This is a genomic window from Saccharothrix australiensis (assembly GCF_003634935.1).
Taxonomy (GTDB): Bacteria; Actinomycetota; Actinomycetes; order Mycobacteriales; family Pseudonocardiaceae; genus Actinosynnema; species Actinosynnema australiense.
The window spans coordinates 2,122,816-2,234,674 of the sequence record NZ_RBXO01000001.1; the positions used below are offsets into that span (position 1 = coordinate 2,122,816).

The window sequence follows — 111,859 nt, forward strand, 5'->3', positions numbered from 1 at the left end:
GGTCATCAGCGTCCCGAGGGCCAGGCCGACCAGGGCCAGCGCCAGGCCGAGCCGGATGGACAGGCCGACCGCCCGGTCCTCGAACCGGGTGAACGCCAGCACGAGGGCGATCACCGCGTGCATCACCCACACGACGAGGATGGTGGTGCCCATCAGGGCGAACAGGCGTGCGTCCAGCGCCGTGGCCGTGTTGAAGTGGCTCTGCCTGCCGCGCAGGACCTGACCGACGACGATCACCATCTCGACGGTGCCGCCGAGGGCGACGACGGCGCCCGCCCACCAGCCGACGCGCCGGAAGCGGGTGGCGAAGGTGAGCATCCAGGCCAGGGCCACGGCGTACAAGCCGAGGGAGACGCCGAACTTGAACGGCTTGAACCAGATGGGGGAGCCGACCAGAATCCGGTCGTCGACCACCAGGCCGACCAGCGAGACTACCGTGACGGCGGCCATGAGCAGGGAGAACAGCACCAGCGGTGGGTGCCACCGGAGGAAGCGGGTCACGTGGGCTCCTTGAATGGATAGTGACACTTTCTACTATCGGATAGCCACAGTATCCATACTGGAGGCCGTCCAGGGAAGAGGACGATGCGCATCGCCGAGCTGAGCCGCCGAACGGGCGTGCCAGTGCCGACCATCAAGTACTACCTGCGGGAGGGCCTGCTCCCGGCGGGCGAGCTGACCAGCCCCAACCAGGCCCGGTACGACGAGGCCCACCTGCACCGGCTGCGGCTGGTGCGGGCGCTGGCGGAGGTCGGCGGGCTGTCGATCGCCGCCGTGCGCGAGGTGCTCGGCGCGCTGGACGACCCGGAGAAGTCGCTGCACAAGGCGATGGGCACGGTGGAGGTGGCGGTCTCGTCGCCCGTCGCGGTGGCCGAGGACGCGGTCGCGCACGCGCAGGCCAGGGAGTTCGTGGAGCGCCAGGGCTGGACCTACCGACCGCGCTCGGACGCGTTCCAGTCGCTGGTCGGCGTGCTGGCGACCGCGCGCGAACTCGGGCACGAGCGGTTCGTCGGGCAGCTCGACGGGTACGCGCGGGCGTGCGGTCCCCTCGCCGAGCAGGACCTCGACTACGTGCTGGGGGCGCCGACCAAGGACGCCGCGCTGGAGGTCGTGGTGGTCGGGACGGTGCTGGGTGACGCCGCGCTCGCGGCCGTGCGGCGGCTCGCCCGGCGGGAGGCGTCCGGGCGTCGGGAGGACGCCGAGCGCGGGTCGGCGGCCGGGGAAGGGGACCGCGAGGCGGCGGGCGGTGCGGCCGAGGGCGACGCCGATTGCCGGTGACCCGGTCGCGGCGGGCTCCGCCGCGACCGGGTCCGGCTAGTCCTGCGGCGCCGAGGAGAGCGCCTCCGACAGCGCCGTGGCGGTCAGCTCGACCTGCCAGTTCCGCGCACCGCCCTCGCGGAGCACCGCCGCCACGCCCTCGGGCGAGGTGTCGGCGGGCGGCTGCCAGCACGTGCGCCGCACCAGGTCCGGCAGCAGGAGGTTCTCCACCGGCAGGGTGTTCGCCTCCGCCACGGCGGTGAGCGCCGTTCGCGCGGCGGCCAGCCGTGCCGCCGCGGCCGGGTCCTTGTCCGCCCAGCGGTTCGCCGGGGGAGGCCCGTCGTGCTGCTGCGACGAGTCCGGCAGCTCGTGCCGGGGCAGCGCCGCCGCCCGGTGGAGCGCTCCCAGCCACACCGCGACCATGCGCCGCTGCGCCCGGCCGCGGAACACCGGCAGGGCGAGCAGCGCCGCCTCGTCGGGCGGGTTGCGGACCGCGGCCTCGACCAGCGCGCTGTCCGGCAGCACCCGGCCCGGCGCGATGTCGCGTTCGCGGGCCAGCGCGTCGCGCGTCTCCCACAGCGACCGCACGGCCGCCAGCTGGCGGGGGCTGCGGATGCGGTGGATGCCCGACGTCCGCCGCCACGGCTCGGACCTCGGCTTGGGCATCGGCGCGGTGCGGGCCGCCTCGAACTCCTGGAGGGCCCACTCCAGCTTGCCCTGGCGCTTCAGCTCCTGCTCCAGGACGTCCCGGAGCTCCACCAGCAGCTCCACGTCCAGGGCGGCGTAGTTCAGCCAGTCGGCGGGAAGGGGCCGGCGCGACCAGTCGGCCGCGCCGTGCCCCTTCTCCAGCCGATAACCGAGCAAGCGCTCCACGAGCGTGCCCAGCGCCACCCGTTCGAAGCCGGCCAGCCTGCCCGCCAGCTCGGTGTCGAACAACGCGCTCGGACGCAGGCCGAGTTCGGCGAGGCACGGCAGGTCCTGGGACGCCGCGTGCAACACCCACTCGGTCCCGTCCAGCGCCTGGACCAGCGGGTCGAGCCGACCGCCGAGGGCGATCGGGTCGACCAGCACGGTCCCGGCGCCCGCCCGGCGCAGTTGCACCAGGTAAGCGCGTTGCGAGTAGCGGTATCCCGAGGCTCGCTCGGTGTCCACCGCAACCGGACCGGATGCTCCGGCGAGCGCGTCAGCGGCACGCCGGAGCGCCTGAGCGTCGGCTACCACCGGCGGGACCCCATCAGCGGGTTCCGTCAGCGGGACCGGATCGGCTCCGGTTGGTTCGGTTGGCTCGTCGGAGGGTACGTCCACGGCGGAAGACCCTACGACGAACGCACCACTCGCGGGTGTGTTCGGCCCGTTCAGTGTGGCGACCCGGTCAGCGGATCACGCCGGCACGCATGGCCAGCGCGACCATCTGAGCCCGGTCCCCGGTGCCCAGCTTGCGCCCGATCCGCGACAGGTGGCTCTTCACCGTCAGCGCGGAAAGGCTGAGCGCTTCGCCGATCTCCTTGTTGCTCTGGCCATCGGCGACCAGCTGGAGGACCTCGACCTCACGCGCGGACAGCTCCCGCGGCGTGTTGTCGGTGCCCGGTACCCGGGTGCCCGCGGCGAGCACGGGCGCGACGCTCGGATCCGCGTAGACGCCGCCGTCGAGAACCCTGCGCACCCCGTCGGTGACCACCATCGGCGAGGCGGACTTCAGGAGGTACGCCTGGGCGCCCGCCTGGAAGGCCGACCTGACCGCGTAGGGGTCGTCGGAGGACGCGAGGACCACGATGCGGGGCCAGCCCTGGGCACGGAGTTCCGTGACCAGGTCGATGCCGGTGCCATCCGGCAGGCCCAGATCGAGGATCGCGAGGTCGCACGGTCCGGTTGCGAGTGCCCGCGCCCGAGCCTCCGCGACCGAAGCCGCCTCATGCACTGTCCCGGCTCCCATCTGGGTGAGCCGAGCCGATATCGCCTCCCTCAGCAGTGGGTGGTCGTCGACCACCAGCACTGAAAAAGCTCCTCCCGCGGGTGCGGGACCATGTTCGCCGGCAACGAGCCGGCTGGCGTGGTACGAACGGCCTGACCTAAGCCGACGGCAGCCACGTCACTACCTCCCTGGAGTCGGTCGTGCCCCCCGACCGGCACCGGGACTTTCGTCCAATCAGCCGCGCCACTGATCGACCGAAAGTGGTGTCGTCTGGGGCAGCGTAGCCGCCCAAGCGGGTCTACGGGACGATCAATCGGGTATCTATCCCGAATGAGTTGTGACCGCCGGCCCTTGTTGTCACACGATCGGCTGACAACTGGATAGGGCGCGTAACGCGAGTCCGTCTCACGACGACACAGAGGAGTTGCCGGTGGCGAGCACCGCAGAGCGAGGCCGGGCCGAGGAACTGCTGGCCCGCACCCCTCTCGTCGACGGGCACAACGACCTCCCGTGGGCGCTCCGCGCCGCCGCCACCGAGGCGCAAATCGGTGAAAAGTCAACGGGCCTGGACGTGTCCTCAGTCGCCCGGCACGTGGACCTCACGACGCCGCAACCCCGATTCCAGACCGACTTTTTGCGGTCTCGGCAGGGCCGGTTGGGGATGCAGTTCTGGTCCGTGTGGGTCCCGTGCCGGCTGGCGGGCGACGCAGCCGTCACCGCCGTGCTGGAGCAGGTCGAGTTGGTCCGCGAGCTGTGCGCGGTCCACCCGGACGTCCTGGGCTTCGCGACCACGGCCGACGAGGCCCTGGCGGTGTTCGGATCCGGCCGCTTGGCGTCGCTGGTCGGCGCGGAGGGCGGGCACGCCATCAACTCCTCGCTGGGCGTCCTGCGTGCGCTGCGGCGCCTCGGGGTGCGGTACCTGACCCTCACCCACAACGAGAACACGCCCTGGGCGGACTCGGCCACGGACGAACCCGGCTGCGGCGGGCTGTCCCCGTTCGGCGTCGAGGTGGTGCGCGAGATGAACCGGATCGGCATGGTCGTCGACCTCTCGCACGTGGCGGAGACGACGATGAACGCGGCGCTGGACGCGACCCGGCGGCCGGTGCTGTTCACCCACTCCTCGTGCCGCGCGGTGGCCGACCACCCGCGCAACGTGCCGGACGCGGTGCTGGAGCGGCTGCCCGCCAACGGCGGCGTGTGCATGGTGACGTTCGTGCCCGCGTTCGTCTCGGCCGCGTACGCGGAGTGGGACGCCCGGTTGAAGGACGCGATGGCCGCGGCGGGGCAGCGGCACAACGACCTGGAGGCTCGGGAGCGGTTCCAGGACTCGTGGGACGTGCCCCGGCCCCGGGTCACGGTGGAGGACGTGGTGGCGCACCTGGAGCACGCGCGGGAGGTGGCCGGGATCGACCACATCGGGCTGGGCGGGGACTACGACGGGGTGCGGGAGCTGCCGGACGGGCTGGAGGACGTGTCCACGTACCCCGTGCTGGTGGGGGCGCTGCTGGGGCGTGGGTGGAGTGAGGACGACTGCGCGAAGCTCGTCGGGGGGAACGTGCTGCGGGTGTTGCGGGACAACGAGTAGCGAGCCGGGGCGGTGCGGCTCAGGGGCAGAGCTCGAAGGGCGTCCTCGCCGGACGGGCCGGCCGCCGAGGACGGGGCGCAGCTTCAAGCGTTGCTTGCAGCTTCGCGTCGCGTGTGCGCGTGGCCTGGTGGAGGGTGCGGAGCGTCAGCGGAGGGCGCGGACGCCTACGGGGGGTAGGCCGACGGCGGTGGCCATGACGTCGTAGAAGGCTGTGCCGTGGGCGGTGAGGTCGGCGTCCCTCGCGGTCCAGGAGGCGCGCAGTTCCAGGTCGTCGGTGCGGGCCGGGCCGGCTATGTCGCCGAACCTGGCCGACGAGGTCTGCGTCACCGTGCCGCCCAGCGCCAGGAAGTCCGCGCCGGCGGTTTCCAGCGCCTCCACCAGCCACGACCAGCCCACCTCCGGCAGGAGCGGGTCGGCGGCCAGTTCCGGGTCCAGTTCCACCCGCACGTAGGCCACCAGGCGGAAGACGCCGGACCACGCGTCCACGCCGGCCGGGTCGTGCAGGAGGACCAGGCGACCGGTCGAGAGCTCGTCCGCCGGGCCCGTCGCCTCGGCCGTCAGGGCGAAGGCCCAGGGCGCCAGGCGTTGTGGCGGGCGCACCTCGGTCAGCTCCAGCTCGGGTCGGGTGCGCACCGACCTGAGCGTGGCCACCGCCCGCCGGAACAGTTCGGGCTCCGCCTCCAGTCCGGTCACACCACGGACTGTATGCCCCCCGGCGTCGTCGGGTGGGCGCGGCGCGCCGGACCTGGCGGCGTGCGGTTGGCCGCTCGTGGGAGCATGGCAGCGAGATGAGCGACAACACCGACGCACCACTGCTGGTCGCCGCGCGCGGCGGCGTCCCCTCGCGCACCCCCGTCTGGTTCATGCGGCAGGCGGGGCGCTCGCTGCCCGAGTACCGCGCGCTGCGCGAGGGCACCTCCATGCTCGACGCCTGCATGGACCCGGAGATGGTCTGCGAGATCACGCTCCAACCGGTCCGCAGGCACGACGTGGACGGCGCGATCCTGTTCTCCGACATCGTGGTGCCGTTGAAGGCGGCCGGTGTCGACCTGGACATCGTGCCCGGCACCGGGCCCGTGGTGGCCAAGCCGATCACCGGGCGCGGCGACGTCGACGCGCTGCCCGTGCTGGAGGCCCACCAGGTGCGGCCCGTGGCCGACGCCATCGGCCTGCTCAACGCCGCCCTCGGCGACGTGCCGCTGATCGGGTTCGCGGGCGCGCCGTTCACGCTGGCCTCGTACCTCGTCGAGGGCGGGCCCAGCAAGCACCACGAGCGCACCAAGGCGCTGATGCACGCCGACCCCGACCTGTGGCACGCGCTGCTGGGCCGGATCGCCGACATCACCGCCGAGTTCCTGCGGGTGCAGGTGGAGGCGGGCGTCAAGGCCGTCCAGCTGTTCGACTCGTGGGCGGGCGCGCTGTCCGAGCGGGACTACCGGGAGTTCGTGCTGCCCCACTCGGCGCGCGTCCTGGGGACGATCGACTCGGTGCCGCGCATCCACTTCGGCGTGGGCACCGGCGAGCTGCTGCCCGCCATGCGCGAGGCGGGCGCGGACGTCGTCGGCGTCGACTGGCGCACCCCGCTCGACGTCGCCGTGCGGCGGCTGCGGGACGCCGCGCCGGACCTGCCGCCGCCGGTGGTGCAGGGCAACCTGGACCCGGCGCTGCTGTTCGCCGGCGAGCGGGCGCTGCGGCGCGAGATCGAGCGGATCGTGGCCGAGGGCAAGGCCGCCGCCGGCCACATCTTCAACCTGGGGCACGGCGTGCTGCCGGACACCGACCCGGACATGATCACGAAGGCCGTCGAGTGGGTGCACCGGGCGGGATGAGCGCGTCGCACGTCGCGGTGGTCGGTGGTGGCATCTCCGGCCTGGTCGCCGCGTACCGGCTGCGCCGCCTGCTCGGGCCCCTCGCCCGGATCACCCTGCTGGAGCAGGCCGACCGGCTGGGCGGCAAGCTGCGCACCGCCGAGGTCGGCGGGCGCGCCTACGACGTCGGGGCCGAGGCGTTCCTGCACCGCAGGCCGGAGGCGGCCGAACTCGTCGCCGAACTGGGGCTCGCGCACGACCTGGCCCACCCGACGCCCGCCCCGTCCGGCATCCTCGCCGGCGGCGTCGTCCGGTCCATCCCCGCGCACACGCTGCTGGGCGTGCCCGCGTCGGTGGAGGCCGTCCGGCCGGTGCTCAGCGCCGAGGGGCTGCGCCGGGTCGCGGCCGAGCCCGACCTGCCGCCGATCGACCTCGGCGGCGCGGACGTGACCGTCGGCGCGCTGCTGCGCGAGCGGTTCGGGCCGGAGGTCGCGGACCGGCTGGTCGGGCCGCTGCTGGGCGGGGTGTACGCGGGCCGGGCCGACTCGCTGGGGCTGCGGGCCACGCTGCCGCGGCTGGCGTCCGCGCTGGACTCCGGTGTCGGCTCGCTGCTCGCCGCGGCGGCCGCGGCGGTGCCCGCGCCGCCACCGCCGGACGCCCGCCGGCCACCCGTGTTCGGCACGCTGACCGGTGGGCTGTCGACGCTGGTCGACCGGCTCGCGGAGGTCGCCGCGCCGGAGGTGCGGCTGGGGCTGCCGGTGCGCGGGCTGGCGCGCCGCGAGCACGGCTGGCGGCTGGAGGTCGGGCCCGCCACCGCGCCCGCGCGCCTGGACGTCGACGGCATCGTGCTCGCCGTGCCCGCGCCCGCCGCGCGGAAGCTGCTGGCCGACGTCGCGCCGGCCGCGTCGGCGGGGTACGCCGAGGTCGAGCTGGCGTCGATGGCCGTGGTCGCGCTCGCGCTGCCGCCCGGTACCGCGCTGCCCGAGCGGTCGGGCGTGCTGCTGGCCGAGGGTGAGCGGCACGCCGACGGCACGCCGTTCACCGCCAAGGCGTTCACCTTCTCCAGCCGCAAGTGGGCGCACCTCGACGGCGGCCCGGTGCTGGTGCGGGGCAGCGTCGGTCGGCACGGCCAGGTCGAGGTGCTCCAGCGCGCCGACGAGGAGCTGGTCGCCGCCGTCCGGGCCGACCTGGCCGAGCTGACCGGCGTGACCGCCGCGCCGGTCGACACCGCGGTCACGCGCTGGGGCGGCGGCCTGCCGCAGTACGGCGTAGGCCACCTGGACGTCGTGCGCGCCGTCGAGGAGGCCGTCGCCGGCCTGCCGGGCCTGGCGGTCGCGGGCGCGACGCTGCACGGGGTCGGCATCCCCGCCTGCGTCGCGACCGGCGACGCGGCGGCGGCACGGGTCGCCGCGCACGTGCTCGGCCGGGTGAGAGGATGAGGGCATGGGCCGCCTGAACTACAACGAGCTGAACGACACCATCCGCTACACCATGTGGTCGGTCTTCCGGGTCGAGCCCGGCCGGCTGCCCGACGACCGCGGCCCCGCCGCCACCGAGGCGCAGGAGTACCTCGACGGCCTGGCGGCCAAGGGCACCGTGGTGCGCGGCGTGTACGACGTGGCGGGCCTGCGCGCCGACGCCGACTTCATGATCTGGTGGCACTCCGAGGAGGTCGAGCAGGTCCAGGCCGCCTACACCGGGTTCCGGCGCACCGCGCTCGGGCGCGCGTCGACGCCGGTGTGGAGCCAGGTCGCGCTGCACCGGCCGGCGGAGTTCAACCGCAGCCACATCCCGGCGTTCCTGGCCGGCGAGGACCCGCGCAAGTACATCTGCGTGTACCCGTTCGTGCGGTCCTACGAGTGGTACCTGCTGCCCGACGAGGACCGCCGCCGGATGCTCGCCGACCACGGCAAGGAGGCCCGCGACTACCCGGACGTGCGGGCGAACACCGTGGCGTCGTTCGCGCTGGGCGACTACGAGTGGATCCTGGCGTTCGAGGCCGACGAGCTGCACCGGATCGTCGACCTGATGCGGCACCTGCGCGGCACGGAGGCGCGGCGGCACGTGCGCGAGGAGATCCCGTTCTACACGGGCACCCGGGTCGCGGCGGCCGAACTGGTCACCAACCTGCCGTGACGGCGGGTGCGAGGGGGCGCCCGCCGCGCGGACGCCCCCGGCGCGCCACTACTTGATCCGGTACGCCCTGATCAGGGTGTGCTCGAACGTGTTGCCCGCGCTGTCGGCGCCCTTCACCCGCAGCGAGGCGAACCCGCCCGCCGCGCCGTTGCGCACCAGGGCGGTGCGCCCGGTCACCGGCGCCTTCGACCACGTCCTGCCGTCGTCGAACGACACCTCGACGTCCAGCCGGCGCACCTTGCCGTCCGCGCCGCCCTTGTGCTGCTGCACCTTGAGCGGCACGCGCAGCACCCGGTCGGCCGGCGCGGCGCCCTGGTCGTCCAGCTCCGGCTCGAACCGGACCACGGTCAGCGGCAGCGCGCGCGGCGTGGTGCCCGGCACGGTGTCCGAGCGGAACGTCCAGGTGCCCGCGACCTTCGTGCTGAACTCGGACGCGCCCGGCACGCGGACGCCCTCGGTGTCCACCTTGAACTCGCCCGCGCCCGGCGCCACCTCGAACCGGCCGTTGGCCGCGTTCGGGTACTCGCCGACCTTCTTGCCGTCCCGGTACAGCGTGGTGCGGGCGGAGGTGGTGTTGGAGTCGCCGATGTTGCCGTAGCCGTCGCCCCACAGCGGCAGGGCGAACGAGATGGCGTCGCCCAGCCTGGACGAGTACGGGAAGGGCGAGTCGGGCAGGATCGGGCCGAACACCGGCCTGCCGAACCGCTGCCGGTACTCACCGCCCGCGCGGTAGCCGCGCTCGGGCGAGCGCAGCAGCACCTCCGTCGTGTTCCGCTCGTCGACCTGGAGCACGAGCCAGACCCAGTTCATGCCCTTGGCCAGCACGTAGTCGACGGCGTCGCCGTCCGGGCCGGTCGCGGACAGGACGCCGCTGCTGGACCCGCCGTCGGGCGGCACCGGCAGCCCGCCGTAGCGGTAGCTCCGGCCCGTCGGCCGGGGCCCGATCGCCGTGGTCACCTTCGCCAGCTCGTCGCGGGCGGGCGCGCGGGTGAAGCCGGTGGGCACCTTGCCGCGCTCGGACCACGCCGCCCGGTAGTTCACCGGGGTCGTGCCGACGGGCGCGCCCTTGGCGTTGGCGGACACCGTGGTGGTCAGCTCGTCGGCGGGCAGCGCGGGCCCGAGCTGCGCGAGCGACACCGCGCCGCGGAAACCGCCGAGGAACACGGTGGTCGCGCTGACCGTCCGGTCGCCGACGGTCCGGGTCAGGCCGATGCCGCCGAACAGGTCCTCGGCGTCCGGGTCGGGGAAGGTGACGGCCACCGGCTTGGCGAGCCGGGCGTCGGCGTCGACGGTGACCTCGCCGGCGACCCGGAGCAGCGGCTGCGGTAGCTGCGCGATCCGGTCGCCGGTCAGCACGTCGTTCAGGGCCAGGTAGTCGCCCTTGGGCAGCCGGGCCTCCGCGGTGCCCGCCGAGCTGACCGGGAACACCACGGCGTCGTTGGTCAGGCCGATCACCAGCGACGAGGCGCGGTCGGCCGGCTTGCCGTCGGCGTCGGTGTACTTGAACCCGACGTCGTAGCTCTCCACCTCGCGGTCGAGGCTGATCGGCGTGCGCAGCCCGGTGGAGGTGACGACCGCGCCGACGTGCGCGCCGTCGGTCGCGGCGGCCTTGGCGTCACCGGTGACGGCGACCCGGGCGGCGCCGCCCGCCGGGACGGTGACCGTGGTCGGCGCGACGGTGAAGACACCCGCCGGCGCGGGCTTGCCGTCCGGGCCGCGCGCGTCGACGGTCAGGTCCAGGGTGACCGGCGTCGGGCCCGTGTTGCGGTAGGTGAGCTGCTTGGTGACCGGCACGTCGTCGTCGTGCGGCCACGGCTGGTGGCCGAGGGCGACGCTGACGGGGTCGGAGGTGAGCGTGGTGGTGATGGCCTTGGCCAGGTCGACCCGGCCGGTGCCCTGGTCGAGCGGGCCCAGGTCCGGGTTCGGCTTGGCCGACGCCACCAGCGCCGCCTTGAGCTGCGCGCCGGTCCAGTCCGGGTGCTGCTGCGCCAGCAGCGCCGCCGCGCCCGCGACGTGCGGGCTGGCCATCGACGTGCCGGACAGCGCCACGTGGGTCTCGTCCACCGGCGTGCCGATGTTGCCCTTGCTCGCCTTCGCGGCGGCGATGTCGACGCCCGGCGCGGTCACGTCGGGCTTGACGCCGCCGTCGCCGGCGCGCGGGCCGCGGCTGGAGAACGGCGCGATCCGCTCGTCGCGGCCGACCGCGCCGACGGCCAGCGCGGCGTCGGCGGTGCTCGGCGAGCTGACCGTGCCCGGCCGGCTGCCGGAGTTGCCGGCGGCCACCACGAACAGCGCGCCCGTCTTGGCGGACAGCCGGTTGACGGCCTCCTCGACCGGGTCGACCTCGGGGGTGTCGGTGCCGCCCAGGCTCAGGTTCACGACGTCCGCGCCCTGGTCGGCGGCCCACTGGAGGCCGTCGAGGATCCAGGACTCGCGGCAGCCGCCCCGCGAGCACACCTTGCCGTCGAGCAGCTTCGCGTCCGGCGCGACGCCCCGGTACTTGGCGTGCCTGCTCGCGATGGTCGCGGCGACGTGCGTCCCGTGGCCGTCGAGGTCGGTGGCGTCGGGGTCCTCGGTGAAGTTGCGCTCCGCGACCTCCTGGCCCGCGAGGTCGGGGTGCGCGCCGTCCACGCCGCCGTCGAGCACCGCGACCTTGACGCCCTGGCCGGTGTAGCCGGCCGTCCACGCCGCGGGCGCGCCGATCTGCGCGGTGCTGCGGTCGAGGCTGGGCAGGCGCACGCCGTCGAGCCACACCTTGGTGACGTCCGGGTCGGTGACCAGGCTGTCGAACAGGCCGGCCGCCCCGACCTTCTCCGCACGCACGGCGACCGCGCCGACGACGGGCAGGTCGGCGGTGACCGAGGCGCCTGCCGCGGTTCGCGCGCCGCTGCCCGTGACGATGAGCGGCACGTCGGTCCGGCGGGCGTCGTCGTAGCCCGCCTCGACGAGCCCGGTCACGTCGAACAGGCGCAGGTCCAGTTTGCCCTCGGCGAGCGGTCGCACCGCGTCGCGCGGGACGACGTGCAGGCGGCCGGCGCGGTGGAACGCGTGGAACGCGGCCCCCTCGCGGCCCGGTCCACCCGTCACCGAGCCGAGCCGGTCGCCGTTGAGCAGGACGCGGTCGCCCGTCACCAGGGTGACGGTGCGCGTGCCCGCGGTGGTGGTCGTGGCGCGGTCGGCCGCCTCCGGCGCGGCGGTGGCCGCACCCAGTCCCGAGGCGAGGAGCCCGACGGCCAACGCGGCGGCTCCCCATGCGCCGCGTTTCCCGGATGTCGACACAGATACCTCCCGATCTGGTGGTGCGCGCTGTGGATCGCGCAGTCGGAAGGCGTCCGGCCACTCGGTGGCGGCGGTTCACCGGAAGTGACGAAGGCCCCCAACAGGCTCGACGCTATCCACCCCTCCGAGTGAGATCAGCGTCTCATTGAGGGATGTTGTCCGCCCGTTCAGGTTGGCGAGCGCGTGACGCAGCGTTAGTCGTTGATACGGAACGTGTCGGTCGCCGAAAGGCGGTCCGCCACCCGCCACCGGTCGCCACGAGCGCCGATCGCCGCGGTGCCGCCGCGCCGCGAGCCGGGGGAGCGGTCAGGCCGCGCGCCGCCGCCACCGGCGCTCGGGGCGGTCACGGAGTGCGCCGCTCCCACCGGGCCTTCGGAGCGTTCGGCCGGTCGCGGTCAGCTCGTGCGCCGCCGCCACCACCGGGCCTTCCTCGGCGGCGGCAGCTCGCCCCGCGCCACCGCCCAGTCGGCGAACGCGGCGGCGTCCTCGCGGGCCCGGCTGCCCGCCCGGCGGGGGTGCTCGCGCGCGTAGTCGGCGAACAGCGGGCGGAACCGCTCGCCCAGCGCGTCCGCCACGTCCGGCCGCAGCGCGGCGACGATGCCGCGCCGCTTGTTCAGCAGCGCCCGCGCCTCCACCCGCAGCCGGTCCGGGTCGAACCCCGCCGGCGGCTCCCCGCCGCCCAGCAGCGCCCGCAGCAGCTCGGCCTGCGCCGCCGCCAGCCGGTCGCGCTGCGGCCGCGTCACGCCAGCACCGCCCGGATCGCGGCCAGCTCACCGGCCAGCTCGGCGTCGGCCGGGTAGTCGTCGTCGCGCTCCAGCAGCACGCCCGGCGGGTCGACCCGGTCCCGCAGCCGCGCGAGCACGTCCAGCACCTCCGGCAGCACGGCGTGGGCGTGCGTGTCGTGGTAGACGCCCTGGTGCTCCTCACCGCCCGCCACGTGCACGTAGGCCAAGCGCTCCAACGGGATCTCGTCGAGGAACCGGTCGACGTCGGTGCCCAGGTTGCGCGCGTTCGCGTACAGGTTCGCCACGTCCACCAGCAGGTGGCAGCCGGTCCGCTCCACCAGCTCCGCCAGGAACTGCCCCTCGGTCAGCTCGCCGCCCGGCCACTCCAGCAGCGCGGCCACGTTCTCCAGGGCCAGCGGCACCGGCAGGTCCGCCTGCGCGTCCCGCACGTTGGCGACCAGCACGTCCAGCGCCTCGCGCGTGCGCGGCAACGGCATCAGGTGCCCCGAGTCGAGCCCGCCCGCGCGCACGAAGCACACGTGGTCGCTGACGAGCGGCGCGTCCAACGCCTCCGCCAGCGCCCCGAGGTGCGCGACCCGGCCCGCGTCCACCGGCTCCGCGCCGCCCAGCGACAGCGACACGGCGTGCGGCAGCACCGGCACGCCCCGTTCGCGCAGCAGCACCACGGACTCCGGCAGGTGCCCGACGTGCAGGTTCTCCGCGACGACCTCGACGAAGTCCACGTCGAGCCGTTCCACGGTCAGGTCGATCTCCGGCCGCCACCCGATGCCGACACCGAGCTTCCGCACCCCGTACCCGCCTTCCCTCGCCATCGCGCCCGGCTCCTCCGAGCACCCGGACACCGCCGCGCCGCCCACACACCGACGGGGACCCTGCCCGTGCCACTTGCCCACATCCACTTGCTCGGGGGCACCCGCCCGGCGTCACTCGCCCCCGCCGCCACCGCAGCCACCCGAGGAGTCGCCACCGCCGTCGGACCCCGACCCGCCGCAACCACCGCACGACGAGCCACCGTGCCCGCCGCCCGACCGCGGGCGTCGTCGCAACTTCGCCGCCGCCTCGGGCGCGATGCCGAGCCGTTGCCACGTCGGCAGGCCCGCCACCGTGCCCAGCAGCCCGTAGTAGGCGACCAGCGACACCCGGTCCGCCGTCGTCGCCACCTCGCCCAGCCGGCGCACCACCGCCCGCCCCGACCCGGTCAGCGGCCGCCCGGCGCGCCGGGCCAGCAGCACCAGCGACACCAGCACCGCGAACACGACCGCGCCGTGCCAGAACGTCAGGTGGTCCTGGAAGCCGAGCACCAGCACCACCGTCACGCCCATGAGCAGCAGCGGCGCGGCGTCCAGCGCCCTGCGCAACCCGATCGGCCGCAGGTGGCCCCGGGCGAGCAGCCGCTCCCGCAACGCCGCGGTCTCGGGACCGCCCGCGACCGTCGTCACCAGGTCGCCCAGCCACCGCGGCGAGGAGTTCAGCACGCGCGCCTGCAACGGCGTCGACGCCCGGCCGCGCGCCGACTGCACGGCGCTCACCAGGCCGTCGCGCGAGATCCGCGCCGCGCCCACCTCGACCAGCGACACCAGCGCCACCTCGGCCGCCCGGCCGGGCCCGCCCGCGAGGAACGCCTGCTCCTCCGGCGTCACCAGCTCACCCGCCGAAGTCGCCGAATCCCGTGTCCACGACGTCATTCCCGCCCTCCCCCTCCAACCACTCCGAGGCCAACCACCCGCCGGCGAGCCAGCCGCCCGCGGCGAGCCACCCGTTGCGCCGCCGCCACCCCCGCGGCTCGGCGACCACCACCGGCCGCCCGCGCCGGGGGAGCGACCGCTGGGACGGTTCGGCGGACCCGATCGGTTCCGCCACCCGGCCGTCGAACACCGCCGTGTCCGCCCGTGGCCGCCCGGCGGGTGGCTCGGGCGCGACGGCGGCGCGCACCAGGCCGTAGCGGGCCGTCACCTCGGCCGGGTCGACCGGCGCGAGGCCGGCCGTGGCCTCCGCGTACGCCCGCGCGCCGCGCCGGGTCGGCACGGGCGGCGGGCCCAGCAGCAACAGCACGGCGCACGCACCCGTCGCCGCCCACGCGGTGCCGGCCACCCAGCCGCCCGGAGCCGCGACCGCCGCGACCAGGCCCAGCGCCACCACCGGCGTCACGGACGCCACCGCCCGCCACAGCCGCCGCCGGGGCGACACCAGCAACCCGCCCGAGACCAGCCCCTGGCCGAGCCGCCGCGCGGGCCCACCGGTGGCCGCCTCCGCCAGCAGCCCGTCCAGGTCGCGCGGACCGGCCAACCGGGCCAGCAGGAACGCCTGGAGCCCGGTGGCCGCGCCGCCCGCCTGCGCGGGCACCGCCGTCACCGTCGTGCCGGACACCCTGGCGAGGTTCTCCGCGACCAGCGCCGCGAGCGCGACCTCCGCGGCCCGCACCGGCCCGCCGCCGAGGTAGCCGACCTCCTCGAAGGTCAGCGGACGACCCGGCGCGCGGCCCGTGACCCGCTTGAGCAGCAGGCCCAGCACGAGCGCGAGCACCAGCGCCGGGCCGTACCACCACAGGAACGCCATGTCCGCACCCTATGAGTCGCCGGCGTGCGTCGAACCGGGATCACCGGCACGCTGCCCGAAAGCACACCCCGGACCGCACCACCGGCCACCACCCGGCCGGGGCTCAAGCGCCGCCACCGCCGCACCCGCCACCGCCGCCGCACGACGACCCGGAACCACCACCGCACGACGACGACCCGGAGCCGCACGACGACATGGTGCTCCCGGCCGCCAGGAACGCCGTGCTGCCGTTGTGGCCCACCGGTCGGCGCGTCCGCGCGGGCCCGCGCGCGGCGGCGCGCAGCGGGATGTTCGGGTGCGCGCGGAAACCGTCGAGGGCGACCACCCCGGCGTCGCCCTCCAGGCCGAGCACCCCGGAAGTGGCGGTGGGCCCGGCCGCGCGGGCCTGCGCGACCGCGCGCGCACCCAGCGCGGTGCGCGTCGACGCGGGCGCCTTGACCAGCACGGGGATCAACACGCCGGTGAGCGCCAGTTGCAGCGTCAGCCACCCGACGGGCGCGCCGATCACGAGCCCGTTCACCCACCGCACCAGGCCGACGAGGAGCAGCAGCGCCATCGGGAGCACGCCCCGGCGCAGCCACCGCCCGGCGGTCGACGGCGCGACCAGGTAGCCGCGCCGGACGAGCCGGTCGCCGACGGCGCGCGGCGCGTCGTGCTCCGAGACGGCGGTGAACAGCAGCGCGAGCGTGCGGTGGCGGTACCGGGCGGCGTCGGCCAGCACGGCCCGCTCGACGGGGTTGTCCGACCGGGGCGAGCCGACGACCCGGACCGCGCCGTCACGCGCGGACCGCAGCGCGCCCGACCCGATCAGCGCGGCGACCGCCGTCTCGACCACCCGGCGCGGTCCGCCGGTCAGGAACGCCAGGTCGTAGCGGTCGAGCACGCCCGCGGGGACGCTTCCCCGCGTCCACCGCGGGCGCACTCGGGCCGCGATCGCGAAGACCAGCGACACGGCCAGCGCGATCCAGTACAGCTGAAGGAATTCCGGGCCTGACAAACCCCACGGTCGCTCCACGGTCCACCCCCTGTGGGCCACGGCGGACGGGGTCCGCCGGCGGTCGGGAGGCAATCGTGTGTGCCGGGCCACATCCCGGCAAGGGGGTTTGAGCAAGCCTTAGGGTTGCCCCGCCACCGGTCTCAGGACGACGACGCGCCGTCCACGCCGCCGGAGCCCTCGCCGTCGGTGCCCTTGAAGATGCGCATGGTTCCTCCTCGTGTGGATACCTTCGTCATTCGGAGTAGCGCCCTCAGTCTGTCGGACCGGTGGGGTTTTCGACCAGACGCAAACTGACGCTGTTGATGCAGTAGCGCTGGTCCGTCGGAGTGGCGTAGCCCTCACCCTCGAAAACGTGGCCGAGGTGGCTGTGGCATGTGGCGCAGAGCACTTCCGTCCGCACCATCCCGTAAGCGCGGTCTTCCCGCAGAATTACGGAATCCGCGGCCAGCGGTGAGAAGAACGACGGCCAGCCGCAGTGCGAGTCGAACTTGGTGTCGCTGCGGAACAACTCGGCGCCGCAGGCGCGGCAGGAGTAGACGCCCTCGGTCTTGGTGTCGGTGTACTCGCCGGTCCAGGCCGGCTCGGTGCCCGCCTCGCGCAGCACCGCGTACTCCTTGGGGGTCAGGATCTCCCGCCACTCGAACTCGGAGTGGACCACCTTCGGGGTGGCGCCGACGACAGGTTCCATACCTCCACGTTAATCGAAGAACGTGGACACGATCTCGCCGAGGCCGAACCAGACGCTGACCGCCACACCCAGCAGGATCAGCAGCACCACGGCGACGGCGGTGAGCCTGCGCAGGCCGCCCGCGCGGTTCGCCGAGTCGGCGAAGTTCTCCACGCCCGCGAGGTAGCCCTCGACCGTGAACGCCGGCTGTTGGCGCTGCATCCGGTCGAGGTGCTCGGCGAACGCCCTGGTCTCCGGGTCGTCCGGGTCGAGCCCGATGAGCTCGTCCTCGACGCTGGGCGGACCCTCGTCGGGTCGACCGCCGGGCCGGTCGTCCTCCGGGATGTCGGCGGCGCGGGAACTGGCCATGCGGCAAGCGTAGTGGCCGGCTCAACCGGTGGGCGCGCCCGTTCGCCCGGTCGCACCGACCGGGCGAACGGGGCCCGGCCGGCGGCCCGCCCCGGTTCCGCCATCGGTGGCGGGTCCGCGCCGATCGGACGCCGGGTGGGGGGACGCCCGACGGGGGGCCCGCACCGGGCCGTGCGCCGGCGATCGGGCGGGCTGCGCGCGTTCGGCGGTCCGAACCCGGCGGTGGTGTGGATGCGGCGGTGGGGCGCGGTGATGGTGCGGTGCGGGTGCGGGTGCGGTGGCGGTGCGGGGTGGCAGCGGGCGGTCGGGCCGCGTCAGCCCGTCAGCGCGCTCGACGGCCGGATCGCGCCGACCGGACGGCCGTGCCCGAGCACCGGCACGGTGGCCAGGTCCTCGGGACCCTCCACGCCGAGCCTGCGCAGCGCCGCCACCAGCACCAGGGCCCTGGCCCGGCCGCTGCCGTCGGCGATCTTGCACGCCACCGCCTCGCCGGTGGGCAGCCCGATCGCGTAGACGCCCTCCGCGCCGTCCTTGGCGACCGCGCCGGGCAGGGCGCGCATGAGCCGCGTGACGTCGCGCCCGGTGCCGCCCACCCACTCCGGGTGCTCGCTCATGGCCCGTGCGACGCGGCGCTCGGGCCCGTCCTCGGCGGTGGCGATCCGGGCGAACGCGCGGGCCAGCCCGACCAGGCTGATGCCGAACAGGGGAGCGCCGCACCCGTCCACGCCCTCCGCGCCGACGGGTTCGCCCGCCAGCTCCTCCAGGGTGTCCCGGACGGCGCGCTGGAGCGGGTGGGCCGGGTCGAGGTAGGTGTCGGTGGGCCAGCCGTTGACCACGCAGGTGGCGAGCATGGCGGCGTGCTTGCCGGAGCAGTTCATGTACCGGGGGGCCGGGCCGCGCCCCGCCGCCAGGTGCGCCGTGCGGGCGTCCTCGCCGATGGGCAGGTCCGGGGTGCAGCGCAGGGCGCTCTCGGGCAGCCCCGCGCCGTCGAGGATGCGCAGGACGCCGTCGACGTGGAAGTCCTCGCCCGAGTGGCTCGCGCAGGCGAGGGCGAGCAGCTCGCCGTCCAGCGGCAGGCCGTGCCGCAGCATGGCCAGCGCCTGCACGGGCTTGTTCGACGAGCGCGGGTAGGCGACCTGCTCGGGCTGCCCCACCAGGAGTTCCGCCCGGCCGGTCGGGTCGAGCGCGACGACCGAGCCGTGGTGCACGGACTCCAGGAACTCGCCGCGCCACACCTCGGCGACCAGCTCGTGCGCCATCGTGCGTCCCCCTCCGGTAGCCTGCTTACTGTCGACAGTCAACAGCCCGCGCCGCGGTCGCGCCAGGGAGACGTTCGTGACACCACCGCTGCACCTCAGCCTGGCCGGCCAGGCCGTGGAAGCGCTGCGCGAGCTGGTGCTGACCGGCGAGATCACGCCCGGCGCCCGCGTCAACGAGGTGGAGCTGGCCGCGCGCCTGGGCATCAGCCGCGGCCCGCTGCGCGAGGCGATCCGCCACCTGGCGTCCGAGGGCCTCCTCGTCCTGGTGCCGCACCGGGGCGCGCACGTGCCCGCCGCGAACCCGGCGGACGTGCGTGCGCTGTTCGAGCTGCGCACCGCCCTGGAATGCGCCGCCGCCGAACTGGCCGCCTCGCGCCGCACCGACGTCGACGTGGCCAGGCTGCGGGAGGTGTGCGCCGAGTCGCGCCGGTCCTACCAGGCGGGCGGTCGCTTCCCGTACCGGCTGGACCTGGCGTTCCACCAGGCGCTGCTGGACGCGGCGCGGTCACCGGACATCGCCGGGCAGGTCAGGCTGGCGCAGCAGCGGGTGATCCTGCTCCGCGCCGGCGTCCGCGACGACCCGCCCCACCAGCAGGCGTCGCTCGACGACCACGACGCCCTGGTGGCCGCCGTGGCGGCGGGCGACCCGTCCCGCGCGTCCGAGGCGATGCGCAAGCACCTGGCCCGCGTCTGCGCGCAGATGCTGACCAGCCTGGCCTGACACGCGCGAGGCGCGTCGCGTTCCCGTCCCGTGCGCCGCCGGGCCCGGCGTGGCGGACCGGTCTCACCCGAGGCTGCCGGTGACCTTCGCGTGGCCCTTCAGCAGGTTCCGGGCGATGGTCCGGCGCTGGATCTCGTCCGTGCCCTCGTAGATCCGCAGCAGCCGCAGTTCGCGGTACCAGCGCTCGATCGGCAGCTCGCGGGTGTAGCCCATGCCGCCGTGGATCTGGAGCACGCGGTCGACGATCTCATTGGCCTTGATGCCGCCGTACAGCTTGGCGATGCTCTGCGCCTGCCGCGAGTCGGCGCCCTGGTCCACCAGCCACGCGGCGTGCAGCACCAGCCAGCGCAGCGCCTCGACCTCCACCGCCGAGTCGGCCAGCATCCACTGGATGGCCTGGTACTCGGCGATCGGCTGCCCGAACGCCACCCGGTTGCGGGCCTGCTCGACGGCCATCTCCACCAGCCGCTCGCACGAGCCGAGCGCCCGCGCGGGCAGCAGGTAGCGGCCCTGGCCGATCCACTGCATGGCCAGCCGGAAGCCCTGGCCGACCTCGCCCAGGACGCTGCCGTCGGGCACCCGGACGTCCTCGAACACCAGCGCCGCCGGACCCCACTGCCCCATCGTGGGAATCGGCTCGGACTTCCAGCCCATCTCCCGGTCGACCAGGAAGCACGTGACGCCGCCGTCCGCGCCCTTCGCCTGGTCGGTCACCGCGAACACCATGACGAAGTCGGCCTCGTGGCCATGGGTGATGAACGTCTTCTCGCCGTTGAGCACCCACTCGTCGCCGTCCCTGCGGGCGGAGGTGCGGATCGCCTTGGCGTCCGAGCCCGCGCCCGGCTCGGTGATCGCGAAGCAGGACACCCGCTCGCCGGAGATGGTGGGCAGCAGGTAGCGCCGCCGCTGCTCCTCCGTCCCGTGGAACAGGATGTTGTCGGCGTAGCCGCCGAACCGGAACGGGACGAAGCTGCGCCCCAGCTCCTGCTCGACCAGGGCGGCCGGCAGCGCGCCCAACCCCATGCCGCCGTACTCGCGCGGGGTGAGGACGCCGAAGAACCCGGCGGCCTTCGCCTTGTCCTGCAACGCCTTCAGCTCGTCCCGCCGCAGGCCGGGCTCGCCCGAGCGCTCGCGGCGCAGCACCTCCGGCTCCAGCGGCACGATCTCCCTGCGCACGAAGGTCCGCACCCAGTCGCGGACCGCCCGTTGCTCCTCGTCGAGCGCGAAGTCCATGACGCCTCCTATCGCGCGAACGCGTTGACGCCGGTCAGCGCCCGGCCGATGAGCAGCTTCTGGATCTGGCTGGTGCCCTCGTAGAGGGTGGTGACCCTGGTGTCGCGCAGGTGCTTCCCGACCGGGTACTCGTCGGTGTAGCCGTAGCCGCCGAAGACCTGGACGGCCCGGTCGGCCACCCGCACGGACGCCTCGCTGGCGAACAGCTTCGCCATGCTCGCCTCGGTGCGGAACGGCTCGCCGCGGTCGGCGAGGTCGGCGCAGCGCCACGTGAGCAGGCGCGCGGCGTCGGTGTCCACCGCCATGTCGGCCAGCAGCTCCTGCACCAGTTGGAAGCCCGCGATGGGCCGGCCGAACTGCTCGCGCTGCCCGGCGTAGGCCAGGCTCGCCTCCAGCGCGCCCCGCGCCGCGCCGACGCACCCGGCGGCGACGGACAGCCGGCCGCGGTCCAGCGCGGCCATCGCGAGCGCGAAACCGGCGCCCTCGTCACCGAGCCGGTCGCCGTCCGGTACGCGCACGCCGTCCAGCACCAGCTCCGCCGTCGCCTGGCCGCGCATCCCGAGCTTGCCCCTGATCTCGCGGGCGGTGAAGCCGGGCGAGTCCGTCGGCACCAGGAACGCCGTGATGCCCCTGGGCCCCGGCCCGCCGGTGCGGGCGAACACCAGCGCCACGTCCGCCCACGTGCCGTTGGTGATGAACACCTTCCGACCGGTGATCAGCCAGTCGTCGCCCGCGCGCACGGCCCGCGTCGCCAGGGACGCCGCGTCCGAACCGGTGCCGGGCTCGGTGAGGCCGAAGCAGCCCAGCGCCTCGCCCGCGCACAGGCCGGGCAGCCACCGCCGCCGCTGCTCCTCCGTGCCGTGCGCGGCGATGCTCTTGGCGACCAGGCCCAGGGAGACCGAGACGATGCCGCGCACCGCCGAGTCGCCGCGCGCCAGCTCCTCCAGGACGAGGCAGTACGCCAGGTGGTCGCCGCCGGAGCCGCCCTGCTCCTCGGTGACGCCGAGGCCGAGGAACCCGACCTCGCCCAGCGCGGGCACCAGGTCGCGGTCGATCGCCTCCTCGCGGTCCCAGCGGGCGGCGTGCGGGACGATCCGCTCCTCGGTGAACCGGTGGGCCAGCTCCCGCAGCTGCCGGTGCTCGTCGGAGATGCTCAGGTCCACCCGGTGACCTCCCCTTCCGAACGGTGTTAGGTTTCCCAACGTAGGCGCGGGGTCGAACCGGGGGCAAGAGGAGCCGCCATGCCGAGGAACCCGGTCCTGGACGCCTCGCGGATCCGGGCCGCCGCACTGCACATCATCGACCGGGACGGGCTGGCCGGCCTGTCGATGCGGAAGCTGGCCGCCGAGCTGGGCGTGCGGGCCGCCTCGCTGTACGGGCACGTGGCGACCAAGGACGACCTGCTGCACGAGGTGGCCGGCGCGATCCTGGAGGAGGTCGACGTCGGCGGCTTCGCCGGCGGCGACTGGCGGCACGGCCTGGTCACGTGCGCCCGCTCGTACCGGGCGGCGCTGGCCGCGCACCCGAACATCGTGCCGTTCCTGGCCTACGGGCCGGCCCACCGGGAGGCGTCGCTGCGCCGGCTGGACGTCGTGCACGGTGCGCTGGTCGCCGCCGGCTGGACGCGCCGGGAGGCGACGATGATCGCGGCGTCGCTGGTGTACCTGGTGCTCGGCGCGGCGCTCAGCTCGTTCTCGCGCGGCTTCTCCGCGGACCGGGCGCGGTACGGGGACCGCTACCCGAACCTCGACAAGGCGCACCTGCTGCCGTCCGTGGCGGCCGAGCTGGACCACGACAGCTTCGAGCTGGCGCTGGACGCCTTCGTGACCGGCCTGGGGCAGCGGGCGCGGGGCTGAGGCGGTCGCTGCGGGAGTCGGGTGCCGCGCGGGTCGGGCGGTGTGCGCCTCGGTGCGCGCTTCGGTGCGCGCTTCGGTCGCCGCGCGGGTCGGGTGGCGGGCACGGCCGGTTTGCCGGGTCCGGTCGGCGTCGGCGGGCTAGGCTCGGCGCGTGGCACAGGCTCTCGAACTGACCGTCGGCGACCGCGTGGTGCGGGTGTCCAACCCGGACAAGCTGTACTTCCCGGACCGCGGCATCACCAAGCGGCAGGTCGTGGAGTACTACGTCGCCGTCGCGGAACCCCTGCTGAACGTCCTGCGCGACCGCCCGACGACGCTCAAGCGGTACGTCGACGGCGTCACGGGCGAGGCGTTCTACCAGAAGCGGCTGCCCAAGGGCGCGCCCGAGTGGGTGGAGACGGCCCGCATCAGGTTCCCGTCCGGCCGCCCGGCCGACGAGGTGTGCCCGACCGAGCCGGCCGTCCTGGCGTGGGCGGCGAACCTCGGCACGTTCGACTTCCACCCGTGGCCGGTCCGCCGCGCGGACACCGACCACCCGGACGAGCTGCGCGTGGACCTCGACCCGCAGCCCGGCACGGACTTCGCCGACGCCGTGCGGGTGGCGCTGGTGCTGCGCGAGGTGCTGGCGGAACTGGGCATGACCGGCTACCCGAAGACGTCCGGCGGGCGGGGCGTCCACGTCGCCGTGCGCATCCGGCCGGAGTGGGACTTCGTCGACGTGCGGCACGCGGTGATCGCGCTGGCCCGCGAGGTGGAACGCCGCCTGCCCGACCTCGCCACCACGTCGTGGTGGAAGGAGGAGCGCGGCGAGCGCGTCTTCCTGGACTACAACCAGGCCGCCCGCGACCGCACCATCGCGTCGGCGTGGTCGGTCCGGGGCACCCCGCGCGCGACCGTCTCGACCCCGGTCACGTGGGAAGCGCTGTCCACAGTGGACCCGGACGACTTCGACGTGCTCACCGTGCCGGGTTACCTGGCCGAGCACGGTGACCCGCACGCCGGCCTGGACTCGGCGGCGTTCGGCCTGGAGACGCTGCTGGAGTGGTACGCGGCCGACGAGCGCGGCGACCTGCCGTACCCGCCGGACTACCCGAAGATGCCCGGCGAGCCGCCGCGCGTGCAGCCGTCGCGCAAGCGCGATTAGGGACCGCGCCGGCGATCCGCCCCACGTCGGCGACGAGCGGTCGGCGCGACCGTGGGTGGGCGCGCTGTGAGTCCTCTGCCGGGTTCCGGGCACGGCCTGCGCGCCGGAGGGTGCGCGCATTCGGACATTCGCGTGAAATTCCCGCTCCAGCGGCCACCTGGGACGAACCGGCAGGCCGCCGGTTTAGTCCAACCGGCTAGATGTCGCCGCAGTTCAGCCGCGATCCGACTGCACCTCTCGTACCATGAACGACGACGCCGAGCAGAGGGAGGCCAGTGATGACGAGCGCGTACGTGGTGCGGTTCGTCGGCGGACCCCTCGACGGCCGCGTCGACTCGGTCACCCGGCCGGACGCCGCGCCCAAGCCGACGGTGACGCACGTCCACCTGCACGCCGGGCCCAAGATCGTGCACCACTACGACCTCCAGTACGCCGTCGAGTACGGCTGCGAGTACCGGTTGCGCGTCGAGGACGAGCCCCGGCCGTAGCCCGGCGTCGCACGACGGTCCACAGTGGACGGGTGGCTGCCCGTGGGCGGCGGCGACCCCGTGCCGCTGTACGCCGGACGCCCGTCGGGTGCAGGATCGTCCGATGGACCGCGCCACCCGCCTGCCCGCCGTGCTCGGCACGCTCGCCGTCGTGGCGGTGGCCGTGTCCGCCATCCGCCCCAGGAGTTGGCTCACGTGGGCGCTGGAGGTCGCGCCGATCCTCCTCGCGCTGCCGGTCCTGGTGCTGACCCACCGGCGGTTCCCGCTGACCGCGCCGGCGTACTGGCTGATCTTCGGGCACGCGCTGGTGCTCGCGCTGGGCGCGCACTACACCTACGCGGAGGTGCCGCTGGGCGAGCTGCCGTGGTCGGAGCGCAACCACTACGACCGGTTCGCGCACTTCGTCCAGGGTTTCGTGCCCGCGATCGTCGTGCGGGAGGTGCTGTTGCGCCGCACCCCGCTCCGGCCGGGCGGGTGGACGTTCACCCTCGTGTCGGCCGTGTGCCTCGCGATCAGCGCGTGCTACGAGCTGCTGGAGTGGCTGGGCGCGGTGCTCGGCGGCGAGTCGGCGCAGGACTTCCTTGGCACGCAAGGGGATGTGTGGGACAGCCACTGGGACATGCTGCTTGCGCTCGCGGGCGCGCTGGTCGCACAGTGGGTGCTCGCTCGCGCGCACGACCGGCGGCTCGCGGAATTGTCGGTGCCGTAGGGCAAGCTGCACGCGACGGATCTTGATCGCAGCGGAGGTGCCCGATGGCGAAGGCGAAGCAGAACTCCTTGTCCCCGGAGGACCTGGACCACCTGCGGGCGGAGCTGGACGCGGGCCGCCCGCCCGCCGTCTGGTTCACCGCCGCCGCCGTCGGCGTGGAGGAGGGCCGCTCGGCGAAGGTGCTGGCGCTCACCGAGCCGCAGGAGGGCGACTTCATCCAGGTGCGGCCGACGGGCTCGCGGGACGAGCTGTCGTTCTCGCCCGCGGAGCTGACGCTGGAGAAGCCCGCGCCGCGCAAGCGCACCCCGCCACCGCCGCCGGCGAAGGCCGAGCCCGCCCCGGTGGAGCACATCTACACCCCGGAGCCGAAGCCCGCCAAGCCCCTCGCGCCGGCGAAGCCCCTCGCGCCCGCCAAGCCGCCCGCGCCGAAGCCCGCCGCCCGACCGGAGCCCGCCGCCCGACCGGCCGCCCGGAAGAAGGGCGCCGCCGCCGAGGTCACCGTGACGCTGACGTCGACGGCCGAGGGCGAGTGGACGGTCGACCTCCAGACCGGCGCCAAGCGGGTGCTGAAATCCGCGCCGATCGCCGCGTCCGCGGTGGCGCAGGCCGCCAAGCTCCTCCCGCCGGAGGTGGACGAGGCGGTGGAGGCGGTGCTGAGCGCCGCTCGGGAACGCCACCTCGCTCGCGTCGAGCAACTCCGGGCGGAGTTGGCCGAAGCGCAGCGCGCATTGGATGAGCTGACCGGCTGAATTGCGGGCACGGAGTGCGACATTCCGCTGATTAATGTTCCGCGATCGGGTGACAGCACTTCCCCTGGCCGGCGGTAGGGCGCATTGTGGGGGCCGTCCTACCGTGCCAGTGCTGGATGTCCGCGCAATCATCGGAGGCCATGATGGCGGTTGAGATCACGACGACGGAACAGGCCCAACTCGGCGGCACCTGCGGCTGTTGCGGTGGCTGCACCGGCCCCGGCTGCGGCTGCTGCTCGAGCTGCTGACTCCGCGCACGACCGGCGACGGCCCCCGGACGCACCGGCGTCCGGGGGCCGTCGTCCGCGTGCGGTCGGACACCCGTGTCGATCATTTCACCGGTGAATCCGAAAACCGAGAACATGTCTTGTCCGGTCGCCGGCGGGTGGCCCGGTGCATTTATCGGAAAAGAATGCGCTCAGGGCGGGCAAACCGTGCCGTTGGTGGGCACCCGCGCGTTGACGAGGAATTCCTCCGCCGCTTGTGACGCGCACGCGGACTGGCCCAGCGCGCCGTGCCCGCCGCCCTGCCACCCCACGACGACACCGGCCGGCAGGGCCTGCGCCGCGCGCTCGCTGCCGCCCTGCGGGGTCACCGGGTCGGTGGCGGTGGTGAGCACCAGCACCGGTGGCGCGCTGGTCAGCTTCGGCGCCCGCTCGGGCTGCGGCACGGGGAACGGCCCGCACAGCAGCAGCCGCCGCGCGTGCCAGGCGCCGAACAGCGGGTGCTTGGCGCGCCAGTCCTCCGTCAGCCCGGCCACCAGTTCGGGTGGGATCCGGGTGGTCGTGTCGTTGCACCCGGTGACGATGCCGGGGTCGAGCCGCGGCGGGTCGTCGTGCTCGTCCACGACCTGGGGCAGCACGAAGGCCGTCAGCGGCGCGGCGTCGCCGTTCTCGGCCGCCACGATCGCGTCGGCCAGCGCGGGCCAGCGGGAGCGGTCCGCCAGGGCGGCCAGCGCGGCGCTCGTGGCCGTGCCGGGGGTCAGGTCCAGGTCCGGGCCGCGCAGCGGCTTGGCGCGCAGGGCCGTCAGCAGCGCCGTGAAGCGCTTGGCGGCGTCCGCGCCCAGCGCGCACGACCGGAGCACGCAGTCCTTCTCGAACGCGGCGAACGTCGCCTCCGCCGCGACCGCCCGCGCCTCGGCCGCGCCCGGCACGTCCAGCGCCGGGTCCGGCGCGCCGTCGAACACCATCCGTCCCACGTGGTCCGGGTAGCGGCTCGCGTAGAGGGTGAGGACCTTCGAGCCGTCGCCGATCCCGATCGCGTTGAGGTGGTTGACGCCCAGGGCGAGGCGCAGCTGCTCCAGGTCGGCCGCCGCGCGCCACGAGTCGACGGCGGTCAGCCGGTTCTCCAGCTCCAGCACGCACTCCTGGCTGGCGCGGCCGATCGACTCCAGCAGCCGGTCCTGCGAGGTGGCGTCCGGATCGGACTCCACGATGCCCGCCCGCGCCACCTCGGGCACGCACTCCACGCCGTCGGACTTGCCGGTGCCGCGCCGGTCCACGCCGATCAGCGTGAAGGTGCTCAGCACGGCGGGCGGGAGGGACGCCGCGAGGCGCGCGGCCCTGAGCGTGCCCGGCTCGCCGTCCGGGTCGCCCACCACGACCAGCGCGCTGCCGCCGGTGCCCACCCGCAGCAGGGCCATGCCGAGGTTGCCCCGGCCGGGGCGGCTGGGCGCGTCGAGCGTCACGGTCAGCCGGGCGCACTCGTAGGAGTGGTCGCCCGCGGGCGCGGTCGAACCCATTCGCGCCCTGGTCTGCTCGGTGCACGGCGACCACGTCGTGGTCGTCCGGTAGTTCTCCAGCGGCGGCACCTCGCGGGCGCCGGTCGGCGGCGCGGTCGGCGTCTGCCCGCCCTCGCCGCGCACGGCGATCACCGGGCGGGTCGACGGCCCCGCGCTGCACGCCGTCAGCGCGCTCAGTGCCACCAGCAACAGGGCGGCGAGACGCCGACGCGGCACGGTTGTCCTCACTCTCTTCCCGATGGCTCGTGCAAAGCCTCACACAGCGCAGGTGAGACTTCGGTGAGCGGCTGGTGGAAGATGGTCGACGTGGTCATGGTGCACGTCGAGGGCAGTCCCGAGCGGCGGCTGCCCGCTTCCGGGCCGTTCGCCGCCGCGGCGCGGGCGTTCGGCGCGATCCCGCCGCCCGCGCTCGTGCTGCTCGGGGTGGTCAGCGTCCAGGTCGGCGCGGCGGTGGCCAAGCAGCTGTTCACGCTCGCGGGCCCGGCGGGCACGGTGACGCTGCGGCTGGTGCTCGCGGCCGCGGTGCTGCTGGTCGTGTGGCGGCCGTCGTTCCGCGTGGACCGGCGCACGCTGCTGGTCGTCGCCGGCTACGGCGTGGTGCTCGGGGCCATGAACCTCACCTTCTACCAGGCCATCGAGCGCATCCCGCTGGGCGCGGCGGTCACCATCGAGTTCCTCGGCCCGCTCGCGGTGGCCGTGCTGGGGTCGAGGCGGTGGCTCGACGGCCTGTGGGCGCTGCTCGCCGCGGCCGGCGTGCTGCTGCTCACCAGGGCCGACGGCGGGCTGGAGCTGACCGGCGTGCTGTTCGCGCTGGCCGCCGCCGCGTGCTGGGCCGGCTACATCCTGCTGGCCGCCGCGCTGGGCAGCCGCACGTCCGACGGCAAGGGCCTCGCGCTGGCGATGGTGTTCGGCTCGGCGCTCGCGCTGCCGTTCGGGATCGCCGACGCGGGCGCGGCGCTGCTCGACCCGGTGGTGCTGATCGCCGGCGCCGCGGTGGCGCTGCTGTCGTCGGTCGTCCCGTACTCGCTGGAGCTGGAGGCGCTGCGCCGCATCCCGCCGCGGGTGTTCGGCATCCTGATGAGCCTGGAGCCGGCGGTCGCGGCCCTCGCCGGCCTGGTGGTGCTGCACGAGGCACTGCGCCCGGCGCAGTGGGTCGCGGTGTGCTGCGTGGTCCTGGCCTCAGTAGGCGCAACACGCGGTGTTTGATTTGCCCGACTCCGTCGGGCGGCTCGGCCGCCTGGGGGTCGGCGGCTCACGGGGCGTGTTCCGCCGATCGAAAAGCGTGATCGGCGGAACACGCGCCGTGAACCACCGACGCGGCCTCGCGGGACGGAGCGTGGGCGGTGCGGGGTGTGTTGCGCCGACGCGGCCTCGCGGGACGAGTGTGGGCGGTGCGGGGTGTGTTGCGCCGACGCGGCCTCGTGGGACGAGTGTGAGTGGTGACGAGTAGGTCAGGCGCTTACCCCGGTGGGCGTGTGGTTTCGTTCGGGTCTTCCGTGCCCAGGTGGCCGTCTACCAGTTCACGGCCGCGTGCCTCGAAGATCGTCGCGTACTGCGCCGAGTACTTCTCGTACACCGCGATGACGTCCCCGCCCCTCGCCACCTCGGCCCGGAACTGGTCCCGCAGCCGCCGCATGGTGTTGACGTCCGCCCGCCGCTTCTGGCTGTGCAGGTACGGCTTGAACGTGACGTTCAGACCGCCCACCACGGCGGCGGCGAGCAGGAGGACCTTGCCCAGCGCCGTCTCCGAGGACGTGAAGCCGACCGCCAGCACGGCGGGCACCAGGATGAGCACGATCGTGTAGCCCACGCCCGTGGTGCGGTGCACCTGCCGCCACATGGTCAGCCGCTTGCAGTCCTGGAGCATCCGGGCGTCGAGTTCCTCGACCAGCGCGTCCACATCCGCCACGGCCGCTCACGGTACGCGGCCGGCCGGTCGCCGCGCGGCGTTTCGCGGTTTCCCGAGGACCGGACCACCCGATCACGCCGGTCAGGCCGGCCGCACCTCGCCGCGCAGGACCGATTCGACGTCGTAGCGCGCGGGCTGGTCGAGCTGGTCGTAGCCGCACGACGCCGGGTCGCGGTCCGGCCGCCACCGGCGGAACTGGCCGTTGTGCCGCAGCCGCGCGGGCGCCGCGCCCTCGGTCTGCGCGTAGGCGATCTCCAGTACGCGTTCCGGGCGCAGCGGCACCCAGTCGGCGTGCTTGCCGCGCCACCGGTTGATCTCACCGGGCAGCCGCCGCCCGTCCGGCTCCACCAGCCACGGGTGGTCGCCCTCGGTGACGAGGTCGGCCAGCTCCCGCGCCAGCGCCCGCCGCTCGGCCGCCTTGAACGAGCCGACCACGCCGACGTGGTGCAGCACGCCCCGGTCGTCGTGCAGGCCGAGCAGCAGCGAGCCGACGGCGGTGCCGGGCTCGGTGTCCTTGTGCCAGCGCAGGCCAGCCACCACGCACTCGGCCGTCCGCGCGTGCTTGACCTTGATCATGGTGCGCTTGCCGGGCGCGTAGCCGGCGGACGCGGGCTTGCCGATCACCCCGTCCAGCCCCGCGCCCTCGAACAGCTCGAACCACTGGAGCGCCAGCGCGCGGTCCGTCGTGGCCGGGGTCAGGTAGAGCGAGTCGCCGGGCGTGACCAGCTCCGCCAGCCGGGCCCGGCGGCGCGTGCCCGGCTGGTCCAGCAGCACCTCGTCGCCCACCGCGAGCAGGTCGAACGCCACGAAGCTCGCGGGCGTCCGCTCGGCCAGCAGCCGCACCCGGCTCGCGGCCGGGTGGATGCGCTCGGACAGGGCGTCGAAGTCGAGCTTGTCGTCCTTGGCGACGACCAGCTCGCCGTCCAGCACGACCCGCTCCGGCAGGGTGCGCAGCAGCGCGGCCACCGCCTCCGGGAAGTACCGGTTGAGCGGCTTGCCGCTGCGGGACTGGAGGACCACGTCGTCGCCGTCGCGGAACACCAGGCAGCGGTAACCGTCCCACTTGGGCTCGAACACCCAGTGCGAGCCGGTCGGGATCTCGTCCACCGCGGTGGCCAGCATCGGCTGGACGGGCGGGGTCAGCGGAAGCACCACGCGCGCCATCCTGCCTGGTGGACCCGGTCAGCGCACGCGTTGCCGGTCACGTGCCGCCAGGTCGAGCCGCACGGCCGCGGGCAGCACCCGCACGCCCAGCGCCTCCCTGGCCCGGCCCAGCACCCCGTCCAGCTCCTGCCACACCGCCCGCACGTCCGCGCCCTGCCGCAGGGTCAGCTTCAGGCGCAGCGCGGGTTCGCCGATCACCTTCACGGCGGCCGACGACACGCCGTCCACCTGCTCGGCGTCGGCCCGCACGGCGTCGGCCAGCGCGTCGGACGTGACCACCACGCCGTCGGCCAGGTCCAGGTCGGGGTGCTTCTCGGGGGTCACGGCCCGCCACGCCCACCACAGGCCGACCACGACCAGCAGCAGGCCGAGGAGGAGCGCGGCGAGGCGGGTCGCCAGGAGGTGGTCGCGCAGCCGGTCGAGGACGTCCGGGTCCAGGACGGGGCGGTCGACGCGGGCGAGGTGGAGGGCCAGCGCGCCGCCGCCGACGAGCAGGGCGACGAGGCCGAGCGTCGCGGCGCAGACGCGTTCCAGGCGGTAGGACCGGGCGATCATCGGCTTTCCTCCGGTCGACTGCGCGTCCCGCGCTCGGGCGTCGTGCGCTCGCTGCCCGCGTCGGCGCGCGGCGCGTCCTCGTGTGGGTCGTGCTCCGCGTGCTCGCGCTTCTGCGACTCGCGGTCCACGGGTTCGCGCTCGTGGGGCCAGTGGCCGGACCGCCGCCGCGGCTCACCGCGGGGGTGCTCGCGGTCCTTGGGCGAGTCGACGACGACGGACACCTTGGGCGGTGACGGCATCGGCAGGTCGCGCACCACCGCGCGGGCCGCGTCCAGCAGGCGCGGGCGCAGCGCCGCCTCGTCGTGCCGCCTGCTGGTGGCCCGGACGCGCACCCTGCGGCGGGACGCGGTGACCGACGCGCCGCTGACGCCCTCCACGGCCCGCACCCGGTGGCCGACGACCCGCGCCAGCGCCGTCGGCGTGGTGGTGACGACGACGCCGTCGGCGGGCGCGTGCAGCCGGACGTCCTTCCGCCGCGCCGCCATCGCCAGGACCAGCAGCAGCAACCCGGCGACGGCGGTGAGCAGCGCGGCGGTCCGCACGCGCTCGTCGGTCCAGGTCAGCCCGGTCGGCCACCAGGGGAGCAGGCGGCCGCGCCCGGCCCAGCGCCAGGCGACCTCGGCCACCAGCAGTCCGCCGGCGCCCGCGACGGCCAGCCCGAGGAACGGCGACAGCAGACGCAGCAACACGCGCACGGCTTCACTCCACTCGTGGTCGGAGGGCGGACCGCAGCGCGGACACCGTCACGGCGACGTCCAGCACCCGGCGCCCGGTGATCCGCTCGACCTCGTCGGCGACCGACCGCCGCACGTCCGCCGCCGCCGCCCGGATCGGGGCGGGGTAGCGCAGCCCGACCGTGACGGCGACCTCGACGTCCGCGTCGCCGCGGTCCCGGACCTTGACCGACGCGCCGGGCAGCGTGCCCGGCACCCGGTCGACGGCCCGCGCGGCGACCTTCTTCACCACGGACGGGTGAACGTCGAGCCGCCCGCGGTCCCGCGCGTCGCGGTCCTCCCCGGCCGGGCGCGCGACGTCCGCGCCGCGCGGGGCGGCGTCGGCGAGGGTCACTTGTCCCGCCCCCGCCCGATGAGGTCGCCGAGGTCCAGCTCGCCGTCCAGCACCCGGCCGACGACCAGGCCGATCACGCCGACCGCGAGGGTGACCAGGAACGCGGTGAAGCCACTGGTGGCGGCCAGGCCCAGGACGAGGCCCGCCAACAACCCGGTCTGAGTTCCGCTCATGCCTGCACTCCTAAGGCTGTTAGATCAGGTCGCGCCGAACCCGGCGCTGGAACAACCGCCGCTAGGACGGGCGGCGCACCACCACGACGGGCGCGTCCCACCGCGGGTCGCGGTCCGCCCGCCCGGACGGGTCGACCGGTCGCGCGCGGCGGCGCAGCTCGGCCAGGCCGCGCGCGAACTCCTCCGGGTCGCCGCCCACGTCGGGGTGGTTGGCCCGGACGAACGACGCGAACCCGGCCGGCCTCCGGTCGCGGCTCACGGGTCCTCCAGGTCGGCCACGACCACGTCGACCGGCACGTCGCCGGCCACCGCGCCGACCGCCGCGCGCAGCTCGGCCACGACCTCGGGGATCGGGCGACCGGCGCGCAGCACCACCGACACGCCCACGCGCCGGTCCTCGGTCCGCACGCCCACCACCCGCCGCCCCGGCAGGTACGACGCGTACCGGCCGTCGAGGCGGACCACCGACGGGTGGGCCAGCAGGGCCGCCGCGAGCCGTTCGGCCGGGTCCATCACTCGACGCGGGACTGGACCGGTTCCTGGTCCTCCTCGTCCTCGGGCAGGTGGATGTCGTTGACGGCGATGTTGACCTCGATGACCTCCAGGCCGGTGATGCGCTCCACCGACGTGATCACGTTGCGGCGCACCGCCCTGGCCAGGTCGACGATGCCCGCCCCGTACTCGACCACGAGGTCCAGGTCGATCGCCGCCTGCTTCTCGCCGACCTCCACGCTCACGCCGCTGGTCGCCGAGGTGCCCGCGCCGGGGATGCGTTCCCGCAGCGCGCCGAACGCCCGCGAGACGCCGCCGCCCAGCGCGTGCACGCCGGAGATCTCGCGGGCCGCGATGCCGGCGACCTTCTGCACGACCGACGACGCGATGGTGGTCTTGCCCTGCGCCGTGTCGTCGGCCAGGCGGGCGGGCACGTTGCCGCTGTCCGGCTTGGTCGCTGTCGTTTGCGCCATGAGTGGTCCTCCGAATGCCTGGCGGATCGTCTTGCACAGGTTCGGATGCGGACGGCGCTCGGACCATCACGGTGATGTGACGCGCATCACAAAGGAGGGGTGGTGGCGCGGCTACCCGATGTCGATGAGGTGCACGTGGACCACCGGCGCGGCGTCGCCCAGTTGCGCGCGCAGCTCGTGCGCCAGTTGCGCCCGCAGCTCCTCCGACACCGCGACGGCGGGCATGGGGTAGCGGGCGGCGACCAGCACCTGGAGCCCGCCGTCCGCCACGGCTGTGCCCCGCACGTGCAGGCCCAGGCGGGTGGCGAGGTCCACGGCCAGCCGACGGCACACCGCGAGCACCGCGCGCTCGGACACGCTGACGCGCCCGCCGTCCTGGTCGAACTCGACCGGCGGCGAACCCGGCCGGGGCCGCACGCCGTGCACCGCGGCCAGCACCCGCGACACCAGGCCGGGCGGCGTCGGCACGGGCGTCACCGCCACCTGCCGCACCGCCGCCCAGCGGGCCTCCAGCTCCGCCAGCTCGGCCGCGCAGTCCGGGCAGCCGGCCACGTGCGCGCCGAGGTCCGGGTCCTCCTCCCGGTCGACCAGGTAGGCCACCAGGTCGTCCACCGAGCGCCCGCAGGGGAGCCGGCTCATCGCTGCTCCCTCAGCTTCGCCATGAGGGCAACCCTCGCCCGGTGCAGCCGCGCGCGCAAGGCCGGTACCCCGATGCCCAGCACCTCGGCCACCTCCTCGTAGCTCAGCCCCTCCAGCTCGCGCAGCACCAGCGGCACCCGTTGGCCCGGCTCCAGGCCGGCGATGGCACGCAGCACCACGTCCGCCGCCTCGCCGCGCAGCACCGCCGCCTCGGGGCCGTTGTCCGACCTCGGCTCCGGCGCGGACTCCAGCGGCACGGTCGGCTTCCTGCGCCGCAGGTGCAGCAGCGCGGCGTTGGTGACCACCCGGTACAGCCAGGTGGACGGCGCGGCGTCGCCGCGGAACCGGGGCAGCGCGCGCCACGCCGAGATCCACGCGTCCTGCACCACGTCCTCGGCCTCGACCGGGTCGCCCACGACGCGCAGCGCCACCCGGTACATCCGCCCGGTGTGCCGGCGGACCAGCTCGTCGAACGCCGCCGTGTTCCCGCGCACGGCCGCGTCGAGCAGGTGCTGGTCCGCAGCGGTCACGTGCCCGCCCGGACGTACCTCAGCAGCAGCGCGCTCTCGTGGCGCAGGATCGACGCCAGCTCCAGGTCGCGCGGCGCGGCGGGCAGCGGCCCGGTCGCGATGCGCCCCGCGTCGCCGCCGGTGAGCAGCGGCGCGAACGTCACGCACAGCACGTCCACCAGGTCGGCGGCGATGAGCGCGCCGAACAGCGTCGGCCCGCCCTCGCAGTCGACGCGGCGCAGGCCGCGCTCGTCCAGCGCCGCGAGCGCCGCGCGCAGGTCGACCTCGTCCTCGCCGGCCACGACGACGTCCGCGCCCGCGTCGGCGAGCGCGTCCCGGCGGTCGGCGGGCGCGGAGGACGTGGTGAGGATGATCGGTCGCGCGGAGGTGGCGGTGAGCAGCGGCGACGTCGGCTCGACCGAGCACCGCGCGGTCACGACGGCGATCGGCGGCACCTCGGCGAGCCCCAGGCGAGCCCGGCGCTCCCGCCGCACCTCGCCCGCCTTCACCCCCTGGTAGCCCTCGATCAACGCGGTCCGCGCGCCGACCAGCACCACGTCGGCGAGGTCGCGGCCCAAGCCGAACACCTTCTTGTCCGCCGGGTTGCCCAGCCCGCCGGACTTGCCCGCGACGGTGACCGCGCCGTCCACGCTGGACACGAAGTTGACCTGCACCCAGGGCCGGTCGAGCCCCGGCGGGTAGTCGTAGAGCCGTTCCAGCTCGGCGTCGGTGATCCCGGTGGTCCCCGCGCCCGGGGAAGGTGTCGGCCACAACATCTGCACCTGCCCATCCCAGCACGCCGTTACCCTTCAGGCATGCCAGCCCCGCGCCTGTCCGACCGCGACCCCCGCGTCGAGGCGGACGAACTGGTCGGGGCGATGGTCCCGCCGCCCCGGTTCGACGCCGTCCGGTTCGACACCTACCTGCCCAACCCGGACGAGCCGAGCCAGGCCGCGGCGGTGGCGGCGTGCCGGTCGTTCGCCGAGCAGGTGGCGCAGGGCCCGAAGGGCTGGTTCGGCTCGCTGTTCCGGAAGACCGAGCGCGACAAGCCGGGGCTCTACCTCGACGGCGGGTTCGGCGTCGGCAAGACGCACCTGCTCGCGTCGATCTGGCACGCCGTGCCCGGACCCAAGTCCTACGGCACGTTCGTGGAGCTGACCAACCTGGTCGGCGCGCTGGGCTTCGCCGAGACGGTCACCCGGCTGTCCGGGCACCGGCTGCTGGCCATCGACGAGTTCGAACTCGACGACCCCGGCGACACGATGCTGGTCACCCGGCTGATCAAGGAGCTGACGGCGGCGGGCGTCGCGGTCGCGGCGACCTCGAACACGCTGCCGGACAAGCTGGGCGAGGGCCGGTTCGCGGCGGCCGACTTCCTGCGCGAGATCCAGTCCATGTCGGCGAAGTTCGCCGTGGTGCGGGTGGACGGGCCGGACTACCGGCACCGGGGCCTGCCCGACGCGCCGGAGCCGATGACCGACGAGGAGCTGACCGCGAAGGCGGAGAGCACGCCGGGCGCGACCCTGGACGACTTCGCCGACCTGTGCGCCCGGCTGGCGCGGCTGCACCCGTCGCGCTACGGGCGGCTGCTCGACGGCGTGACGGCCGTGCACCTGCGCGGCGTCGAGCCCGCGCCGGACCAGGCGGTGGCCCTGCGGCTGGTGGCCCTGGGCGACCGGCTGTACGACCGCGACATCCCGGTGGCGGTGTCGGGGCAGGCGCTGTCGGAGCTGTTCACCGCCGAGATGCTGCGCGGCGGCTACCGGAAGAAGTACCTGCGCGCGGTGTCCCGCCTCGTCGCCCTCTCCCGGTGAGCCGCGGGACGGCGGGCCGAGCAGGGGCCGCACCCACCCGGCGTTAGCCCGTTCGAGGGTGCTCGCGCGGTGTCGGCCGGGGCGGTGTTCGCGCTGGTTTTCGGGGGTTTCGGCCGGGTATCCCAGCCGCGTGATGAGCGATGCGGAGCGCAGGACGCTCAACGAGATCGAGCACAGGCTCGCCGTGGAGGAGCCCGCACTGGCCAACGCGCTGGTCGCCGGTCGCCCCCGCCACCCCGTCCGGTCCCACGCGCTGGCCGTGACGTTCGGCGCGCTCGGGCTGCTGCTGCTGACCCTGGGCTCGCTCGGGCCGGCGCTGGCCTCGTTCGGGTGCGCCGCGCTCGCCGTGCTGTTGCGCGGCGTCACGATCCGGTAGGGGCGTCGCCCGGCCCGGACCGCCCTGCGCTCCCGCGCGAAACCCGGTGGCTTCCCGGCGCGGGTCCGGGCGACCATGCACCCGTGGGATTCCTGGACGCGAACGGCCTCGCCTTCCGCCTGCCGGACGGGCGCGAGCTGTTCCGCGACGTGTCGTTCAAGGTCGGGTCGGGCTCCGTGGTCGCGCTGGTCGGCGCCAACGGCGTGGGCAAGACGACCCTGCTGCGCATCCTGTCCGGTGAGCTGGCGCCCGCCGCGGGCAGCGTGCGGGTCCAGGGCGGGCTGGGCGTGATGCCCCAGTTCGTCGGCTCGGTGCGGGACGTGAGCACGGTGCGCGACCTGCTGCTCGCGGCGTCGCCGAAGCCGCTGCGGGACGCGGCGCTGGAGCTGGACGCCGCCGAGCTGGCGCTGATGGAGGCCGACGACGAGCCGACCCAGCTGCGCTACGCCGACGCCCTGGCCGCCTGGGGCGAGGCCGGTGGCTACGACGCCGAGGTGCTGTGGGACACGGTGACGGTGGCGGCGCTGGGCGTGCCGTTCGACCGGGCCCGGTTCCGCGAGGTGCGCACGCTGTCGGGCGGCGAGCAGAAGCGGCTGGTGCTGGAGGCGCTGCTGCGCGGCCCGGAGCAGGTGCTGCTGCTGGACGAGCCGGACAACTACCTGGACGTGCCGGGCAAGCGCTGGCTGGAGGGGAAGCTCGCGGAGACCGGGAAGGCCGTGCTGCTGGTCAGCCACGACCGGGAGCTGCTCGACGTGGCCGCCACGCACGTCGTGACGGTCGAGGCCCACTCGGCGTGGACGCACAGCGGCTCGTTCGGCACCTGGCACGCCGCGCGCGCCGCACGCATCGAGCGGCTGGCCGAGCTGCACCGCCGGTGGGAGGAGGAGCACCAGCGGCTCAAGGAGCTGGTGCGCACGCTCCAGGTCCAGGCCAGGATCTCCGAGGCGATGGCCCAGAAGTACCGGGTGCAGCGGGCCAGGCTGGAGCGGTACGAGGAGGCCGGGCCGCCGCCGGAGCTGCCGACCGACGAGAAGGTCGCGCCCCGCCTGCGCGGCGGGCGGACCGGGGTGCGGGCCATCACCTGCGCCGGCCTGGAGCTGACCGGCCTGATGAAGCCGTTCGACGTGGAGGTCTTCTTCGAGGACCGGGTCGCGGTGCTCGGCTCGAACGGGTCGGGCAAGAGCCACTTCCTGCGGCTGCTCGCCGGCGACGAGGTCGCGCACACCGGCTCGTGGAAGCTGGGCGCGCGGGTCGTGCCCGGCCTGTTCGCGCAGACCCACCAGCACCCGGAGTGGATCGGGCGGACGCTGGTGGACATCCTGTGGCACGGCGACGACGGCCGGGCGGGCCGGGACCGGGGCGCGGCGATGGCGGCGCTCGACCGGTACGGCCTGGCGCGCGGCGGCGACCAGCGGTTCGAGTCGCTGTCCGGCGGGCAGCAGGCGAGGTTCCAGGTGCTGCTGCTGGAGCTGTCCGGCGCGACGCTGCTGCTGCTCGACGAGCCGACCGACAACCTGGACCTGACCTCGGCGGAGGCGTTGCAGGACGCGCTGGCCGGGTTCACCGGCACGGTCGTGGCGGTGACGCACGACCGCTGGTTCGCCCGGACGTTCGACCGGTTCCTGCTGTTCCGGTCGGACGGCGAAGTGGTGGAGGTGGACGAGCCGGTGTGGGACGAGCAGCGGGTGCGGCGCGCCCGCTGAGGCCGCCGGTGGACCGCCCCGGCCCGACGGGCGCGGTCCACCGGCGTGCTCACCCGACGTGCGCGGGCAGGCGGCCGGACCGGACGGCCGCGACCAGTTCCTCGTGGTCGGCGGTGGTCCGGTCCGCGTAGTCGACCGCGTATCGGGTGAACGCCTCGTCCAGGCCCTCGCCGTCCGCGCAGTACCCGGCCAGCAGCCGGGGGTCGACCGACCGCGAGTGCGCCCGCGCCAGCAGCGCGCCCGCGAACCGGCCGTAGTCGTCGAGGTCGTCGCGCTTGAGCGTGGTCGCGTCGATGCCGCCCTTGCGGTTGCGGAACTGCCGCACGATGAAGTGCCTGCCCCCGATGGTCGTCCACCCCAGCAGGATGTCGGTCTCGGCCTGCACGAGCCGCGCGCCGTGCACGACCCGCTTGCCCTCGTGCTTGGCCTCCGGCACGTCCAGGAACGGCGCGAGCGCCGACCGCCTGGCCTCCTTCGCCTGGAGCACCAGCGCCTCCTTCCCGTTGCCGTGCAACAGGATCAGGTAGTTGCGCAGCCCGACGCTGCCCGTGCCGACCACCCGGAACGCCACGTCGGACACGCCGTAGCGCATGATGAGGTTGTAGCGGGACTCCCGCAGCGTGTCCACGTAGGACGGCAGCGCGTCGACCACGGCCCGCGCCTCGGCGTCGGGGATGCGCGTCAGGACGGGCGGGTCCTCGATGAACCGCCAGTGCTCGCCGTCCCGGCGGGTCCACTTCGCCGCCACCTTCGCGCTGGTGTTCTTGCGCGCCTTGGACGCGGCCTTGCTGAACTCGTCGAGCAGGTCGTCGGCCTTCGACTTGGACAGCACCGACTCGTCGCCCAGGGCGCTCCACGACTCCAGGAACGGCAGCTCGGCCAGGTGCCGCGCCGCGCCCCGGTAGGCGCGCACGGCGTCCGACGCCGCGTCCCGGCAGCCCCGCTCCGACACGCCGCCCTCGCGGCCCGCGAGCACCAGCGACGTGGCCAGCCGCTTGAGGTCCCACTCCCACGGGCCGGGCAGCGTCTCGTCGAAGTCGTTGATGTCCATGACGATCCGGCCCTCGGGCGTGCCGTAGAGGCCGAAGTTCGCGGCGTGCGCGTCACCGCACAGCTGGGCGTCCAGCCCGCTGCGCGGACCGGCGGCGAGGTCGCCCGCCATCAGCCCCGCGCCGCCCCGGAAGAACGAGAACGGCGAGGCGAGCATCCGCCCGACCCGCAGCGGCGCCAGGTCGGGCAGCCGCCCCTGGTTGGACGCCTCGATGAAGTCCGCGACGGAGGGGCGGTCGGCCGCGAGCGCCATGCGCCGGTGCGCGTCGTGCGGCACCGCGTCCCGCAGCGCGCGCCCCCGCGCCAGGACCTCCTCCGGCTCCGTCCACCGGCCCAGCGCGACGGCCGCCTCGGCCCGCCTGTGTTCACCCATACGGGGAATGATGCCCGGTCGGCGCCCCGGATACGTTCCCGCCACGAGCCGCTGACCTGCGGAATCGGGCTGTTCGCGCAATTCGGGCACGGCCGGGTGCCGACCGTGCCCGAGCGGTCGCGGACGGTCTACCGGGCGAGCACGCGCGCGATGGCGTCGACGCCCCGGTCCAGTTCGGCCTCGGTGATCACCAGCGGCGGCGCGACGCGCAGCGTCGAGTCCTGGGTCTCCTTGCACAGCACGCCGAGCCGGGCCAGCGCCTCGGACGCCTCCCGGCCGCGCGGACCGCCCGGCGCGATCTCCACGCCCGCCCACAGCCCGCGCCCGCGCACCTCGGCCACCCCGCGCCCGACGAACTCGCCGAGCCGGGCGTGCAGGCGTGCGCCCAGCTCGCGGGACCGCCGCTGGTACTCGCCGGTCGACAGCAGGCGCACCACGGCCCGGCCGACCGCGCACGCCAGCGGGTTGCCGCCGAAGGTCGACCCGTGCTCGCCGGGTCGCAGCACGCCCAGCACGGCCCGGCTGCCCACGACCGCCGAGACCGGCACGATGCCGCCGCCCAGGGCCTTGCCCAGGGTGTACAGGTCGGCCCGCACGCCCTCGTGGTCCAGCGCCAGCAGGTCGCCGGTGCGGCCGAGCCCGGACTGGATCTCGTCGGCGATCAGCAGGACGTCGTGCTCGTCGCACAGCGCCCGCACGCCCGCGAGGTAGCCGGCGGGCGGCACGACGACGCCCGCCTCGCCCTGGACGGGCTCGATCAGCACGGCGGCGGTGCGGTCGGTGATCGCGTCGCGCACCGCGGCCAGGTCGCCGTACCGGACCACGCGGAACCCGGGTGTGAACGGGCCGAAGTCGGCGCGGGCGGTCTCGTCGGTGGAGAACGACACGATCGTGGTGGTGCGGCCGTGGAAGTTCGCGCCGGCGACCACGATCTCCGCGGTGCCCTCGGGCACGCCCTTGACCCGGTAGGCCCACTTGCGGGCGACCTTGATCGCCGATTCGACGGCCTCGGCGCCGGAGTTCATCGCGAGCACCATCTCGGTGCCGGTCAGCTCGGCCAGCTCCCGGCAGAACGGGCCGAACTGGTCGTGGTGGAACGCGCGGCTGGTCAGCGTGACGCGGCCGAGCTGGGCCGCGGCGGCGGCCACGAGGTCGGGGTGGCGGTGCCCGAAGTTGAGCGAGGAGTAGCCGGACAGGAAGTCCAGGTAGCGGCGGCCCTCGACGTCGGTCACCCACGCGCCCTCGCCGTGGGAGATCACGACCGGCAGCGGGTGGTAGTTGTGCGTGCTCCACTGCTCGTCGAGCGCGACGAACTGCTCCGTGGTGGGCGCGGCGGTGGCGGTCATGTCACCAGGCTAAGGGGCCCGACCCGGCGATTTCATCCGTGAGGTGTTGCGCATCCGGCATGTTCGTTGCGCAGATCGTGGGTAACCCGGCGATCTGTTGTGCACCCGGCAGGGTGAAGATCCCGCGGTTAGAGTCCGACGATGGCGAAGAAGTCCGCGCGGTCCCCGTCGGTCCGCGACGCCTTCCGCGTCGTGCCGGGCACGTTCGACGTCACCGCGCTCGACCCCGCCGCCACGCCCGTGGGGCCGAGGTCGAAGTCGGCCGCCGCGCGGGACGCGGTCGAGGTCGGCGCGCGGCTCGACCGGCTCCAGGAGGCCCTCTACGCCGAGGGCGCGGGCGGCGGGCGGCGGAGCGTGCTGCTGGTGCTCCAGGGCGTCGACACCTCGGGCAAGGGCGGCACGATCCGGCACGTCGCGGGCCCGCTGAACCCGCAGGGCCTGCACGTCGCGTCGTTCAAGAAGCCGACCCGCGCCGAGCTGCGGCACGACTTCCTGTGGCGCGTCCGGCGCAGGCTGCCGGAGCCGGGCCGGATCGGCGTGTTCGACCGTTCCCACTACGAGGACGTGCTGGTCGCGCGGGTGGACCGCCTGGTGCCCGCCGCCGAGTGGCGCCGCCGCTACCGGTTGATCAACGAGTTCGAGGCGGAGCTGGCCGAGAGCGGGGTGACGGTCGTCAAGTGCTTCCTGCACATCTCGCCGGAGCGGCAGCGGCAGCGCCTGGTCGCGCGCCTGGAGAACCCGGCCAAGCGGTGGAAGTACGACCCCGCCGACCTGGCCGCGCGGGCGAAGTTCTCCCAGTACTCGGCGGCCTACCAGGACGCCCTGGTGAAGTGCTCGACGCAGGCCGCGCCCTGGTTCGCGATCCCGGCGGACCGCAAGTGGTACCGCAACTGGGCGGTCGCCAACGTGCTCCTCGAGACGTTGCAGGAGCTGGCCCCGCGGTACCCCGAGCCCTCGTACGATCCCCTGGTCGAATTGGCTCGTCTCCAGGAGGCCGACCCGTTGCACTAGACGCAATCTTCATTGCACCTATTGCCCTGCCGGAGTGGTCTAGTCCACTGTGGGAATCGCTGCGGGCTCGGTGGAGCGGAGGTCTGGCGTGACAGTGGACAGGCGACGGTTCCTGGGGGCCGTGGGCGTTGGAGCGGGGTTGCTGATGACCGAAGGTGTCGCCGAGGCACGCGCGGAGGTCCGCGTCTATCTGGGCACCTACACCACCTGGGCGGGCGGTGGCGCCGGCATCGGGCTGGCCTCCTACGACGCCGCCACCGGCCGGCTGCGGTCGACCGGCGTGGTGAAGGGCGTGCCCAACCCGTCGTTCGTGATCAGCGCGGGCCGGCGGGTCTACGCGGTCAACGAGCAGTCGCGGGGCACCGTCACGGCGCTGGACGTGGGCGCGGACGGCGTGCCGAAGGTGATCAACACGCAGAGCACCGGGGGAGCCGACCCGTGCCACCTCGTGCTGCACCGCGGGCACGTGCTGGCCGCGAACTACAGCTCGGGCAGCGTGTCGGTGCACCCCGTGCGCGCCGACGGCGGCCTCGGCGCGCGCACGGACCTGGTGCGGCACCAGGGCTCCGGCCCGGACCCGGACCGGCAGGAGGGCCCGCACGCGCACCAGGTCGTGGTCGACCCGGCGGGTGAGTTCGTGCTCGCCGTGGACCTCGGCGCGGACGCCGTGTTCGGCTACCGGCTCGACGGCGGCCGGCTGACCCGCGTCTCGGCGGCCCGGCTGCACCCCGGCGCGGGGCCGCGCCACCTCGCGTTCCACCCGTCCGGGCGATTCGCCTACATCGCGAACGAGCTGGACTCCACGATCGTGGTCGCGGCCTACGCGCGCGGCGCGCTCACGCCCGGCCGCAAGTACGGCACGCTGCCCGCCGGCGCGCCCACCACGCCGCGCAACTACCCGGCCGAGGTCGTGGTGTCGGCGGACGGCCGGTTCGTCTACCTGTCCAACCGGGGCCACGACAGCGTGGCGGTGTTCGCGGTGGAGGAGGACGGCGCGGCGCTGCGGCTGCTGGAGGCGGTGCCGGTGGGCGGCGACTTCCCCCGGCACATCACCCTCGACCCCACCGGGAAGCTGCTGTTCGCGTCCAACCAGAACTCGAACACGGTGACCACGTTCGCGGTGGACCAGGCGACCGGGAAGCTCAAGCACACGAGCACGTTCCCCGCGCCGATCCCCGTGTGCGTCGCTCTATAGGGGCACTTTCCGGGCGTCCCACCGTCCACAGTGGTAACTGTGCTGCATGAACCTGATGGCAGCACTGTTGGTGGCGGCCCTGACCCCGGCGCCCGCGCCCGCCGCGCCCGAGTACGTCGCACTGGGCGACTCGTACGCGGCGGGCGTCGGCGCGGACCGGGCGTCGTGCGGACGGGATCGCAACGCCTACCCCGAGCTGTACGCCGCGACGCACCGCCTGGAGCTGGAGTTCGCGGCCTGTTCCGGGGCGACCACCGGCGACGTGGCGCGGCAGGCGGAGCGGATCACGGGGGAGACCTCGCTGGTCACGGTGACGGTGGGCGGCAACGACGCCGGCTTCAGCGACGTGCTGACCACGTGCGTGCTGCGGAGTGAGGAGAAGTGCCTCCGCCGGGTCGACACCGCCGAGGAGTTCATCGAGGACGAGTTGCCCCGGCGCCTCGACGCCCTGTACCGGTCGGTGCGCGAGCGGACGTCCGCGCGGGTGGTCGTGCTGGGCTACCCGCACCTGTTCGACACCGACGGCCGGTGCGGGATGAGCAAAGCCAGGCGGGAGGCGCTGAACGGGGCCTCCGACCGGATCTCGGAGGTCCTGCGGGACCGCGCCGAGGCGGCCGGGTTCGCCTACGCCGACGTCCGGGACGAGTTCGAGGGGCACGGCGTGTGCTCCGACGACCCGTGGATCCACGACCTGACGTTCCCGGTCGGCGACTCCTTCCACCCGAACGCCGCCGGCCACCGCCACGGCTACCTGAAGGCGCTCACGCGGGCGACCGCGTGACGGAGCACCACCGCGGCCCGCGAGCGGCCCGTCGGTGGTGACCCGCGCGACCCCGCCGGCCGCCGCGCGAGGGCCGGCGGGCAACCCGTTGACGGCGACCGGCCGCGACCGGCGATGATGCCCGGCGTGAAACCCACGAACGGGCTGCGCGCGGTCGCGGCCACCCGCTACGTCACGCCCTTCCGGGAGGGTGGCTCCCTGCCGGGCCTGGTGGAGGCCGACGACCTCGGCATGTACGTCCTGAAGTTCCGGGGCGCGGGCCAGGGCGTCAAGGCGCTGGTCGCCGAGATCGTGGTCGGCGAGCTGGCCCGCGCGCTGGGCTTCCGGGTGCCGGAGATCGTCCTGGTCGACCTCGACCCGGAGCTGGCGCGGTCCGAGCCCGACCAGGAGGTGCAGGAGCTGCTGCGCGCCAGCGGCGGCGTCAACCTGGGCCTGGACTACCTGCCCGGCTCGTTCGACTACAACCCCGCGGTGCGCCCGCCGTCGCCGGAGACCGCGGCTCGCCTGCTGTGGCTGGACGCGCTCACGCTCAACGTGGACCGCAGCTGGCGCAACCCCAACACCCTGCTGTGGCACCGCGAGCTGTGGCTGATCGACCACGGCGCGTCGCTGTACTTCCACCACTCCTGGCGGCCCGACCGCTTCCCGGCCCCGACCTACCGGTTCGACGCGGCCGACCACCTGATGCTGCCGTTCGCGGGCCCGCTGGCCGACGTGGACGCCGAGCTGTCCGCCCTGGTGACCCCGGAGCGGGTGCGCGGGATCCTGGCGCTGGTGCCCGACGAGTGGCTCGCCCGTGACGAGTCCTTCGACACACCGGACCGGGTCCGCGCGGCCTACGAGCAGTTCTTCGCGACCCGTCTCGCCCGGCCGCGCGCCTGGGTCGACGCACTGGAGGAGACCCGTGCCGCACGTGTTTGAGTACGCGCTGCTGCGCGCGGTGCCCAGGCAGGAACGGGGCGAGTTCGTCAACGTCGGGGTGCTCGTCTACTGCGCGCCGCTGGACTTCCTCGGCGCCCGCGTGCACGTCGACGAGCGGCGCCTGCGCGCGCTGGACCCGTTCGTCGACGTCGACCTGCTGGCGGCGAACCTGGCGCACCTCGGGGTGTCCTGCGACGGCGACCCGCAGGCCGGGCCGGTGTCCAGGACGCCGCCCGGCAAGCGGTTCCGCTGGCTGACCGCGCCGCGCAGCACCATCATCCAGACCTCGCCCGCGCACACCGGCCTGACCGACGACCCGGAGGCGTCCCTGGACCACCTCCTGCGGACGCTCGTGCTGCCGCCCGAGCACTAGTCTGGCAACCTCTCGTCGCACACCGCGTCCTTATGTGTGCGAGCAGCAGGCCAACAAGACGGGATCGGGGTCGCGGACATGAGCGCCGGCTACCACCAGGGTTACCAACAGCGGGGCGGCCACCGGCCGGCGCCAGGGCGCCGCAAGCCCAGGATCGGCCGGATCATCGCGGTCGTCCTCGTGCTGCTGCTGGCGTTCGCGATCGCCCTGTGGATCTACGTCGACTCGTCGCTGCGCCGCATCGACGCGCTGCCGGACTACCAGGGCCGCCCGGCGGACACGCCGGGCACGAACTGGCTGCTGGTCGGGTCGGACGCGCGGGACGACCTGTCCGAGGAGCAGAAGGCCGCGCTGGCCACCGGTGACGCGGGCGGTCGCCGCACGGACACCATCATGATCCTGCACATCCCGGACGGCTCCGGGAAGTCGACCCTGGTGAGCGTGCCGCGCGACTCCTACGTCGACATTCCGGGCAACGGCAAGAACAAGATCAACGCGGCGTTCGCGTTCGGCGGCGCGCCGCTGCTGGTGCAGACCGTCGAGGGCGCGACGGGCCTGCGGATCGACCACTACATGGAGATCGGGTTCGGCGGCTTCGCGGGCATCGTGGACGCCGTGGGCGGCGTCGACATGTGCATCAAGGAGCCCATGAACGACCCGCTCGCGGGCCTGGACCTCCAGCCGGGGTGCCCCCAGGAGCTGGACGGCGCGCAGGCGCTCGGCTTCGTCCGCACGCGGGCGTTCGCGTCGGCCGACCTCCAGCGCGTGCAGAACCAGCGGGAGTTCCTGTCGGCGCTGTCCGACCGGGCGACCAGCGTCGGCACGCTGATCAACCCGTTCCGCGCGTTCCCGCTGCTGTTCGCGGCGACCGACTCGATCTCCGTGGACGACGACGACCACCTGCACAACCTGGCCGGCATGGCGTTCGGCATGGGCGGCGGTGTCGACAACGTGACGGTGCCGGTGGGCGGCACGCCCACCGTGGCGGGCGCGGGCTCGGTCGTGCAGTGGGACCGCGCCAACGCCCTGCGCCTGTTCGGCGCGCTGGAGAAGGACGAGCCGGTGCCGTCGGACCTGTTGGCGCAGCCGAAGTAGCGGTCCTCGGCGGTGTGCTGCCCGGCACGTCCGGGCAGCGCGCGCGACCGGCCTCCACCGACGTGGCGCGCGGCGGGTGGCTCGACGGGCGCGCGGCGGGCCGCGCGAAGGCCGTCGTCGACGCGTTCGCGGGTGGGCTCCCCCCGACCGAGCCCACGCACGCCGCCGTCGCCGGCCCCCGGGTCAGTCCCCGGTCTCGGCGGGCGCGGCCCCGGCGTCGTGGGCCCTCAGGTCCCCGGTCCTGGCGTCGTGGGCCTCGATGTCCCCGGCCTCGATGTCGGCGCTGGCCTCGATGATGCCTTCGAACTCGCGCAGCAGGTCGTCGTAGATCGGCGTGAGTGACACTTGGTAACCCCCACAGTCTGGTTCGTCCCCCGATCGGGCCAAAGCAGCCTACTCACGATCCGCAGTCCACTTCACTCGGTATTGGCGGATTGCCGGCGTGGGTTGCTAACTGTTGGCTAAACACATCGCGAACCCGCAGGTTGTGTAGCGCGCCGACATGGGCGGTGACCCGGCTCCCGCCCTAGCGTGAACGGCCATGAACAGTGTCCCCGGTCACAGCGGCGAGCTGGCCGGTCGCACCGCCCTGGTCACCGGGGCGGGCAGCGGCATCGGGCGGGCGTGCGCCGCGGCGCTGGCCGCCGCGGGCGCCCGCGTCCACCTGGTCGACCGCGCCGAGGCGGTCCTGGCGGCGGCCGACGACGTCGGCGGCACGGCCCACGTCGTGGACCTCGCGCGGGACGACGCCGCGACCTCGCTGCCCGCCGCCGTCGACATCCTCGTCAACAACGCCGGCCTCCAGCACGTCGCCCCGGTGCACGAGTTCCCGCCGGAGAAGTTCGAACTCCTCCAACGGGTCATGGTCACCGCGCCGTTCCGGCTCGCCCGGCACGTCCTGCCGCACATGTACGGGCGGGGGTGGGGCCGGGTCGTCAACATCTCCAGCGTGCACGGCACGCGCGCGAGCGCCTTCAAGTCCGCCTACGTCGCGGCCAAGCACGGGCTCGAAGGGCTGAGCAAGGTCATCGCGCTGGAAGGCGCGGAGCACGGCGTCACCAGCAACTGCGTCAGCCCCGGCTACGTCCGCACCCCGTTGGTGGAGAACCAGATCGAGGACCAGGCGCGGGCGCACGGCATCGACCCGCGGCGCGTGCTCACCGACGTCCTGCTCGCCCGGCACGCCGTCAAGCGACTGGTGGAACCGCACGAGGTCGCCGAACTGGTCCGCTGGCTGTGCGGCGACCAGGCGCGCCACGTCACCGGGTCCACGTTGCCGATCGACGGCGGCTGGACCGCCCAGTAGGCCGGTCCCGTCGCCGAGAACCCCTGCCCCGCAACACGTCCCCGATGAAGTGGTGACCCGCCATGACCAACGCCGCTGCGCCCCGGCAGAGCTTCACCAAGGTCGTCGTAGCCGGCCTCGTCGGCACCACCGTGGAGTGGTACGACTTCTTCCTCTACGGCTCGGCCGCCGCGCTGGTGTTCAACAAGCTGTTCTTCCCCGACTCGGACCCGCTCACCGGCACGCTGCTCGCGTTCCTCACCTACGCCATCGGCTTCCTCGCCCGCCCGCTCGGCGGCCTGGTGTTCGGCCACTACGGCGACAAGCTGGGCCGCAAGAAGCTGTTGGTGCTCAGCCTGCTCCTGATGGGCGGCGCGACGTTCGCGATGGGGCTGCTGCCCACCCACGCCGCGATCGGCGTCGCCGCGCCGCTGCTGCTGACGTTCCTGCGCCTGGTGCAGGGGTTCGCGCTGGGCGGCGAGTGGGGCGGCGCGGTGCTCATCGTCTCCGAGCACGGCACCGCGGCCCGGCGCGGGTTCTGGGCGTCGTGGCCGCAGGCGGGCGCGCCGATGGGCAACCTGCTGGCGACCGCGGTGCTGGCGGTGCTGGCGTCGGCGCAGAGCGAGGCGGCGTTCCTGTCGTGGGGCTGGCGGGTGCCGTTCCTGCTGTCCGGCGTGCTCGTGGTGGTGGGCCTGTGGGTCCGGCTGAGCGTGTCGGAGTCGCCGATCTTCCTCGCGGCGCGGGCGAAGGCGGAGGCAGCAGCCCAGGTCAGGCGGAAGCCGCCGGTCGTGGCCGTGCTGCGCGACCACTGGCGCGAGGTGCTGATCGCGATGGGCGCCCGCATGGCGGAGAACGTGTCCTACTACGTGATCACCGCGTTCATCCTGGTCTACCTCTCGACGTCGCTCGGCCTGCCCCGCTCCACCGGGCTCAACGCGGTGCTCATCGCGTCGGCCGCGCACCTGCTCGCGATCCCCCTGTGGGGCGCGCTCTCGGACCGCATCGGCCGCCGCGCCACCTACGTGCTCGGCGCGGTCGGCATGGGCGCGTGGATGTACCCGTTCTTCCTGCTGCTGGACACCAGGTCGTTCGGCGCGATCACGCTGGCCGTCACCGTCGGCCTGGTGCTGCACGGCGCGATGTACGGTCCGCAGGCGGCGTTCTTCGCGGAGCTGTTCGGCACGGAGGTCCGCTACTCGGGCGCGTCCATCGGCTACCAGCTCGCGTCGATCGCGGCGGGCGCGCTGGCCCCGATCGTCGCGACCGCGCTGCTGCGGGACTTCGGCGGCCCGTTCCCGATCGTGCTGTACGTGGTCGCGATGTGCGTGCTGACGGTCGTCGCGGTCCTCGCCGCCCGCGAGACCAGGGGCAGCTCGCTGGACCGGGCCGACGGCGAGCACACCGCGGTGTCAGCATGACGCCATGACCGAGGCCGACGCGGCGGAGCACCTGCTGGAGCTGCTGGACCTGCTCGCGGCCGACGCGAGCAGCGAGCGGCTCGCGCGGGTGCTCCCCGCGGCGCGCGCGGCGGGCGTCGGCGGCGGGGACCTGGACCGGCTCGGCCGCGCCACCGAGCGGGCGCTGCGCATCCGCCGCACCCTCACCGCGCACCGCCGCCGGGAAGCCGAGCTGGAGGCCCTGTTCGACACGGCGAGCGACCTCGCGGGCGTGCGCGACCCGGACGGCGTCCTGCGGTCCATCGTGCGCCGCGCCCGGCTGCTGCTCGGCGCGGACACCGCGTACCTGAGCATGAACCAGCCCGACGAGCGCGGCACCTACATGAGGGTCACCGACGGTTCGGTCTCGCTGGAGTTCCAGCGGCTCCGGCTCGGCCTGGGCGAGGGGCTGGGCGGGTTGGTCGCGCAGACCGCCCAGCCCTACGTGACGGCCGACTACGCCGCCGACGACCGGTTCCACCACACCCCGGCCATCGACTCCGCCGTCCGCGACGAGGGCCTGGTCGCCATCCTCGGCGTGCCGCTGAAGCTGGGCAGGCGCGTCATCGGCGTGCTGTACGCGGCGAACCGCTCGCCCCGCCGCTTCCCGCCCGACGAGGTGGCGCTGCTGTCGTCGCTGGCCGACCACGCGGCGATCGCGCTCGACACCGCCCACCTGCTGGAGGAGACCCGCGCGGCGGGCGAGACGATCCGCGCGCACAACGAGGCCATGCGCCGCGCCGAGGACGCGCACGACCGGCTCACCGACCTGGTGCTGCGCGGCGCGGACGTGCCCGAGGTCGCGGCGGCGGTGGCGGAGGTGCTCGGCGGCGGGATCGTCGTGCACGACCGCGAAGGCGCGGAACTGGCCCGCACAGGCGGGGCGCAAGCGCTCGCGCCCCGGTCGGCGGTCACCGCGTCGCGCGCGAGCGGCCGGGCCGTCCCGCAGGACGGCGCCTGGGTGTGCGCCGTGCTCGCCGGCCCCGAGCTGCTCGGCAGCATCGCGCTGACCGGCAGGCGCGACCTCGCCGACGCCGACCGCAGGCTGTTCGAACGCGCCTCGGTGGTCACCGCGCTGCTGTTGCTGCTGCGCCGCACGGTCGCCGAGGCGGAGCACAAGGTGCGCGGCGAGCTGATCACCGACCTGCTCACGACGCCCGACCCGGACGCGGTGGCGCTGCACGCCCGCGCCCGCCGGATCGGGGTGGACCTGGCCGCGCGGCACGTGGTGCTGGTCGCCGACGGCCCGCGCGACCGGCTGCTCGCCGCCGCCGCGCACCACGCGTCCACCGGCCGCGGCCTGGCCGGCGCGCACGGCGAGCACGTGGTGCTGGTGTTGCCCGGCGACGACCTCGCGGGCGCGGCGGCGGAGGCGGCACGGGTGCTGGGCCAGGCGGCGGGCACGCCGGTGACGGTGGGCGCGGGCGGACCCGCGGCCGGGCCGCGCGAGGTCGCCGCCGCGCACGCGGAAGCCGTCCGCTGCCTGCGCGCGCTGCTGCTGCTCGACCGGCGCGGCACCGGCGGCACCCTGGCGGACCTGGGCTTCGTCGGCGTGCTGCTCGGTGACCGGGCCGACCTCGGCGGGTACGTGCGCGCCACCCTCGGCCCGCTGCTGGACTACGACGCGAGCCGGGGCACCGAGCTGGTGCGGACGGTCACCGCGTACTTCGCGTGCGGCCGGCACCTGGGCCGGACGAAGGACGCGCTGCACGTCCACGTGAACACCGTGGTGCAGCGCCTGGACCGCGTGGCCGGCCTGCTCGGCGACGACTGGCAGTCGCCGGACCGCGCGCTGGAGGTGCACCTGGCGCTGCGGCTGCTGAAGGTCCTGGGATGACGGTCCTCAGCCGCAGGTCTTCGGCCGGGGCCTCGGCTGCGGGCCCCGGCCGGCGGTTCCTGGCCGGCGGTTCCGATGGCGTTCCGGCCGCGCTTCGCGCCGGCGCGACCACCGACAGGGCGGAGACCGGGTCGAGCTACCCCCGCAGGGATTACCTGAGCCACAGCCGGTCACCGTTGGCCGGAACCCGTGCCGTCACCGGTATGGGTCACGGCCAACCGGTCGATCGGGGGCTGCGCCGGCCTCGGCGGGCACCGTCCGCGGCGCTCGCGGGGGGCGTCGGCACCGGTCCGGCACCGGACCTCGCTCGCAGGTCGCGGCGGGTTCGCACGATGGGTGCGTTTCGGCCCCGACCGGCCGGGGTACCCGCCCTGACCCAGCGAAGTTCGCACTCCCAGGTGATTTACCTTCACCCGGCGTGAGGTGAACGCTTCCGGGGTGACTGAGCAACGGCGCTCTAAGCCCATCGACCGGGAGTCGGACCTCATCCGACGCATCCAGAACCTGGCGCACCGCGCCGAACGCACCGCGTTCAACCACTCGAACCTGGTGGGGCCGCCCCCCTCCCAGGAGCACCTGGACATCCTGGCGGAGATCCGCGCGCTGACCGAACAGGCGGTGGCGGCACGACTCGGCCGCACCACGAGACTGCCCCGCCAGGCCGACGCGGTGGAGAACGCACCCCTGCGCGCGCCCGCCCTGTAGCACCCGGAGCGGGCCGGGCCCGCACCCGGCCCACCGCTGCCCGGTGCCGGCCGCCACTCCGCAGGGAACGGCACCCCGCCACGCGCCCGCGCCCCGCCGCGGGGCTTCGGCGTGACCCGACCGCGTGAGCCCGCAGCGCACCCCCGCCGCCCGCGCGACCCCCGCTCCCGCCGGAGTCGTCGCAGGTCAACCACCGCCCCAGGGCATCAGCGCTGGTCAACGCCGGTGCCGGTCGGCGCCCCGGCTCAGGCGGGCGGCCCGGACCGGGTTCCGCCCCACCGTGAAAAGTCAACCGGGTGACGTGCGGAACGTTGGGCCCGTGCCGTACGTTGCCGTGCCGTGACGACTCTCCTGGGACGGTTCAAGCAGCAGCTGCGCCGCTTCGCGCAGAAGCCCGGCTCCGCCGACCTCTCGCCGTACCGCAAGCTGCTCGCCGAGGTGAACGAGCAGTCGGACCGCGTGGGCGCCCTCAGCGACGCGGAACTCACCGCGGCGGCGGCCGCCCTCCGGGAGAAGTCCGAGTTCGGGCGACCCGAACTGGTGGAGGTCTGCGCCCTGGGCCGCGAGGCCGCCGACCGGGCGCTCGGCCTGCGGCCGTTCGACGTGCAGATCCTCGGCGCGCTCGGCCTGCTGGAGGGCCACGTGGTCGAGATGGCCACCGGTGAGGGCAAGACCCTGTCGGGCGCCATCGCCGCCGCCGGGTTCGCGCTGCGCGGCGACCAGGTCCACGTGGTGTCGGTCAACGACTACCTGGCCCAGCGCGACGCCGAGTGGATGGGCCCGCTGTACGAGCTGCTCGGCGTGTCCGTCGGCTGGCTCAGCCAGAGCAGCAAGCCCGAGGAGCGCCGCGCCGCGTACGAGGCCGAGGTCACCTACGCGTCGGTGTCGGAGATCGGGTTCGACGTGCTGCGCGACCGGCTGGCCGTGGACGAGGCCGACCGGATCGTCCCGCCGCCGCGCGTGGCCCTGGTCGACGAGGCCGACTCGGTCCTGGTGGACGAGGCGCGCGTGCCGCTCGTGCTGGCCGGCTCCACCGCGGGCCCCGCCGTCGACCCGGCGCTGGCCGACCTGGTCAAGCGCCTCCGCCGCGACCTGCACTTCGAGGTCGACGACGAGGAGCGCAACGTCTACCTCACCGGCGCGGGCTCGGAGCTGGTCGAGCGCGCCCTCGGCGGCATCGACCTGTACTCCGACGAGCACGTGTCCACGACGCTGAGCAAGGTCAACGTGGCGCTGCACGCGCAGGTGCTGCTGCACCGCGACGTCGACTACATCGTCCGCGACGGCAAGGTGCACCTGATCAACGACACGCGCGGGCGCATCGCCAAGCTCCAGCGCTGGCCGGACGGCCTCCAGGCGGCGGTCGAGGCCAAGGAGGCCGTGCAGACCACCGACTCCGGCGAGGTGCTCGACTCCATCACCGTCCAGGCGCTGCTCAGCCGCTACCCGACGGTGTGCGGCATGACCGGCACGGCGGTCGCGGTGGCCGAGCAGCTGCGCGACTTCTACCAGCTGGAAGTCCTCGTCATCCCGGCCAACGTGGAGTGCGTCCGGGAGGACGAGGCGCCCCGGCTCTACACCACGCTGGAGCTGAAGGAAGCCGCCATCGTCGAGGAGATCAAGAAGGTCCACGAGACCGGGCGGCCCATCCTGGTCGGCACCCTCGACGTCGCCGAGTCCGAGCGGCTGTCCCGCAAGCTCGCCCAGGCGGGCCTGGAGTGCGTCGTCCTCAACGCGAAGAACGACGCGGAGGAAGCGGCCATCATCGCGGACGCCGGGTCGTACCAGCGCATCACCGTGTCCACCCAGATGGCGGGCCGAGGCACCGACATCCGCCTCGGCGGCCACGAGTCCACCGACCGCGAGCGGATCGCGGAACTCGGCGGGCTCTACGTCATCGGCACCGGGCGGCACTCGTCGTCGCGCCTGGACGACCAGCTGCGCGGCCGGGCGGGCCGCCAGGGCGACCCCGGTGGTTCGGTGTTCTTCTCGTCGCTCCAGGACGACCTCGTGGCGCAGTACGTGCCGGACCACGACGAGCCCACCGAGGTGGCCGAGGACGGGCGCGTCACCGACTCCGGGACGCTGCACACGGTCGAGCACGCGCAGCGCGTGGCCGAGGGCGTGCAGCTGGAGATCCACCGCAACACGTGGCGGTACAACAAGCTCATCGAGCACCAGCGCACCCTGATGTTGGAGCACCGCGACAAGCTCCTGCTGACCGACGCGGCGTGGGAGGAGCTGTCCCGACGCCGGCCGGAGCGCGCCGAGGAGCTGTCCGACATCCCGACGGAGGTCAAGGTGAGGGCGGCGCGCCTGATCGCGCTGCACCACCTCGACCAGCGGTGGAGCGACCACCTGACGTTCCTGACCGACCTGCGCGAGGGCATCCACCTGCGGGCGCTGGCGAGGCAGAACCCGCTGGACGAGTTCCACCGCGAGGCGATCCCGGCGTACCACAAGATCGTGCCCGACGCGTGGGACGAGGCGGAGGAGACGTTCGCCAAGGTGAAGATCGACGAGGAGGGGGCGCACCTGGCGGCGGCGGGCGTGCAGCGGCCGAACACGACGTGGACCTACCTGGTCAACGACAACCCCTTCTCGTCGGGGTTGGAGGAGACCTTCAAGGGCTTGGTGAAGCTGGTCCGCCGACGCTGATCCCCGCCGTTGGTGGCCCATCGAACGGTCCCTTGATCGCTCGATCGGGCGAACTGAACGGAGATCGCGGATCTCGCGGCACTTTTCCGGCGCGGATTTCGTTGCCGTGAGAGTAAGGAGCGGCGCGGCGGGAGGAGAGCGGGCAGGGCGCGGGCAGACGCCAAGCTGAAGGCTGCCCGCACTCGGGGCCAAGGGCCGAGGCCCACCCTCGGAGGGCGCGGGTCGCACGCCGGTCCACAGTGGACCCGACTCGTCCGCTTCGTCACCGACCCCCACCACCTGCACGTGGTGCTGGAGGCGGGCCGCCGCAGTGGGTTGTTCCGGCAGGGCGGTGACACGTTCGGGCACTTCGCCATGTCCCACGATGAGGTGATCCGCACGGGCTGGGCCGGGTCCTCCACCAGTGGCTGGACCAGGTGGCCGGGCGGCGATCTTCGCACGGTCACGGCCTGCACGGCGGGCATCACGGTAACCACCACGGGGGTCACCACGGCGGGGGAATCGGCGTGGGCGGGCTCGTCGCAGGCGCTGCGGCCGGCGTGTTCGGTGGGATGATTATCGGCGAGGCCCTCGGCGAGGTCGGGGACTTCTTCGAAGGCGACTAACCCCGCAGGAGGCATCGTGGGCATCGGCGGTGTGATCAGCGCTCTGATCGTGGGTCTCATCATCGGGTTCCTCGGCAGGCTCGTGGCGCCGGGCAAGCAGGCCATCCCCGTCTGGCTGACCATCGTGGTCGGCATCGTGGCGGCTTTCCTGGGCACGTTCGTGGCCCGAGCGCTCGGAGTCGAGGACACCCCCGGCATCGACTGGATCGAGATCATCGTGCAGGTCGTGCTGGCCGCCGTCGGCGTCAGCCTGGCCGCCGGCTTCTGGGGCAAGAAGCAGGTCCGGTAGCGGCGCGCGCTCGAAGGGCCTTCCGGTGAACCGCCGGAGGGCCCTTCGCCTTTCCGCGCCTTTTCCGCGCGGTGCCGGCTCCCTATCCTGGTTCGGCGGATCACCGCGCCTGGTTCGGCGGCTCACCGCGCCGAACGCACCCAGGGGCCCGCCGAACGAAGCCCCACGACCCGCACCCGGAACTCCGCCGTCACCGGACGCCGCCGCCCCGAAACCCGCCGAGAGCCGAGAGGCGATCACATGGACCTGGTGTTCACCGTCGACGGACCCGCCGGCACGGACGAGTTACGCAGCCTGCACCGCACGCTGTCGCGGGAGCCGGACCTGCGCGGCCTGGTCCGGTTGCGGCAGCGCCCGCCCGCGGGGGAATCCCTCGGACCGGTCGTCGAGGCGGTGGAGGTCGAGCTGGCGCCGGACGGCCCGCTGACCGTCGTGGCGGGCGCGGTCCTGGTGTGGCTCAGGCACCGGCACGGCTCGGTGAAGGTCAAGGTCACCAGGGGTGCGGACGCGGTGGAGGTGGCCGCGCAGCGCATCCGCGACCTGGACGCCGCGTCGGTGCGACACCTGGCGACCGAGATCGTCACCGCCCTGGACGGCAAGGCCCAACGGCAGAGCTGACAGCAACGCCAGAGCTGAACGGCAACGGCGAGGCACGGCAACAGCAAGCACGGCAACGGCAAGACCGAGCGGGCAGGTCCACCCGAAGCCGCCGGCGGAGGCGTCAAGCGCCCAGCATCCGCCGCACGAGGTCGGCGTGGAGCGCCCCGACAGCAGCCGGCGTGCGACGCCCACCCGGCCGGTACCAGCGGGCCACGTCGACGCACAGGGACAGCACCGCGAGGGTCGCCCCGCGCACGTCGGGCACCTCGAACGCCCCCGTCGCGACGCCGTCCTCCAGCATCCCCCGCACGGTGGCCTCGATCCGCCGCCGCAGCGCGCCGACCTCCGCCAGGTGGTCAGGCGTGAGGGCGCCCAGCTCGTACTGCACGACCCGGGCCGTCGTGTGGTGCTCGGCGTGCCACGAGGCGAACGCCGCGACGGCCGCCGACATCCGCTCGACCGGGTCCTCGCCGGTCACGGAGGTGAGGAGGTCGAGCGAGGCGGCGTGGCCGATCCGGGAGATATGGAACAGCAGCTCCTCCTTCGACCGGTAGTGGATGTAGACCGCCGCCGGGCTCATGCCCGCCCGCGCGGCGATGTCCCGTGTCGTGGTGGCGTGGTACCCGCGCTCGGCGAAGGCTGCGGTGGCCGCGGCCAGCATCCGGCGTGCGGCGGGCGGGGTGACGTCGCGCCACGTCCGTTCCAGCGGCCCGGACTCGTCCGCGGCGGTCATCGGGGTGCCTCCTTGACAGCGGCGGCGAGCCTAACGCAGGCTGGGCACGCGCAGGTTCTAAGCAACCGCTTAGTACGGAAGCGTACCCGCGAGGGACGCGCCGGGACCGGTGCGAGGCACGCGAAGGCGTCGGAACGGACGATGTGAGGCGTGCGGCGCACCCGAACCCAGCATCGGGAACCAGCACCCGGAACGAGCGCCCCCGAACCAGCGCCCAGGACGAGCGAAAGGCCGTGCCCACAATGGGAATCCTCGACAAGTTCCGCCTCGACGGCCAGGTCGCGATCGTCACCGGGGCGTCGTCCGGCCTCGGTGTCGCGTTCGCCAAGGGCCTGGCCGAGGCGGGCGCCGACGTCGTGCTCGCCGCGCGGCGCGTCGAACGGCTCCGGGACACGGCCGCGCTGGTCGAGGCGGCGGGCAGGCGGGCGCTGGTCGTGCGGGCCGACGTGGCGCGACCCGAGGACTGCCACGAGGTGGCGCGGGCCGCCGCCGGCTTCGGCCGCGTCGGTGTGCTGGTGAACAACGCGGGTGTCGCGTCGGCCGTCCCGGCGACCCGCGAGACGCCCGAGCAGTTCCGCGGCGTCGTCGACGTGAACCTCAACGGCGCGTACTGGATGGCGCAGGCCGCCGCCGCCGTGATGACCGGTGGCGGGTCGATCGTCAACGTCTCCAGCGTGCTCGGCCTCGTGTCGGGCGGCCTGCCGCAGGCCGCGTACTCGGCGTCGAAGGCGGCCCTCCTCGGCCTGACGCGGGACCTGGCACAGCAGTGGACGGGCCGCAAGGGCATCCGGGTCAACGCGCTCGCGCCCGGCTACTTCGCGTCCGAGATGACCGACCAGTACCCGGACGGCTACCTGGACGCGCACATCGCCCGGCTGCCGATCGGCCGCGTGGGCGACCCGGAGGAGCTCGCCGCGGCCGTGGTGTTCCTCGCCTCGGCCGCGGGCGGCTACACCACCGGCGCGACGTTCGTGGTGGACGGCGGGGCGACCATCGGCAGCTGATCGATCCGATGACCCGGCTCGCTCGGCGCACGACACACGACTGATCGGCCCCGTGAACCGGTGTGCTCGGCTCGACTACCTCGTCCACCAGCTGAGCCGGCTCGACCGCACCGGGCAGCCGCACCGGGAACGCGTGCTGCTCTACCCGGAGGCGCAGCACGAGACCGTGCCCGAGCTGCTCGCGTTCACCCTGGCGGGTGGGCGGCTTGGCGAGCTGGTGTCCCAGCACTGGCTGCCGGTGCCGACCAGCGGCGTCGGTGATACCGGGACGTGGCTGCCGTCGCGCGAGCTGTTCGAGAGGATGGTCGTCGAGATCGGTGGCTGCCCATGAGGCTCCTGATCGCGCTGTCGGAAGCGGTGAAGGAGATCCGTGGCTGTCGATAGGGCGCTGTGGTGGTCGGCGCGGGAACGGCCGTCCTCACCTCGGCGGTGGGCGCGGACGACGTGCGCGTGCGGATCGAGTGCCGGTCCGACGACCTCGACTCGGGCGTGGGCGAAGGCCCGTTCGACGCGACCTGCCTGGGCCGCGTGCAGGCGTGGCGCCCGGCGTCGCGGGAGCTGGTCGTTCGACCGATCGCGTTGTTCCAATGACGTTTAAGCTGCTCCGCATGGGTACCGTGCCGGAGCGCCTGATCGAGGCCGCCACGAGGCTGTTCGCCGACAAGGGCTTCGACCGCGTGGCGGTGCAGGAGATCGTCGACCTGGCCGGCGTCACGAAGGGCGCGATGTACCACTACTTCGGCTCCAAGGACGACCTGCTGCACGAGATCTACGGGAGCCTGCTGCGGATGCAGACCGAACGGCTGGACCGCTTCGCGTCCGGCCCGGCCCCCGTCGCGGACCGCCTGCACGCCGCCGCGCTGGACGTCGTCGTGACGTCGGTGGAGAACTTCGACCAGGCCAAGGTCTACTTCCGCTCGGCGGACCAGCTGGCGGAGTCCCAGCGCCTGGCGATGCGCGCGGAACGCCGGCGCTACCACGAGCGGTTCCGGTCCCTGGTGGAGGAGGGGCAGGCCGCGGGCGTGTTCCGGACGGACGTGCCGGCCGACCTGACGGTGCACTACTTCTTCGGCGCGGTCCACCACCTGGGCGCCTGGTACCACGCCTCGGGCACCCTGTCGGCCAAGCAGATCGGCCGCCACTACGCGGACCTGCTGCTGTCCTCCCTCCGAGCCTGACCCCTCCCGCTCCCGTCCCCGTCCCCGACCGGGCGGAGTCGTGCCTGAGCCGGGAGGTCGTGCGCGTCCGCCGCGAACGGGTCACGGGACGAGCAGCACCACCGTTTCGGCCACGCACGCGGGTTTGGGGTGGTGCTCGATGTCCACGACCACCTTGACCACCGCGTGCTTCCCCCGCGCCACGTCGGTGACCCCGACCAGTTCCGCCCCCGCCCGGATCCGGGACCCCACGGTCACCGGGCTGGGGAAGCGGACCCTGTTCAGCCCGTAGTTCACGCCCATCGTCAACCCGCGAACGGTGTAGATGTCGCGGACCAGCAGGGGGATCAGGGACAGCGTGAGGTAGCCGTGCGCCACCGGTGCACCGAAGGGCCCGGCCGCCGCCCGTTCCCGGTCGACGTGGATCCACTGGTGGTCGCCGGTGGCGTCGGCGAACAGGTCGACCTCCGCCTGCGTCACCTCGTGCCAGGAGCCGTGGCCCAGGTGCTCGCCCACCGCCGCCGCCAGCTCGTCGAGGTTCGCGAAGGTCCGCACGACCTAGTCCTTCGGCCCGCCGGCGACGTAGACGACCTGGCCGGAGACGTACCCCGCGCCCTCGCTCACGAGGAACGACGCCGTGTGCGCCACGTCCTCCGGCGTGCCGATGCGCCCGACCGGGATCGTCGCCGCGACGCCCTTCTTGAAGTCCTCGAAGTCCACGCCCACGCGCGCGGCGGTCGCCGCGGTCATGTCGGTCGCGATGAAACCGGGCGCGATGGCGTTCACCGTCACGCCGAACTTGCCCAGCTCGATCGCCAGGGTCTTCGTGAAGCCCTGCAACCCCGCCTTGGCCGCCGAGTAGTTCGCCTGCCCCCGGTTGCCCAGCGCGCTCGTGCTGGACAGGTTGACGATGCGGCCCCACCCGGCCTCCGTCTGGAACCCCTGCACCGCCCGGCTCATCAGGAACGCGCCGCGCAGGTGCACGCCCATGACCGCGTCCCAGTCGTCCTCGGTCATCTTGAACAGCAGGTTGTCGCGCAGGATGCCCGCGTTGTTCACCAACACGGTCGGCGGGCCCAGCTCGGCGACGACCCGCCGCACGGCCGCGTCGACCGCCGCGGCGTCGCTGACGTCCGAGCTCACCGCGACCGCCCGGCCGCCGGCGGCCACGATCCGCTCGACCACGTCCGCGCAGGAGCGCTCGTCCAGGTCCAGCAGGGCGACGGACAGGCCGTCCCGCGCCAGCCGCGTCGCCACGGCCGCGCCGATGCCGCGCGCGGCTCCCGTGACGATGGCCACCCGTGCGTCGGTCACGAAGTCCTCCTCGGAAAGCCGGGCGGTGGGCGCTGCCGGTGCGGCTTGACGCCACCACCGGGCGGGACGACCATACCGACTGGTCGGAATGCGCGCCAGCGGTCGAGGAAGGGCTTGCGGTGGGGCTGGAGTTCGAGGACAGGGTCGTCCTGGTGACCGGGGGCGCGAACGGCATCGGCGCGGGGGTCGCTCGGAAGCTCGCCGGGCTCGGCGCGCGAGTCGTCGTCGCCGACGTCGACACCGCCGGGGGCGAGGCCGTCGCGGACGCGGTCGGCGGCCTGTTCGTGCCCTGCGACGTGCGCGACCCGCGCGACAGCGAGGCGGCCGTGGCGGAGGCGGTGCGGGCCTGCGGCGGCCTGGACGTCGCCGTGCTCAACGCCGGGGTCGCCACGGGGTTCGGCCTGGGCGACGACTTCGACGCCGAGCGCTACCGCGCCGTGATGGGCGTGAACCTCGACGGTGTCGTGTACGGCGTGCACGCGGCCCTGCCGGAACTGAGGAAGCGCGGCGGCCACATCATCGCGACGGCGAGCATGGCGGGGCTGATGGCGATGCCTCTCGACCCCGTCTACGGCGCCAACAAGGCCGCCGTCGTGGCCCTGGTGCGCGCGCTGGGCCCGGTGCTGGCGGCCGACGGCGTCAGGGTCAACGCGGTGTGCCCGTCGTTCGCCGACACCGCGATCATCGCCGGGTTCGAGTCGGTACTCCGGACCTCCGGGATGCCGGTCCTGACCGTGGCCGAGGTGGTGGACGCCTACCTCGCCGTGTTGCGCGCCGGCGGAACCGGGGAATGCTGGTACGTGCAGGCGGGGCGGCCCAGCGAGCCGTTCAGGTTCCCCAACCCGCCCGGTCCCCGCGCGGACGGCGGTGCGCCCGTGGCCCTGCGCGACCCCTCCCAGGAAGGTTGAACCCGTTGCGCGCGATCCAGATCACCGAATTCGGCGGACCCGAGGTGCTGACCGAGGTCGAGCTGCCCGACCCGGTGGCGGGCCCCGGCGAACTGCTCGTGGAGGTCGACCGGGCCGGGCTGAACTACGCCGACACGCACCAGGCGGAGAACTCCTACCTCGCCCGGATGAGCCTGCCGATGGTGCCCGGCGGCGAGGTCGTCGGCCGCACCCCGGAGGGGCGGCGCGTGGTCGCCCTGGCCAACTCCGGCGGCTACGCCCAGAAGGCCGTCGTGCCCGAGGCGACCGCGTTCGACGTGCCGGACGGCGTGGACGACCTGACCGCGCTGAGCATGGTCATCCAGGGCGCGACGGCGTGGGTGCTGCTGCGCCGGAACACGCACTTGGAGCCGGGGGAGAGCGTCGTCGTCCACGCCGCCGCGGGCGGGGTCGGCACGATCGCCGTGCAGCTGGCGAAGAAGTGGGGCGCGGGCCGGGTCATCGCCACCGCCAGCAGCGCCGCGAAGCGGGAGCTGGCGCTCGACCTCGGCGCGGACGTCGCCGTCGACTCGACCTCGGCGGACATGACCGCGGCCCTGCGGGAGGCCAACGACGGGCGGCCCGTCGACGTCGTGCTGGACATGACCGGCGGCGCGGTGACCGACCAGAGCGTGGCGGCGCTCGCGCCGTTCGGGCGGCTCGCGTTCTACGGGATGGCCAGCCGGGAGCAGCCGTCGCCGGTCGACCTCGGGGCGCTGATGCGGCACTCCACCGCCGTCTCGGGGATGTGGCTGCCGCACGCGTTCAAGCTGCCGGGCCGGGTCGTGCACCGGGCGATGGCGGAGCTGTTCGAGCTGGTGGTGGCGGGTGAGCTGCGGGCCGTCGCGGGCGGCGAGTACGGGCTGTCCGAGGTGCGGCGCGCGCACGAGGAGCTGCGGTCCCGCCGGACGACCGGGAAGCTGGTGCTGGACCCGTCGAGGTGACGGGCGGGGCCGCCCCGTCACCCGGTGGCGGCCCCGTCGGGTCACTCGCTGAGTTCCGCCAGCGCGGCCTTGACCTTCGCCAGCTCGGCCTCCAGCTCCTCCATGCGGGTGCGGTGCTGGGCCCGCGCGGCCTCGATGACCTCGTCGATGCCGCCGGCGATGTCCTCGTGCAGCTCCTTGGCCGCCTTGGACACGGCGGCGGCGGAGATGGACAGGCCCTGCACGACCCGCTTGGTGCCGTGCACCAGGTCGGCCTGCCACTCGCCGTCGGCGGTGCCGGTGACGGTCAGCGTCAGCTCGACCGTCCGCGTCTTCTTGGCCGTGCTCTTGGGCGCACGGGTCTTCGCCGGCTTGGCCGGGGGCGCTTCCTCCTGCTGCTGCGGCGCGGCAGGCTTCTCCTCCGGCTGGGTCGCGGCAGGGGCCTCGCCCTGCTGCACGGGTGCGGCGGGCGCCACGGCGTCCACCTGGTCTTCCTGCTCCACGAGCGTGTCCGCCTGCACGTTCTCGTCCTCTCTGCGCATCCGGCTCGACCCGGGCGCGAATCATAGAACACTTGTTCGATGGTGGGTCGAGCGCCCCGCACAGCGTAGGGTGTCGGGCTTGTGAGCGGATGGCGGGACATGTCCGCCCGCCGGTTCCTGGACCGGCTCGGTGGCGAAGTGGGAATGGCGGCGGTACTGCCCGTGGGTGTGCTCGCGGCGGTGGACCAGCACTCGGCGGCGGTGCGCGACATCCTCGCGTACGGCGCGCCGACGGCCGCGGCGGTCGTCCTCCTGGCGGGTTACGCCAAGGGCGTGCTGGACGAGGCGGCGGCGCACGGCTGGAGCCTGCCGCCGGTGGTCGAGTGGCCGCGCGCGGACTGGACGACGCTCAGGCTCGCGGCCGTGTGCGCCCTGGCGCGCGACGCCGACGTGCCGGCGCTGGAGGCGTGAAGGAGGGAGGCGGCGGCTCCGGGCGGGCCACCGCCTCCCTCGACGACCGCCCTACTGCGGCGGACGTTGGCCGGGGTTCGGTTGGGGCTGAACCGGGTTCCCGACCGGCGGAGTTGGCATGGTGGCGGCGTGCGCGGGCGTCTCGGACACCGGGCGCACGTGCTGTGTGGGCGCCTCCTGGGTGCGCCGCACGTCCTCACGGCCGCGCTGGTACGCCTCGGCCTGGGCCTTCGCCTGCGGCACCTCGTCCTCCGCGCGCGACAGCCAGCCCTCCCAGCGCTGCTGCATCGGCCGCACCAGGCCACCGCCGACGCCGACGACGGCGATACCGCCCGCGGTGGCGAGGATGGTGATCAGGATCGGCAGGGTGACCGCGGTGGCGACACCGATCTGGTTGAGCGCGGCGATGACGCCCAGACCGATGATGAACCAGGACACCACGTTCGCGACCGTGCGACCGTAGGACAGGCCCCCGAGCGCACGTCCCACGAGGTCTCGCACCGCGCTCGCGATGGCCGTGGCCACGACCACGATGACGATGGCGACGATCGCCCGCGGCAGCCAGGCCACGATCTCGGTGAGCAGGTTGCTCACCGGGTTCGACCCGAACAGCCCGAACGCGATCTGGAGCGCGATCAGCAGGATGCCGTAGTACACGATCTGGGCGACGAGCCCGGACGCGTCGAACTTCGACCGCGCCATGGCCGCGCCGATGCCGCCGCGCTGCACCGCGCGGTCGAAGTGCACGCGGTCCAGCACCTTGTGGACGGCCGTGCGCAGCAGGCGGGCGACGATCCACCCGATGAGCAGCACGACGAGGAAACCGACGAGTTTCGGCAGGAACGTCACCACGGACCGCAAGGCGTCGCCGGTCGCCTCACCGATGCCTTGAGCCTGCGCCGATTGCACGGCGAGCAGGGCATTCATCGTTCGACCTCCTCGGGGAGTGGTTCGTCTCACGGACCGGTTACCCCGAGTGCCCCCGCCAAACCACCTGCTTCACGCGGTCGGCGACCCCGGCGGGAGCCCCACGACGCGCTGGGTCTCGACGTCGGAGACCCCGGGCACGGACCGCAGCGAACCGACCGCCTCCGGGGCGGCCGAACCCGTGACCACGCCCAGCGCCTCCAGGACGTCGTCCACCACCAGCCCGGCCGCCCGCAGCGCCGTCACGACGGCGGGCAGGTCGGACAGGTTCTCGTCGGCGACCGAGACCACGACCTTGTGCACGGGCGCCTCCGGGTGGGATCAGGGTGCCTGCACCAATCCTGCACCGACATCCGTGGAAGGCAACCCCAGTCGGCGCGCGGACTGCATCAGCCGCGCCCACAGCTCCCAGCCGCGCGCGTTGTGCTGCTGGGCCAGCAGCGCCGCGATGCCCGCCACGTGCGGTGTCGCCATGCTGGTGCCCTGGATGCGCTTGTGCCTGGTGTCGGGCGTCGTGCCGTTCCAGCAGGAGTGCACGTCGACGCCGGGCCCGGCCACGTCGACCTGGCCGACGGTGTCGACCGTGCCGCACGAGAAGCGCGCGGTGGCCCGGTCGACGTCGATCGCGCCGACGGACATGATCGACGGGCAGTTGGCCGGGTGGCCGACCGGCGCGACCTTGGCCGGCCGTTGGCTCTCGTTGCCCGCCGCCGCGATGATCAGCGTGTTCCTGGCCAGGGCGCGCTGCGCGGCCTGCTCGAAGATCTGCGAGTGCGGCGTGCCCGGCTTGACCGCCGCGCCCAGCGACATCGACACCACGGCGCAGCCGTTGGCGACCGCCCAGGCGATGCCGTTGAGGATGCCGCCGTCGTCGCCGAAACCGGCGTTGGACAGCACCTTGCCCGCGTAGATCTCGGCCTCGTAGGCGACGCCGTAGCCGGGACCGCCGGAGGCGGGCTCGCGGGGACCGGCCGCGGACCCGATGCAGTGCGTGCCGTGGCCGTGCGCGTCGTCCACGGTCTCGCCCTTGATGAACGAGTTCGTGAGCACCGTGCGGCCGGCGAAGTCCGGGTGGTCGACGGTGAAGCCGGTGTCCAGGACGGCGAGCCGGATGCCCGCGCCGGACGCGGAGCTGAGCGTGGCGCCGACGGCCTGGAGGCCCCAGGTGAACACGCTCTCGTCGACCTGCGCCGCACCGGTCTCGCCCTGCACGGGCGTGGCGAGCGCCCGCACGATCCGCTCGGGTTCGACCACGGAGATCGGGCCCGGCTCGTCGACCGCCCGCGCGAGGCGGTTGACCTGGTCGGGCGCGGCGTTGACCACGGCCACGCCGAGGTCCTGGAAGATGATCCCGTCGGACGCCTCCAGGTCGGCGGGCGTCACCGACTCGACGGCGCCGGCGGCGTTGATGCCGGCGACGCGGTTCATCTCGCGCGCGCCGGCGGCGGCCGAGTTGTCCTCTAAGAGCACCAGGTAGCGGCCGGTCGTGGTGGTGGTTTCCTCGGGCATGACGACCCCCTCGGGGTTGGCGGCACTCAGGTGTAACCCCGAGGGGCGTCGGTGCTCAAGCGTCCGAACGTGGCTTTTCCCGGTGACGGAGGATCATCGGCGGCCGATCGACCGCGGCTCAGGCCGCGACGGGCTCCGCGCCGCGCTTGCGGACCAGCCGCGCGAGCGGTTCGACGACCCGCGCCGCGACCGGCCCGAGCACCGCCATCAGCAGCACGTAGGCCGTGGCCAGGGCGGCCAGCTGCCCGTCCACCGCGCCGGAGGCCACCGTGAGGCTCGCGATGACGATGGAGAACTCGCCGCGCGCCACCAGCGCCGCGCCCGCCCGCGCCCGGCCCAGCCTTCCGATGCCCTGCCGCCGCGCGGCCCACCACCCGGTCGCCACCTTGGTCAGCGTCGTGGCCACCGCGAGCGCGACCGCCAACCCCAGCACGGGCGGGATGGAGGCGGGATCGGTGTTCAACCCGAACACGACGAAGAACATCGCCGCGAACAGGTCCCGCAGCGGTTCCAGCATCCGCGTCGCGTTCTCCGCGGTGGACCCGGAGATCGCGATGCCGAGCAGGAACGCACCCACCGCCGCCGACACCTGCAACTGCGAGGCGACGCCCGCCACCAGCAGCGCCGCACCGAGCAGCTTGAGCAGGAACACCTCGGGGTCGGGGCTGTCCACCACGGCCGACACGTACCGGCCGAACTTCAGCGCCACGACCAGCACGACGGTGATCGCCGCCAGCGAGATGCCGACCGCGCTCAGCCCGCCCAGGAAGCTCACGCCCGCCAGCACGGCGGTCAGGATGGGCAGGTAGACCGCCATCGCGAGGTCCTCGAAGACCAGCACCGACAGCACCACCGGGGTCTCCCGGTTGCCCAGCCGGCCCAGGTCGCCCAGCACCTTGGCGATGATCCCGGACGACGAGATGTAGGTGACGCCCGCCATCGCGAGCGCGCCCACCGGGCCCCAGCCCAGGACGAGCGCGGCGATCGCGCCGGGCGCGGCGTTGAGGACGATGTCGACCAGGCCGGCCGTCCAGGACCGCTTGAGGCCGGTCATCAGCTCGGCGGCCGAGTACTCCAGGCCGAGCAGGAGCAGCAGGAGGATGACGCCGATCTCGCTGGAGATGTGCGAGAAGTCCTCGATGCCGTGCAGGGGTACCAGGCCGCCCTGCCCGAAGGCGAGGCCGCCGATCAGGTAGAGCGGGATCGGCGAGATGCCGATCCGCCACGCCATCTTGCCGAGCAGGCCGAGGCCGAAGAACACGGCGCCGAGTTGGACCAGGGCGATCGCTGTGTCGTGCAACGGCTCAGCCGCCCAGGATCTCTGTCGTCTTGGCCAAGCCGTCCGCCGTGCCGACGACGACCACGAGGTCACCGCCCTCGAACAGGAAGTCCGGGCGCGGCGACGGGTGCACCGAGCCGGCGCGCACCACGGCCACGATGGACGCGCCGGTGCGGCTGCGCAGCTCGGTCTCGCCCAGCGTGCGGCCGTCGAACCGGGAACCGGGGACGATGGGGAACTGCCTGGTCGAGATGCCCGCCACGTCGCGGTGCTGCTCCTCCAGGTGGGCCACCAGCTGCGGCGCGCCGAGGAGGCCCGCCAGCGTCCCCGCCTCGGCCGGGCTGAGCGCGATGGAGGCCGAGCAGTCGTCCGGGTCGTCCTTGCGGGACACGATCAGCTCGAACTTGCCGTCGCGGTGGGTGATGACCCCGATGCGGCGACCCGCGCGGATCATGAAGTCCTGACGGGTGCCGATGCCTGGCAGGGGCGTGACCTCGACGTTCATGGGTTCATGATAATCGGCATGACTGATCGGGTACGGGCGGTGCGCAGGGGCTGGGTGGTCCGCGACGGGGTGCCGGGGCCGGACGTGGACGAGTTCGCCGAGCCCGAGCGGGTCGTCGAGGCGCTGGCCGCCGCGCGCGACGGCACGCTGCTCGCGGTCCAGCACCCGCACCGCACGCCGGCCGCGCTCGCCGCCGGGCTGGGCCTGCTCGACGCGTTACCGGGGGCGCGCGCCGACCTGGCCCGCCTGTGCCGCACGGCGTACCGGCCGGTGTCGGACGTCGTCGCGCCCTACCGCGTGGACGGACCGGACGGCACGGCGCACGGCCTGCTGTGCCTGGTCGACCCGGCGGCCGTCGGGCACACCGAGGAGGTCTACCCGGACGTCGTGGCCGAACGCGCCGCCGTGCTGGCCGGGCTGGGCTGCGTGACCAGCGCCGCGTTGCTGGTGCCGGTGCCGGCCGACGCCGCCGGGCGGCGGGAGCCCGCTGACGCCGTGGGGCGGCCGGTGGCGGGCGACGCCGTGGGGCGGCGGGTGGTCGGCGACGCCGCCGGGTGGCCGGGGCGGGCCGTCGTCGAGGTTGAGCCGTCCGAGCTGACCAGGCTCGTGGCGGAGGTGGACGAGGAGCCCGCCGTGTCGGTGGTCGACCCCGGCGGGCGGCGGCACGAGCTGTGGCTGGTGGGCCCCGGCGACCGCCAGGACGCCCTGCTGGCCGCCGCCGGCGCGCACCCGCTGATGGTCGCGGACGGCAACCACCGGGTGGCGGCAGCGGCGGCGGCCGGGCTGACCGGCCTGCTGGCGCTGGTCGCGGCCGGACCGGACCTGCGCGTCGGGCCGATCCACCGCGCCCTGGTCGGCACCGGGCTGACCCTGGACGCGCTGGCGGCGGCGTGGCGCGGGCGCGGGCTGCGGGTGGACGCCGTCGACGGGTCCGCGCGGCCGTCGCCCGGCGTGGTGGTGGCGGTGTCCGGCGCGCGGGCGCTGCGCGTGGCGCTGCCGTCCACCGGCGTCGACCACGCGTCCGTCGAGTCCGACCTGCTGGCGGCGCTGGGCCTGGACCCGGAGGGCCCGCACGTGCGGCCGGTGACCGGCGGCGCGCCGCCGGCCGCGGACGCGCTGCTGCTCATCGCGCCCGTCCCGGTGGCCGACGTGCTGTCGGTGCACGCGGCGGGCGGTCGGATGCCGCGCAAGAGCACCTACTTCACCCCCAAGCCGCGGAGCGGCCTGCTGCTGGCCGAGCCCGGCTGAGGCCGACCGGGCTCCGCGCCGCGCCCTGGTGCGGGTGTGATGGGCCACACCAGGCACAATAGGAGGTTGACGGTCCGGTCGCGTTGAGGAGGAAACCCCGGTGGCACACGGTGAGCTGCGTGGCGTGGTGGCCCTCGACGGGCCGTCCGGCACCGGCAAGTCCTCCGCCGCGCGCCGACTGGCGGCCTCGCTCGGCGCGCGCTACCTGGACACGGGCGCCATGTACCGCGCGGTCACGCTGGCCGTGCTGCGCGCGGGCGTCGACCCGACCGACGCGGAGGGCGTCGCCGCGGTCGCCCGCGCCGCCGGGCTGGCGCAGGGCGACGACCCGGAGCACTCGACCACGACCCTGGCCGGCGTGGACGTCGGCGCGGACATCCGCGGCCCCGAGGTGACCTGCGCGGTGTCCCCGGTGTCGGCCGTGCCGTCGGTGCGCGAGCTGCTGGTGGCGCACCAGCGCGCGATCATCGCCGCGGCCCTGGAGCAGGCGGGCGGCATCGTCGTCGAGGGCCGGGACATCGGCACGGTCGTCGTGCCGGACGCCGCGCTGAAGGTCTACCTGACCGCCGACGCGGAGGCCCGCGCGCAGCGGCGCGCCAAGCAGGACAGCGACTCCGGCCGCGCGGCCACGGTCGACGCGACGCTGGCGGACGTGCGGCGGCGCGACGCCTACGACTCGACGCGCGCCGTGTCGCCGCTGCGGCCCGCCGAGGACGCCGTCGAGCTGGACACCACGTCCCTCGACCTCGCCGGCACCCTCGCCGCCCTGCTGGAGCTGGTCGAGCGGCGCGGGCTGCGCGTGGTGGCGGTGGGTGGGTGAGCGGGCAGCTGCCCGAGGGCGCGCTGCCCTGGCTGCTGGACTTCGGCCGGTGGTTCGCCCGCGTCCCGTTCGCGTGGGCGTTCCGGGTGCGCGTGGCCGGGCGGTCCAACCTGCCGCCCACCGGTCCGGTCGTGGTGGTCGCCAACCACAGCTCGATGGTGGACGGACCCGTCCTGTTCGGCGTCCTGCCGCGCCGGGTGGTGTTCCTGATCAAGCAGGAGATGTTCCGCGGCCCCGCCGGGTGGGGCCTGCGGCGGATCGGCCAGCTCGCCGTGCGGCGCGGCGTGCCCGACCGCGCGCCGCTGGTGGCGGCTCAGAAGGTGCTCCGCGCGGGCGGCGTCGTCGGCGTGTTCCCCGAGGGCACGCGCGGCGCGGGTGACGTGGCGCAGGCGCAGCAGGGCGCGGCGTGGCTGGCCCGCTCGACCGGTGCGGTCGTGGTGCCGGTCGCGTGCCGCGGCACCCGGCGCCCCGCCGGTGCCCGGCGCCGGTTCCGGCCCGTGGTGGACGTGCTGGTCGGCGAGCCGTTCGAGGTGCCCGGCGACAAGGGCAGGCAGGCGCTGGAGAAGGCGACCGAGCAGGTCCGCGACCGCTTGGCCACGCTGGTGGCCGAGCTCGACAGCAAGCGAAGCGTGAGTGGAGAAGCAGGATGACGGACTTGGACGGCACCTGGGCGGACGAGTCCGACTGGACCGCGTTCGACGGCGGTTCCGGCGACGGTGACGAGGTCGCGATCGTCCCGCAGCCGGTGCTGGCCGTCGTCGGCCGGCCGAACGTGGGCAAGTCGACGCTGGTCAACCGCATCATCGGCCGTCGCGAGGCGGTCGTGCAGGACGTGCCGGGCGTGACCCGCGACCGCGTCGCCTACGACGCGCTGTGGAACGGCCGGAAGTTCACCGTCGTCGACACCGGCGGCTGGGAGCCCGACGCCACCGGCATGATGGCGTCGGTCGCCGCGCAGGCCGAGCTGGCCATCGCCACCGCCGACGCGATCCTGTTCGTGGTCGACGCGACGGTCGGCGCGACCACCACCGACGAGGCCGCCGTGAAGGTGCTGCGGCGCTCCAAGCGGCCCGTGCTGCTGGTGGCGAACAAGGTGGACGACGAGCGGCTCATGGCCGAGGTCGCGTCGCTGTGGTCGCTGGGCCTGGGCGAGCCGATCCCGGTCAGCGGCCTGCACGGGCGCGGGTCCGGCGACATGCTGGACAAGATCCTCGCGGCGCTGCCCGAGACCCCGCGCGACACGTTCGCGTCGACCGCGGGCGGTCCCCGGCGCGTCGCCCTGGTCGGCCGGCCGAACGTGGGCAAGTCGTCGCTGCTCAACCGCCTGACGGGGGAGGAGCGCTCGGTCGTCGACGCGGTCGCGGGCACCACCGTGGACCCGGTGGACTCGCTGGTGGAGCTGGACGACGAGGTGTGGCGGTTCGTGGACACCGCCGGCCTGCGCAAGCGGGTGAACTTCGCGTCCGGGGCCGAGTACTACGCGTCGCTGCGCACCAAGGCCGCGATCGAGTCCGCCGAGGTGGCGATCGTGCTGCTGGACGCGTCCGAGCCGATCAGCGAGCAGGACCTGCGGGTGCTGACGATGGTCGTGGAGTCGGGCCGGGCGTGCGTGCTGGCGTTCAACAAGTGGGACCTGGTGGACGAGGACCGGCGCAACGCGATGGTGCGCGAGCTGGAGCGGGGCCTCGTGCGCGTGCCGTGGGCCGAGCGGGTCAACATCTCCGCGCTCACCGGGCGCGCCGTGCGCAAGCTCGCGCCCGCCCTGCGCACCGCCCTGACCTCGTGGGACACCCGCGTGCCCACCGGACGGCTGAACTCCTGGCTGAACGACCTCATCCAGGCCACCCCGCCGCCGGTGCGCGGCGGCAAGCAGCCCAAGGTGCTGTTCGCGACCCAGGCGGGCACGAGGCCGCCGACGTTCGTCCTGTTCACCACCGGTTTCCTGGAGGCGGGCTACCGGCGGTTCATCGAGCGCAGGCTGCGCGAGGAGTTCGGCTTCGAGGGGAGCCCCGTGCGGATCTCGGTCCGGGTGCGGGAGAAGCGCCCGAAGAAGTGATCGGTTGCCCCGGCAGGCCGAATGCGGTTGCCTGACGTCGTGCCGGTGCGATTGGTCCTCGCGGACGACGAGGCGCTGCTGCGGCGGGGGCTGCGGGTGCTGCTGGAGGCCGACGGCCGCGTGCGGGTCGTCGCGGAGGCGGCGGACGGCGCGGCCCTGCTGGAGGCGGTGCGCCGCCAGCGGCCCGACGTGGCGCTGGTCGACGTCCAGATGCCGGGGATGGACGGGCTGTCGGCGCTGCGCGCGCTGCTGGCGTGGACCGACCCGCCCGCCGTGGCGGTGCTGACGACGTTCGACCTCGACGACTACGTGGCGACCGCGCTCGAACTGGGCGCGCAGGGCTTCCTGCTCAAGGACGCCGAACCCGAGGCGCTGGTCCGGGCCGTCGTCGACCTGGCGGCGGGCGGCGCGGTGCTGGACCCGAGGATCACCGCCCGCCTGCTGCCGAGGCTGCGCGCCGCGGGGCGGCTGCGGGAGAACCCGCAGCTCAACACGTTGAGCGCGCGGGAGAAGCAGGTGCTGGCGCGGATCGCGAACGGGCAGTCGAACAGCACCATCGCGGCCGGCCTCGGCTTGAGCGAGGCGACGGTGAAGAGTTACGTGTCCACCGTGCTGACGAAGCTCGGCGTGGAGAACCGCGTGCAGGCGGCGCTGGTGGCGCACCAGGTCGGTGGCGCGTGGTGATCGTGCTGGAGGTGCTGGCCGTCGCGGTGCCCGCCGCGATGGTGCTGCTGGCCGACGTCGCCCCGTACGCGTGGTCCATCCCGACGGCGCTGGCGGCGTGCGCGCTGCTGCCCGTGCGCCGGTGGTGGCCGTGCGCCGCGGTGCTCGCCTGCCTGCCCGCGCTGGCGGGCGGCCTGGGCTGGCCGCCGACCGTCGTGGCGCTCTACCGCGTCGGCCGGACGTCGTCCGTGCGGGTCATGGTCGTGAGCGCGGCGGTGACCACGGCGTTCCCGGCGACGGTCGTCGTGGCGACCCAGCACCTGACCGTGGGCGGCGTGCTGCTCACGTACGCGTTCAGCTTGTTCATGTCCGGGGCGCCCACGGCGCTGGGCGCGCTCATCACGACCCGGCAGAAGCTGACCGAGAGCCTCGCGGAGGCGTCACGGGCGCGGGAGGCGGAGCTGGAGGCGCGGGAGGCCGGCGCGCGGGCGTCGGAACGGGCGAGGATCGCGCGCGAGATCCACGACGCCGTCGGCCACCACGCCACGCTCATCGCGGTGGAGTCGGCGGCCCTGGCGGCGACCACGGACTCGCCCGAGGTGCGGCGGACCGCGCGGCGGCTGCGCGGCCTGGCGAAGGACGCGCTGGCGGAGATGCGAGCGGCCCTCGGCCTGCTCAACACGGAACCGGCCCAGGGCCACGAGGACATACCGCACCTGGTGGACCGGGCAAGGGCCGCCGGCCTGACCATCCGCTTGGACGACAAGGTCGACCACCTGCCGCCGTCCATCAGCCGCGCGGCATTCCGCGTGGTGCAGGAAGCCCTGACCAACGTGACCAAACACGCGCCCGGCGCGGCCGTCCAGGTGCGACTGTCGAAAGCGGACGGAAGGGTCAAGGTCTCGGTGGTCAACGGCCGGCCACTCCACCCGTCGACCGCCGAGCCGGGCGGCAGCGGCCTCCACGGCCTCTCCGAACGCATCCGCCTGGTGGGCGGGACCCTCACCACCACGCCGCGGGCGGACGGCAGCTGGGAGCTGGAAGCCGACCTACCCTCCGGTCCGTCGAAAGTTGACGCAGGTGACTCGACTTCAGGCGGTAGTGCGCACAACGCGGCGAACGCATAGTGGCAGGCGTCGACGCTCGGGGGAGCGGTAGGTCGACCGAGGGGAACGCGGAGGCCCGCCCCGGCGGGTCTCCGCCAAACGCCCAGCTCAGCGCTTTGATCGGCGAACACGGGGGGCCGTGACGGGGGTCGTTGTCGGGTGCGCTAAGCTATGCGCGCACCCCCGGAACGGGGATGTGGCCGGGACGTGGCGCAGTTTGGTAGCGCACTTGACTGGGGGTCAAGGGGTCGCAGGTTCAAATCCTGTCGTCCCGACGGTCGATAGAGGGCGTAAGCCCAGATCAGGGCCTTGGATCACTTCGGTGAGACAAGGCCCTGACCCGTTTCAGGGCAGCGCTATCTCACAATTTCTCACGAACGCTCGTACTGCTTGCTTCAGCCCAGGAGTTCGTCGAGCTGGTCGGCCGCTTGGCGCAGGTGCTCGACGTCGGGGTGGATGTAGACCCGCTTGGTGAAGCTGAGGTCCGCGTGGCCAGCCCAGGCGCTGACGATCACATCGGGGACGCCCGAGGTGGCCAGGTAGGTCAGGCAGGCGTGGCGGGCGTCGTAGGGCCGGACCTTCCTGACCTTCGCCTCGGCCATCAGCTTGTAGATGGCCCGCCGGAGCCGGTCGGTCTTCCAAGGCTGGCCCAGCTCGTCGACCAGCACGAACCCGGACCGCTCGTACAGCTCACCGGCTTTGATGGCCTCTGCGGCCTGCCGGGCCTTGAACGCCTTGAGCGCCGCGTGCAGGGGCTTGGGGAGCGGGAGCTTGCGCTTGCCCTTCTCCGACTTGGGCCCCTTCTCCTCGACTTCGCCCTCGACCAGCGTCCTGGTCAGCTCGACCGACAGCGTCCCGGCGTCGAGGTCGACGGCGCTCCACCTGAGCCCGCACACCTCGGCTGGCCGCATCCCGATCAGCGCCAGGAGCACGGGCGCGTGGAGCCGGTGGTCGCGGATCGAGGCGAGGAACTCTCTCACCTCCGTCTCACTCCACGGCACCCGCTGGGCCGCCGCAGCCGCCGCCTTGCGCCGTGCTTCGCGTGGGATCTGCGTGTACTGGGCGACGTTGCGGACGACCAGCCTGCGCCGCAGTGCCACGTTCAGCGATGACCTGAAGCGGCCCAGCGTGAGCTGGACGGACCGGACGCCGAGCCCGCTGCCGACCTTCCCGCCGCGCTTGCGGCCGGAGGTGAGCATCCAGCTCACCAGATCGTCCACGTCTTCCTCGGTGACCGCTTGGAGCCGCTTGCCGCCGAGCCGCTCGCGTACCGGCAGCAGCGCGTCGGCGTAGTTGGCGGCGGTGGCCTTCTCGACGTCGACCGTCGTGGACTTCAGCCACGTGTCCAACCAGTCCGACACGGTCGTCTTGTCCGGCACGACGAACGCGCCCTCGTCGGTCTGGTGCTTGATCTTGGCGTACTCGGCGCGGGCTTCCTTCTTGGTGCCGTAGGTTTTGGTGAGCTGCCTACGCTTGCCGGTCGCCGGGTCGCGCCCGATGTCGATCACGAACCGGTACCTCGTCGTGCCGTCCTTCAACTCGACCTTCTTGATCGGGTCCCCCACTGCGGTGGTGCTCCTTCGTTATCGGTCCCCCTCTGGTGGACCCAGAGGGGGCAACAGGCCAAGCTCACGAGCTCTGCGGATGTACCTCGCCACCTGCGGGCGAGAGCGGTTCATCGCGTGCCCCACCATGACCGCGGGCGACTTGCTGCCCGCTGCCAGTGCCTCGGTGTAGATCTGTGCCGCCGTGTGCGCGTCCCGGTCGGCTTGGCTGAGGCTGTCCAGCACCGGCGCCGTACCTGTGGATACGGCGCGTTCGCGATGTTCGGGCGGCAACGTCGCCAACCACTCCTCGCGAACCGAAGCCGGTACCACCGCTGCGTTCATCGCTTCCCGCAGCAGTTGGTCGACCAGTACCTGCCTCAGCACGGACGTGGTGATCGGTGACCGGCTGTTCGACCTGATGCTCAGTTCGACAATCGCCGGTCCCGAATCCGCCGTCACCTGCACCTCGATCCTCACAGCCGCCGGCGGGTCACCGAGTTGGATGTGGGCATCGAAGAAAGCGGGCACAGCGGTGTCGGGACCGGCTGGCAGGTATCCCCTGGACTCCACCGGCTCGACCGACACCCAGTCGATTCGGAAGTTCTTCGGCAGGCGAGGCACGACAGAACGATACGCATCCCTTCATGAGCGCTTACACCTCGTGACGATATGGCTGTGACAGTGACATGTCAACGCAAAGGATCTATCTTGGCGGCATGAGTACGGGGGGATTGACGCTCGCGGACCGCGTTGCGGAGCTGCGCGAGTGGATCACAACTGGGTATGCGCGCGACCTACGTGTCGCTGCTGGACTGAGCCAGGCGCTGGCGGCTCAGGACTGCGAAGTAACGGCGTCCACTGTGCACCGTTGGGAGACTGGCGACCGGTTGCCGCGTGGCCGCAACATCACCGCCTACCACGCCTTCCTGGCTCGCTTGGTCGAGCGGCAGCGGCAAGGGGGCGAGTCCGGTGGGGAGTAGGCACGAGGCCAAGCGACGTCCGACCCTGGCGGAGATCAAGGCGACGTGGCCACCGGCCGTGGACGTTCCGACCGCTGCGACAGCGTTCGGGATGAGCCGTAGCAAGGCGTACGAGCTCGTCGCGCGCGACGAGTTCCCCGCCAAGGTGGCCAAGTACGGCGGCCGGATCATGGTGATCACGGCGTCGCTCGTGCGCACACTGTCCGCTGAGGACTGACGTCATGGCTGAGTTCGGGGGACAAACTCCGCCTGGCGCGCACGAGGAACCACCGACCCGGCGCCTGCGGTTGAGGTCGGCGAACGAGGTCGAAATCAGGCATACGCGGTTCGCGTGGCGGGAGTACCTACCTGTCGGCGAGGTCGCCCTGCTGGTCGGCAAACCCGGCGTCGGCAAGAGCACGGTCGTCGCGGACCTGGCGGCGAAACTGACCACAGGACAGCTCGACGGCGACTTCACCGGCGAGCCGCAGCACGTCCTCTACTCCATCACGGAGGACTCGGAATCCACGCTCAAGGCCAGGCTCATCGCGGCTGGGGGAGACCCGCAGCGGCTGCACCTGGTCGACGTCGTCTACGGCGATTCACGCGACGGCACGCCGCTCATCGTCAACCTCGACCTGGATGCAGTGCGCGAGGTCGTCGAGGCGCGGAGGCCCGCTCTCCTCGTGCTGGACGCGCTCAACTCGTCCCTGTCCGGACAGCTCAACGACAACTCCGTCGTGCGCCCGCAGCTGGAAAAGTTGAGGCTCCTGGCGCACCAGACCGGCACGACCGTCCTGGGCATCGGGCACTTCCGGAAGGCGACAGCGGGCGTCGATCCGGTCGACGCCATCGGCGGAGCCGGGGCCTACACGCAGGTTGTCCGGCACGCCTTGGGATGCGCTGCGGAGGACGAGGACAACTTCGTCCTGTCGGTCATCAAGTCGAACGTGGTGTCCGTGTCCAGCGTCCCGTCGCTGTCCTACAGGACCATCTCCGCCACCGTCATGGCCGACGACGGCGGTGAGACTGCGGTCGGTCGGATCGTCTGGCAGGGGCACTCGACGGCTTCGGTCGTCGACCTCCTCCAGCGCTCCGCGTACGACGACGGGGACGAGCGCGCCGATGCTGCCGCGTGGCTCACCGACTACCTGAGGGAGCGCGGTGGTGAGGCGCCGGTGCTGGAGTTGTTGGACGAAGGGCACCAGGCCGGCTTCTCCAAGGACGCCCTGAAGCGTGCCAAGACCAGAGCCAGAGTGCGCTCCGAGAAGGCCGACTTCGGTGGCGGCTGGGTGTGGCGGATTAGCCAGACAAGGCACGAAGGGAGCACCCAAGGGAGCGAAGGGAGCAGTACCGGCGACACCGCTCCCTTCGCTCCCTTCGTGCGCTCTTCGCAGCACGACGACGACCAACTGCCGCGGTCAGCAAGTTAGGGATCCGGTTACCGGATTCCGATGCCGCAGCCAAGCGCTGCGGTCGGCGTCCCGGCCGTGCAGGGGGCACGCCCGGCTACTCATCGGGGGAACTGATGACGCAACGGAAGGCGCGGCGGCAGCGTCGCGTGACGGGCGGCTCGGCCGTCAGCATCCACGTCCGAACTACGGTCACGACGTACACAGCTCTCGTCGCACGTGCGGCGGTCGCGGGCCTGTCGATCCTGCGCTACCTGGTGGAGTCCGCGCTGCGCGACTCGACCACCGGCTGGAGCTTGCGCGAGCAGCGCTGGTGGGCTGAACGACTCGACACCGTCGAAACCCGGCTCATTCGCATCGGCACCAACCTCAACCAGATGGCCACCGTCGCCAACAGCACCGGCGACCTACCACCGGAGCTACCCGTCGCGCTGGCCTACTTCACCGCGACGCTGGAGCAGCACCGGGCCGTGCTCGCGGCTATCGACCCGGCCGACTCGTCACGTGAGCGCGAGCTGTGATTGCGAAGGCTCCGGCGAAGGGCAAGTACGGCAAGGACACCTACGGTCTGCTGCGCTACCTGTTCGGTCCCGGCAAGAGCAACGAGCACACCGACCCACACCTGGTCGCGACGTGGGATCCGGAGTGGCTGGAGGGTGGCGCGTTCGCCGAGCGTCACCGCGGCTGGCTAGCCCGCCTCGCCCGTGAGATCGACGCGCCGATGACCGGGCACGAGGTGGACCTGGAGGGTGGTCACGTCTACCACTTGGTGTTGTCCATCCCCAGCCAGGATGGCCGGCTCGGCGACACACGTTGGCGCGAACTGGTAGAGGAGGCCATCGACCGAATGGGCTTCGGTCCGACCGACGACGGCCGGGCCGGGTGCCGTTGGGCCGCGGTGCACCACGGCCCGAGCAAGGAGGGCAACGACCACGTCCACGTCGCCATCAACCTAGTCCGCGGTGACGGCACGGTCGCTGGCACCTACCGCGACTGGCCGCGCTGGCGGCAGTGGTGCCTGGAGGTGGAGCAGCGCCTCGACCTGACCCGGACCTCGCCATCGGACAAGACTGCGGCAGTGCGTCCGACTCGTGCGGAGGTGGAGAAGGCGGCTCGGACCAGACGGCCAGGTGCGAGCCGCGACGCACTGCGCAAGGCGGTCCGTGCCGCCGCTGCTGAAGCAGCCTCTGCTCGCGAGTTCATCGCGCTACTGGAACAAGTGCCCTTGGTCTCGGTGCAGGCTCGATGGAGTTCGACGGGTGAGCTGACTGGCTACCGGGTAGGGATGTTCGCGGACCGGAGCACTACCTCCGCCGACGGCAGGGTGTGGTTCGGCGGTGGCAGTCTCGCGTACGACCTGTCCGCGCCGATGCTCGTCGCACGCTGGGCCGGCGTTAACGACTCGACCACCGTGTCCCTTGCGACGCGCCGTGACCGAGACGTCGTACTGCTCAGAGCAACCCAGGTGGTGGATGCCGCACAGCAATACTTAGCGGCAAGCGTGGCGGCTGGTGACGTATCCATTGCAAGCGACGACGGCGACATCATCCATGCCACGGAGGACGTGCTGATCGCCGTGGCTAGATCTCTCAGTGGTCCGAGTTCCAATGCTATCGCCGAGGCGGCCGATGCCTACGAGAAGGCGGCTGTGGCACCACGGCGACTGGGACCGCCGTACTGGTCGGGCATGGCCGCTGACCTCCGCGCGGTCGCCCGCGATGTGATCAGGATAGGGCTGCAGAGCAAGCGAGTTACCACAGGAGCACTGGTTACGGCACTGTTGTCAGCGCTTATGTCGCTGGTGCTTGAAGTGGCGACCTGGTGGCAGCTCAGCCACCGACCGGCGCAAGCTGCTGCCGCCCACAGTGCTGCCGTCATGATCGAGGATCACGGCGCAACTCTTCCTACGTGGCAAGTCTCGAACCGGAGCAGCCTCGGAGCATCTCGACCAACTGCAGCACTGAAACGTCCAGACCTCCTGCCTCGCGCGCCAAAGCCGACTCTTCGAGATCCGGGTCTATCTCCGAGACGTACGCGCTGAGCTGCATGTGCACTGAAGCAGATGATGTTGAGGTCGTAGCTGCCAGTTGCTGACCATCGGACGATATGGGCCCGAGCAGGTGGAATTGGATAGATGTATAAAGCATGTATTCCGCGTTAGGGCGACTGAACGGAATTGTCGGTGGGGGGTCGTATGCTCGCTGCGTCCGCGCCAATCCCCGACCCTGGGCGCGACGGGACGACTACAGATGATCTTGAAAGGTGTGAAGTGGCGGCTCGCGATTATCTTGAGGCAACCAAAAAGGCTCTGTTTGCTCTCAGTCTCGGGCGGTGTTACGAGCCGAAGTGCGACAAGCAAGTCGTGAGAATGGCCGACGACGGCACCCCCATACTCCTGGTGCAAATAGCGCACATACGTGCGGCCAGCAAAAATGGTCCCAGGTATGACGGCGGCATGAGCGACGACGAGCGTCGCTCTTTTCCGAACCTTCTCCTCCTTTGTGCATACCATCACGGCTTGGTGGACGGCAAGCAGACGGGGTTGAAATACTCCGTAGAAGAACTCGAGCGCTGGAAAAAGGAGCGTGAAGGAAATCTGGCGAAAGATTTGAAGTCGCTTACCGAGGATGCGCTTGGTGAACTGCTCAGCAAAAGCCTGACCGAAATAATGAGCGAGACTAAGGCTGTATTGCTGGATGCGATTGCAAAGGTCGAGGATGTTACGGGCGAAAGCGTTGAGTTGCTTCGCATCCTCGTCGAGGAAACTTTCAATCGCCCATATCTTGACTCCGATTCGATTGCTTCCTTGGCTTCCTCTGCTCGCGTTCTTGAAACTCTTCCGGACTATATCCCGGCTCTGCAAGAGTCGTCGTATTCGCTTCGCTCGCTGCCTGATTATGCGTGGATGCTAGTCGACTCTTCTGGTGGCCTGCACAATCTGCCTGACTATGTTCCCATGCTACTGGAGTCAACGGAGAAGCTGTCAGTTCTCCCTGATTATGCCCACATTGTGGCGGATTCTGCGAAGATTCTCGTCAACCTTCCGGACCATGCCACTCTGCTGGAATCGGCAGTTGAGTCAATGAACAGGGCGGCTAATCGCATCGAGAATTTGCTGTATGCTGCCAGTAATCTGGAAAATCCAGACTACCTTCAGAGACTTGATGTGGCGGCGAATGTGCTAACGGCGACCTCCTCTAAACTCAAGGGCAACGTCGATGAGATGCGCAGTGCTGCGAAGTTGGCACTGGATGCGACAACCGTCAGAACTCCGGACCGGTTCGTGTATTTTCGCAACGGCGCGATAACGGGTGCGGTGCTGATGGCCCTGATTTTTGGATTTATATGGTACATGGTTACGCACCCGGCTTGATTGCAAGCTCACGTCACGGGAGACCACGCCCAAGGTCGAGCTGCCTTCTTTCGCAGGCAGCTAATGCGTAGGTTGGCCTCTTCGTGTGCCGCGGGGTACCCAGCTGCGCGCTGAGCGACGTACAGCGCCATGCGCAGTTCGCGGATGTCGCGGAGCAGTTCGAAGCCGGACCACGTGGTGACGTCGTGGCCGTAGCGGTCGCAGAAGTCGCGGTAGTTCTCTGCGGTGATCCAGTCGAAGCTGGTGTGCTTGATCGCGGTGCTGACGAGGTCCCACTCGGGTGGGCCGACGGAGCAGCGTTCGAGGTCGAGAAGCACCACCTGTCCGTCGTCGGTGGCCACCACGTTGCCGACCCAGGCATCGCCGTGCACGACACAGCGCGGCAGGCCAGGAGGCAGGTTGGCGTAGCGGGTCTGGAGCGACACAAGGTGTTCGCGGAGCCAGGTCCGGTCTTCGTCGGTGAGCGTGGTGGCCGCGTCGATGCGCTCGGTGAGCCGGACGAACGGGTCCAGGTCGCCGATGGGCAGGTCGGTGGGGACGGGGAGGTCGTGGAGCCGGCGGATCGCTGTGGCGACCTCAGCGGGAGTGCCGTGTCGGTGAGGAGGCAGCTCCTCCCAGAAGGTCACAGCCCTGCCCTCCGCCTGCACCGGCTGTGCGATGTCCTTCAACGCTCGGACGGCCGGGATCTCGTGCTCGGCAAGCCACTGCGCGATGCGGACCTCACGAGTGGCGGCGGCGAGCTGGCCGGGCCTGGCGATGCGCGCCACGACGCCGCCTGGCAGGCGGAACATGGCGTTCTCGCCCAGCCGGATCGGCTCGGCGTCGGTGTGGTCGAGGCCGACCTCTGCGCAGGCAGCGGCCAGCACGGACGAGTGGTCGCTGCTCATCGTGCCACCACCAAGGTCGTGATGCGGTGCCGCAGGGCCTCAACCGCGGGGATGCTCCGGTGCCGCTGGCCGTAGCGAGCCAACTCCCGCAGGTCGTCCATGGCGCGGTTGGAACGGATGGTTCCGGCGGCGTCCAGTGCCGCTGAGCCGATCACCGCGGCCTCGCGCGGGTCGCCGGTGGCCATCGTCAGCGAGGCCAGCTTGATCTGCGAGATGGTGCGCGAGCGGGCATAGGCAGCGGTGTGCCCAGCCACGGCCGTGGAGAGCCGGGCGGTGGCTTCGGCGGGGGAGCGGCCCTGGACGGCGATGTCGAACAAGGCGTGGCCGGTGTCGCCCGCGTGCTGTGCGGCGTCGTAGTACCGCATCCACGACGCGTCGTTGCCCGGGTTGCTGTGGGTGAAGTGGTCGTCGGCGGTGCCGACGGCGACGAGCGTCTCCCGGACGCGGCCCATCTTGGCCAGCGCTCGGGCATGGGCGGTGTGGAGCATGGCCCGCTCGGTGGCAGTGAGCCGGTCGGAGCGGACGAGGGCGTGCTCGGTGAGCGTCAGGCCCTCGTCGGGCTTGCCGATCCAGATGGCTTGCCGGGCCATCGAGGAGAGGATCTTGGCGCGGAGGTGCCAGTCCTCGGCCTCCTCGGCGCAGGCCAAGGCGAACTGGAACACGCGGCGGGCGTCGTCGTGGGCGTAGGCGTCGAAGGCCATGAAGGCGCAGGTGTGGGCGAGGTAGCCGACGGCGCTGTGCAGCGGGCCGTGCAGCTTGGCGGGGTAGTTGGCGCCGAGCAGGTCGGCGGAGAAGCGGAGTTGGGCGAGGACGGCTTCGCGGGCCAGGCCGCCGCCGTAGGTGTGGTCCCACCCGGCGAACACGCGTGCCGCGGTGTGGATCTGCTCGATCTCGGTCTGGCCGACACGGGCGGGGGCCGTGGTGGGCTGGGTGCCCTCCAGCAGGGCGGCGACCGGGGCGAGCGCAAGGGAGCCGACGCCGAGGGCGGCGGTGCGCAGGAACTGCTTTCGGTCCACGGTCGCCAGCTTTACCACCGTGCGACGGCGATTGCTGAAGCCCAGTGCGGCGTCGCTGGAGGCACCCAGGGTGACGCGCAGGGCCTCCCGGTAGAGCGCGCTCGGCCAGCGGATGTCGCCGCGTTCGAGCTTGCCGATGTAGTTGGCGTCCAACTCCACCTTGCGCTGGTGGTGGTGCCAGACGTAGGCGTTGACCAGGTCGGCAAGTTCCTGCCGGGACAGGCACTCGTCAGGCTGAGTGGGCGAGGCGGTGCGTTCCCGCGCCTGCCGCAGCCGATCGTTCGCCTTGGGCACTGGTCCAGCCTCCCCGAGTGTGACCCGGGCCATCGTGGCACGCACCGTGATCTGACGGGTACTGCTCCCCAGAAGGGGAGGATCGCAACCCTCCCCGAATCCTCCCCTTGACATCCTCCGTTCCCGGTGCCCGCATCGGTGCTGACAGCGGGCACGGTTGGTGGCATGACGGAGACCCCGCTTGAGCAGGGCAGGACGATGAACGCTGCCGGCGTCATCCCGCGCGCCTCGCTGGTAATCCGGGCCTTCAGCAGTCCCCGCGAGGTCGACGGCGATCACCCGGTGCTCGCCGTGGGGGCGTACTTGGGAGCTGAGCACTGGGCGCGTACCGAGGCTCAGCGGATCGTCAGCGACCCGTGCAGCGATGACCATGCGATCGCCGCAGCTCTCCGCGCTCTCCATGACCACGACGTCACCCGATCGAGGCTCGCCGAGCAGATCGACGTCTGGGCGACCGGGCAGTTCGGCGAGTCCGGCGCGCGGCTACTGCACACCGAAAGTCTCGGGCAGTTGGTCGACCGGCTGGCCGCACTGTGGGCGTGGTCCCGGCTGTTGGCCGAGGACGACGACCCGGCCGCACGCGATCCGGCGAAGCTGGTGCTGCACCGGCTGGGCGAACTGTGCATCGGCTACGACGACCTGGTGACCGATCTGTTGAGCGGTCGGCGGCGGCTGCCGGTCTACCAGGCGCTCACTGGCCATGACGTGGCCGCGTGAGGCATGGACGGGACACGCGGTGTCGTCGCAGTCGTCGTGGCGACCGACAGCCCCGCCGGCCGTGTCGCAACGGCCATCGACGACCTCACCGCTCACCTGCCGACCGCCGGCCAGCAGTCCTCCTGCTCTGTCTGCTCAGCCCGGTCGTGGCCGTGCCCTCCGTTCCACGACGCGGCGCATCGGGTGATCGCTGCAGGCGTCCGGCTCGCTGACTTGGTGCCGGTCGACCTCCACGCGCGGCTGTGGCCGCCGACTGCTTCGCAGCAATCCCGCTGGTTCAACGAGGAGAACCCCGATGTCTGAAACGCAGGTCACCGTTGGCGGCGCTCCGACTGGCGTCGAATACGGAGATCAACATGCGCGGCGTGGACCACCGCCCAACGCAGCCGGTAGCTGACGGGCCTCCCACGACCGCGAACGGCCGGCACGCGGCAGCTGGCCGGCGGTCGCCCGTCGCCCTGCCGAGGGCCACATGAGCGTGGACGCGTCGACCTCGACGCGGCGCGTCCACGCTCCGATCCGCAAGCCCCCCGCTCACCAAGAAATGACGGTCCGGTCATCCGTGAGCCGTCACACCGATTTCCACATCCGCACAACCTTTGGAGCACATGATGACGGCACTGGCTCTCGTCCCCCCGATCGACACCGCGGTGACCGGCGCGGCGAACCTGGACCCCGAGTTCGACTTGGACCTGCGGGTGTCCACCGACGCGTTGCCCGCCGGCGTCGGCAGGTGCGCGACCGACGACGGGTGCGACCCGACCTGCGCCTCGTCCTGCATCAGCAACGCATGAGTTGAGTCGTCGCGGTCGGGCTGGGCACGGGTTGCCCGGTCCGACCGCCGCCTTGGAGGGCCAAATGCCCACTTCGAACACAACTCCGCTCTACCGGAACCAAGGGGTTGGCCTGCTGCGCGCGGCGGCGATCCCGTTGCACGAGGTGCCGTCGCGGTGGCCCAACCTGGTCGACACCGAGATGTGCAAATCGTGGCTGAGTGAAATCTGGTCACGACCGGACTTGGCCGAGGCAATCGGTGCCGCCAGTCCTGGGCTGGCAACGCGGGTTCAAGGTTTACGCGAGAACCCCGCCGCTACGAGCAAGCAGGTGCGCCGCGCCACCCTGGCTACGGTTCGATATTTGCTGCGCGCGGTCAGCCGGCACACGCCGTTCGGGCTGTTCGCAGGCGTGGCACCGGTCGCGCTGCTCGACGCGTCGTCCAGCGGCGTGCAGACGCGTTGGGGAGGCGCTCACCGCGTGATCGCGCGCGTCGACACAAGCTGGCTGGCCGACGTGATCGACCAGCTCGAAGCGCGACCCGAGCTGGTGAAGCGCCTGGACGTGGTGTTCACCGATCTCGCCGCCGAACGCGGTCTTCGGTTGGAAGCACCGCATGGGCCTGCCAAGACCAGCATCCGCCGCACCCGTGTCGTCGACGTGGTCCGTGAGGCCGCCTCCAAGCCGATCAGCTTTGGCGAACTCGTCACCACGGTGCTCACCGCCTTCCCACAGGCCGATCCCACCGTGGTCAACGACACTCTAGTCGCGCTGGTCCACAAAGGATTGCTCATCACGTGCCTACGCGCCCCGATGACGATCACTGATCCACTGGAGCACTTGGTTCGCCGCCTGAGGGGAGCACGAGCTGACACCCTGCCCGAGACTGCACCCGTGCTGCGTGAGCTGGAAGCGATCCACTCCGAACTCGTTCGGCACAACCAGGCGGGTGCCACACGTGCAGCGCAGGTCTCCATGCGGGCGAAACTCAGCAGCCGCATGAGGACGATCTCCTCAGCCGGGCGAGTTCCCTTGGGACTCGACCTGCGCCTGGACGTCGGAACAGCCCTGCCTGAACAGGTGGTCAACGAGATTGAGCGCGCCGCCGACGTCCTGGTACGGCTGAGCAACCAGCCAACTGGGCAGGCCGTGTGGCACGAGTACTACACCGCGTTCTGCGCTCGCTACGGGACCGGAACCTCGGTGCCGCTGACCGACGTAGTCGATCCGGATGCCGGGCTCGGCTTCCCAGCCGGCTACCTCGGTAGCCCGCACCCCATGCCGCCGGACTCGGGATCACCACGCCACGAGATGCTCTTGACGTTGGCTTGGAACGCGGTCGTCGACCGCGCCGACGAGGTGGTCCTCACCGACGAGATGATCGACGCGCTGACCGTGGGAGGCAGCTCTGCGCAACGCCGCATCCCGCCGCATGTCGAACTCGCCGCCCGCATACAGGCCACCGGTCCGGACGCGCTCCAGCGCGGCGACTACACGTTCACCGTGGCGCCAGGCCGCTCGGCTGGGACGTTCACCTCCCGATTCACCGGCGTGATCGACGGCTCCCAGCTGAGTACGACGTACGCGACCATGCCGACCGCTGTGGAGGGTGCCCTACCGGTGCAGCTCTCGTTCCGGCCGGTCTTCCCGAACGCCGAAAACGTGTCGCGCGTCCCGGTCTACCTGCCGCACGTGCTCCCGCTCGGCGAACACGGCGGGAGCAGCCACGCCGCAGTCGTGAGCCTGGACGAGCTCGCTGTGACCGCCACCCACCACGGCCTCCACCTGGTCAGCCGGTCGCGGAACGAGGTGGTCGAACCGCAGGTGTTCCACGCGCTGGCGCTGGACAAGCAGGCCCCACCGCTGGCGCGGTTCCTGGCCCACCTGCCTCGTGCGCTTACCGCAGCGTGGCACGAGTTCGACTGGGGACCGCATGCGGACCGGCTGCCGTTCCTACCCAGGGTGCGCTACCGCCACGCTGTGCTCAGCCCAGCGCGCTGGCGCCTCGGCACAACCGACTTGCCCAGGACCACCGACAACGACCAGTGGAGGACGGCGCTCGAACACTGGCGGCAACGCTTGCGCTGCCCCAGCACGTTGGAGTTGCGCGACGGTGACCGCTCGTTGCGGCTCACCCTGGATGAGCCGGTGCACGCCGAGGTGCTCCGCACCCACCTGGCCCGCCACGGGCAGGCGATCCTGGTCGAAGTCGCCGACCAGACCCTGCTCGGCTGGGCGGGCGGCCACGTCCACGAGATCGCTGTGCCACTGGCCTCCATGCGACCACCGACACCCTCTCCGCACGTCGCAGCCTTGCCACTCGTGACCAACAGCGACCACGGGCATCTCCCCGGCACGGCGGACTGGCTGTACGCCAAGCTCTACACCCATACCGACCGAGTGAACGAGATCGTCGCCCACCGGTTGCCACAGCTCCTTAAAACCACCGGATCGGCAGCACGAGCGTGGTACATCCGCTACCGCAGCCCGCAGGAGAACGACCACCTGCGGCTGCGCCTGCGCACCTCCAGCCGGGAAGAACACCTGCGAACCGTGGCTGCGGTCGGTGAGTGGGCTCAGCAACTCCGCCACGACGGCTTCGCCTCGCGCCTCGTCCTGGACACCTACTTGCCCGAGACAGGTCGTTACGGGCCCGGCCCGGCGATGGAAGCGGCCGAGGAGGTGTTCATCGCCGACTCGACTGCGGTCTCCAGCCAACTGCGGCAACTGCCTGACGCCGTCGTCGCTCCCGCCGTCTTGGCCGCAGTCGGCATGATCGCCATCGCGGACGGTTTCCTCGACAGCCGTGAACGGGCTCTGCGCTGGCTGCTCGACCGTCCTGCGCCGGGAACTGCGGACCGTCACCACACGGTGAGTGTGATCCGCTTGGTCTTGGCCGAGAACCTTCGCGAACTGCCGGGTTGGACGGATGAGCTGACTCAGGCGTGGAAGGTCCGAGCTGCTGCCATTGCCGCCTATCGCAAGCAGTTGCCCGCTGAGATCGACGCCGATGCGGTGCTGGAGTCCTTGCTGCACATGCACCACAACCGGGTTCTCGGCGTTGATCGAGTGAGCGAGGCATCCTGCCGCCGCGTGGCCCGCCAGGCCGCCTTGGCTTGGCGCGCCCGAGGTGTTCGGTGATCGCATTGACCGATACCTCGCTGCTGGCCGCGCAGCCACGTTGGGGACAGGACTTGAGCAGAGGTGCGGCGGGAATCGCCCTCCTGCACCTGGAGAACCGTCAGTGGGACACCGCTCAGCCGTGGCTGCGCATGATGACCGAGCACCCCGTAACTGCTAATCCCGCCTCCTCCGGCTTGTACCGAGGAGGACCAGCAGTCGCCTTCACCCTGCACGCGGCTCGTTGGTCGGTAGGGAGACCGATCTTTCCGACTGCACTGCAAACCCTCGATGAGCACATCAGGACCCTCGCGCAACAGCGCCTCTCCGTCGCTCATGACCGCATAGATCGTTGCGAGCTTGGCGAGGTCCGCGAGTTCGACCTGATCAGCGGTCTGACCGGGATCGGCGCGTATCTCCTGCACGCCCACGGCGACACCGACCTGCTGCGCCAGGTATTGGCCTACCTCGTTCGGCTGACTGAACCCGTGGTCGTCAACGGCGAGCAGATGCCTGGCTGGTGGAGCAACGGGCCAGGTGAGCACCGAGAAGACCGTTGGTCGGGCGGGCACGGCAACCTGGGCATCGCCCACGGCATCACCGGCCCACTCGCCTTGCTGGCCATCGCCGCGCGACGCGGCACCGCGGTCTCCGGTCAATTCGAGGCGGTGGAGCGGATCTGTACCTGGCTCGACGACCTGCGCCAAGGCTCGATGGACAACCCGTGGTGGCCTGGCATCGTGTCCCGCGCCGAACACCGGGATCGCACCGTTCGCCAGCGCGGTCCACAGCGCCCGTCCTGGTGCTACGGCACGCCGGGCATCGCCCGTGCCCAGCAGTTGGCAGCCCTCGCCTTGGAGGACCAGGCTCGCCAACGCGCCGCTGAACAGGCCCTCGTAGGTTGCGTAAACGACGAACACCAGCTCGCGCAGCTGCACGACGCCTCGCTGTGCCACGGCTGGGCCGGACTCCTGTACGCCGCTTGGCGCATGGCAGCGGACGCCACCGACGATCGCTTGGCCGCCAGCCTGCCCGCGCTGCGCACCCGTCTGCACAACCACCTCGACCACCACGGTCCGCCGACCGCACCCGGCCTGTTGGAAGGCATCACCGGAGTTCTCCTGGCCGCCCGAGCTGGCACTGCACCAGTCACCCGATGGGATGCCTGCCTGCTGCTCAACGGTTGACACCCGCCGCAACCCAGCGCCGTGCCCGGCGCACGCCGCTACCATCCGCCCGCCCGCACCGAGAAGGAACTGATGAACACCACCACCGACTCCTCGCATGAGGCCCTGCGCGCCGCGATGGTCGACCGCATCAAGGCCGCTGGCCACGCCCGCACCGCCGCGGTGGAGCAGGCCCTGCGCGAGGTTCCCCGGCACCGCTTCGTGCCCGCCACGCAGCTCACCGACGCCTACGCGAACCAGGCCGTGATCACCAAGCGCGCCGCCGACGGCGCCGCCCTGAGCTGCGCATCCGTGCCCACCGTGGTCGCCATGATGCTCGACCAGCTCGACGTCCAGCCCGGCCACCGCATCCTGGAAATCGGCGCCGGTACGGGCTACAACGCCGCCCTGCTCGCCACGCTGACCGGCCCGACCGGTCACGTCACCACCGTCGACATTGACCCAGAGGTCACCGCAGGTGCCCGCGCGGGCTTGGGCGTCACCGGCTTCGCCGATGTGGAGGTGATCACCGCCGACGGCTCCCTCGGGGCACCTGACAACGCACCCTACGACCGGATCATCGTCACCGTCGGGGCGTTCGACATCCCACCCGCATGGCGCGAACAGCTGGCTCCCGGCGGTCGCCTGGTCGTCCCCCTGCGCTGGCGCGGCCAGACGCGCAGCGTCGCCTTCGTCCGCGACGACGACCTGCTGCGGTCGGACTCGGTCAAGCTGTGCGGCTTCGTGCCCATGATCGGCCAGGACAGTGAGCGCTCCGCCCACCTCGACGACGATGAGCAGGTCACCCTGTACTGGGACGCCGACCAGGACATCGACCCCGAACTCCTGCACGGCGTCTTGAGCACGCCGAAGACCGAGGTCTGGTCCGAGGTCACGGTGGGCGACTCAGAGCCCTTCGACGGCGTCTGGCTCCGCATGACCGCCACCGAACCAGCCACTTGCCGCATCGCCGCAGGCCAGACCGCGGTCGACAGCGGCGTGTGCACTCCCGCCATCCCCAGCCGCAGCCCCGCTCTCGCCGAAGGCGACTCTTTGGCCTACTTCACCTACCGGCGCGTGGACCCGGATCAGAGCGGCGGCGCCCGCGCCGAACTCGGTGCGATCGGCCACGGTCAAGCTGGGGAACGCCTCGCGCGGAAGCTGTCCGATCAAATCCGCGCGTGGGGTACCAATCGCACTGGCGAGCCGGTCGTGATCGCCTACTCCGGTGAGCACCCCGTAGAAGGTCTTGTCATCAACAAGCGGTGGACTGAATTGATCATCGAATCCTGATTCGTGCACTCTTGAGCCGACGATGTGCCTGCAGGTGCAGCGGCCTGATCTGCGTCTTCTGGCGTGAGGCAGCCGAGGTGACCCGTAGCGCGGCTCGTGGGTTCTAATGTTGTAGTGCTGGCGCCGTGCTTTGGGTGTCCGGTGGAACCGCCCCGACTATTCGAACCTTCGACGTATCGAAACTTGCATGTAGAGCAATCATTTTGATCTTGCAGAGTTTGGGCGGCGCAAAATTGTCGGGGGTCGTGTTTATCGTCATCCCGTGATGCAACACGGCCGACTTGCGTTCGAGGAGATCCCTGCTCCCGTCGCGGTGACGGCTCGTGCGGATACGTCAACGAGATGAGGCGCAGTAGTGGACCTGACCAAGGCTTTCGACACCTTCCAGCAGACTGTCAACGCCGACATCGAGCAGGTGAGGCTGGCCCGCGAGCGACGGGATGCCTTCAAGGGCGCGCTCAAGGGGGAACCGGGTGTACTGGAGGTGTTCGGTTCCGGCTCGTTGGCGCGCAGCACCCAGCTCAAGCCCGTGCACGACGTCGACCTGATCATGGTCTTCGACGCGGCCGCGTACCCGGAGTGGGGGCAGCCCGGCGACTCCTCGGCGGGTGCCTTGGAGGTGGTCCGCGAGATGGTCAAGAGGTTGTTGGGCGATAGCGGCGGGACCGTCGAGGAGCTCGTCCGCTTGGCCAAGCCGCGCGATCGCGCCGTCAAGTGCTTCATCGACCCGCCTGAGCAGGATGACGCGTTCACGGTGGACGTCATGCCCGTGTTGCGCCAAGCGGACAACACCCTACTGGTCCCCAGCAAGCGGAAGGAGTGCTGGAGCACTGCTGACCCGGAGTACCTCATTGCGCAGGTCAAGGAACGACAGGAGAACTGGTCGTACTTCCGCCCGACGGTGCGCGTGCTCAAGCTGTGGCGCCACGGCGTTCCCACCAAGGTCAAGTCGCTGGTCATGGAGGTGCTCGCCCTGAAGTGCCTCCCCACTGACACGACGCGGCCACAGGCGTTGAAGGCGTTCTTCACCGCCGCCGCGGTCGAGGTCAACTATGGCGTGGTGGACCCGGCCGGGCACTGTGGCGTGATCCAGCCTGACCTCGACACCGAGGCGCTCCGCACCGCCTTGGAGTCCGCGCGTGACATCGCCGAGGAGGCATGTGCGGCCGCAGCCGATGGCGACAGCGACGGAGCGGCGTTGCTCTGGCGGGAGTTGTTCGGGGATGACCTCCCAGCCCCGGAGGAGAAGAGTTCGGGGACCGCTGCCGGTTCCTTCCTGTACGTCCCGCGGCCGGTCGTGGACGCGCCCCAGGGCTAACCGATGAACACCAACGGCGAAGTACCCGTTTCCTGGTGGGAGTGCGAGCCCCGGCGCCTGGCTCGTGATCAGCACGAAGTGGCCAAGCTGTTCCCCGAGCTGACGTGGTGCGGTGAAGGAGCTGGCCGCTGGGAAGGGCGGCTGCCCAGGTGGCCGTTCCACCGGCCCGAGCCCACAGGCCTGGCTGAACTGGTCGGGCAGGACGGCATGCCGATCAGGGTGCAGTACGGACATGCCTACCCGATGGTGCCACCGGCGATCTTCCCGCTCGACCCGAAGCCCGAACTGATCGAGTACAGGCAGACCCGGTTCCACGTCATGGGTGATGGCAGCCTGTGCCTGTTGCAGGACTACTCGACGTGGACCGGCCGGCAGTCGGTGACCGAGCTGCTGCTGAAGGCGGCGGGCTGGCGCGTCGAGTACGCGCTGCTCAAGAGCGGTGTCATCGAATCCATGACGATCAACGGCATCGTCAACGACGCCAGCCGCGATCACCTGGTCGAGCAGGCGCTCGAAGAGCTCTCCCCTGGTGGAGGTCAGGCGTGAACGACCTGCTCGTGCTCGTCCCGGGCGAAGCGGCTCGCCGCATGAAGGAAGGTGGTCAGTGGGGCCAGATCACCTTCCGGGTATCGGATCCGGACAACGTCGGCGCGGTGATCGCGGTGTCGGACGGCTTTAACCCGGTGATGCCCACCCCGCTGCATTCCGCCAACCACTTCCTCAGCGCTGGGGACGCCCGAGGGCAGCACCGCTGGTACCGGGCTGCGCCCGCGCTGCACCTCCTGTGGTGGCACGCGCGCAACACCGGCCGGGAGATCTCCCTCAAGGCTTTCAAGGAGAACGTCTTCGGTCGCTGGTTGAACCCTTCGGCCGTCGAGGACTACGTGGCGTTGACCGTGTCAGCGGAAGCACCGGCTGAGTTCCCGGACATCAACATCCCCGAAATGGTTGCCTGGTACGTCATCCCGGCCGCCGCACGCCCGGTAGCCATAGACGTGGTGTCCGCTGAACACGGCTTCCCACAGCTGGCCGGACACTGGCCGGTTGCCCACTTGGAAGAGAAGTCGGTCATGCTCGTCGGGGTGGGCAGCATCGGCGGAGCCGGCGCCCACGCCCTGGCCAGCTACGGCGTCGGGCGCATCGTCCTCGTCGACCCCGACCGCCTGCTCAGCCACAACGTGGTGCGCCACGTCTCCTCGGTCAAGCACGTCGGCAGGCTGAAGGTCGACGCGGTCAAGCAGGAACTGGCCGAGGCGTGGCCAGCCACTCACGTGGACACGCTGCCCGTGGACGTCATCGCCGCGGCGCACCTGATCAGACCTCGTCTTCGGGATGTCGGCGTCGTGCTGTGCACGGCCGACGGCGTGGCAGCGCGTCGTGTCGTCAGCCACCTGGCGCGACGCGCACGGGACTGACGCCGTTCTCGCCTGCGTACTCCAAGACGGCGCGGTCGGCGAGATCATCCGGCTGCGCCCCTGGGCCGACCACGGCTGCCTGACCTGCCGTCGCGAGGCGCTCGTAGCCCGAGGAGCGGTGGATCCCGAACCCGCCCTCGACCTGGGGTACGGCACGGGGACCGCGCACCGGCCGATGACTGCCGTCGGAGGGGACCTGCACCTCGTCGGCCAGATGGCTGCCAAGGCCGCCGTGGCCACGGTGCTGGAACGGAAAGGTCATTCCGACCAGAAATTGCCCGGTGAGCACGCCATCTTCGGGCTGCGCCCGACACTCGGCTGGGCTCCCCCGTTCGACCTGGACCGCAACGGCGACATCCGCTGGCTGCCGCACAGCCCTCCTCGCCCGGGTTGCCCCACTTGCGAAGAGCCGTGAACGATGCCAACCCCGGTGCTGTGCGGCGGATCGTGATGGCTCCGGACAGCGCCCGAACCATCCGCCGGACCGTGACCGAGGCAGACGACGGTGCTGAGACCGGCGGGATCCTTTTGGGACGCGTCGAAGATGACGGCACGGCACACGTGCGGCAAGCAGGTACCCCTGGGCCAGCGGCGATACGGACCCCGAACTACTTCCTGCGCGACCTCGCGCATGCCCAGCACTTGGCGGAAGCCGCTTTTCGCACTGACGGCAGCATCTGGATCGGTGAGTGGCACACGCATCCCCGTGCGGACGCCGTGCCGAGCCCACGCGACCTCCTCACCTACTCCACCCTGCTGGCCGATCCTGCGCTCGCTTTCGACGTCGTGCTCGCCATCGTGATCGGCCCCCTCTTGCCGGCAGCGACCACCCGTGTTGTGGGTTGGGCCTGCACCACGACGGGGGTGACAGCTGTGCCGGTCGAATCCGAAGTCCTGCTCATCCCGGAGGAACTTCGAGGTACGTGACCGAGTGAAGCGGGTGGCCCGTCAGCTGTCCACCTCGAACGCCGTGGTGTACCCCCGGTGCCCGCCGAGGTGTTCGTAAACGGTGGTGACCCGCGTGCGGTTCCACCTGTGCCCGAGCAGGAGCGCGAGACCGCCTGGACCTGCCATGAAGAGGTGGATGCGTTCGGTGCCCGGCAACTCGTCGAGTTCCTCGCGGACCAGGTTCCGGATCGCTTCTGCATAGGCGACGGCTTGCCCCGCACCGGCGATGGACTGGTCGTCGCTCCCCCCACCTGGCTGGATGGTGAGCAGGCGGCTGGCTCGCACGCTGTTGTCCTTCAGGTACGCGATCACCGCTGAGGTCGGGTCGACGGCGACCCCGATGGCGACGGCCAGGTCGTTACCGAAGTCCAATTGTTGTCGTCGGAGTTGCGGCGCGGGGATGGCAGCCTTCAGTGCATCTGTGGACCACAGCTCGCCGCCCTGGAGGTATCGCAGGGTGTGGCCGCGTACACGGGGGAGCGCGGCGCCAACGCGGAAGAACGTCGCTTGGCGCATGGCACCCCCGATGAGGGTGGAGCGCCAACCGTCCCTCTCCAGTGCTGCGGCGGCGTCCATGATCTCCTGCTCCATCCGAGCCCAGTCCGAAGCGCACCGCGGTTGAACGCGAACCTGGGCGTTGTCACCGTCGAACAGATCCACCCAGTTCAGGGCGATGGTGGCGTCCTCGGCATGGGGATCGGCATCTATGGCTTGGACGAGCAAGATCGCTGATGGAGGCGTCGGATGCAGGGACTCCACCGTGCTTCGGATGTCCTCCTCGGGGATGATCCGCTTGCCGCCGGTAACCCAGCTCGCAACGGTGTTCAGCCCGTGCTGAAGGGAAGAGGCACTCCCGTCAAGGCCGGCGGCGACCATCAACGTGCGGACGTGGTCTTCCTCGGCGCTGACCGTCCTCCCGGTGACGAATTGCAGGTGCTCCAGCATCGAGAGCAGTTCGAGGCGGCTTGCACCGACGTGACCCGCCCATCGGTCCACAGCTCGCCCGGCTGCGCTCGTCAGCTCCGTATGGCCCGCGTACGGCATCAGCAGGTCGGTGCGGCCGTCGACGTGCCCGAGCAGCGGGTCGGCGTGATCCAGGGCCCGGTTGGTGATCAAGCGCAGGACGGGGGTTGCACCGCTGCCGCTGAGCTTGACGTAGCTGTCGTACATCTTTTGCAATAACGACTTGCTCTTGCCGGACGTGGCGGTGAGGTAGCCCTCGTTGACCAGGTCGGCTGGGTTGGTCGCCCACTTGACCTGCGCGAGAATGTCAGGCTCTCCGGTGCTGCTGCGCAGGACCACGTCGTCGAAGTTCCCCGCGTCGTTGATCTCCACCTCCACCTGCGAGAAGCGGCGCTCAGGGCCGATCACGCGCATGGCGGCCCCCCACACGAACAGGTCCTGGAACCTGTCCCCGTTGCGTCGAACGCCGGACCTGGACGGTGGACCCGCTGCTGGGCGCTGCCCGTTCATCAAGCCTCCTGTCCTTGCCGTGCCGCTGTCGGGGCACGAGTGGTGGGGTGCGCGCCTCGGTGCGCGACAGTGATCTCGATCAGGCCGTCGGTCCGGTGGACGACGAGGACCAGCGGCTGCTCGTAGGCGATCGACGCCCGCCGTATGGACGTCAAGTCCTGGCCGCTCGTCCCATGCCCTGCCGGGTGGCTGTGCCAGTCGCCCACGTACCCGAGCCACGGGTGTTCGTGCTCGGCAAGTGCCATGTCGAGGGCGGCCTGTGCTGAACTCTCGTCCCTGCTCCAGGAGTTCGTCGTTGCGTTGGGGTCGGGTACCTCGATGGCGTACCGGATGACCACTCGGCCGCTGACCCACCAGCCCAGCAGCAACCCCCCGGTCTCCCGCGGGTGCGCGGCTGAGGCCAACTCCGAGATCGTGGTCGCTGCGTCAGCGTGCACCTCGGCCTGGGCCTTCCGGGGCTTCATGACGCCGCATCTTGCAGGACGTCACTGGTCATCGTGCCGATCCGGTTGTAGAGCGGCTCAGGTTGAGGGCGCCGCACGACGGCAATGCTGGCGGGCAGTTCACACGTCAGCAAGGCAGCGCCGACGACGACCTGGTGCGCGAGTTCCGCTGCGGCCACCACCGCGCCTGGTGGCGTCGGCGAAACCGCGCTGCCGCAACCACGCTCTTGGAGCCGGGTGCCGCTGTCGAGGCGGGGAAGAGCGGGGAGGTACCTCTCGCCGCTGCGGAGCGGCATCCGATCCACCCTGAGGACGTCACCATCGCGCTGCACGCATGCCGAGACCACCGCGTGCCCCGTCGAACGGCCCATCGACTCGGCCGCCGTCGCCAACAGGCTGCTCGCATAGCCGCTGCCCGTGGCGTCCAGCACCACTTGGTGGTCGCGAATGAGGTCTTCCGCTTCCTCCAGGTCGTCAAGACGGCCCCAGGGGAGGTGGATACCGGTGACGTCGGGATCGACAGCCCTCAGACACGCCCGTACCGCTTCGGTTTTGAGCCAACCGACGTACCCGTTGCCAGCGAGGTGCCGCACCACGTTGCCGGGGCGGAGGCGTTCGCCGTCGACGAGCGTTAGCCTGCGCGCACCCGCGCGGAACAGCGCGTCGGCCGCGAAGGAACCTATTGCACCGCAACCGACGATAGCGATTCGAGTGGTCGACAGCTCCGGAGCAGCCGAGCCTGCACGCATCATGCGCGTCGCAGCGCTGACATCGGCGCTCTCACAGGCGGTCACCTGGATGGCGTCCGACGACTTTCGAACCCTCACCACGAGGACGCCTTGCCTCGTGCCGCGCACGTAAAGGAAGAGGATGTGGGTAACGACACCGACGGCGATCAACCGCCTCACCTCTACGGCACGAGGGCCGAGCGCGACGGCAACGTCGTCCCAAGACCGCAGGGGCCGCGTGATGCAGCCGATATCGGCCACCCATGCCAAATTGCGGTCCTTACGCCGCGCGTCGAGGTCGCCGACTCGCCGGCGCTCGTTCGTGATCGAGATCGTATGCGGGTTCGGTCCAGGCCCGGTGCGCACGGCGCGGTCGATTGTCAAGGCGGAAGCGTCGTAGAGCACCAGCCTGCGATCGGCGTGCTCCTGTTTCAGGTAGCGCTCCAGGTCGCAGTCGTCATCGCCGGGCCAACCGGCCGCAGTCTTGCAAAGCCAGCCACCGATGCGGTCCAGCAGTACGTCCGGGACCAACCAGGGAGCCTGGTCGACCGCCCAATCATCCGTCCAGAGGCACAAGGAGCCGTCAGCATTCGCGTGGAACGTGGTCTCGAACGGCGCTCCTGCGTCCAGCATGATCACCTTGGGAGGTAGGAATGGGAAGGTCGGCCCAGGTCGGATCTCCACACGAGCAATGTTCGTCTGGTCAGCCGTCGAGCGGTGCCACGGTACCGGGCCACAGAGGTGATCACCGTCGTCAGTGAACCCGAGTGCCACCAGTCCTTCCCGCCACTGGTCCGCAGCCGCCGCAAAGGGGCTGATCATGCGTACCGATCTTGCCCCGCCGGCACGGCCGGGGCTCCCTTGACCAGTGCGCGACCTGAAGACTTGGTGGACCCGTCGGGGTTGCAGTAGTCGGGTAGGGGGAACACGTGCTCGGGCTCTTCGATGTCCTGCGTTTCACCCAGCAGGTCTCGCCATAGCACTGCGGACTTACAGGGGTCCTCTTCTTCGAGTGCCTTCTTCGCCAACGCAGCCGCTTCAGCGATCCTCTCGGCCGCTGCCTCGATCTGCTCTGCCGTTGCCTTCGTCTTGATCGTGCGATCGTCGAGGGTGGGGTCGTCCGGTCCCTCATCCACGTAATCGGGTAGTCGTTCGGCGATCCCTCCCAGGATCACGGACAAGTAACTGGCGATCGTGCTCTCGTCGGGCTGCAAGTCTTGGAAGGCGTGGTAGGTGAGCACTTCGAAGTAGTAGCCGCCAGGCTGGTCGTCCACCCAGGTTCGCCGAACCTGTCGAATGAGCTTCACCATCGGCATGTAGATGCCGCTCTCATCGTCGTTCGGGTTGAGCAGGAAGTCTTTGTTCGCGGCTGTCGTGAGCTCAGCCATCTTGATCGGGTTGGTCTCGACCCAGCTCGCCCGACCGTCGTCTTCGATCTTCTCCGGGATCTGCCAGTGGTCATCCGGGTGGTACACGCAAGGGCGGGCGATGACTACGTCGACCGACAGGTCGAAGTCGGGGAACTTGATCATCACAGAGCGGTGCTGGCGCTCCACGCAGTCCGGGAAGGCTTCCTCCAGGACTTCGGTCACATGATCGAGTATGTCTCCCGGGCGCAGCGATGACGTCGCCTTGGTCAGCCGGGCGAATACGTCGACATCCTTGACCCGCTTGATCGACACGTGCCGACCGTACGACCCGATCAGGAACGTCGATACGCCCAACTTCTTCAATCGGTCGTCTGCCTCCAGCGCCTCGGTGACCTGCTTGTGCGCTTCCTGGGCGTTCTTCGCGTCCTCCTCCGGTTCGATCTGGCTCAGTGCAGCTTTGAACGACTTGGCGAGGTTTGCCACTCACTGCTCCCTCCCCTTTAGTGACACTTGCGATCGGGTGAGCGCAAGAAGTGTCACCGCTGAGTGGTTGCTTGATGATAGCGACGTCCTACGGCGATGCAATGGTCGTGACGCTGATCACATGGACGGATACGTAGGGTGAGGACGGATCGGTGTACATTATCCGGAATAGCATCACTCTGGTAATAGTGGTCAACTGTAGATGGCGATTATTATTGGTTGATCACCTCGGAGGGTGAACGATTGATCCGTTGTGATTGGTGCGGATGGACAGTCCAGAAGTGTCTGGGGTGTTTGCCTGCCATGATGATCGGCATGAGTTCGACAGCTACCCTCCGTGAGTCATCGGCGACAAGCAGCCGCTGTGCAGTCTGAACTTGGTTCGTGTCGGCCCTTGGCCGCTCGACGTGGGGATGAGCATGAGGGTCTTGATCTGGGCGGGGGATCGCATCTTCGGTGCCAGACGCCACCTGGAGAGCGTGTTCGTCGCAGTCCTGCTGATTCCCGTAGTGCCTGACCTGTTCGTCGACTGGCTCGGCGACCCCGGACGACCTCAACACAATGGTGTGCTGCGCGTACTGGCCGTGATCACTGTCTTCACCCTCGCGGTCCTGATCGGCGTCGCCAGCAACGCCTGGGTACGTCGTCGTGGCGAACGTGCTCGTAGGCCTTTCACCCCTCTACCAGCCGCTGACGTCTTGGTTCTGCCGATCAGCGCTCGTTCGAACCCGTACTTGCGCAACCAGCGCCGTGACCGAGCGCCGGAGGTCCCGGAGTTCCTCTGCGAGGAGAGCACGCCTAAGACGGTCGTCGGCATCTTGACCCCCCGAACCGCGCCGATGGCAGATGGCGTCGCGACCGAGTTGGCTGCTGACGGCATCGCGTTCCAGCCCGCCCTGATCGACGACGCACACAGCCCGGTCGCCGCGGTCGAAGACTGCGACAAGGTCCTCGACCAACTCCGCGCCCTTGGCGTCCCTGCCGATCGCGTGCTCATCGATGTCACCGGTGGCAGCGTCCCGCTCACCCTCGCGATGATGCGCGTCGCCGGGATCCTTGGTGCCCGCTGCGTCTACGTGTCCGCTGACGTTGATTCCGACGGCCGCCGCGTCCCCTACAGCCAACGTGGGCACGCCTTCGACCCTCGAGCCATCACGGGTGACGCCTGAGTCGTCGTACCTGGGCGAGCACCGAGTGGCGCGGTTGGCTGCGACGCCCCGTGTCCCGGAGCAGTCAGGTTGTCGGACGTCGTTGGCAACCTGAAGCGATGTACAGCTACTTGAACCCTGGGCCGACGCCTTCTGCTGCGAACCCCGCCACGGCGAAGCTGATGCGGCGTGTCAGGAGGTCGGGCACGAAACCGGAGTTGGCGTTGCGCAGCGCGCTGCATCGGAAGGGACTGCGCTTCGTCGTGGACCGCTCACCACCCGGGACGGATCGGCGCAGGCGGGTTGACATCCTGTTGCGCGGTGCCCGCATCGCCTTGTTCGTCGACGGTTGCTTCTGGCACTCCTGCCCGGTGCACGGCCAGCTCCCGCAGAGCAACCGAAAGTGGTGGAGGCTGAAGCTGAGGGGGATCGCGTTGCGTGACCGCGACACGGACGCCCGGCTCGCCAAGGCGGGGTGGTTGGTGGTCCGGGTGTGGGAACACGAAGACCTCGCGGAGGCCGCGCAACGCGTGTTCGAACTCGTCGCGATGCGCACCGCCCGGTCAGCCGTTGACCCCACTCATGCAGGTAGCTGAATTCGGTCCTCGCGCCTGCCAAGGGTGGAGGGGTGGTTTGGGGTCAGCCCGGCCCGCTGTGCCAACCTTCGGCGACGTGCTGAGGAGTCGGAGCAAGGCCCTCGACGGGCCTGTGCGGGACGTTCTTAAGCAGGAACCGCGGTTGATCGGCACAGTGGAACGTTCCCCGTCGTGCCAGGTCAATGCCGTTCCGGTCGTTGCTGCGGAGTTGGAACGGCCAGGCGGGGTCGGCACAGCTGTGCCGACCCCGTTCCGGCCTAAGCTGCCGTGGATGACAGCGCGGATCATGTCCAGGTCGGCCACGCTGACCGGGTTGTCGTGGCCCGGCATCCGTCGCTTGCCCGCTGAGGGAACTCCGGCGGCGCGCAGTGCCTCACCGAACGCCTTGACTTCCCAACCGATACGCCCGGCCAGCTCTGATCGAGCCACCAGGCCGTGTTCGTCTTCGCTGATCACCTTGGCCAGCAGCGTCAGCACTTCCGGTGATTCGCGTCCTGGCTCGGCACCTGCGAGTTCTGGTGCACCGGCGGTGGCGGTGGCAACCTCGGTGGCCAGGCGTGCGGCTGCCGTCGGATCGAGCACCGCCAGGTCGTGCTCTCCGGAGGCGTCCCCGGTCAGCGTCCCGGCCTGCTCGCGCAGCACTCGGCCGCGTTCGCAAGCGGCGCGGATCGCGGTGATGTGCAGCAGGTGCGTGCGCACAGTGACCGCCTCCCCGGCTGACAGCTCGGTCTCGCCATCGGCACCCAGCAGCAGGCCGACACCCTTGTGGCTGGTCAGTAGCTTGGAGGCGTCCATGCTGGCCCTGTAGGTGCCCGCGCCCAAGATGGTCTCCGATGCCTGCCAGGTCATGGTCTTCAGCGCGAATCGCGTCCCGAGCTGGCCGCGCAGCCCGTCTGGGATGACCTGGGCGTCGGGCTTCTGGGTGGCCAGGATCAGCGAGTAGCCCGCGGCTGGGCCGGTCTTGGCGATGTAGGTCAGGAGTTCGCAGATGCGTGCGCCCACTTTCTTGCCCTTGGGGTTGTCGTCGTCCAGCGGCACGTCCAGGCCGAGGAAGTTCTGGACCTCGTCGATGCCGATCACGGTCAGCGGCATCCGGTGGGTCGGGTCGCGGGTGATCTCCGGGGTGACCTTGGATTCGGGGCACAACTCGTCATCCATCTCGGCGAGCCGGTCGAACCGGTCGGCCACGTCCGCCGCGCACTCTTCCAGCACGCGAATCAGCCGGCGGGCGTCGGTCTCACGGGAGCCTCGGATGAAGCGGTGTGCCACCTGTTCGAACGGGCGGAAGTCCTTGCCGCCCTTGCCGTCGGCGATGATCAGTCGCACGTGCGGGTCCAACGCCGCGGCGGTGAGCGGCAGGCGGGCGACGAACGTCTTGCCCTGGCGAGGGATCGCGCCGATCAGCAAGGAAGTCCACACCACCGGCAAGTTCACGGTCGTGCCGCGGGCGGTGGTGCCGAAGGGCACTGGCTGCCACAGGTCCCAGCTGGGCGCTGACGCGAGGGGACTGGGGATCGGGTCGGCGGCGTACGGGTCGGCGTCGCCCACCCACAGCGCCAGTCGCCCGGCGTGGCCGTCGTCGCCCCGGACGCGTTCCACGATCAGCCGCACCTCGTCCACCGCCAGCGCCGAGGCCAGGGCTTCCCGCTTACCGATCACGTCGGACGCCTTGCGCGACGGCGGCAGGTCGAGAGTCAGCGCCCACCCGGCACCGTCGTGGCGCGGCGCCTTGACCAGCATCAGCGACTCGTCGCGGCCGATCAGCTTGGCGTCTCGGAAGGCCACCACCAGGTGGTCGCCGTTCATCAGCCACGCCAACGACCGGGAGCCCAAGCGGGTGCTGCGTCCACCCGCACCCTCCCGGCGTCGACCGGCCGCCGCCAAGACCACAGACATCACGCTGGCAGAGACCACCAGCGGCAAGGAGCCAACAGTCAGTTCAGCGACCAGGCTGGCAAGGCTGACCGCGCTCACCGCCACCAGGGAGATCACGCCCCGACGGCGGCGGACGACGGCGATCTCCTGCCACTTGTCGGCCAGCCGGTCGGCGGCCTTGGACGCCTCGTAGAAGTCCGTTACCCGTACCCACGCCCACCAGGCGCGGGCCGATACCGCCAGGCCGCGCCCAACCGCCGCCGGGTAGCGCATCGGCACCAGCAGCGCTTGGTTCACCAGTTCAACCCCGGCCTGGCGGGCAGACTCGGGGGTCTGCCACTGGGCGGGCAGGCGGGACACCGCCGACTCGGCCAGGCGGTGGACGCGGGAACGCTGGTACTCGGCTTCGGTGATCAGCTCGCCGTCCAAGGCAGGTACGGCTGCTTCCACCGCACCTGCGTTCTCGGCGTTCTCCTCGACGGGGGCGTTCGGGAACGGGATCAACTCGCCGCCCCTGTCGCCCTGCATCGTCAGGCTCATGCAGCACCCCTGCGGAGGGCATCACGGACTTCGCGGGCCGTGTCGGTTCCGCATCCCAGCGCCTCCCGCAGCCGCGTGGCGGACGGGTCGGCGGACAGCCGGCCGGAGGCGATCATCCACCGAGCGCGGTCTACCAGTAGGGCCACTCGGTCGCCGGTGGTCCCGCGCTGTGCCGCAGCGGTGCCAGGCGCGTTTTGCCTGTACTCCGGGCTGGTGGGGGTAGGAGTAGGGCCTACCGGTAGACCGTGGTCGAGGTCGGTGAACGCCGTCCAGATGATCGGCAGCACCGCCACGGCGCCGACCGCGACCAGTGGGCCGATGGCGTGGGCCAGGAGCTGCATCGGGTCGAACCGCGCCCACGGCACCGACACCCACGGCAGGTACGGCCACACGTTGAGCGTCAGCGTCACCGCCAGCGCCCCGTACTCGACCACCGCCAGGTGCGGATGGTGCAGTACCCGGCCACGGGTCGCGAGGAATGCCCGTGCGCCGACGACCACCAGCAGCACCGCCGAGATGACCGGTTCGACCGCCCACGCCCCCCACCACGCGGCGGTGCGCTCGACCATGCCGCGAGTGAGCGTGTGGTGCACGCCCGTAGTCGACCATCCCAATGCCCCGACCAGCGCGGCCAAGGCGACGACGGTGAGCACCAAGCGCACCCGTGACGCCTGCCAGGCCCGTGCGGCCGGGTCCTGGGCGAGGGCGTGGAGGCGGGCGGCCTCGGCGGCGCGCTTGCGGCTGCGTCGAACACGCCCGGTGTCCACCAGCAGCGGCGCCGCGTCGGCCTGCAACTCCAGCAGGACGTGGGCCTCGTCGACCTCGGCACGGAGGTCCCGGACCCGCTTGGTGGCTGGTGCGACAGCGGGTGGAGCCTGGTCGGCGGCGGCCGGGGCGTGGGCGGCGACGTACTTCTCCAGTTCGGCCACAGCGCCCTCCACGTCGTCGTCGTTCGGCTCGGGGAAGGGCATGGAGGTGTTCATCGCTGCACTCCGCAGTCCTCACCGGGGCACTCCACGATGTGCCAGGTGCGACGCGCGGCGGCGCTGCGGCCCGACAGCAGGTTGGTGGCGTCGCGCAGCCCCTCGGCGGCGGTCCGATCCTCCAGGCAGTGCGGCGAGGAACGCCAGCCGTTGGGGTGAGCGAGGCTCGGCGGCTCCTTGTAGAACAGGTGCACCCGGCTCATCGGGCACTCCCGTTTCGCGGTGGTGCACAGCGCGGGCACGGCACCGACCGCGTGCGGTCCTCGTCCAGCCACACGACGCGGGCGCTGACCGGGTCGGAGTCGCGGGCGTCACACTGCCCGCACACCGGTGGCACCGCCGAGCGCCCCGTCGGGGGCGCGCTCGGCGCGGGACGGTTATCTGGACGGTTGAAGGACGGTTTGTGCGTCGTGGTGACGCCCCCGCTGGTCGCTGCTGACGCCCCCAGGCGCTTCTGCTGACGCCCCCTGCTGGTCAGAGGGGCGTCATCCTGACGCCTCTCGCCAAGGGCTGTGGACAACCTGGTGGACAGCGCGAGGTTGTAGACCTGGGGTCGCGCGTTGGCTTCCGGGATCTTGGCGTCGCGCACGTGGGTGTTGCCCGGCCTGATCAGGCCCAACTCTTCCAGCGACCGCAGCGAACGCTGGATGGTACGTCGGGACAGGCGGGTGTAGCGCATCATCCGCTCGACCGACGGGAACGCGTCGCGACCGTCGGGGCCGGCGTGGTTGGCGAGTGCGATCAGCGTGATCGCCAGCGTCGAGGCGTCCTTGCGGTCGGTGGGGATGGGGGCGTGGTTGAGCGCCCAGCTGATGGCTTCGACGCTCACCAGGCACCGTCCACGGCGCGTGCGCGGTAGAGAAGGCTGGCGACGGTGCCGACCACCGAAATGTCGTGGGTGGCCAGCCATTCGATCACGTGCCGGTCGTGCTCACCCAGTTCGACGCCGTCCAGCGGCTCCAGGAGAGCGGTGACGCGGTCGGCGTGGCGATGAGCGTGCAGTTGGTCAGTGGTCTCGTCCGGCTGCTGGCTGTCGAAGGTCCCGCTGTCCTCCATGTCGAAGGGCGGGCGAAGGCGCCGCGGTGGCCGTCGGAGCGGCGTAGTCGTGGGGCTGGGGAAGTGGGTGGTGCTCATCGTGAACAGGACCTCTGGTGCTCGGGTCCCGTCTCACAGGCGTCTCACGGACCTGTTGGACGGGGCCGGACTGGAGGCCCTGACCTGGACTGCCGCCGGACTCGACCAGCCACAACGGACCGGGCAGGACCACTGTGGACACCCCTTGTCCCGCTGGGGGTCAAGGGGTCGCAGGTTCAAATCCTGTCGTCCCGACGGTCATGACCAGCGGGTTTGCCTTTCGAGGCAGACCCGCTGGTGTCGTTTTCGGCTGTTGTGGTCGCAATGTGGTCGCGCCCTGCGAGTCAGGCGACGTCGGCCTCGTTCAGGGCGTGGGCGACGGCGTCGTGGGCGACGTGGCGTAGCAGATGGCCGTAGATTTCGGTGGTGGACAGGGTCGAGTGACGTATCGCGCGGGAGATCACGGCGAGCGGCACGTTCGAGTTGAGCATGGTGGTGGCGGCGAAGTGCCGTAACTCGTGCACGCGGATTCTGGGTAGTCCGGCGGCATTGGTGAGTTGGTGGAAGTGGTGGAGTACGTATTCGGGCCGTAGCGGCCTGCCGTCGGATCGGTGGAAGACCAGGTCGTCGCCGGGTTGGCGGAGCCGTTGGTGGCGGAGGGCGGTGATGACGCGGTCGGACAGGCCGATCCAGGTGCGGCTGCTCTTGGTCTTGGGTGTGGTGAGGACCGGTGTGGTGTTGTTGATGTTGGACAGGGTGTAGCGGATGAACGCCACGTGGTCGTCGAGGCTGATGTCGTCCCAGTGCAGGGCCAGCGCCTCGCCTTTGCGTAGTCCGGTGCCGATGATGACCTCGAACAGGTCGGTGAGCGGGTCGTCGTGGTCGTGGCAGTAGCGCAGGAACCGTGCTGCCTCGCTCGGTGACCAGCAGGTGGGTTCGTACTTCGGTGGCCGCGGTACGAGGGCGTAGCGGGCTGGGTTGTGCGCCAACCGCCGCTGCCGGACGGCGTCGGTGAGGGCGCTGGACAGGGTGGCGCCGCAGCGCCGCAGGGTGATCGGACCTCGTCCGGCGGCCAGTTGGTTGTCGATGAACAGCGCGATGTGCTGGTGGTTGAGCGTGTCCAATCGCACCGCGCCCAGGGCGGGGACGAGGTCCTTACAGACGTAGTCGTGATAGCGCGCCGTGGTCGTCGGCTTGAGCGTCAACGTCTTGTCGTGCAGCCAGGTGGTCAAGTAGACGGCGACGGTCTGCTTGTCGTCGGTGACGATGCCGGTCCGCTCATACTCCAACACCTTGCCCAACGCCGCCTGAGCTGCTGTCCTGGTGGCGAAGCCGCTGCGCGGCATGGTCCGCCGACATCCGTCCAACGATGGCAGGTCGACCGCGAACGCCCATCATCCGTGCCTGCCGCCCGCCAGTTCGGGGCACCGGGCGCCGAGCTGCCTGCCTCCGTTATCCCGACAGCCGCACCGCCGGTACACACGCCCACGTTGAGGGTTACTCATCATGACCTTCTCTCGTGTTCCACCTCCCGTGTTGGAGGTGGAACACGAGCGTGCGCCGCATGCGACCACACCGCGACCACCGGCGTCGTCACTGCAGGTCTGGTTCACGACACTTGTCGACATGACAGCATCCGCTGGTTTCCGATGACATCGTTCGGGTCTTCCTCGTCGCGGGATGACGGCGTTACCGATGCGTGGTGAGGTGGCTGGCTGGGTTGACAATCCTGACGTAGACCCGCTTGAGGGTCACGGCGCAGTCAACGTTGAAGGAGTCGCAGGCCGACATGCCGGACGCCTGGGCGCACGCAGGAACCGCCACTTCCTCGCGACCAGGCGCCGGTGTCATCGCAGGATGGTTCCCGAGGTCACAACTTGTGCTCGTCCAGCAGTCGGGGGAGTCGGCATGGACAACCTCATCCGGGTCTACGCAGGTGAAGCCGGAGAAATGCCTTACCTCTCACAGTCACCGGTTGAGACCGCCTCCAGCTACAGCACGGAGGCCCGTTGTCCACGGTGACCAACGAGCCTCCGGCATGTGGAGAGACAGTCGCACCGAGCTGATCAGGCAACGCCAACACTTCGACAACCCGCGAAGCGTCACAACATCTCACTCGATCGAGTGAGGCGGGCGGGCTCTGACTGCGTGTCGCCACCAGATCAGCTGCGTTGGACTGCTACAAGCGAGTCCGACCTACCTGCCGCGACGACGCCGCACCACCCCGCACCGGCGGATCACAACGGTCTTCGCCTGCCTGCTGGGGTTGGCCGGGGCAACTTCCGGCCTACGGAACCCCCTCTTCGGCACCCCGCGCGGGGGCCACGACCGCTTGAGCCGCTTGCCGTTGGAGCAGGTTGCCCTGGTGTTCGTCATGGTTCTTCTCCTGGGATTCCTGGAATCGCCGACCGGTACAGGGTTGGACCGCGTCTTCCGATCGGCTCGGAGCGCAGCTTGGCACACCTACCGCCATCCGCACCCGCGGCAAGTATGGGTGAAGTATGGGTTGAGACTTCGGGTACCGGCTGCAGAATCTGGTCGTGTCACTCCCCAGCCTGTTGGAACAACAGATTCCACACGTAGGAGAATTAGTGCGGATCCACTTGCTCGGGCAGTTCTCAGTGCACCGGGACGGGGTGGTAGTCACCATCAGGTCCCGGCCCAGGGTCGCGCTCGTGATCGCCCTGCTCTCGCCGGGACAGGAAGCGCCGAACGCCCGGATCGCCAAAGCCTTGTGGCCGAACGGACCTTCCAAGTCGGTGTCCGACGTGACCCGGGAACTGCGCGAAGTCCTGCCCGAAGTCAGGCAGAAACTCCAGGTCCATGGGAGGTGCGTGTTACAGCTCAACCCCGATGACGTCGACATCCTCCGCGTCAGGCGCAACGTGACCGCGGCCAAGCGCACGTCCGGGCGCGAGCGGCTGGACCTACTCCGAACCGCTGTGGCGGAGTGGCAGGGGCTGCCGCTGATGGGCCCGGAGTGGGACGGCTACGACCTGGACGCTGAACGGGAGCTGCTCGACAACGAATGGCTGAGCACCGTCATCGACTTCCTCCACGCCCTACAGGGCTGCAATGAGGACCTGGAGTTCGACCGGGAGCTCCGAAAGGCACTGGACCAGTGGCCGGCTGCACCCGCACTGATCAAGCTCAAGGCGATGACCATGATCAACATAGGTAGACCGTCCGAGGCAGTGCAGTTCGTCCAGGACTGCATTCGTGACCACGGTGACGACCACGGTCAACTGGAGGAGTTGATGAACGAACTGACCCCGCCCGATTCCACCCGGCTCGAGCCGGTCGTGCCGAATCAACTCCCCGGGCAGCACGTGGACCTGCACTGCCGTGGACCGCTAGAGCAAGAACTGGACGACCGGCTACTCGGGGCAAACGAGCGCAGTGCCGCGGTTGTGGTGCTCCACGGCATGGCGGGGGTGGGCAAGTCCCAGCTCGCGAGGTCGTGGGCAGGTTCGAGGAGCGCACACTTCGACGGCGGGACCCTCTACGCCGAGTTACGGGGGTTCGGCCCCAAGGAAGCAGCCCGACCTCAAGAGGTGCTCGAGCAGTTCCTGGTCGAACTGGGGGTGGCCTCACCAGTCCGCACGCTGGACGGGATGATCTCCACCTTCCGCACGGCGACCGCAGGCAGGAACCTGCTCGTCGTCCTGGACAACGCCCGCGACGCCGACCAGGTCCGACCGCTGCTGCCCGGCATCGGCTGCACCGCCCTGATCACCAGCAGGATGCGACTCGACGGCCTCGTCGTGCACGAGGGAGCCGTGCAGTGCCTGGTCGAGCCGTTCGACGAGAACACCGCACGTGACGTTCTCGGACGCCTCGCCCGGCTCCAGTCCGACGGCAACCCGCTGGTGGCGGACATCGCCCGCTTCACGGGCGGACTTGCCCTCGCGCTCGCGATCGTCGCCGCGACGATCAGGACCCGGCCGGAGGACGACGGTGTGCTCCGGGGCATCCGCGACGGCTTGCGGGAGCAGCGGACCCGCCTGGACACGTTGAAGCTGGCCGGCGACGAGAACCTCGACATGCGTGCGGTCCTGTCGTACTCCTACGAACACCTGAGCGCCGACGCCAAGAGCTTGCTTTGCCTCATCGCCCATCACCCTGGCCCGACCATCGGCTCGGGCGCAATCTCCGCCATCGCCGAATCCGCCGTAAGGGCCAGGCTCGGCGAGCTCTCCGCACTGAACCTCATCGAAGAACCCGAGTTCGAGCGGTTCCGCGTCCATGACCTGATCCGGACGTTCGCGCTGGAGCAGATCGACACACTGGACAGCCAAGCACGGGATCGGACCAGCCAACGGCTGCTGAGCCACCTGCTGCAGAACGCATGGACCTGTGACCAGGTGCTAGTACCCGGCCGGAGGCTGCCGGTCGGCATTTCCGCCGACCTGCCCGTCGTCCGAGTCGCCACGATCGGCCAGGCGATCCGGTGGTTCGAGCAGGAACAGGCGACGATCAGCAGAGCCGTGGACCACGCCGTCGAGATCGGCGACGACCACCACACCTGGCTGCTCCCGACTGTCTTCGCCACCTACCTGTGGCACCGCAACCACTACCACGAGGCTGAACGCATCCTGGAACACGCGGGCATGGCGGTGGAGCGGCTACGCGGGGACGGTGGTGCGGGCGCAGTGCCGACAGCGGCAGACGAAGCCTTCGTGTACAGACTCCTTGCGGGCTCCCGTCGCGGGATGCGATCCCCTAAGGCTCGGGGAGCGCAGGCCAGGGCCCTCCAACTGAGCCGGGACGCGGGTGACCGCTATGGAGTGGCCTACGGGCACATCGGATTGGCGGTGCTGCGAGGCGAGGAAAAAGACTTCGCAGGTGCGGTGTCCGAGTACCGATTGGCGTTGGAAGCCTTCCGTGAGCTCGGCGAGCGGCTGGGCGAGGCTGATGCCCTTTCCGGATTGGCGATGACTCTCGTCGACCTCGGTCAGCTCACGGAGGCCGACGAGCACGTGACGGCGGCGCTGGCGATCTACGAACAGGTCCCCGACATCAATGCGCGGGCCAATGCCATGGTGGTCCTGGGAAGGGTGCACGCCGAGGAAGGCAACCTCGGTCGCGCCGCAGCTGTGTTCGACACGGCCGTCGCCGAGTACCGGAAGCTGGACCGGGCCAACCGCGAGGCGCCGACCCAGGTGCGCCTGGCCCAAGTCCTGCTCGCGGATCACCGGGCGGTCGAAGGACAGGCCGCTCTCGAACGTGCGCGCGAGCTCTACTCGGCACTGGCGGACGAGAAGGGGCTCGCCGAAGTCGAAAACCTCACTACGACATGGGGGCATGCTCCTGCCACTGGAGCTGCTCCCACCACCAACGCACCGGGTCGTGGCTCAGCCGAGGCGGAACAGGAGAAGACACGTTCGGCAGAACTGCAATGAGCTCATCGCGAACCTCGGCCGCCGTGGGCCGGTCTGCCGGATCCCATTCGAGCATCGCAACACAGACCCGCTGCACAACAGGGTCGACGTTCACGAGCTTGTCGACCGGAAGCGGGCGACGAGCCATCACGTGACCGGTCTCGTTGAGGAACGGAAATTCCATGGTCAACATCCGGAACAGCAAGCACCCAGCGGAGAAGATGTCGAGGCTGGTTTCGGCGACTCCATGGGAGGCAGCTTCCGGAGCGAGGTAACCAAAAGTACCCGCAGGCATCTCGGGCACTTCGCCAGAAGGCACGGAACTTCCCAGATCGATCAGAGTGACCACGCCCCGCCGGGAGATCAACGCGTTCTCCAGCTTGATGTCCCGGTGGACAAAGCCGCGCGAGTGGACCTGGTGCAGGACAGTGCACAACTGCACGAGCACCGCGGCCGAGCGAATCGACGAGACAGGCTGCGACCGGCCCACGAACTCACCGAGGTCGAACCCATCGACACGTTCCATGACGAAGTAGGTGCGCCCGAGGTGGTCCCCGAAATCGAGAGGAGTGACGACACCGCTGATTCCGCCGAGAGATGCGCCCAGTGCGAACTCATGGTGGACATCCTCGCCATAGAGACCGTAGGTGTTGGTGGACTCGAGATACCGAGGTTGCTGAATCTTCAGGGCCAGCACAGCACCTGATTGCAGGTCCAAGACTTCATACACCTCTCCACCGGATCCTTCTCCCAATTCGGAGCGGACGCGGTAGCGCTCGCTGATTACATGACCTGGCGTGAACAAGGTGAACGCTCCGTTTCCGAACTGTGCTCTCAGCACGCGAACCCTACTCGAAAGGTGTGCACATGACTGGGTGGCAGCCGCCTGACGGCGTGTCAGGCGACTACTCCGCTATCAAGGTCTCCGTAGGCATGCTCGGGCCTCCGCGCTTTCGTTGCCCCGCCCGTGACGCGATGGCGGCGCGGCAGGGGTTGCGCGCCGAAACGTTGGTGCGCCGGAAGCCCGAATACCTTGAAGACTTCGCGAACGGTCCCTTCATGCGGGCGATGGACCTGATCGAGTTCCATCGGAAGCCGGTCGACCAGGCGCTGCGGATGGCCTGCGCATCGACGGAGCCTGGCCGAGTAGTCCATGCATCCGTCGAACAGTGGGCCGCACACGGAGTCTTCAAGTACTTGCGATCCTTCGCCGACGACTTCGAGGTGGTACCGGCCAAGGAGAACTGGCGCTACTTTCGGGAATGGAGTACCCCCGACCAGCGGGGTGTCAAGCGGTACGCGATCTCGGTGTGGGGGCGCTGCTACACCTCGCAAGACCACCGACTCCGCGAGCTTCGATTGCTCAGCAACCGGGCGGATGGGCGGACGAGAACGGAGGCGGAAGTCGCCGTCGCGGCTCTGGTCCTCGCTTCGGCGCTGCCCCAGCCACTCCCAGAACACGTCCGGATCCGGCAGTTCGCACTGCTCGACGGCACGACGACCACTTTGTTCGACGGTTCGAGGCAGGCCGCGCTCGACCTCTACGACGTGGCGGGCAAGCCCGCGCTGGCAGGCATCGTGGACGCGCCTGGCGGTCTCGACTACCGGCCTGGCTCGGCCTGTGCGGACTGTCCGTTCGTGGCGGTGTGCCCTGTCCTGCCGCGCAGCGCGGGCGTGCTCGGTGTGCAGGACGACAGCAGACCACGGCGGACGTGGTCGCCGACGACCAGCCGCTCCTACCGGCGCTGTCCCGCACAGGAGTTCTCCCGCAGGCAGCGGCTACCGCTGGACCAGTCCATCGAACGAGGAGGATCCGCCGAGCGCGGTCGGGCCGTGCACCGGTACCTGGAGGACCTCCACAGTGCCGGAACAGCATCACGTTGCGACTCCCGGATCCCTGGCAACTGGGTTCCAGACGGGTTCGAGCTGTCCGACAGAGAACGCGAACTGGGCGCGGAATTGCTTCGGCACCATGCCGAGGTGTGCCCCCTCACGCTTGCATCGTCGCCGGCCGACGTGCGGGTGGAACCGGACATCGTGTTTCACGACACCGACGCGGACACCATGGTGTTGGCGAAGCCGGACCTGCTCTATCGCGGCCGGGGTGGGTGGGTGTGGCGCGAGGTTAAGACATCGACGTCGACCGTGAGGCCATCCCGGTGGTTCGACTACTACCCGCAACTGGCGCTGGCCGTGGTCCTCGCTGCACGCGGCGATCTCGGGCCAGGTCGCAGCAGGGTCGAACTCGAAGTGCTACGTCCGTCCGGAGTGGACCTTGTCGTGTTCGACCCGGACACCCGACGAGTCCGAGCGGAGGCGGAATCTGCACTGCGGGAGCAGTTCCGCCCATGGCACCTGGACGACCGGTTCGCGCCGAAACCCGACAACCACTGTCGTTCCTGCGAGGTCTCGCGCTGGTGCACCGCGGCAGACGAAGGGAGAACCGGCAATGATTGAATCCCCGACCGACGCCACCGGCCTGCTCACACAGATCGCACGCGGTGTGGTTGCGTTGTCCGAACACAGTGATCGCAGCGGCTCGACGCCTCCGCCCTACCCGCCTGAGACGCAGAGCGCCCTCGATCAACTCGTGTTGTGGGCCCTACGGGAGAATAGGACCCCACCAGCTGGTGTCCCGGATCTCGTTTCCTGGTGCACTGGACGGACTCTCTCTCAGTGGGCCGCGACGGGCATCGGAGGGATCGCTGAACCCACCCAGCGTCTCGTGCACGAGGTAGCACAGACACCTACTC

116 protein-coding genes, 1 tRNA gene and 1 pseudogene (2 of these 118 running past the window's edge) are annotated in these 111,859 nt (G+C 71.7%); 63 read left to right on the forward strand and 55 right to left on the reverse strand.

What is annotated here, in order from left to right; all coding sequences use genetic code 11:
- On the reverse strand, positions 1–501 hold the 5' portion of the coding sequence (locus tag C8E97_RS10040) for a hypothetical protein (RefSeq protein WP_121003745.1). It extends 408 nt beyond the left edge of the window; 501 of the gene's 909 nt are visible here — the first part of the coding sequence; the start codon lies at positions 499–501; its stop codon lies beyond the left edge, outside the window.
- A gap of 84 nt (positions 502–585) precedes the next feature.
- Between C8E97_RS10040 and C8E97_RS10045 the strand changes: the two genes are divergently transcribed.
- The gene (locus tag C8E97_RS10045) at positions 586–1,278 is read left to right on the forward strand and encodes a MerR family transcriptional regulator (RefSeq protein WP_121003747.1); all 693 of its coding nucleotides are present in this window, start codon (positions 586–588) and stop codon (positions 1,276–1,278) included.
- Between the two features lie 36 nt (positions 1,279–1,314).
- Here the strand turns inward: C8E97_RS10045 and C8E97_RS10050 are convergent, their stop codons facing one another.
- Both C8E97_RS10050 and C8E97_RS10055 read right to left on the reverse strand, forming a co-directional pair.
- Positions 1,315–2,562, reverse strand: coding sequence for a ribonuclease D (locus C8E97_RS10050; RefSeq protein ID WP_121003749.1), 1,248 nt, complete (start codon positions 2,560–2,562; stop codon positions 1,315–1,317).
- Between the two features lie 67 nt (positions 2,563–2,629).
- Positions 2,630–3,345 (reverse strand): annotated as a pseudogene (locus tag C8E97_RS10055) (response regulator).
- Positions 3,346–3,599: 254 nt separating this feature from the next.
- On the opposite strand from C8E97_RS10055, the gene C8E97_RS10060 reads away from it, so the two are divergent.
- Positions 3,600–4,757, forward strand: coding sequence for a dipeptidase (locus C8E97_RS10060; protein WP_121003751.1), 1,158 nt, complete (start codon positions 3,600–3,602; stop codon positions 4,755–4,757).
- 144 nt (positions 4,758–4,901) lie between these two features.
- Here the strand turns inward: C8E97_RS10060 and C8E97_RS10065 are convergent, their stop codons facing one another.
- On the reverse strand, positions 4,902–5,450 hold the full coding sequence (locus C8E97_RS10065; protein WP_121003753.1) for a DUF3000 domain-containing protein: 549 nt from the start codon (positions 5,448–5,450) through the stop codon (positions 4,902–4,904).
- A gap of 95 nt (positions 5,451–5,545) precedes the next feature.
- Between C8E97_RS10065 and hemE the strand changes: the two genes are divergently transcribed.
- From hemE to hemQ, 3 genes are read left to right on the forward strand one after another with little or no spacing between them, the layout of a single operon-like run.
- Entirely contained in the window at positions 5,546–6,586 is a 1,041-nt protein-coding gene (gene hemE, locus C8E97_RS10070) for a uroporphyrinogen decarboxylase (RefSeq protein WP_121003755.1), read from the forward strand.
- Positions 6,583–8,004: a protoporphyrinogen oxidase gene (gene hemG / locus C8E97_RS10075; RefSeq protein ID WP_121011230.1), complete on the forward strand. Its 1,422-nt coding sequence runs from the start codon at positions 6,583–6,585 to the stop codon at positions 8,002–8,004. The genes hemE and hemG overlap by 4 nt, the downstream gene beginning before the upstream one ends.
- Positions 8,005–8,008: 4 nt before the next feature.
- Positions 8,009–8,701, forward strand: coding sequence for a hydrogen peroxide-dependent heme synthase (gene hemQ, locus C8E97_RS10080; protein WP_121003757.1), 693 nt, complete (start codon positions 8,009–8,011; stop codon positions 8,699–8,701).
- Between the two features lie 48 nt (positions 8,702–8,749).
- On the opposite strand, the gene C8E97_RS10085 is transcribed toward hemQ, so the two are convergent.
- From C8E97_RS10085 to C8E97_RS10125, 9 genes are all read right to left on the reverse strand, one after another.
- A complete protein-coding gene (locus C8E97_RS10085; RefSeq protein ID WP_246018785.1) occupies positions 8,750–11,938 on the reverse strand; it encodes a S8 family serine peptidase in 3,189 nt (1,062 codons plus the stop codon).
- Positions 11,939–12,375: 437 nt separating this feature from the next.
- On the reverse strand, positions 12,376–12,723 hold the full coding sequence (locus C8E97_RS10090; RefSeq protein ID WP_121003761.1) for an SCO6045 C-terminal-like domain-containing protein: 348 nt from the start codon (positions 12,721–12,723) through the stop codon (positions 12,376–12,378).
- On the reverse strand, positions 12,720–13,538 hold the full coding sequence (locus C8E97_RS10095) for an MbnB/TglH/ChrH family RiPP precursor modification enzyme (protein ID WP_211346956.1): 819 nt from the start codon (positions 13,536–13,538) through the stop codon (positions 12,720–12,722). Before C8E97_RS10095 ends, C8E97_RS10090 begins: the two co-directional genes overlap by 4 nt.
- A 111-nt stretch (positions 13,539–13,649) precedes the next feature.
- Complete coding sequence (locus tag C8E97_RS10100) at positions 13,650–14,411, reverse strand: TIGR04222 domain-containing membrane protein (RefSeq protein ID WP_121003763.1); 762 nt, start codon at positions 14,409–14,411, stop codon at positions 13,650–13,652.
- Positions 14,371–15,282 (reverse strand): TIGR04222 domain-containing membrane protein, encoded by a 912-nt coding sequence (locus tag C8E97_RS10105; RefSeq protein WP_121003765.1) that lies wholly within the window; start codon positions 15,280–15,282, stop codon positions 14,371–14,373. Before C8E97_RS10105 ends, C8E97_RS10100 begins: the two co-directional genes overlap by 41 nt.
- 103 nt (positions 15,283–15,385) lie before the next feature.
- Complete coding sequence (locus C8E97_RS10110; RefSeq protein ID WP_170211721.1) at positions 15,386–16,279, reverse strand: TIGR04222 domain-containing membrane protein; 894 nt, start codon at positions 16,277–16,279, stop codon at positions 15,386–15,388.
- A gap of 250 nt (positions 16,280–16,529) precedes the next feature.
- Complete coding sequence (gene msrB, locus C8E97_RS10115; RefSeq protein ID WP_121003769.1) at positions 16,530–16,967, reverse strand: peptide-methionine (R)-S-oxide reductase MsrB; 438 nt, start codon at positions 16,965–16,967, stop codon at positions 16,530–16,532.
- A gap of 9 nt (positions 16,968–16,976) precedes the next feature.
- Complete coding sequence (locus C8E97_RS10120; protein ID WP_211346957.1) at positions 16,977–17,315, reverse strand: hypothetical protein; 339 nt, start codon at positions 17,313–17,315, stop codon at positions 16,977–16,979.
- 314 nt (positions 17,316–17,629) lie between these two features.
- Positions 17,630–18,574 carry an asparaginase gene (locus tag C8E97_RS10125; protein ID WP_121003771.1) on the reverse strand — a complete coding sequence of 315 codons (945 nt, stop codon included), beginning with the start codon at positions 18,572–18,574 and terminating at the stop codon, positions 17,630–17,632.
- Between the two features lie 76 nt (positions 18,575–18,650).
- On the opposite strand from C8E97_RS10125, the gene C8E97_RS10130 reads away from it, so the two are divergent.
- Positions 18,651–19,295 carry a GntR family transcriptional regulator gene (locus tag C8E97_RS10130; RefSeq protein WP_121003773.1) on the forward strand — a complete coding sequence of 215 codons (645 nt, stop codon included), beginning with the start codon at positions 18,651–18,653 and terminating at the stop codon, positions 19,293–19,295.
- A gap of 63 nt (positions 19,296–19,358) precedes the next feature.
- Here the strand turns inward: C8E97_RS10130 and C8E97_RS10135 are convergent, their stop codons facing one another.
- Together C8E97_RS10135 and C8E97_RS10140 are read right to left on the reverse strand one after the other, a co-directional pair.
- Positions 19,359–20,528, reverse strand: a complete 1,170-nt coding sequence (locus tag C8E97_RS10135) for an acyl-CoA dehydrogenase family protein (protein ID WP_121003775.1) — start codon at positions 20,526–20,528, stop codon at positions 19,359–19,361.
- Positions 20,529–20,536: 8 nt separating this feature from the next.
- A complete protein-coding gene (locus C8E97_RS10140; protein ID WP_121003777.1) occupies positions 20,537–21,691 on the reverse strand; it encodes an acyl-CoA dehydrogenase family protein in 1,155 nt (384 codons plus the stop codon).
- Positions 21,692–21,769: 78 nt separating this feature from the next.
- Here C8E97_RS10140 and C8E97_RS10145 point away from each other — a divergent pair, with 78 nt between their 5' ends.
- From C8E97_RS10145 to C8E97_RS10165, 5 genes are all read left to right on the forward strand, one after another.
- A complete protein-coding gene (locus C8E97_RS10145) occupies positions 21,770–22,384 on the forward strand; it encodes a TetR/AcrR family transcriptional regulator (protein ID WP_121003779.1) in 615 nt (204 codons plus the stop codon).
- A gap of 151 nt (positions 22,385–22,535) precedes the next feature.
- Entirely contained in the window at positions 22,536–23,528 is a 993-nt protein-coding gene (gene ligD / locus C8E97_RS10150; protein WP_121003781.1) for a non-homologous end-joining DNA ligase, read from the forward strand.
- Positions 23,529–23,806: 278 nt separating this feature from the next.
- The gene (locus C8E97_RS10155) at positions 23,807–24,016 is read left to right on the forward strand and encodes a hypothetical protein (protein WP_121003783.1); all 210 of its coding nucleotides are present in this window, start codon (positions 23,807–23,809) and stop codon (positions 24,014–24,016) included.
- A 103-nt stretch (positions 24,017–24,119) separates the two neighbouring features.
- Positions 24,120–24,725 carry a DUF2238 domain-containing protein gene (locus tag C8E97_RS10160; protein WP_121003785.1) on the forward strand — a complete coding sequence of 202 codons (606 nt, stop codon included), beginning with the start codon at positions 24,120–24,122 and terminating at the stop codon, positions 24,723–24,725.
- A 44-nt stretch (positions 24,726–24,769) separates the two neighbouring features.
- The gene (locus tag C8E97_RS10165; RefSeq protein ID WP_121003787.1) at positions 24,770–25,474 is read left to right on the forward strand and encodes a DUF6319 family protein; all 705 of its coding nucleotides are present in this window, start codon (positions 24,770–24,772) and stop codon (positions 25,472–25,474) included.
- 418 nt (positions 25,475–25,892) lie between these two features.
- On the opposite strand, the gene C8E97_RS10175 is transcribed toward C8E97_RS10165, so the two are convergent.
- A complete protein-coding gene (locus tag C8E97_RS10175; RefSeq protein WP_121003791.1) occupies positions 25,893–27,431 on the reverse strand; it encodes an alpha/beta hydrolase in 1,539 nt (512 codons plus the stop codon).
- A 96-nt stretch (positions 27,432–27,527) separates the two neighbouring features.
- Here C8E97_RS10175 and C8E97_RS10180 point away from each other — a divergent pair, with 96 nt between their 5' ends.
- Positions 27,528–28,421, forward strand: coding sequence for an EamA family transporter (locus C8E97_RS10180; RefSeq protein ID WP_246019350.1), 894 nt, complete (start codon positions 27,528–27,530; stop codon positions 28,419–28,421).
- 253 nt (positions 28,422–28,674) lie between these two features.
- Here C8E97_RS10180 and C8E97_RS10185 read toward each other — a convergent pair whose 3' ends face one another.
- The 12 genes from C8E97_RS10185 to C8E97_RS10240 form a co-directional block, all read right to left on the reverse strand.
- On the reverse strand, positions 28,675–29,124 hold the full coding sequence (locus tag C8E97_RS10185) for a hypothetical protein (RefSeq protein ID WP_147455042.1): 450 nt from the start codon (positions 29,122–29,124) through the stop codon (positions 28,675–28,677).
- Positions 29,125–29,205: 81 nt separating this feature from the next.
- On the reverse strand, positions 29,206–30,288 hold the full coding sequence (locus C8E97_RS10190) for an ATP-dependent DNA ligase (protein ID WP_170211722.1): 1,083 nt from the start codon (positions 30,286–30,288) through the stop codon (positions 29,206–29,208).
- 18 nt (positions 30,289–30,306) lie between these two features.
- A complete protein-coding gene (locus tag C8E97_RS10195; protein WP_121003795.1) occupies positions 30,307–30,843 on the reverse strand; it encodes an alkaline shock response membrane anchor protein AmaP in 537 nt (178 codons plus the stop codon).
- On the reverse strand, positions 30,840–31,538 hold the full coding sequence (locus C8E97_RS10200; protein ID WP_246018786.1) for a DUF6286 domain-containing protein: 699 nt from the start codon (positions 31,536–31,538) through the stop codon (positions 30,840–30,842). Before C8E97_RS10200 ends, C8E97_RS10195 begins: the two co-directional genes overlap by 4 nt.
- Positions 31,539–31,542: 4 nt before the next feature.
- Entirely contained in the window at positions 31,543–31,911 is a 369-nt protein-coding gene (locus tag C8E97_RS10205; RefSeq protein ID WP_121003797.1) for an Asp23/Gls24 family envelope stress response protein, read from the reverse strand.
- Positions 31,908–32,084: a hypothetical protein gene (locus C8E97_RS10210; protein ID WP_121003799.1), complete on the reverse strand. Its 177-nt coding sequence runs from the start codon at positions 32,082–32,084 to the stop codon at positions 31,908–31,910. Before C8E97_RS10210 ends, C8E97_RS10205 begins: the two co-directional genes overlap by 4 nt.
- A gap of 61 nt (positions 32,085–32,145) precedes the next feature.
- On the reverse strand, positions 32,146–32,343 hold the full coding sequence (locus tag C8E97_RS10215; protein ID WP_211346958.1) for a hypothetical protein: 198 nt from the start codon (positions 32,341–32,343) through the stop codon (positions 32,146–32,148).
- Positions 32,340–32,597 carry a hypothetical protein gene (locus tag C8E97_RS10220; RefSeq protein WP_121003801.1) on the reverse strand — a complete coding sequence of 86 codons (258 nt, stop codon included), beginning with the start codon at positions 32,595–32,597 and terminating at the stop codon, positions 32,340–32,342. The genes C8E97_RS10215 and C8E97_RS10220 overlap by 4 nt, the downstream gene beginning before the upstream one ends.
- Positions 32,597–33,049, reverse strand: coding sequence for an Asp23/Gls24 family envelope stress response protein (locus C8E97_RS10225; RefSeq protein ID WP_121003803.1), 453 nt, complete (start codon positions 33,047–33,049; stop codon positions 32,597–32,599). Before C8E97_RS10225 ends, C8E97_RS10220 begins: the two co-directional genes overlap by 1 nt.
- A gap of 111 nt (positions 33,050–33,160) precedes the next feature.
- Positions 33,161–33,688, reverse strand: a complete 528-nt coding sequence (locus C8E97_RS10230; RefSeq protein ID WP_147455043.1) for an anti-sigma factor family protein — start codon at positions 33,686–33,688, stop codon at positions 33,161–33,163.
- Positions 33,685–34,218: an RNA polymerase sigma factor gene (locus tag C8E97_RS10235; protein WP_121003807.1), complete on the reverse strand. Its 534-nt coding sequence runs from the start codon at positions 34,216–34,218 to the stop codon at positions 33,685–33,687. Before C8E97_RS10235 ends, C8E97_RS10230 begins: the two co-directional genes overlap by 4 nt.
- Positions 34,215–34,973 (reverse strand): pyrimidine reductase family protein, encoded by a 759-nt coding sequence (locus tag C8E97_RS10240; protein ID WP_121003809.1) that lies wholly within the window; start codon positions 34,971–34,973, stop codon positions 34,215–34,217. The genes C8E97_RS10235 and C8E97_RS10240 overlap by 4 nt, the downstream gene beginning before the upstream one ends.
- 39 nt (positions 34,974–35,012) lie before the next feature.
- On the opposite strand from C8E97_RS10240, the gene zapE reads away from it, so the two are divergent.
- The 3 genes from zapE to C8E97_RS10255 all read left to right on the forward strand — a co-directional run bounded on the left by zapE (position 35,013) and on the right by C8E97_RS10255 (position 38,090).
- Complete coding sequence (gene zapE, locus C8E97_RS10245; protein ID WP_121003811.1) at positions 35,013–36,011, forward strand: cell division protein ZapE; 999 nt, start codon at positions 35,013–35,015, stop codon at positions 36,009–36,011.
- 133 nt (positions 36,012–36,144) lie between these two features.
- On the forward strand, positions 36,145–36,387 hold the full coding sequence (locus tag C8E97_RS10250; RefSeq protein ID WP_121003813.1) for a DUF3040 domain-containing protein: 243 nt from the start codon (positions 36,145–36,147) through the stop codon (positions 36,385–36,387).
- 83 nt (positions 36,388–36,470) lie between these two features.
- Positions 36,471–38,090, forward strand: coding sequence for an ABC-F family ATP-binding cassette domain-containing protein (locus C8E97_RS10255; RefSeq protein ID WP_121003815.1), 1,620 nt, complete (start codon positions 36,471–36,473; stop codon positions 38,088–38,090).
- A 49-nt stretch (positions 38,091–38,139) separates the two neighbouring features.
- On the opposite strand, the gene C8E97_RS10260 is transcribed toward C8E97_RS10255, so the two are convergent.
- Positions 38,140–39,513 carry a DUF2252 domain-containing protein gene (locus C8E97_RS10260; RefSeq protein ID WP_121003817.1) on the reverse strand — a complete coding sequence of 458 codons (1,374 nt, stop codon included), beginning with the start codon at positions 39,511–39,513 and terminating at the stop codon, positions 38,140–38,142.
- Positions 39,514–39,641: 128 nt separating this feature from the next.
- Entirely contained in the window at positions 39,642–40,859 is a 1,218-nt protein-coding gene (gene rocD / locus C8E97_RS10265; protein WP_121003819.1) for an ornithine--oxo-acid transaminase, read from the reverse strand.
- A gap of 141 nt (positions 40,860–41,000) precedes the next feature.
- Here rocD and C8E97_RS10270 point away from each other — a divergent pair, with 141 nt between their 5' ends.
- The 6 genes from C8E97_RS10270 (at position 41,001) to C8E97_RS10295 (ending at position 46,235) form a co-directional block, all read left to right on the forward strand.
- Positions 41,001–41,870 carry a PPK2 family polyphosphate kinase gene (locus C8E97_RS10270; RefSeq protein WP_121003821.1) on the forward strand — a complete coding sequence of 290 codons (870 nt, stop codon included), beginning with the start codon at positions 41,001–41,003 and terminating at the stop codon, positions 41,868–41,870.
- Between the two features lie 145 nt (positions 41,871–42,015).
- Positions 42,016–43,065, forward strand: coding sequence for a lactonase family protein (locus C8E97_RS10275; protein ID WP_246018787.1), 1,050 nt, complete (start codon positions 42,016–42,018; stop codon positions 43,063–43,065).
- A gap of 55 nt (positions 43,066–43,120) precedes the next feature.
- Positions 43,121–43,846, forward strand: a complete 726-nt coding sequence (locus C8E97_RS10280) for an SGNH/GDSL hydrolase family protein (protein WP_246018788.1) — start codon at positions 43,121–43,123, stop codon at positions 43,844–43,846.
- 117 nt (positions 43,847–43,963) lie between these two features.
- The gene (locus C8E97_RS10285; RefSeq protein WP_121011245.1) at positions 43,964–44,767 is read left to right on the forward strand and encodes a HipA family kinase; all 804 of its coding nucleotides are present in this window, start codon (positions 43,964–43,966) and stop codon (positions 44,765–44,767) included.
- Positions 44,751–45,140 carry a DUF3037 domain-containing protein gene (locus C8E97_RS10290; protein ID WP_121003827.1) on the forward strand — a complete coding sequence of 130 codons (390 nt, stop codon included), beginning with the start codon at positions 44,751–44,753 and terminating at the stop codon, positions 45,138–45,140. The genes C8E97_RS10285 and C8E97_RS10290 overlap by 17 nt, the downstream gene beginning before the upstream one ends.
- Positions 45,141–45,218: 78 nt before the next feature.
- Complete coding sequence (locus tag C8E97_RS10295) at positions 45,219–46,235, forward strand: LCP family protein (RefSeq protein ID WP_211346959.1); 1,017 nt, start codon at positions 45,219–45,221, stop codon at positions 46,233–46,235.
- A gap of 183 nt (positions 46,236–46,418) precedes the next feature.
- On the opposite strand, the gene C8E97_RS34390 is transcribed toward C8E97_RS10295, so the two are convergent.
- Positions 46,419–46,580 (reverse strand): hypothetical protein, encoded by a 162-nt coding sequence (locus tag C8E97_RS34390; RefSeq protein WP_170211724.1) that lies wholly within the window; start codon positions 46,578–46,580, stop codon positions 46,419–46,421.
- Positions 46,581–46,776: 196 nt separating this feature from the next.
- On the opposite strand from C8E97_RS34390, the gene C8E97_RS10300 reads away from it, so the two are divergent.
- The 7 genes from C8E97_RS10300 (at position 46,777) to C8E97_RS10335 (ending at position 55,668) form a co-directional block, all read left to right on the forward strand.
- A complete protein-coding gene (locus tag C8E97_RS10300) occupies positions 46,777–47,541 on the forward strand; it encodes a 3-hydroxybutyrate dehydrogenase (protein ID WP_121003829.1) in 765 nt (254 codons plus the stop codon).
- Between the two features lie 62 nt (positions 47,542–47,603).
- Positions 47,604–48,938: an MFS transporter gene (locus C8E97_RS10305; protein ID WP_121003831.1), complete on the forward strand. Its 1,335-nt coding sequence runs from the start codon at positions 47,604–47,606 to the stop codon at positions 48,936–48,938.
- A 4-nt stretch (positions 48,939–48,942) separates the two neighbouring features.
- Entirely contained in the window at positions 48,943–50,793 is a 1,851-nt protein-coding gene (locus C8E97_RS10310) for a helix-turn-helix domain-containing protein (protein ID WP_121003833.1), read from the forward strand.
- Between the two features lie 438 nt (positions 50,794–51,231).
- Complete coding sequence (locus tag C8E97_RS10315) at positions 51,232–51,498, forward strand: hypothetical protein (protein ID WP_121003835.1); 267 nt, start codon at positions 51,232–51,234, stop codon at positions 51,496–51,498.
- Positions 51,499–51,837: 339 nt separating this feature from the next.
- Positions 51,838–54,156, forward strand: a complete 2,319-nt coding sequence (secA2, locus tag C8E97_RS10320) for an accessory Sec system translocase SecA2 (protein WP_121003837.1) — start codon at positions 51,838–51,840, stop codon at positions 54,154–54,156.
- 621 nt (positions 54,157–54,777) lie between these two features.
- Positions 54,778–55,050, forward strand: a complete 273-nt coding sequence (locus C8E97_RS10330; protein ID WP_121003839.1) for a GlsB/YeaQ/YmgE family stress response membrane protein — start codon at positions 54,778–54,780, stop codon at positions 55,048–55,050.
- A gap of 240 nt (positions 55,051–55,290) precedes the next feature.
- Positions 55,291–55,668, forward strand: a complete 378-nt coding sequence (locus C8E97_RS10335) for an effector-associated constant component EACC1 (protein ID WP_121003841.1) — start codon at positions 55,291–55,293, stop codon at positions 55,666–55,668.
- 103 nt (positions 55,669–55,771) lie between these two features.
- On the opposite strand, the gene C8E97_RS10340 is transcribed toward C8E97_RS10335, so the two are convergent.
- Complete coding sequence (locus tag C8E97_RS10340) at positions 55,772–56,383, reverse strand: TetR/AcrR family transcriptional regulator (RefSeq protein ID WP_121003843.1); 612 nt, start codon at positions 56,381–56,383, stop codon at positions 55,772–55,774.
- A gap of 242 nt (positions 56,384–56,625) precedes the next feature.
- Between C8E97_RS10340 and C8E97_RS10345 the strand changes: the two genes are divergently transcribed.
- From C8E97_RS10345 to C8E97_RS10360, 4 genes are all read left to right on the forward strand, one after another.
- On the forward strand, positions 56,626–57,387 hold the full coding sequence (locus C8E97_RS10345; protein WP_121003845.1) for an SDR family NAD(P)-dependent oxidoreductase: 762 nt from the start codon (positions 56,626–56,628) through the stop codon (positions 57,385–57,387).
- Between the two features lie 52 nt (positions 57,388–57,439).
- Positions 57,440–57,718: a hypothetical protein gene (locus C8E97_RS10350; protein WP_121003847.1), complete on the forward strand. Its 279-nt coding sequence runs from the start codon at positions 57,440–57,442 to the stop codon at positions 57,716–57,718.
- A gap of 62 nt (positions 57,719–57,780) precedes the next feature.
- Positions 57,781–57,978: a hypothetical protein gene (locus C8E97_RS10355; RefSeq protein ID WP_147455044.1), complete on the forward strand. Its 198-nt coding sequence runs from the start codon at positions 57,781–57,783 to the stop codon at positions 57,976–57,978.
- A gap of 17 nt (positions 57,979–57,995) precedes the next feature.
- Complete coding sequence (locus tag C8E97_RS10360; protein ID WP_121003851.1) at positions 57,996–58,565, forward strand: TetR/AcrR family transcriptional regulator; 570 nt, start codon at positions 57,996–57,998, stop codon at positions 58,563–58,565.
- Positions 58,566–58,646: 81 nt separating this feature from the next.
- Here C8E97_RS10360 and C8E97_RS10365 read toward each other — a convergent pair whose 3' ends face one another.
- Both C8E97_RS10365 and fabG read right to left on the reverse strand, forming a co-directional pair.
- Positions 58,647–59,099 carry a MaoC family dehydratase gene (locus C8E97_RS10365; protein WP_121003853.1) on the reverse strand — a complete coding sequence of 151 codons (453 nt, stop codon included), beginning with the start codon at positions 59,097–59,099 and terminating at the stop codon, positions 58,647–58,649.
- Positions 59,100–59,102: 3 nt separating this feature from the next.
- Positions 59,103–59,858 carry a 3-oxoacyl-ACP reductase FabG gene (gene fabG / locus C8E97_RS10370; RefSeq protein WP_121003855.1) on the reverse strand — a complete coding sequence of 252 codons (756 nt, stop codon included), beginning with the start codon at positions 59,856–59,858 and terminating at the stop codon, positions 59,103–59,105.
- Positions 59,859–59,977: 119 nt separating this feature from the next.
- On the opposite strand from fabG, the gene C8E97_RS10375 reads away from it, so the two are divergent.
- Complete coding sequence (locus C8E97_RS10375) at positions 59,978–60,766, forward strand: SDR family NAD(P)-dependent oxidoreductase (RefSeq protein WP_121003857.1); 789 nt, start codon at positions 59,978–59,980, stop codon at positions 60,764–60,766.
- Between the two features lie 5 nt (positions 60,767–60,771).
- Complete coding sequence (locus C8E97_RS10380; RefSeq protein ID WP_121011253.1) at positions 60,772–61,728, forward strand: quinone oxidoreductase family protein; 957 nt, start codon at positions 60,772–60,774, stop codon at positions 61,726–61,728.
- 41 nt (positions 61,729–61,769) lie between these two features.
- Here the strand turns inward: C8E97_RS10380 and C8E97_RS10385 are convergent, their stop codons facing one another.
- Complete coding sequence (locus tag C8E97_RS10385) at positions 61,770–62,249, reverse strand: DUF6319 family protein (protein ID WP_246018789.1); 480 nt, start codon at positions 62,247–62,249, stop codon at positions 61,770–61,772.
- Between the two features lie 81 nt (positions 62,250–62,330).
- Here C8E97_RS10385 and C8E97_RS10390 point away from each other — a divergent pair, with 81 nt between their 5' ends.
- Positions 62,331–62,660, forward strand: a complete 330-nt coding sequence (locus C8E97_RS10390; protein WP_246018790.1) for a DUF6401 family natural product biosynthesis protein — start codon at positions 62,331–62,333, stop codon at positions 62,658–62,660.
- Positions 62,661–62,711: 51 nt separating this feature from the next.
- On the opposite strand, the gene C8E97_RS10395 is transcribed toward C8E97_RS10390, so the two are convergent.
- The 5 genes from C8E97_RS10395 to C8E97_RS10415 all read right to left on the reverse strand — a co-directional run bounded on the left by C8E97_RS10395 (position 62,712) and on the right by C8E97_RS10415 (position 66,880).
- Positions 62,712–63,587, reverse strand: a complete 876-nt coding sequence (locus tag C8E97_RS10395) for a mechanosensitive ion channel family protein (protein WP_121003861.1) — start codon at positions 63,585–63,587, stop codon at positions 62,712–62,714.
- A 72-nt stretch (positions 63,588–63,659) separates the two neighbouring features.
- Positions 63,660–63,890: a hypothetical protein gene (locus C8E97_RS10400; RefSeq protein ID WP_121003863.1), complete on the reverse strand. Its 231-nt coding sequence runs from the start codon at positions 63,888–63,890 to the stop codon at positions 63,660–63,662.
- A gap of 18 nt (positions 63,891–63,908) precedes the next feature.
- Positions 63,909–65,096: a S8 family serine peptidase gene (locus C8E97_RS10405; protein WP_121003865.1), complete on the reverse strand. Its 1,188-nt coding sequence runs from the start codon at positions 65,094–65,096 to the stop codon at positions 63,909–63,911.
- 118 nt (positions 65,097–65,214) lie between these two features.
- Positions 65,215–66,396, reverse strand: coding sequence for a cation:proton antiporter (locus tag C8E97_RS10410; protein ID WP_121003867.1), 1,182 nt, complete (start codon positions 66,394–66,396; stop codon positions 65,215–65,217).
- A 4-nt stretch (positions 66,397–66,400) separates the two neighbouring features.
- Positions 66,401–66,880 carry a cation:proton antiporter regulatory subunit gene (locus C8E97_RS10415; protein WP_121003869.1) on the reverse strand — a complete coding sequence of 160 codons (480 nt, stop codon included), beginning with the start codon at positions 66,878–66,880 and terminating at the stop codon, positions 66,401–66,403.
- Positions 66,881–66,898: 18 nt separating this feature from the next.
- Between C8E97_RS10415 and C8E97_RS10420 the strand changes: the two genes are divergently transcribed.
- From C8E97_RS10420 to C8E97_RS10450, 7 genes are all read left to right on the forward strand, one after another.
- Positions 66,899–68,128, forward strand: a complete 1,230-nt coding sequence (locus C8E97_RS10420; RefSeq protein WP_121003871.1) for a DUF1015 family protein — start codon at positions 66,899–66,901, stop codon at positions 68,126–68,128.
- Between the two features lie 100 nt (positions 68,129–68,228).
- On the forward strand, positions 68,229–68,948 hold the full coding sequence (gene cmk / locus C8E97_RS10425) for a (d)CMP kinase (RefSeq protein WP_121003873.1): 720 nt from the start codon (positions 68,229–68,231) through the stop codon (positions 68,946–68,948).
- Positions 68,945–69,598 (forward strand): lysophospholipid acyltransferase family protein, encoded by a 654-nt coding sequence (locus C8E97_RS10430; RefSeq protein WP_121003875.1) that lies wholly within the window; start codon positions 68,945–68,947, stop codon positions 69,596–69,598. The genes cmk and C8E97_RS10430 overlap by 4 nt, the downstream gene beginning before the upstream one ends.
- Positions 69,595–71,004 carry a ribosome biogenesis GTPase Der gene (gene der / locus C8E97_RS10435; protein WP_121003877.1) on the forward strand — a complete coding sequence of 470 codons (1,410 nt, stop codon included), beginning with the start codon at positions 69,595–69,597 and terminating at the stop codon, positions 71,002–71,004. The genes C8E97_RS10430 and der overlap by 4 nt, the downstream gene beginning before the upstream one ends.
- A gap of 21 nt (positions 71,005–71,025) precedes the next feature.
- A complete protein-coding gene (locus C8E97_RS10440; RefSeq protein WP_121003879.1) occupies positions 71,026–71,688 on the forward strand; it encodes a response regulator in 663 nt (220 codons plus the stop codon).
- Positions 71,682–72,794, forward strand: a complete 1,113-nt coding sequence (locus C8E97_RS10445; protein ID WP_246018791.1) for a sensor histidine kinase — start codon at positions 71,682–71,684, stop codon at positions 72,792–72,794. Before C8E97_RS10440 ends, C8E97_RS10445 begins: the two co-directional genes overlap by 7 nt.
- Before the next feature lie 180 nt (positions 72,795–72,974).
- A tRNA-Pro gene (locus C8E97_RS10450) sits at positions 72,975–73,048 on the forward strand.
- 120 nt (positions 73,049–73,168) lie between these two features.
- Here the strand turns inward: C8E97_RS10450 and C8E97_RS10455 are convergent.
- Both C8E97_RS10455 and C8E97_RS10460 read right to left on the reverse strand, forming a co-directional pair.
- A complete protein-coding gene (locus C8E97_RS10455) occupies positions 73,169–74,338 on the reverse strand; it encodes a tyrosine-type recombinase/integrase (RefSeq protein ID WP_121003881.1) in 1,170 nt (389 codons plus the stop codon).
- Between the two features lie 18 nt (positions 74,339–74,356).
- Entirely contained in the window at positions 74,357–74,941 is a 585-nt protein-coding gene (locus C8E97_RS10460; RefSeq protein WP_121003883.1) for a hypothetical protein, read from the reverse strand.
- A gap of 95 nt (positions 74,942–75,036) precedes the next feature.
- Here C8E97_RS10460 and C8E97_RS36790 point away from each other — a divergent pair, with 95 nt between their 5' ends.
- From C8E97_RS36790 to C8E97_RS34025, 6 genes are all read left to right on the forward strand, one after another.
- Positions 75,037–75,300 (forward strand): helix-turn-helix domain-containing protein, encoded by a 264-nt coding sequence (locus tag C8E97_RS36790; RefSeq protein ID WP_170211726.1) that lies wholly within the window; start codon positions 75,037–75,039, stop codon positions 75,298–75,300.
- Positions 75,301–75,391: 91 nt separating this feature from the next.
- Positions 75,392–75,517, forward strand: coding sequence for a hypothetical protein (locus C8E97_RS36440; protein ID WP_281275321.1), 126 nt, complete (start codon positions 75,392–75,394; stop codon positions 75,515–75,517).
- A 4-nt stretch (positions 75,518–75,521) separates the two neighbouring features.
- The gene (locus C8E97_RS10475) at positions 75,522–76,712 is read left to right on the forward strand and encodes an AAA family ATPase (RefSeq protein ID WP_121003889.1); all 1,191 of its coding nucleotides are present in this window, start codon (positions 75,522–75,524) and stop codon (positions 76,710–76,712) included.
- A gap of 95 nt (positions 76,713–76,807) precedes the next feature.
- Positions 76,808–77,212, forward strand: a complete 405-nt coding sequence (locus C8E97_RS10480) for a plasmid mobilization protein (RefSeq protein ID WP_121003891.1) — start codon at positions 76,808–76,810, stop codon at positions 77,210–77,212.
- Positions 77,209–78,732, forward strand: a complete 1,524-nt coding sequence (locus C8E97_RS10485; protein WP_121003894.1) for a relaxase/mobilization nuclease domain-containing protein — start codon at positions 77,209–77,211, stop codon at positions 78,730–78,732. The genes C8E97_RS10480 and C8E97_RS10485 overlap by 4 nt, the downstream gene beginning before the upstream one ends.
- A 414-nt stretch (positions 78,733–79,146) precedes the next feature.
- The gene (locus tag C8E97_RS34025) at positions 79,147–80,064 is read left to right on the forward strand and encodes a hypothetical protein (RefSeq protein WP_147455045.1); all 918 of its coding nucleotides are present in this window, start codon (positions 79,147–79,149) and stop codon (positions 80,062–80,064) included.
- Between the two features lie 8 nt (positions 80,065–80,072).
- Here the strand turns inward: C8E97_RS34025 and C8E97_RS10490 are convergent, their stop codons facing one another.
- Both C8E97_RS10490 and C8E97_RS10495 read right to left on the reverse strand, forming a co-directional pair.
- The gene (locus C8E97_RS10490) at positions 80,073–80,951 is read right to left on the reverse strand and encodes a phosphotransferase enzyme family protein (protein WP_121003896.1); all 879 of its coding nucleotides are present in this window, start codon (positions 80,949–80,951) and stop codon (positions 80,073–80,075) included.
- Positions 80,948–82,261 (reverse strand): helix-turn-helix domain-containing protein, encoded by a 1,314-nt coding sequence (locus C8E97_RS10495; protein WP_246018792.1) that lies wholly within the window; start codon positions 82,259–82,261, stop codon positions 80,948–80,950. Before C8E97_RS10495 ends, C8E97_RS10490 begins: the two co-directional genes overlap by 4 nt.
- Positions 82,262–82,426: 165 nt before the next feature.
- Between C8E97_RS10495 and C8E97_RS10500 the strand changes: the two genes are divergently transcribed.
- From C8E97_RS10500 to C8E97_RS10545, 10 genes are all read left to right on the forward strand, one after another.
- Entirely contained in the window at positions 82,427–82,978 is a 552-nt protein-coding gene (locus C8E97_RS10500; protein WP_121003900.1) for a DUF4254 domain-containing protein, read from the forward strand.
- A 611-nt stretch (positions 82,979–83,589) separates the two neighbouring features.
- Positions 83,590–83,772 carry an FxLD family lanthipeptide gene (locus C8E97_RS10510; RefSeq protein WP_121011262.1) on the forward strand — a complete coding sequence of 61 codons (183 nt, stop codon included), beginning with the start codon at positions 83,590–83,592 and terminating at the stop codon, positions 83,770–83,772.
- 64 nt (positions 83,773–83,836) lie between these two features.
- Entirely contained in the window at positions 83,837–86,893 is a 3,057-nt protein-coding gene (locus tag C8E97_RS10515; RefSeq protein ID WP_121011265.1) for a lantibiotic dehydratase, read from the forward strand.
- Complete coding sequence (locus C8E97_RS10520; RefSeq protein WP_121003904.1) at positions 86,890–88,059, forward strand: lanthionine synthetase C family protein; 1,170 nt, start codon at positions 86,890–86,892, stop codon at positions 88,057–88,059. The genes C8E97_RS10515 and C8E97_RS10520 overlap by 4 nt, the downstream gene beginning before the upstream one ends.
- 72 nt (positions 88,060–88,131) lie before the next feature.
- Positions 88,132–89,331, forward strand: coding sequence for a methyltransferase, FxLD system (gene fxlM, locus C8E97_RS10525; RefSeq protein ID WP_121003906.1), 1,200 nt, complete (start codon positions 88,132–88,134; stop codon positions 89,329–89,331).
- Positions 89,332–89,686: 355 nt separating this feature from the next.
- A complete protein-coding gene (locus C8E97_RS10530; RefSeq protein ID WP_121003908.1) occupies positions 89,687–90,649 on the forward strand; it encodes an SMODS domain-containing nucleotidyltransferase in 963 nt (320 codons plus the stop codon).
- 3 nt (positions 90,650–90,652) lie between these two features.
- Entirely contained in the window at positions 90,653–91,195 is a 543-nt protein-coding gene (locus C8E97_RS10535; RefSeq protein ID WP_121003910.1) for a hypothetical protein, read from the forward strand.
- Positions 91,192–92,064 carry a ThiF family adenylyltransferase gene (locus tag C8E97_RS10540; protein ID WP_211346960.1) on the forward strand — a complete coding sequence of 291 codons (873 nt, stop codon included), beginning with the start codon at positions 91,192–91,194 and terminating at the stop codon, positions 92,062–92,064. The genes C8E97_RS10535 and C8E97_RS10540 overlap by 4 nt, the downstream gene beginning before the upstream one ends.
- A gap of 118 nt (positions 92,065–92,182) precedes the next feature.
- Positions 92,183–92,479: a hypothetical protein gene (locus C8E97_RS35205; protein ID WP_211346961.1), complete on the forward strand. Its 297-nt coding sequence runs from the start codon at positions 92,183–92,185 to the stop codon at positions 92,477–92,479.
- The gene (locus tag C8E97_RS10545; RefSeq protein ID WP_211346962.1) at positions 92,476–92,991 is read left to right on the forward strand and encodes a Mov34/MPN/PAD-1 family protein; all 516 of its coding nucleotides are present in this window, start codon (positions 92,476–92,478) and stop codon (positions 92,989–92,991) included. Before C8E97_RS35205 ends, C8E97_RS10545 begins: the two co-directional genes overlap by 4 nt.
- Before the next feature lie 21 nt (positions 92,992–93,012).
- Here C8E97_RS10545 and C8E97_RS10550 read toward each other — a convergent pair whose 3' ends face one another.
- The 4 genes from C8E97_RS10550 to C8E97_RS10565 all read right to left on the reverse strand — a co-directional run bounded on the left by C8E97_RS10550 (position 93,013) and on the right by C8E97_RS10565 (position 97,509).
- Positions 93,013–94,389 carry an SAVED domain-containing protein gene (locus C8E97_RS10550; RefSeq protein ID WP_170211728.1) on the reverse strand — a complete coding sequence of 459 codons (1,377 nt, stop codon included), beginning with the start codon at positions 94,387–94,389 and terminating at the stop codon, positions 93,013–93,015.
- A gap of 95 nt (positions 94,390–94,484) precedes the next feature.
- Complete coding sequence (locus C8E97_RS10555; RefSeq protein ID WP_121003914.1) at positions 94,485–94,949, reverse strand: Mov34/MPN/PAD-1 family protein; 465 nt, start codon at positions 94,947–94,949, stop codon at positions 94,485–94,487.
- Entirely contained in the window at positions 94,946–96,289 is a 1,344-nt protein-coding gene (locus C8E97_RS10560; protein WP_246019351.1) for a ThiF family adenylyltransferase, read from the reverse strand. Before C8E97_RS10560 ends, C8E97_RS10555 begins: the two co-directional genes overlap by 4 nt.
- Before the next feature lie 185 nt (positions 96,290–96,474).
- Positions 96,475–97,509, reverse strand: coding sequence for a nucleotidyltransferase domain-containing protein (locus C8E97_RS10565; RefSeq protein WP_121003920.1), 1,035 nt, complete (start codon positions 97,507–97,509; stop codon positions 96,475–96,477).
- A 419-nt stretch (positions 97,510–97,928) separates the two neighbouring features.
- Here C8E97_RS10565 and C8E97_RS10570 point away from each other — a divergent pair, with 419 nt between their 5' ends.
- The gene (locus C8E97_RS10570; RefSeq protein WP_170211732.1) at positions 97,929–98,678 is read left to right on the forward strand and encodes a hypothetical protein; all 750 of its coding nucleotides are present in this window, start codon (positions 97,929–97,931) and stop codon (positions 98,676–98,678) included.
- Positions 98,679–98,776: 98 nt separating this feature from the next.
- Positions 98,777–99,253, forward strand: coding sequence for a very short patch repair endonuclease (locus C8E97_RS10575; protein ID WP_121003926.1), 477 nt, complete (start codon positions 98,777–98,779; stop codon positions 99,251–99,253).
- On the opposite strand, the gene C8E97_RS10580 is transcribed toward C8E97_RS10575, so the two are convergent.
- The 6 genes from C8E97_RS10580 to C8E97_RS10605 form a co-directional block, all read right to left on the reverse strand.
- Positions 99,221–101,668, reverse strand: a complete 2,448-nt coding sequence (locus tag C8E97_RS10580; RefSeq protein ID WP_121003929.1) for a cell division protein FtsK — start codon at positions 101,666–101,668, stop codon at positions 99,221–99,223. The genes C8E97_RS10575 and C8E97_RS10580 overlap by 33 nt on opposite strands.
- Entirely contained in the window at positions 101,665–102,651 is a 987-nt protein-coding gene (locus C8E97_RS10585) for a hypothetical protein (RefSeq protein WP_121003932.1), read from the reverse strand. Before C8E97_RS10585 ends, C8E97_RS10580 begins: the two co-directional genes overlap by 4 nt.
- Complete coding sequence (locus C8E97_RS10590; protein ID WP_147455047.1) at positions 102,648–102,854, reverse strand: hypothetical protein; 207 nt, start codon at positions 102,852–102,854, stop codon at positions 102,648–102,650. Before C8E97_RS10590 ends, C8E97_RS10585 begins: the two co-directional genes overlap by 4 nt.
- Complete coding sequence (locus C8E97_RS10595; protein WP_170211734.1) at positions 102,851–103,480, reverse strand: helix-turn-helix domain-containing protein; 630 nt, start codon at positions 103,478–103,480, stop codon at positions 102,851–102,853. The genes C8E97_RS10590 and C8E97_RS10595 overlap by 4 nt, the downstream gene beginning before the upstream one ends.
- Positions 103,477–103,785, reverse strand: coding sequence for a hypothetical protein (locus C8E97_RS34395; protein ID WP_121003940.1), 309 nt, complete (start codon positions 103,783–103,785; stop codon positions 103,477–103,479). The genes C8E97_RS10595 and C8E97_RS34395 overlap by 4 nt, the downstream gene beginning before the upstream one ends.
- Positions 103,786–104,069: 284 nt before the next feature.
- The gene (locus C8E97_RS10605) at positions 104,070–105,071 is read right to left on the reverse strand and encodes a site-specific integrase (protein ID WP_246018793.1); all 1,002 of its coding nucleotides are present in this window, start codon (positions 105,069–105,071) and stop codon (positions 104,070–104,072) included.
- Between the two features lie 1,329 nt (positions 105,072–106,400).
- On the opposite strand from C8E97_RS10605, the gene C8E97_RS10610 reads away from it, so the two are divergent.
- Complete coding sequence (locus C8E97_RS10610; protein ID WP_147455048.1) at positions 106,401–109,127, forward strand: tetratricopeptide repeat protein; 2,727 nt, start codon at positions 106,401–106,403, stop codon at positions 109,125–109,127.
- Here C8E97_RS10610 and C8E97_RS10615 read toward each other — a convergent pair.
- Positions 109,015–109,947 carry a serine/threonine-protein kinase gene (locus C8E97_RS10615; RefSeq protein ID WP_170211735.1) on the reverse strand — a complete coding sequence of 311 codons (933 nt, stop codon included), beginning with the start codon at positions 109,945–109,947 and terminating at the stop codon, positions 109,015–109,017. The genes C8E97_RS10610 and C8E97_RS10615 overlap by 113 nt on opposite strands.
- Before the next feature lie 26 nt (positions 109,948–109,973).
- Between C8E97_RS10615 and C8E97_RS10620 the strand changes: the two genes are divergently transcribed.
- Positions 109,974–111,563 (forward strand): PD-(D/E)XK nuclease family protein, encoded by a 1,590-nt coding sequence (locus tag C8E97_RS10620; protein ID WP_147455049.1) that lies wholly within the window; start codon positions 109,974–109,976, stop codon positions 111,561–111,563.
- Positions 111,556–111,859 carry the start of a pPIWI_RE_Y domain-containing protein gene (locus tag C8E97_RS10625; RefSeq protein WP_170211737.1) on the forward strand. Its footprint extends 737 nt past the window's final position, so the window shows 304 of its 1,041 coding nt (coding positions 1–304); the start codon lies at positions 111,556–111,558; its stop codon lies off the right edge, out of view. The genes C8E97_RS10620 and C8E97_RS10625 overlap by 8 nt, the downstream gene beginning before the upstream one ends.

Excerpts from the sequence above, each read along its gene's own strand:
- C8E97_RS10045 (WP_121003747.1), top strand. The coding sequence starts at position 586 with ATGCGCATCGCCGAGCTGAGCCGCCGAACGGGCGTGCCAGTGCCGACC.
- hemE (WP_121003755.1), top strand. The coding sequence starts at position 5,546 with ATGAGCGACAACACCGACGCACCACTGCTGGTCGCCGCGCGCGGCGGC.
- hemG (WP_121011230.1), top strand. The coding sequence starts at position 6,583 with ATGAGCGCGTCGCACGTCGCGGTGGTCGGTGGTGGCATCTCCGGCCTG.
- hemQ (WP_121003757.1), top strand. The coding sequence starts at position 8,009 with ATGGGCCGCCTGAACTACAACGAGCTGAACGACACCATCCGCTACACC.
- C8E97_RS10095 (WP_211346956.1), bottom strand. The coding sequence starts at position 13,538 with ATGGCGAGGGAAGGCGGGTACGGGGTGCGGAAGCTCGGTGTCGGCATC.
- C8E97_RS10100 (WP_121003763.1), bottom strand. The coding sequence starts at position 14,411 with ATGACGTCGTGGACACGGGATTCGGCGACTTCGGCGGGTGAGCTGGTG.
- C8E97_RS10105 (WP_121003765.1), bottom strand. The coding sequence starts at position 15,282 with ATGGCGTTCCTGTGGTGGTACGGCCCGGCGCTGGTGCTCGCGCTCGTG.
- msrB (WP_121003769.1), bottom strand. The coding sequence starts at position 16,967 with ATGGAACCTGTCGTCGGCGCCACCCCGAAGGTGGTCCACTCCGAGTTC.
- C8E97_RS10120 (WP_211346957.1), bottom strand. The coding sequence starts at position 17,315 with ATGGCCAGTTCCCGCGCCGCCGACATCCCGGAGGACGACCGGCCCGGC.
- C8E97_RS10125 (WP_121003771.1), bottom strand. The coding sequence starts at position 18,574 with ATGGCGCACGAGCTGGTCGCCGAGGTGTGGCGCGGCGAGTTCCTGGAG.
- C8E97_RS10135 (WP_121003775.1), bottom strand. The coding sequence starts at position 20,528 with ATGGACTTCGCGCTCGACGAGGAGCAACGGGCGGTCCGCGACTGGGTG.
- C8E97_RS10145 (WP_121003779.1), top strand. The coding sequence starts at position 21,770 with ATGCCGAGGAACCCGGTCCTGGACGCCTCGCGGATCCGGGCCGCCGCA.
- C8E97_RS10155 (WP_121003783.1), top strand. The coding sequence starts at position 23,807 with ATGACGAGCGCGTACGTGGTGCGGTTCGTCGGCGGACCCCTCGACGGC.
- C8E97_RS10160 (WP_121003785.1), top strand. The coding sequence starts at position 24,120 with ATGGACCGCGCCACCCGCCTGCCCGCCGTGCTCGGCACGCTCGCCGTC.
- C8E97_RS10165 (WP_121003787.1), top strand. The coding sequence starts at position 24,770 with ATGGCGAAGGCGAAGCAGAACTCCTTGTCCCCGGAGGACCTGGACCAC.
- C8E97_RS10180 (WP_246019350.1), top strand. The coding sequence starts at position 27,528 with ATGGTGCACGTCGAGGGCAGTCCCGAGCGGCGGCTGCCCGCTTCCGGG.
- C8E97_RS10190 (WP_170211722.1), bottom strand. The coding sequence starts at position 30,288 with ATGGCGCGCGTGGTGCTTCCGCTGACCCCGCCCGTCCAGCCGATGCTG.
- C8E97_RS10195 (WP_121003795.1), bottom strand. The coding sequence starts at position 30,843 with ATGATCGCCCGGTCCTACCGCCTGGAACGCGTCTGCGCCGCGACGCTC.
- C8E97_RS10210 (WP_121003799.1), bottom strand. The coding sequence starts at position 32,084 with ATGAGCGGAACTCAGACCGGGTTGTTGGCGGGCCTCGTCCTGGGCCTG.
- C8E97_RS10220 (WP_121003801.1), bottom strand. The coding sequence starts at position 32,597 with ATGGACCCGGCCGAACGGCTCGCGGCGGCCCTGCTGGCCCACCCGTCG.
- C8E97_RS10225 (WP_121003803.1), bottom strand. The coding sequence starts at position 33,049 with ATGGCGCAAACGACAGCGACCAAGCCGGACAGCGGCAACGTGCCCGCC.
- C8E97_RS10230 (WP_147455043.1), bottom strand. The coding sequence starts at position 33,688 with ATGAGCCGGCTCCCCTGCGGGCGCTCGGTGGACGACCTGGTGGCCTAC.
- C8E97_RS10240 (WP_121003809.1), bottom strand. The coding sequence starts at position 34,973 with ATGTTGTGGCCGACACCTTCCCCGGGCGCGGGGACCACCGGGATCACC.
- zapE (WP_121003811.1), top strand. The coding sequence starts at position 35,013 with ATGCCAGCCCCGCGCCTGTCCGACCGCGACCCCCGCGTCGAGGCGGAC.
- C8E97_RS10250 (WP_121003813.1), top strand. The coding sequence starts at position 36,145 with ATGAGCGATGCGGAGCGCAGGACGCTCAACGAGATCGAGCACAGGCTC.
- C8E97_RS10260 (WP_121003817.1), bottom strand. The coding sequence starts at position 39,513 with ATGGGTGAACACAGGCGGGCCGAGGCGGCCGTCGCGCTGGGCCGGTGG.
- rocD (WP_121003819.1), bottom strand. The coding sequence starts at position 40,859 with ATGACCGCCACCGCCGCGCCCACCACGGAGCAGTTCGTCGCGCTCGAC.
- C8E97_RS10270 (WP_121003821.1), top strand. The coding sequence starts at position 41,001 with ATGGCGAAGAAGTCCGCGCGGTCCCCGTCGGTCCGCGACGCCTTCCGC.
- C8E97_RS10275 (WP_246018787.1), top strand. The coding sequence starts at position 42,016 with ATGACCGAAGGTGTCGCCGAGGCACGCGCGGAGGTCCGCGTCTATCTG.
- C8E97_RS10280 (WP_246018788.1), top strand. The coding sequence starts at position 43,121 with ATGGCAGCACTGTTGGTGGCGGCCCTGACCCCGGCGCCCGCGCCCGCC.
- C8E97_RS10285 (WP_121011245.1), top strand. The coding sequence starts at position 43,964 with ATGCCCGGCGTGAAACCCACGAACGGGCTGCGCGCGGTCGCGGCCACC.
- C8E97_RS10295 (WP_211346959.1), top strand. The coding sequence starts at position 45,219 with ATGAGCGCCGGCTACCACCAGGGTTACCAACAGCGGGGCGGCCACCGG.
- C8E97_RS10300 (WP_121003829.1), top strand. The coding sequence starts at position 46,777 with ATGAACAGTGTCCCCGGTCACAGCGGCGAGCTGGCCGGTCGCACCGCC.
- C8E97_RS10305 (WP_121003831.1), top strand. The coding sequence starts at position 47,604 with ATGACCAACGCCGCTGCGCCCCGGCAGAGCTTCACCAAGGTCGTCGTA.
- C8E97_RS10310 (WP_121003833.1), top strand. The coding sequence starts at position 48,943 with ATGACCGAGGCCGACGCGGCGGAGCACCTGCTGGAGCTGCTGGACCTG.
- C8E97_RS10335 (WP_121003841.1), top strand. The coding sequence starts at position 55,291 with ATGGACCTGGTGTTCACCGTCGACGGACCCGCCGGCACGGACGAGTTA.
- C8E97_RS10340 (WP_121003843.1), bottom strand. The coding sequence starts at position 56,383 with ATGACCGCCGCGGACGAGTCCGGGCCGCTGGAACGGACGTGGCGCGAC.
- C8E97_RS10345 (WP_121003845.1), top strand. The coding sequence starts at position 56,626 with ATGGGAATCCTCGACAAGTTCCGCCTCGACGGCCAGGTCGCGATCGTC.
- C8E97_RS10360 (WP_121003851.1), top strand. The coding sequence starts at position 57,996 with ATGGGTACCGTGCCGGAGCGCCTGATCGAGGCCGCCACGAGGCTGTTC.
- C8E97_RS10385 (WP_246018789.1), bottom strand. The coding sequence starts at position 62,249 with ATGCGCAGAGAGGACGAGAACGTGCAGGCGGACACGCTCGTGGAGCAG.
- C8E97_RS10395 (WP_121003861.1), bottom strand. The coding sequence starts at position 63,587 with ATGAATGCCCTGCTCGCCGTGCAATCGGCGCAGGCTCAAGGCATCGGT.
- C8E97_RS10405 (WP_121003865.1), bottom strand. The coding sequence starts at position 65,096 with ATGCCCGAGGAAACCACCACCACGACCGGCCGCTACCTGGTGCTCTTA.
- C8E97_RS10415 (WP_121003869.1), bottom strand. The coding sequence starts at position 66,880 with ATGAACGTCGAGGTCACGCCCCTGCCAGGCATCGGCACCCGTCAGGAC.
- C8E97_RS10420 (WP_121003871.1), top strand. The coding sequence starts at position 66,899 with ATGACTGATCGGGTACGGGCGGTGCGCAGGGGCTGGGTGGTCCGCGAC.
- der (WP_121003877.1), top strand. The coding sequence starts at position 69,595 with ATGACGGACTTGGACGGCACCTGGGCGGACGAGTCCGACTGGACCGCG.
- C8E97_RS10440 (WP_121003879.1), top strand. The coding sequence starts at position 71,026 with ATGCGGTTGCCTGACGTCGTGCCGGTGCGATTGGTCCTCGCGGACGAC.
- C8E97_RS36790 (WP_170211726.1), top strand. The coding sequence starts at position 75,037 with ATGAGTACGGGGGGATTGACGCTCGCGGACCGCGTTGCGGAGCTGCGC.
- C8E97_RS36440 (WP_281275321.1), top strand. The coding sequence starts at position 75,392 with ATGAGCCGTAGCAAGGCGTACGAGCTCGTCGCGCGCGACGAGTTCCCC.
- C8E97_RS10475 (WP_121003889.1), top strand. The coding sequence starts at position 75,522 with ATGGCTGAGTTCGGGGGACAAACTCCGCCTGGCGCGCACGAGGAACCA.
- C8E97_RS10480 (WP_121003891.1), top strand. The coding sequence starts at position 76,808 with ATGACGCAACGGAAGGCGCGGCGGCAGCGTCGCGTGACGGGCGGCTCG.
- C8E97_RS34025 (WP_147455045.1), top strand. The coding sequence starts at position 79,147 with ATGAGCGACGACGAGCGTCGCTCTTTTCCGAACCTTCTCCTCCTTTGT.
- C8E97_RS10490 (WP_121003896.1), bottom strand. The coding sequence starts at position 80,951 with ATGAGCAGCGACCACTCGTCCGTGCTGGCCGCTGCCTGCGCAGAGGTC.
- C8E97_RS10500 (WP_121003900.1), top strand. The coding sequence starts at position 82,427 with ATGACGGAGACCCCGCTTGAGCAGGGCAGGACGATGAACGCTGCCGGC.
- C8E97_RS10510 (WP_121011262.1), top strand. The coding sequence starts at position 83,590 with ATGACGGCACTGGCTCTCGTCCCCCCGATCGACACCGCGGTGACCGGC.
- C8E97_RS10515 (WP_121011265.1), top strand. The coding sequence starts at position 83,837 with ATGCCCACTTCGAACACAACTCCGCTCTACCGGAACCAAGGGGTTGGC.
- fxlM (WP_121003906.1), top strand. The coding sequence starts at position 88,132 with ATGAACACCACCACCGACTCCTCGCATGAGGCCCTGCGCGCCGCGATG.
- C8E97_RS10535 (WP_121003910.1), top strand. The coding sequence starts at position 90,653 with ATGAACACCAACGGCGAAGTACCCGTTTCCTGGTGGGAGTGCGAGCCC.
- C8E97_RS10550 (WP_170211728.1), bottom strand. The coding sequence starts at position 94,389 with ATGCGCGTGATCGGCCCTGAGCGCCGCTTCTCGCAGGTGGAGGTGGAG.
- C8E97_RS10555 (WP_121003914.1), bottom strand. The coding sequence starts at position 94,949 with ATGAAGCCCCGGAAGGCCCAGGCCGAGGTGCACGCTGACGCAGCGACC.
- C8E97_RS10560 (WP_246019351.1), bottom strand. The coding sequence starts at position 96,289 with ATGCTGGACGCAGGAGCGCCGTTCGAGACCACGTTCCACGCGAATGCT.
- C8E97_RS10570 (WP_170211732.1), top strand. The coding sequence starts at position 97,929 with ATGAGGGTCTTGATCTGGGCGGGGGATCGCATCTTCGGTGCCAGACGC.
- C8E97_RS10575 (WP_121003926.1), top strand. The coding sequence starts at position 98,777 with ATGTACAGCTACTTGAACCCTGGGCCGACGCCTTCTGCTGCGAACCCC.
- C8E97_RS10580 (WP_121003929.1), bottom strand. The coding sequence starts at position 101,668 with ATGAGCCTGACGATGCAGGGCGACAGGGGCGGCGAGTTGATCCCGTTC.
- C8E97_RS10585 (WP_121003932.1), bottom strand. The coding sequence starts at position 102,651 with ATGAACACCTCCATGCCCTTCCCCGAGCCGAACGACGACGACGTGGAG.
- C8E97_RS10590 (WP_147455047.1), bottom strand. The coding sequence starts at position 102,854 with ATGAGCCGGGTGCACCTGTTCTACAAGGAGCCGCCGAGCCTCGCTCAC.
- C8E97_RS34395 (WP_121003940.1), bottom strand. The coding sequence starts at position 103,785 with ATGAGCACCACCCACTTCCCCAGCCCCACGACTACGCCGCTCCGACGG.
- C8E97_RS10605 (WP_246018793.1), bottom strand. The coding sequence starts at position 105,071 with ATGCCGCGCAGCGGCTTCGCCACCAGGACAGCAGCTCAGGCGGCGTTG.
- C8E97_RS10620 (WP_147455049.1), top strand. The coding sequence starts at position 109,974 with ATGACTGGGTGGCAGCCGCCTGACGGCGTGTCAGGCGACTACTCCGCT.